Here is a 112,981-nt window from a genome sequence, read left to right on the forward strand (position 1 = left end):
GCCCAGAAACACCACGCGCCATTGCAACCGCCGATCCGCAAGAGTTCCTCGCCCCATGAGCAGCCCCCGCTTCAACCCTGCCGCCTACGACACCCAACTGGCCGACAAGGCCGCGCGCCTGCGCGAGCTGCTGGCGCCCTTCGCCGCGCCCGAGCCGGAAGTGTTCGATTCGCCACGCGAGCACTACCGCCTGCGCGCCGAGTTCCGTCTGTGGCGCGAGGGCGAACAGCGTCACTACGCGATGTTCGAGCAGGGCGACAAGCACACGCCGATCCTGATCGAGGACTTCCCCATCGCCAGCCTGCGCATCAATGAACTGATGCCGCGCCTCAAGGCGGCCTGGGCAGAGCCGGCGCTGGGCCACAAGCTGTTCCAGGTGGAATTCCTCACCACCCTGGCGGGCGACGCGCTCATCACCCTCTGCTACCACCGTCCGGTGGATGCCGCCTGGGAAGCCGCCGCGCAGAAACTCGCCGCCGAACTGGGCGTGAGCCTCGTCGGCCGTTCGCGCGGCAAGCGTGTCGTGGTCGGGCGCGATTACGTGAACGAAGAACTGACCGTCGCCGGTCGCACCTTCCGCTACCGCCAGCCGGAGGGCGCCTTCACCCAGCCCAACGGCGAGGTCTGCCGGAAGATGCTGAACTGGGCCTTCGACGCCCTGGGCGAGCGCCAGGACGACTTGCTGGAGCTGTACTGCGGCAACGGCAACTTCACCCTGCCGCTGGCCACCCGCGTGCGCAAGGTGCTGGCCACCGAGATCAGCAAGACCTCGGTGAACGCCGCCCTCGCCAACCTGGCCGACAACGCTGTGGATAACGTGACCCTGGTGCGCCTCTCCGCCGAGGAGCTGACCCAGGCGCTCAACGAGGTGCGCCCGTTCCGCCGCCTGGCCGACGTCGACCTGAAGTCCTACGACTTCGGCAGCGTGTTCGTCGACCCGCCGCGCGCCGGCATGGACCCGGACACCTGCGAGCTGACCCGGCGCTTCGAGCGCATCCTTTATATCTCCTGCAACCCGGAAACCCTGGCGCAGAACATCGCCCAGCTGCACGACACCCACAAGGTCACCCGCAGCGCGCTGTTCGACCAGTTCCCCTACACCCACCACATGGAAGCGGGCGTCCTGCTGGAGCGTCGCTGATCCTCAACGACTGGCGGTGGCGTCCTCGCTGCTGCGATAGCCGCCGCCCAGCGCCTTGATCAGCGCCACCTCGCCCGCCAACCGCTGGCCCTGCAGCAGGGCCAGGCCGCTCTGCTCCGCCAGCAGCGGCAGGTTCGCTTCCAGCGCGCTCACCCGGTCGAGCAGGCCACGGCGGTAATGCGCCTCGGCGCTGTCGCGGTTGAAGCGCAGGTTGTCGATGCGCTGCTGCTGCAGCCGCTCTTCCGACTTCAGCCCTTGCAGCCGGCTACCGGCCACGGCGACGTCGCGCACCGCATCGAGCACCGCCTGGTTGTACTGTTCGACCAGGCCGTTGCTCAGGCTGCGCGCGTTGGCCAGCTCGGCGTTGAGACGGCCGCCGTCGAAGATCGGCAGGCTCATTCCGGGGATGAGATTCATCTGCCGGCTGTCGTGGTCCCACAGATCGCCCATGTGCAGAGCGTCGGCGCCGAAGAACGCCTTGATGTCGAAGCTCGGATAGAAGGCCGCCTTGGCCGCATCGATATTCGAGTAGGACGCCTGCACCAGCCAGCGCATGGCCTGCAGGTCCGCGCGGCGCGCCAGCAACTCGTAGCCAAGGGTTTGCGGAACGCCATAGGTGCGTTCGGGCAGCGGTCGCGGCGAGAGCGGCAAACTGACTTCGGCACCGACACCGATCAGCGCGCGCATCGCCTCGCGCAACTGCTGCGCCTGGCTCTGCAGGGCGACGACCTGGCGGTCGATCAACGCCTTGTTGCTCTGTGCCAGCTGCTTCAGCGGTTCGGCTTCCAGACCACGGTCAACGCGAGCCTGATGGGCAGCTACCGCCTCGCCGGCGATGGACGACATCTGCTGCAACTCGGCAAGCAGTTGCTGCGCGGTCTGCAGCTGGAAATACAGTTGCGCCACGCCACTGGCTACCTCCAGCTCGATCCACGCTGCCTCGGCCTGTCGTGCATTGCGCACGCCCAGCGCTGCATCCACCTGGTCGCGCTGACGGCCCCAGAGGTCGAGCTGGTAGGCCCCGCCGAGGCCGACGATGCCCTGGGTATACCAGGGCCCGGTCAGGCCGAGCGCCGGTTGGTTCTCGGCGAAGGGGCCGAGGAAGCCGTTGGCGGAAACGTGCTGGCGGTTGACCAGGGCGGTCAACTCGACCTGCACGCCGGTCAGCGACTTCACCGTGTCCGCCTGTGCGCGCGCCTGCTCGATGTGGCTGCGGGCGATGGCGATGCTAGGTGCATGGGCGAAGGCCATTTCGATCAGTTGGTCCAGCTGCGGGTCCTGGTAGCGGCTCCACCAGCGCGCCTCGGGCCAGCCGTCGCGGGCCAGGCGCAGGTCGTCGGCCAGGCGGATCTGCGCCGGATCGCGCAGCGGCGTCAGGCTGCCCTCCTCGCGCATCAAGGCGCAGCCGGCCAAGGCGGCGCACAAACCGAGCAGGCCCAGCAGGCGGCGGCTCATGGACGGATCTCCTGCAGTGCAGTCGCCTCTTCCTGGCGACGCAGCAGCAGCGCGCCCAGAAGGCGCCGCAGCTCGACCAGGTCGAGACGCCAATCGCGCTCGTCGGCCTCGCCCTCGACTGGCGGCAGGGCCGGCCACGGCGCCGGCTCGCCCGCCTCGTCGCGCAGTTGTGCAGCGTAGCTATCCAGCCAGTCGGCCAGATGCTCCTGTTCCACGCCGGAGAAGTCGCTGCGCTGCGCCACGAGCAGCGCCCGGTGGCGTTGCAGGCGAACGCTCAGCCAGTGGACTTCCTTTGCCGAGGACAGCAGGGTCTGGCACAGCAGGGTCAGCTCCTCGTGCTCGCTCTGCTGCCAACCAGGCTCCAGGGCGACCCGTGCGAGCATGGCCTCGCAATCGCTCAAGCGGCTCCAGCCACGCAAGCTCAGCGCGTGTACACGCGTGGCATCGGTACCGGGGGGCAGGCGCAACAAATCAGCGATGTGGTGGAAGATTTCGGCCAAGCGGCGCAGCAGCGCTTCGCCCTCGCGCTCGGGCCAGAGCAGGCCGTGCACCAGCGTGCTGACCAGTACACCGAGCAGGACACCCACCAGGCGGTCGCGGATTTCGCTGAGGTCGGTGGTCGGCCCGAACTGTTCGAGCAGCGCCAGGGCGAAGCAGAACATGATCTGCAGCCCGGCGTAGTTGATGCGCTCGGACCCAGCCGCCACCCAGGCTCCCAGGCCGATCACCGGCAAGCTCATGGCAAGCAGGCCGACGATGCCGTCGATGCGCGGAATGACGAAGACGATGCAGAACAGCGCCAGCGCGCTGCCCACCAGGCAACCGCCGATGCGCAGCAGGCCCTTCTGGGTCGAAGCGCCCAGGCTGGGCAAGGCGACGATCACGCAGGTCAGCATCACCGTGTGGATGCCCGGCCAGTCCACCGCGTTGTAGAAGACATAGCAGAGCATGGAAGCCAACCACGTCTTGAACGCGAATAGCAGGTAATTGGGATTGCTGAAGGCGTCGCTGACCAGCAAGGGCTCCTTGGCCGTCGCGCCGCTCGCCGGTGGCGGCTCGTCGGCACGGGTGAGCACACGCAACGCATCGCGCATTTCCTCCAGCGCCGGCGCGCCCAGTGAACGCGCCACTGCCGTGCTATGCAGAACAGGCAAAACCAACCGGGCCCCGCCCTCCAGGCTTGCGCTCAGTGCTGCGCAATCTTCGCGCAGCACTTCCAGCGCCTCGCCGTCATCGACTGGCGCCGCCTGCAAGGCGCTGGCGGCATAGAGACGCGAGACGCAGGTGATCAATGCCAGTTGCCGGGGCTCTTCGGCGCGATAGTCGGCATCGCGCATGCAGGCGAACCGGAGCAGCTTGTGCAGGCTGAGCGTGCCCTGCTGTACCTGCGCGGGTGTGATGTTCGCGTCGGCCGGCCGCCCGGCCGCGAGCGCGGCGAGGCGCGCATCGACCTGCGCCAACTGCCGGCGCATGGCCGCGCGCAATTGCGCCTGGGGCTCCTGCGGCAGCAGCAGGGTGTTCACCACCAGGGTCACCAGGATCGGATAGATGATCGCCATCCACACCCACAGGCAGGCGCGCAGCAGCAGCTCCGGCTGCTGGATCAGGTCAACCAGGCTCTGCACGTAGATGATGACGATGGCCACCAGGAAGAACAGCGGCCCCAGCCGCGTGGCGCGCAGGAAGAACATGGCGGCGAAGAACAGCACGCTGGCACAGAGGATGCGCAATAGCGGATAGCCGTAGGTGAACTTGAGCAGCAGGATCGCGAGGCCGACGGCCAGCGTGGTGCTGACGATGAACAGGATGCCGACCATCCGCGTCAGCACCACGTTGCTCTGGCCGACGAAGAACACCGCGATCAGCGACAGCGCCAGCAACGGCACCTCCAGGCTGACCGAAATGACGATCACCAGCGTACAGGCCACCAGGTTGCGCAGCAGCGCGTTACCGCGTCCGGGGAAGTCCGCGAGCTCGGCGACGAGGAAGCGCCACAGGCGCTCCAGCCCGTTCATTTTTGCGCTTCCGCCGCGCTGCCGGCGTGGATGATCGCCACAGCCGAGGCGCCGATGCGGAACAACTGCTCGTCCGGCTTCTCGACGCGGATGCGCACGGGGAAGCGCTGCGCCACCCGCACCCAGTTGATGGTCCGCGCTACGCGCGGCAATCCGCCGACCTGGGCGCCGCCGTCGTCGGGAAAGACGCCGAAGCCGATGGAGTCGACCGTGCCCTCGAACTTCCGCCCGCTGTAACCCAACAGGTACAGCGTGCTGCGGCTGCCGGCCTGGATGCCGTCCAGCTCGGTCTCGCGGAAATTCGCCACCACGTACCAGCGTCGCGTGTCGATCAGGCTGAACAGCGGGTGCCCGGCGGCGGCGAACTGACCATCGGAAGTGGTCAGGCCGACTACCCGACCATCGAAGGGCGCACTGACCACGCAATGTTCAAGGTTCAATTCGGCGCGGGAAATCTCGGCCTGCAGCACCGCACGCTTGGCCACCAGCGCATCGACTCCGCTGACGGCAGCGGCCGCCTGCTTGGCCTGCAACAGCGCGGCATTCAGTTCAGCCTGGGCGCTCTTGGCGGCGGTGCGCGCCTGGTCCACCTGCTCCTCGGAGACATAGCCCTGTTTGAGTAGCGGCTCCGTACGCCGCAGGGTATCGGCGGTCTGCGCGGCAGCAGCCTTGGCGCGCTCGACGCTGGCGTGCACCGCCTGCGAGTTGAACTGCTGGGCGTCGACCTGGCGCTGGCTGAGGATGATTTCCTTGTTCAGCGCCTCGAGCGAGGCGCGGGCCTGATCGAGGGCGTCCTGATAGGGGCGCGGGTCGATGCGCAGCAGCACGTCACCCTGCTTCACCGACTGGTTCTCGTGCACCAGCAACTCGACGATGCTGCCGCTGACCTCGGGGGTGACGTTGATGGTGTCGGCGTAGACGTAGGCGTCGTCGGTACGCGGGGCGGTGTCGAGACGCCAGATCACCCAAATCGCCAACACCAGGGTGAGGACGAGCAGCAGCAGGACGAACAGGCGGCTCGGCAGCTTCTTCGGGGTTTCGCTCATCTTGCGGCTCCGCTCAGGACTGGAAGAACAGCAACCAGGCGCCGAGGGCCAGGAACGCCGTCAACAGGGGATAGGTCAGGGCGGCGGGCGCCAGCCAGGCGCCGAGGCCTCGGCGCGCCAGGAGCGCATGCAGGATCAGGCTGAGCAGTACCGCGCCGCTGATGCAAAACAGCCAGTCGGGGAAGTAGGCGCCCAGGACCGGGAGCGATGGTGCGTTAGAACAGGCGGACAACCCGGACATCGGCGCCAGCAAGGTGGTCGCCCTCACAACAGCCCCAGCGTGGCGCATGCCAGCCCTCCTGCAGGAATCGAGGCCAAGGCGCGTGGCCCGCGCCTGTGTGAACCCTGTCGACAGCAGGTTCGATGAGCGAGTTATAGCCGATGCCGGGCAAGAGCGGCGTGCGCGAAACCGAACCTGGGTTGGGCCAAATATAGAATTTCTCTTACTAGGCTGTCGGAAATTACAACAACCAAGGCCGACAGCATGAAGCGCTTCCTCATACCGCTGCTTACCCTGCTGCTAAACGCCTGCGCCGGCAGCGACCCGCAGCAGGTCAGCGTCTCGCCGCACGCTCACGGCACGCAAAGCACTTTCTACATCCATGCGGTGCGCACCCAGGGCCATCGCCTGGATCTGGAGGAGCGTTTCGACACGGCCGTGCGCCATGCGCTGGAAGCCAAGGGCTATCGCTACCAGGCGAACGGCGGCGATCTGCAGGTGCTCTATGCGCTGGGCCTGGACCGCCAGACCGAGGTCATCCAGCGTCCGGTCGCGACCCAGGCTGGCGTGATCAACCAGACGCAGATCGCCGATTCCGACCGCGCGCGGCTGGTCATGCGCATCCTCGACGAGCGCAGTCAGGAAGTACTCTACGAGGCGCAGCTGAGCCGCCAGGTGCAGGACCCGAACCTGAGTCAGGCGGCTTTCGATACCGCCATCGCCAAGCTGCTGAAGGACTTTCCGGCGCACCAAGGCGCGCGCTGAGGCGCGGGCGCGGCCGAAAGGCCGGTCACTGGTGGTTGGACGGGGTCTTGCGGACGAACTTGATGGAGTAGCTGAAGTCCGGCTTGCGCGTGACGCTGATCGGACGGCGGCTCACGGTGTCGAGGGTGACGTTCCAGAAGCCGGTGCTGGGTACGCGGATGCGCGCGGGGAACTGGTTGAAGGCGCCGCCGTGGTAGGAGTGGCGGCCGCCGTTCTTGAAGGCGCGGAAGTTGGCGTCGTTCATCAGACGGATGTTGCACATGCGCGAGCACTCGATGACCACGAGGTCGCCCTCGTTGAGATGTTCGCGCTGGTGGATGAATTTCATGACGACGCCCGTAATGCCTGGAAAAAACGAGGCGCAAAGATAGCACGGAAGCCGACGCCGCCCCAGCGGCGCCGGCCGAACGCGCGTCAATCCACCGCGCGCAGGCGAATACCGTCGTGCTCGACCTGCTGGCCAACCTGGAAACGCGCATTGGGCGAGCGCACCGTCTGCTCGCTGCCGTCTGCGCCGCGAACGACATAGGCCGCCTGGCTCGCGCCGCTGGCCTGCTGCACGCCGCTGCCGGTCAACCAGCCGACGGCGCCACCGGCCAGTGCGCCAATCGGCCCACCCAGCGCGCCACCGAGCAATGCCCCGCTGCCAGCGCCGAACCCGCCGCCTACCGTGTTATCGGCCTTTTCGGCCACCACCTGGTCGGCCTGCGCTACCGCGCAGGACAGCATCACCAAACCCATTGCACACAGGCTCGCTACTTTCATGATTCGCTCCGTTGGCGTTGAACAGTAACGAGAGCGATTCAGCAAATGTGCCAGGTGGTAAATCTTTATCTTTCAATAAGCTAGATAATCAAGAAGTCCTAATGACTACGCCCGTACGGAGTCATTAGGACTGCATGACGAGTCATTTGAACCCGCTTCAGAGCCCTTCGAAGTCCGCTTCGCGAATCTTCTGCGGCGGCGTCTCCTCGACCGGCTCGGGCTCCACCGGCACCTCCTTGCGACGCTCCAGCCAGTACAGGGCCAGCAGCGCCAGCACGGAAATCCCGCCGCGATAGAGCAAGCCGTAGAGGGTCGCGTCGCCCTCCAGGCCACTGCCGGAGGACCAGGCGATGAACAGCCGCGAGAGCGTCAGGGTGAGTTGGATCAGCACCACCAGGATCAGCCCAGGGCGCAGCAGCTCCACGCGGCGAACGGCGAAGAACAGGAACAGCGCCAGGGCGAACTGGTGGCCGCCGTAGAACACCTGGGCGTCGCTAACCGAGGACGGTTCCATCAGCAGCATGCCGCTGAGGTTGGCCATCTCGTACGGGCGGACCCAGTACAGAACCCCCAGTCCACACCAGACCAGGGCTTGAACCAGCAGGACGATACGGGCGAAGAGCATCCAGATTCTCCCGGGGCCCGAGGCCCGTGTGATGAAGGGTGGCTAAAGGACACAGACCCTCGGCGGCGAGGCGAGTTCGGCGCCGGTCGTCACATGCTGAAACAGTACCACCGCGGGCGCCGGGAACCTCGGGCGTATGCTCCGGCGGTTTCATTCTGACAGGAGATTCCGATGCGCCGTTTCCTCCTTCTCGCTGCCCTCCTCGCCGGCAGCGCCCAGGCCGCCGAACCGCTGACCATCGACGTCCACCGCGACGCCAACTGCAGTTGCTGCAAGGACTGGATCAAGCACCTTCAGGCCAATGGTTTCCAGGTCAATGATCATGTGGAAAACGACATGTCCGCGGTCAAGACACGCCTTGGCGTGCCGCACTCCATGGGCTCGTGCCATACCGGGGTGATCGACGGCAAGTTCGTCGAGGGCCATGTGCCGGCTTCCGACGTGCTCAAGCTGCGCGAGCGCAGCGACCTGGTCGGCGCAGCAACGCCGGGCATGCCAATCGGCTCGCCGGGCATGGAGATGGGCGACCGCCACGATGCCTACCAGGTGCTGGGGCTGACCAAGGACGGCAAGGCCGTGGTGCTGGCGGATTATCCACAGCGCTGATGGCTTTTCTGTAGGAGCGCGCCATGCGCGCGAATCGCGGACAAGGTCCGCTCCTACAGTGAATGAAAAGGGGCGGCCAACTGGCCGCCCCTTTTCATTCACTCGGCGCCTTTGCCTGAGGCCTTGGGCAATAGCCCGTCGGCGCGGAACATCGCCTTGATCCCACGCACAGCCTGGCGCAGGCGGTCGCGGTTCTCGATCAGGGCGAAGCGCACGTGGTCGTCGCCGTAGTCGCCGAAGCCGATGCCCGGCGATACCGAGACCTTGGCGTCCTGCAGCAGCTTCTTGGCGAACTCCAGCGAGCCCAGGTGCGCGTAGGGCTCGGGGATCTTCGCCCAGACGTACATCGAGGCCTTGGGGTTCTCGACCATCCAGCCCGCCTCGTGCAGGCCTTTCACCAGCACGTCGCGGCGCACCTGGTACTGCTCGGCGATGTCGCGCACGCACTGCTGGTCGCCTTCCAGCGCGGCGATGGCCGCCACCTGCAGCGGGGTGAAGGTGCCGTAGTCGTGGTAGCTCTTGATCCGCGCCAGGGCGCTGACCAGCTCGGGATTGCCGACCATGAAACCGATCCGCCAGCCGGCCATGTTGTAGCTCTTGGACAGGGTGAAGAACTCCACCGCGATGTCCTTGGCGCCCGGCACCTGCATGATCGAGGGTGCCTTCCAACCGTCGAAGACGATGTCGGCGTAGGCCAGGTCGTGCACCACCAGCACGTCGTACTGCTTGGCCAGGGCCACCACGCGCTCGAAGAAGTCCAGCTCGACGCACTGCGCGGTCGGGTTGGAGGGGAAGCCGAGGATCATCATCTTCGGCTTGGGAATGGACTCGCGGATCGCCCGTTCCAGCTCGTTGAAGAAGTCGATGCCCGGCACCAGCGGCACCGAGCGCACCTGGGCGCCGGCAATCACCGCGCCGTAGATGTGGATCGGGTAGCTGGGGTTGGGCACCAGGATGTTGTCGCCGTGGTCGAGGGTCGCCAGCATCAGGTGCGCCAGGCCTTCCTTCGAGCCGATGGTGACGATGGCTTCGCTGTCCGGGTCGATGTCCACGGCGTAGCGGTCCTTGTACCAGTGCGAGATGGCGCGGCGCAGGCGCGGGATGCCGCGCGAGGTGGAGTAGCCGTGGGTGTCTTCGCGCTGGGCGACCTGCACCAGCTTCTCGACGATGTGCGGCGGGGTCGGGCCATCGGGGTTGCCCATCGACAGGTCGATGATGTCCTCGCCACGGCGGCGCGCGGCCATCTTCAGTTCGGCGGTGATGTTGAAGACGTAGGGCGGGAGACGGTCGATGCGCGCAAAGCGGCGAGCTGAACGGGGTTCAGTCATGATTTCCTCGGTGAACGTAAGCGCCCGGAACCGTCCGAGCGACGTCGGCCACTGCGGTGGCCTGGAAAGGCGCGGGGCCTTTCTTGTCGGCGAACATATCCGCCGCTAGGCTCGCTGTCGAGTTTTCCTTTCAGGCTTCGAATCCATGTCACCTCTGCATTACTGGCAACTGGACGTCTTCGCCGATCGCCCGCTCAGCGGCAACGGCCTGGCGGTGTTCGCCGACGCCCGCGGTTTGTCCGACACCACGCTGCAAGCCCTGACCCAGGAGCTGCGCCAGTTCGAGACGATCTTCCTCTACCCCACCGCGCAGCTAGACACCTACGCCGCGCGCATCTTCACCATGGAGGAGGAACTGCCCTTCGCCGGTCATCCGCTGCTCGGCGCCGCGGCGCTGCTGCACCACATCCACCAGCGCGGCGAGCAGGAGCACTGGACCATCCAGTTGCCGGCCAAGCAGGTCGAACTCGATACCCGCCGCCACGGCCATGGCTTCGTCGCTCAGATGAACCAGGGCCAGGCGCAGTTCGGCGCCACCCTCGACGAGAACGGCCGGCGCTGGTTCGCCGAGGCCTTCTCGCTGCAGGTCAGCGATCTCGCCGATTACCCGGCGCAAGTGGTCAGCACCGGCCTGCCCTACCTGCTGCTGCCGGTGCGCGGGGAAGCCCTCGGGCGCATCCGCCAGCGCGCCGACCTCTCCGCCGGGCTGGCCGGCATCGGAGCGGCCTTCGTCTTCCTGGTCGATGTGGATAACCGTGAAGGCCGCACCTGGGACAGCGCCGGGCTGGTCGAGGACATCGCCACCGGCAGCGCCGCCGGCCCCGTCGCGGCTTACCTGGTGGAACTGGGCAAGGCGCGCCGCGGCGAGGCCTTCGCGCTGGCCCAGGGCCGCTTCCTCGGCCGCCCCAGCCGGCTGGAGGTCAAGGTCGGCCTCGACGGCCAGGTGCAGGTCGGCGGCAAGGTGCAGTTGCTGGCGCATGCAGAACTTCTCTGCACGCTCGGCTGACGGCCGGCCTGGCGAGGCGCCACTGCGCCGACGACACTGATTCGACGAGTTCGCAGGAGAAGACGCCATGCAATGGGGCAAGGGACGACGCAGCGACAACGTGGAGGACGCCGGCAGCGACGGCGGCGGCATGGGTGGCGGCGGTCCGCGCATCGGCGGCCGCGGCCTGAGCCTGGGCGGGGTGGCCATCGTGGTGGTGGTCGGCCTGCTGATGGGCCAGGACCCGATGCAGATCCTCGGCAACCTGCTCGGCCAGATGGGTGCGACCCAGGCCCCGGCCACGCGACCAACGCAGGGTCATACGGCGAACCCCAACGACCCGCAGGTGGACTTCGTCCGCGCTATCCTCGGCGACACCGAGGACACCTGGGGGCAGATCTTCGCCCACAGCAACATGCAGTACGAGCAGCCCAAGCTGATCCTGTTCAACGGCGGGGTGAACTCGGCTTGCGGCTTCGCCTCCTCGGCGGTCGGCCCCTTCTATTGCCCGGGCGATCACCGCGTCTACCTCGACCTCGACTTCTTCCGCGAGATGGAGCAGCGCTTCCACGCCTCCGGCGACTTCGCCCGCGCCTACGTGATCGCCCACGAAGTCGGCCACCATGTGCAGAACCTGCTGGGCATCTCGGCCAAGATCCAGGCGGCGCGCCAGCGCGGTGCGCGCATGGAGGGGGCGGACGGTCTCTCGGTGCGCCAGGAGCTGCAGGCCGACTGCTTCGCCGGGGTCTGGGCCAACCACGCCCAGCAACGCCTGAACTGGCTGGAACCGGGCGATATGGAAAGCGCCCTGAACGCCGCCAACGCCATCGGCGACGACCGCCTGCAGAGCCAGTCGCGCGGCAGCGTGGTACCCGACTCCTTCACCCACGGCACCTCGGCGCAGCGCATGCGCTGGTTCAAGCTCGGCTTCGACGGCGGATCGCCGGGCAAGTGCGACACCTTCAAGGCGCAGGCACTGTAGCGCGAGCTGATCCGTCCGGCGCTGGTCGGTAGGAGCGGATCTCATCCGCGATCTTCATCGAACGCAGGAGCGCACCATGCGCGCGATTCGCGGACAAGGTCCGCTCCTACGGGGAGAAACAATCGCGGGGGTCACAGACTTCGGCTGAGAACGCGCAGGAAGTAGGCCGGCTCGACCGGCTTGAGCATGAAGTCGAGCACGTTGAGGCGCATGGCTTCGATCACGTCGCGGGTGGCCGCCTGGCCGGACAGCACGATGATCGGCAGGAAGGTGCCGATGAGGTTGAGCTCGCGGACCAGGTCCAGCCCGGAACCCTCCCCTTCCATGTTGAGGTCGGTCACCAGCAGGTCGATCGACGACTCGTCGCGGGTGATGCGCCGCAACGCTTCGGCGGCGCTGCTGGCCGTGAGGCAGTCGATCTCGGCGGTCTCGATCAGCTCGCGCATTTCCGCGAGCACGTCTTCATCGTCGTCGACCAGCAGGATGACCGGGCGACGCACCGGCGTCTCGGTAATTTCCCTGAGCGCCTCGAGTTCCTCTTCGCTGAGGAAGTTGTTCTGCGACATGGGCTGCGGGAATCCGTGAAGGCCATTTGCCATCCATTATAGCGGCCACCCCGAAACCGCAAGCCGCCAAAAAGAAGGGCCGCAAAGCGGCCCTGGGAATACGCCGGCATCCAGCCGGCGCCGGGGGTTCAGCAGGCGCGGGCGAAACCGGCGGCGCCCAGGCGCTCGGCGATTTCACCGAGTATCGCCGGATCGTCGATGGTCGAGGGTGGTGCATATTCCTCAGCGTCGGCGATCTTGCGCAAAACAGCGCGCAGGATCTTGCCCGAGCGCGTCTTCGGCAGCCGCTTGACCACCACCACGCGCTGGAAGCAGGCCAGCGCGCCGATACGCTCGCGAACCAGCGCCACCAGTTCGCGCTGCACCTGTTCCTCGCCGAGCCGCGCATCGTCCTTGAGCACCACCAGGCCCAACGGTACGTGGCCCTTGATCGGGTCCTGCACGGCGATCACCGCGCACTCGGCCACCGCGCCGTGCAGCGCCAGCAACTCCTCCATCTCGCCAGTGGAAAGGCGGTGCCCGGCGACGTTAATCACGTCGTCGGTACGGCCCATGATGTAGACGAAGCCGTCCTCGTCGACGTAGCCGCCGTCGCCGGTGTGGTAGTAGCCGGGATAAGTCCGCAGGTAGGCATTCAAATAGCGCGGGTGGTCGCCCCACAGCGTCTGCGCGCAACCGGGCGGCAGCGGCAGGCCGATGACGATCGAGCCGGTCTGGTTCGGCCCCAGCAGATGGCCTTCCTCGTCCACCACCTGGACGTTGTAGCCAGGCACCGGCAGGCTGCTCGAGCCGGGACGCTGATCCGCGCTCCCCAGGCCGGTGCAGGGCGCGGTCACCGGCCAGCCGGTCTCGGTCTGCCACCAGTGGTCGTGCACCGGTTTGCCGGTGAGTTCTTCCAGCCAGTGCTGGGTGCTGCTGTCGAGCTTCTCGCCGGCGAGGAACAGGCGACGCAGCGAACTTAGGTCGTAATGCTTGAGCAGCTCGCCGTGCGGGTCTTCCTTGCGGATCGCGCGGATTGCCGTGGGCGCGCAGAACAGCGCGTTGACCTTGTGCTCCTGGATCACCCGCCAGTAGGCGCCGGCATCCGGGGTGCGCACCGGCTTGCCTTCGTAGAAGACCGTGGTGCAGCCATTCATCAGCGGGCCGTAGACGATCAGAGAATGGCCGACCACCCAGCCGACGTCGGAGATGCCCCACCAGACGTCCCCCGGTTGCATGCCGAAGATGTTCGGCAGCGCGTACTGCATGGCCACCGCATGGCCGCCGTTGTCGCGCACGATGCCCTTGGGTTTTCCGGTGGTGCCGGAGGTGTACATGATGTACAGAGGGTCGCCGCTCGCAAGCTCCACCGGGTCGGCAGGCTCGGCATGGGCCACCGTCTCGCGCCAGTCGAGGTCACGCCCGGCGTGCAACTCGGCCATCGCCTGCGGACGCTGCCAGACCATCACTTGCGCCGGTTGGTGCAGCGCCAGCTCCAGTGCCTTGTCCACCAGCGGCTTGTATTCGATGACGCGCTCGAACTCCAGGCCGCAGGACGCGGTGACGATCAGCTTGGGCTTGGCGTCGTCGATGCGCAGCGCCAGCTCGTAGGGCGCGAAGCCGCCGAACACCACCGAGTGCACTGCCCCAAGGCGCGCACAGGCCAGCATGGCCATCGCCGCCTGCGGCACCATAGGCATGTAGATGATCACCCCGTCGCCCTTGCCCACGCCGAGCGCGCGCAGGGCACCCGCCAGGCGCGCCACCTCGTCGCGCAGTTCGCGGTAGCTGAAGCGTTGCTGCACGCCGGTCACCGGCGAGTCATAGATCAGCGCAGCCTGCTCGCCGCGGCCGAGGGCGATCTGCTGGTCGAGAGCGAGGTAGCTGCTGTTCAGGCGGCCGTCGGCGAACCAGCGATGGCTGCCGTCGGCCAGGTGTTCGAGGATATTGCGCGGGCGCTGGTACCAGGCCACGGCCTCGGCCTGCTCGGCCCAGAAGGAGACAGGATCCGCCAGGGAGCGGTCGTAGGATTGCCGGTAGTTCATCATCGAGCCCTCTGAATTGTTGTTATCGAGGTCGAGTAACGAGTATGGACAGGCCTCGGGGGGCCGCCATCAGCCTTTTGTCGAACGCCGGCGGAGCCTTCCTGCGAGACTGCGCCCCTCGGCATTGGCCGGTTCTCGAAATGGACAACCGGCTTTAATTGCTGACAGCCAAGCAAGGCTGCCAACTCGGACCTAAGCTAGCACCCGCACAAAGCCTTCCAGATCGACTAAGTTGTGTTCTTGATGGATTAAATTGCTGAGCCGCCTATCCAGATGTCGAGAACCTCCGACTGGCCGCTGCCGCCGGACAGCCTGCGCCTGCTGCTGCCGCCCGTGCTGCTCGCCAAGCTCGCCGCGCATCCGCTGAGCCGCGACCTCTACCCCACCTCGCTGGGCCACTACCGGCGTGCCCGCGACCACCAGATGAGCCGCGACCGCCACGACGACCACCTGCTGATCTATTGCAGCGAGGGTGTTGGCCATCTTCTCGCCGACACCACGGAAGGCCCGCAGGCGCTGCGCGTCGGCAGCGGCGACCTGATCTGGCTGCCGCCGGGCATGGCGCACGAATACCGCGCCGACCATGAACAACCCTGGAGCATCTCCTGGGTCCACCTGCGCGGCGACGGCGCACACTGGCTGCGCCAGGCTGCCGGCTACGACGCCTCGCCGCTGCGCCATTGGGGCGTGCAGCACGCGCTGCTGGGCGGTTTCACCCAACTGCTCGAGGCCGGTCACAGCGGCTACCGCTTCCAGCCCTACCTGCTGGCCGCCAGCCGGCTACGCGCGCTGCTCTGCCAGCTACCGTTGTTGCGCCCGCTACGCGAGGGCGGACTGGACCTCGACGGTCTGCACGCGTACATGCGCGAGAACCTGCACCGACGCCTGGAACTGGCGCAGCTGGCGGCCTTCTGCAACTTGTCGAAGTTCCACTTCGTCAATCGCTACCGGGTGCTGACCGGACGCACGCCGGTGCAGCACTTCCTGCACCTGAAGATCGAGTACGCCTGCCAGTTGCTGGACAGCAGCGGGCACAGCGTCGCCCAGGTCAGCGAAGCCCTTGGGTATGACGACAGCTATTACTTTTCAAGGCTTTTCAGCAAGGTCATGGGCCTGTCGCCCAGTGCCTATCGCGCGCGTCTGGGCGAGGGGCGCGGGGGCGCCTGAGGGGGTTCGCTGCCGGTCGTCGCCAGCCCCCGGCGCGGCATCGGTGCGGGACTAAACTCTCGACTCCCCTCCCTTACCCCGGGGTGTCACAGCATGAAAATCCTCGTTCGCCCGTCCTCCAGCAGCAAGGGCAAGTGCTGGCAGGTGTGTCTGGATCAACTGGCCGTGGACTTCCGCAATGAACAGGAAGCCAGGCTCTTCGTCAGCACCCTGGAAACCCGCCTGCAAGCGCCCCACGTCCTACCCAGACAGATACCGCCGTTGGCCAGCTGAGCCTCCGCTCAGACGCTGCGCTCGCTGATCTGGCCGCTCGACCAGCCAAGCAGCGCCGCGCATCCCCCGCACAGACAGATCACCACTGCCATGGGCAGGGCGCTGCCGTCGTGCAGCGCGCCGACCAGCGCCGAGGCGCCGGCCGCCACGCTGAACTGCAGGCTGCCCATCAGCGCCGATGCGCTGCCGGCGTGACTTCCCTGCCCCGCCATGGCGCATGCCGAGGAGTTGGGCATCAGGAATCCCAGGCTGGCGATACAGCCGAACAGTGGCACCAGCAGCGGCCAAAGGTGCTCGGGACGGAACAGCGTCACCGCCAGCAGGATCAGCCCGCAACCGAAGTACACCCAGACCGCACGCCGCAGCCAGAACCCCGGCCCGCGAAAACGCAGCAGGTAGGCGTTCACCTGCGCCATCAGGATGAAGCCCGCGGCGTTGCTGCCGAATACCCAGCCATAGTGCTCGGGCGCCACGCCGTAGAGCTGGATGAACACGAATGGCGAGCCGGCGATGTAGGAGAACACCCCGGCGATGGCACCCCCGCCGGTCAGCGCATAGGTCAGGAAGGCGCGATCGCCGAACAGCCGGCGGTACTCGCCCAGGGCTCCGCCCAGTGGCGGTCGCGGGCCGGCCGGGATGGTCTCTGGCAGGCGCAGGCCGATGGCCAGCCCGGCGAGCGCGCTGAAGCCAGTCAGGCAGTAGAAGATCGACTGCCAGCCAAAGGTGCCGAGCAGCGCGCCGCCGGCCAAGGGCGCGAGGATCGGCGCCAGCCCCATGACCAGCATCAGCTGCGAGAACGCCTTCGCCGCGGCGATCGGATCGCACAGGTCGCGCACCACCGCGCGGGAGATCACCATGCCGGCGCAGCCACCCAGGGCCTGGACGAAGCGCGCGCCGATCAGCCATTCGAGGCTCGGTGCGACGGCACAGGCCAGCGACGCCAGGGTGAAGATGCTCACGCCCAGCAGCAGCGGCTTGCGCCGGCCATAACGGTCGGCCAGCGGACCGTACAGCAGTTGGCCGATGGCAAGGCCGGCGAAATAGGCCGACAGGCTCAACTGCACGTGCTCGACGTCGGTGCCGAAGGCGTGGGCCAGAGCAGGAAAACTCGGCAGATAGAAGTCGATGGCCATGGGGCCGAAGGCGCTCAGCGCGCCGAGGATCAGCAGGATCGGGAAGGTCATGGCTCACCGGTTCGGGGACCGCCGCCGCGGTGTCCGGCCGAGGCTACGGGCAAGTCGCGGGGCGAAAAGAAAGCTGGCTAACGAAACGCCGCCAAGCATAGCAATTTGGCGCTCAGCGGGCAGGCCGGCGTACACAGATTTCCGCCATGGGGATAACCGGATGGCCAGGGTGCGAGCGCGGCTCGCACCCTGGCCGGCACTCAGGCCGCGGGACCTTCGCCGTGCGCGGGGTGCGCTTCGGGCGCGGGTTGGGGACTGACCTTCTCCTTGCGCTTGCCGAGACGGTCGGAGAACGACTCCACCAGCATGTAGAACATCGGGATCAGGAAGGTCGCCAGCAGGGTTGCGGCTAGCATCCCGCCGATCACCCCGGTACCGATCGAGTGACGGCTGGCGGAACCGGCGCCGCTGCTGATCGCCAACGGCACGCAACCGAGGATGAAGGCCAGTGAGGTCATGACGATCGGGCGGAAGCGCAGCTTGGCCGCCTCCAGCGCCGCCTGCATCGGCCCCATGCCCTGCTCCTCGCGACAGAGCACGGCGAACTCGATGATCAGGATGGCGTTCTTCGCCGCGAGGCCAATCAGGGTCACCAGGCCGACCTGGAAGTACACGTCGTTGTCGATGCCGCGCAGCCAGATGGCGAGGATGGCGCCGAACACCGCGAAGGGCACGGCGGTGACCACCGCCAGCGGCAGCGACCAGCGTTCGTACTGTGCGGCGAGGATGAGGAATACCAGGATCAGGCCGAAGATGAACGCCTGCCCGCCCGAGCCCTGGGCTTCGAGTTCCTGATAGGCCGAACCGATCCAGGTCAGCATGTAGTCCTGGCCGAGGGTCTGGTCAGCCACCTGCTGCATCGCCGCCAGCGCCTGGCCGGAGCTGTAGCCCGGCGCCGGGCCGCCGAGGAGCTTGGCCGCGGGGAACACGTTGAAGCGCGAGAAGGTATCCGGACCGAGGATGCGCCGCACTTGCACCAGCGCCGAGAGCGGTACCAGGTCACCGGTGGACGCGCGCACGTAGACCTGCTTGAGATCCTCGGGCTTGCGGCGGAAGTCCGACTCGGACTGCAGGTTCACCTTCCAGGTCCGCCCGTACAGGCTGAAGTCGTTGACGTAGTAGGCGCCGAAAGTCGCCTGCATGGCCGTGAACACGTCGTCGATCGCTACCCCGAGGGCGCGCGCCTTGGTCCGGTCCAGGTCGATGAAGTACTGCGGCACGTTGGCGTTGAACGTGGTGGTCACGCCCGCCAGCTCGGGACGCTTGGCGGCGGCGGCCATGAACTTCTGCACCATCGCCTGCAGCTGCTCGGGAGTGCCGCCACTGCGGTCCTGGATATAGGCCTCGAAGCCACCGGTGGTGGACATGCCGGTGATCGGCGGCGGGTTGAAGGTCAGGGTCACGCCGTCCTGCTGCTTCATGCCCATGCCCATGAAGGTGCGCGTCAGGTTACGCGCGTCCAGCGACGGGTCCTTGCGCTCCTTCCAGTCCTTGAGGGTGATGAAGGACACACCGGCGCTGGTGACGTTGGTGTTGGTCAGGATATTCAGGCCGGCGAAGGTCACCACGTCCTTGACCGCCGGGTGCTTGAGCAACTGCTCGGTCACCGCGCTGGTCAGCTCCTCGGAGCGTTTGAGCGAGGCAGCTGGCGGCAGGATGTAGGCGTTGATCACGTAGCCCTGGTCTTCGTCGGGCACCAGCGAGCCGGGCACGCGGCCAAACAGCACCACCATCAGCGCAATCATCCCGCCGACCAGCAGCAGGCCGATGGAAACGCGCTTGAGGAAGAACTGCACACCCGCGCCATACCCTTCGGTGGCCTTGTCGAACATGCGGTTGAACCAGCGGAACGGTGCCGCCGGCTCCTTGTGCTCGGACTTGAGGAGCAGCGCGCAGAGCGCCGGCGAGAGCGTCAGCGCGACAATCCCCGAGATCACCACGGACACCGCGATGGTGATCGCGAACTGCTGGTACATCTGCCCGGCGAGACCGCCGAGGAAACCAACCGGGATGAACACCGCGCAGAGCACCAGGACGATGGCGATGATCGGCCCGGTCACCTCTTCCATGGCCTTGATCGCCGCCTCCCGCGGCGCGAGTTTTTCGGTGCGCATCACCCGCTCGACGTTTTCCAGCACCACGATGGCGTCGTCGACCACGATGCCGATCGCCAGCACCAGGCCGAACAAGGTCAGCAGGTTGATGGAGAAGCCCAGCAGGTACATGCCGGCGAAGGTGCCGACCAGCGACACCGGGATCGCCAGGACCGGGATCAGGGTAGCGCGCAGGTTCTGCAGGAAGATGTAGACCACCAGCATCACCAGCACCAGGGCCTCGAAGAACGTGTGTATCACCTCTTCGATGGAGACCTGCACGAACACCGTGGTGTCGTAGGGGATCTTGTAGACGATGCCGGGCGGGAAGCGCTTGGACAGGCGCTCCATGGTGGACCTTATCGCCTCGGCGGTGTCCAGGGCATTGGCGCCGGGCTGCAGGTAGACCCCGAAGGCCGCGTTCTGCTGGCCATTGAGGGAAGTCATCATCGAGTAGTCCTGGGCACCCAGTTCGACCCGCGCGACGTCCCTGAGCAGCAGGCTGGCGCCAGTGCTGTCGGTGCGCAGGATGACGTTCTCGAACTCCTTCGGATCGGTGAAGCGCCCCTGCGTGCTCACCGTGTAGGTGAATGCCTGCGGACTGTTCAGCGGCTCCTTGCCGAAGTTGCCGGCGGCGAACTGCGAGTTCTGCTCGCGGATGGCGTCGACCACGTCGCTCGGCGTCAGGCTGTACTGCGCCAGCTTGTCCGGGCGCAGCCAGATGCGCATCGAGTAGTCCTTGGCGCCGAACTGGGTGACGTCGCCGACGCCGGGCAGGCGCTTGAGCTCGTCAATGACGTTGATCAGCGCGTAGTTGCTGATCTGCACCGGGTCGACCGAGTTGTCCGGCGAGAACAGGGTAACCATCTGCAAGATGTCCGAGGACTTCTTCTGCACCTTCACGCCCTGCCGGCGCACTTCCTCCGGCAGCTTGGCCAGCGCGGCCTGAACCTTGTTGTTGACGTTGATGGTGGCCTGGTCGGGATTGGTGCCGACCTTGAAGTAGACAGTCAGCGTCATGGCGCCGCTGCTGTCCGAGGTGGACAGCTGGTAGATCATCCCTTCGACGCCGTTGATTTCCTGCTCCAGGGGCGCGGCGACGGTTTCCGCGATCACCTGCGAGCTGGCGCCGGGATAGTTGGTGGTCACCGACACCTGCGGCGGCAGGATCTGCGGGTATTGCGCGACGGGCAGCGCATGAATGGCCGCCATCCCGCCCAGCAGGATGACGATGGAAATCACCATGGCGAAGATCGGCCGGTCGATGAAGAAGCGCGAGATCACGATGGGCGCTCCTTATTGTTTGGCCTGGGCTGGTTGCGCAGCCTCGGCGGAAGCTTCCTGTGCCTTGACCGGCTGATCCGGGCGCACCTTGGACAGCCCGTCGACGATCACCCGTTCGCCGGCATTGACGCCCGAATCGAGCACCCAGCGGCCGTTGACCATCTGCGCGACGTTCACTGGGCGCATGTGTGCGATGCCCTTGTCGTCGACTACGTAGACGAAGGTACCCGCGGGGCTCTGGGACAACGCGCGCTCAGGCACGGTCACCACCGACTTGCGCATGATGCCCGAGACCACCACACGCACGAACTGGCCGGGAATCAGGCGGCTTTCCGGGTTGTCCACCGTCGCCCGGGCATTGATGGTGCCGGTGCCGGTGTTGACGAAGCTGTCGGTGAAGTCGACCACGCCATCGATCGGGTAGCGCGTGCCGTCGCCGAAGAACAGCTCAGCCTTCAGCTTGCCCTTCTCCGGCAGGGTCATTCGCCCGCTCTCCACACCGTCGCGCAGCCGGGCCGCCTCGGTGTCGGTGTAGGCGAAGTTGATGTAGATGGGGTCGAGCTGAGTCAGCTCCGTGAGCAGGCTGGAGTTCGGATCGTTGGAGGCCACCAGGCTGCCCTCGGAGACCGTCTGCTTGCTGGCCATGCCGGAGATCGGCGCCTTCACCGTGGTGTAGTCGAGGTCGATCTGCTTGGCCTGCACGTTTGCCTTGGAGGCCTCGACGTCGGCCTTGGCCTGTTCGAAGTTGGAAATGTAGCGGTCCAGTTCCATGGCGCTGGCGAAGCCCTTGACCTGCAGCTCGCGGATACGCTTGAGGTCGCGGTCGGTCTGCCGGTACCGCGCCTGCGCCTGGGCCAGCGCGCCCTTGGCCTGGCCCAGCGCCGCCTGGTAGGGACGCGGGTCGATCTGGAACATCACCTGGCCCTGCTTGACCGGCCGGCCTTCCTCATAGGTGCGCTTCTGCAGGATGCCGCTGACCTGGGCGCGAACTTGCACCTCCCGGTAGCCGGCGGCACGCCCGGAGTATTCGAGGTTCAGTGGCATCGGGCCGCTCTTGGCGATTTCGACCGTGACCGGCGGCGCAGGAGGGGCCGCCTTCTCTTCGGCTGCCAGCCCAGGCAGGGGAAGCTGCGCCGCAAACAGGACGCAGCAGGCCATCAACGATGACGGACGAAGGGCAAACGGCATAGAACCTCTCCATGGAAGGCAATTTCTATTCGAATAGGTAGACAGACATCTCGAGCCCCGCCCGCTTTCAGTGGTTGACGGGTCACGCTGAACAGTTCAGCAACGGGGGCGGACTTCAGATGAGACTAGCCTGTATAGCAATTGCCGCCACGAAGAGGCCTAAAGAAGATTCGGAAATCTCCCACAGCACGAACGACTCGAAATATGCTGAGGGCTTGGCGTAGCCACGGCAGGGCAAGTGACGGTTATTTCACGAAAATTCAGTAGACTGGCGGACCAAATGCAAGGCCAGCCAAAAGAGCGGTCACCGACACTATGAGAAGAACTAAAGAAGACTCGGAGAAGACCCGCCAGACCATCCTGGATTCGGCCGAAGCGCTGTTCCTGGAAAATGGGGTTTCCAATACCAGTCTCGAAGAAATTGCGCGTAATGCCGGTGTGACGAGGGGAGCGGTCTACTGGCACTTCGAGAACAAGTCGCATCTGTTCCACGAAATGATCAACCAGGTGCGCCTGCCGCCCGAACAGCTGATTGCCCGGCTGTCCGGCTGCAACGGCGTGGATGCCCTGCAGTCGCTGTTCGAGCTGTGCATCGAGGTGGTCCGCAACCTGGCCAGCAACGAGCAGCGCCGGCGCATCCTGACCATCCTCATGCAGCGCTGCGAGTTCACCGAAGAGCTGCGCGATGCGGTGCTGCGCCACAACGCCGTGATCCGCCAGTTCATCGACCTCTGCGAGCAACTGTTCGCCCGCCAGGCCAACCAGCAGCGCCTGATGCCCGGCATCACCCCGCGTATCGCCGCGCGCTCGGTGCACGGCATGATCTACGGCCTGATCAACGACTGGCTGCGCGACCCGGAGCTGTTCGATCCGTTGCAGGACACCGAACAGCTCTTCGAGCCGCTGTTCCGCGGGCTGATCCGCGATTGGGCTCAGGCCGGCGCGGCTTCGTAACCTTCCTCGCGGATCGCCTCCAGCAGCGCCTCTTCGGGTAGCCGGCTGTCCACCCGCACTTCGCCGTCCGCCAGGTCCACCTGGACCTGGGCGGCCGCATCGCGAGCCTGGATCGCCTGGGTCACGGCGCGTACGCAGTGGCCGCAGGACATGCCTTTCACATTGAACACATGCATGTCGAACTCCTTGGGGATCGATGAATTCGTGGCGCAGTGTCGACCTTGCCACCGTGGCAAGGTCAAGCCCTTGCGCTCCGCTTGCCGCCAGCGACCGCCTCGGCCAAGCTCAGCGCTGTCGCCTTCACCTGGGAGTCCTCCGATGCGCCGGCTACTGCTCCGCGCCCTGCCCTGCCTGCTCTGGCCCGCCTTGGCCCTGGCCGCCGACCCGCCAACGGTGCAGGCCTGGCCGCAACAGGACCCGCCGCCCGCCGGCTACGCGATTCTCAACGTCACCCGCATGGGCCTGCAGAGCGGCAGCGCCTGCGATGTCGACCTCTATGTGCGCGGCGAACTGCTGGCGCGCCTGCAACCCGAAGGCAGCGTGTCGCTGAATCTCGCCCCCGGCGAAGTCCCGATCCGCCTGGCCACCTCCAGCACCGGCGCCTGCCGCCAGGGCATGCAGCAACTGCAGAACCAGAGCCTGCGACTGCGCGCCGGGGAAATCCGCAACTACCGCATCGGCTACCGCGAAGGCGGGCTTTTCCTGACCCCGGTCAACACGCCCTGAAACGACGCTTGACCTTGCCCTTGTGGCAAGGTTCATCCTCGGGGCATCGTCGGATCCAGACGACTGCGCGCCTACCGCGCGGTCGCCGGAAATCAGGAGAAGCCCCGTGAACAGCCCCGCCCCCATCGAGCTCGACCTGCCGGTACACGGCATGACCTGCGCCTCCTGCGCCGGCCGCGTCGAGCGTGCGCTGCAGAAGGTCCCCGGCGTGCTCGGCGCCAGCGTCAACCTGGCCAGCGAGCAGGCGCGAGTGAGCCTGAACGACGCCGGACAGCTGCCGGAACTGGTCGAAGCCGTGGAAAAGGCCGGCTACCAGGTGCCCAGCCACACGCTGGAACTGGGCATCGAGGGAATGACCTGCGCCAGTTGCGTCGGCCGCGTCGAACGCGCGCTGAAGAAGGTCCCCGGCGTGCGCGACGCGAGCGTCAACCTCGCCAGCGAACGCGCGCACCTGGACCTGCTCGGCGCAGTCGACCCCGCCATCCTCATCGCCGCCGTGGACAAGGCCGGCTACCACGCACGCCTGCTCGAAGCTGAGAAGCCGGCGCAAGACGCGGCGCTGGCCCGCCTGGCCCGCGAGCGCATCCTGCTGATAATCGCTCTCGCGCTGGCCCTCCCGCTGGCGCTACCGATGTTCGCCGAATGGGCCGGAATGCACTGGATGCTGCCGGCCTGGGTGCAGTTCGCCTTGGCCACGCCGGTGCAGTTCGTCATAGGCGCGCGCTTCTATGTCTCGGCCTGGAAAGCGCTGCGCGCGCGCAGCGGCAACATGGACCTGCTGGTCGCCCTGGGCACCAGCGCCGGCTACGGCTTAAGCCTGTACCTCTGGCTGAGCGCGCCGCCCGGCAGCATGCCGCACCTGTACTTCGAGGCGAGCGCCGTGCTGATCGCCCTGATCCTGCTCGGCAAGTACCTGGAAAGCCGCGCCAAGCGCCAGACCGCCTCGGCCATTCGCGCCCTGGAAGCCCTGCGCCCCGAACGCGCCACACGCATCCGCGACGGCCACGAGGAAGACGTGGCCATCGCCGAGCTGCGCCTGGGCGATGAACTGCTCGTGCGCCCCGGCGAGCGTTTCCCGGCGGACGGGCTCGTCCTCGATGGCCGCAGCCATGCCGACGAGGCGCTGATCACCGGGGAAAGCCTGCCGGTGGCCAAGGGCCCCGGCGACAAGGTCACCGGCGGCGCGATCAACGGCGAAGCGCTGCTGACCATCCGCGCTACCGCACTGGGCGGCGAGACCGTGCTGGCGCGCATCATCCGCCTGGTGGAAGACGCCCAGGCGGCCAAGGCGCCGATCCAGAAGCTGGTGGACAAGGTCAGCAACGTCTTCGTCCCGGTGGTGGTCGGCATCGCCCTGCTCACCCTGCTCGGCTGGCTGCTGGCCGGCGCGGGCCTGGAAACGGCGTTGATCAACGCCGTCGCCGTGCTGGTCATCGCCTGCCCCTGCGCGCTCGGCCTGGCCACGCCGACGGCGATCATGGCCGGCACCGGCGTCGCCGCGCGCCACGGCATCCTGATCAAGGACGCCGAAGCCCTGGAAGTCGCCCACGCGGTCAGCGCGGTGGCCTTCGACAAGACTGGCACCCTGACTGCCGGCAAGCCCGGCCTGGTGGACTTCGCGGTCGCCGAAGGCGAAGCCGACGAAGCCCTGGCGCTGGCCGGTGCCTTGCAACGCGGCAGCGAACACCCACTGGCCAAGGCGGTGCTCGGCGCCTGCGTCGAACGCGGCCTGCACGCCCACGCCGCGAGCGAAAGCCAGGCACTGGCCGGGCGCGGCATTCAAGGGCGAGTCGGCGAGCGCCTGCTGGCCCTGGGTAACCGCCGCCTGCTCGACGAACAGGGGCTGGCCGCCGGTGATCTGCAGGTAAAAGCGAGCGAATGGGAAAGCCACGGCCGCACCCTTTCCTGGCTGATCGAACTGCAACCGCAAGCGCGGCTGATCGCCCTGTTCGCCTTCGGCGACAGCCTCAAACCCGGCGCCGCCGAAGCCATCCACGCGCTGCGCGAACGCGGTATCGCCAACTGCCTGATCACCGGCGACAACCGCGGCAGCGCGCGACTGGTCGCCGAGGCCCTGGGCCTGGACGAAGTGCATGCCGAAGTGCTGCCGGCGGACAAGGCCGCGGTGGTCGCGCAGATGAAACAGGGCGGCGCGCTGGTGGCCATGGTCGGCGACGGCATCAACGACGCCCCGGCGCTGGCCGCAGCAGATGTCGGCATCGCCATGGGCGGCGGTACCGACGTGGCCATGCACGCGGCCGGCATTACCCTGATGCGCGGCGACCCGCGCCTGGTCCCGGCAGCGCTGGACATCGCCCGGCGCACCTACGCGAAGATCCGCCAGAACCTCTTCTGGGCCTTCGTCTACAACCTGATCGGTGTGCCCCTGGCCGCCCTCGGCCTGCTCAACCCGATGGTCGCTGGCGCCGCCATGGCCCTGTCCAGCGTCAGCGTGGTGAGCAACGCCCTGCTGCTCAAGCGCTGGAAGCCGGACCTGCAAACCAGCGACAACGAAACCCGGAGCTCGCGATGAACATCGGTGAAGCCGCGAAGAAGAGCGGCCTGTCGGCGAAGATGATCCGCTACTACGAATCCATCGGCCTGCTGCAACCGGCCGGCCGCAGCGCCAGCGGCTACCGCCACTACAGCGAGCAGGACCTGCACCGCCTGGCCTTCATCCGCCGCTCGCGGGACTTCGGCTTCTCGCTGGAAGAAGTCGGCCAGTTGCTAGCGCTGTGGCAGGACCGCAAGCGCGCCAGCGCCGACGTCAAGGCCCTCGCCACCCGCCACATCGACGAACTCAACCGCAAGATCGCCGAGCTCTCCAGCCTGCGCGACACCCTCCAAGACCTGAGCGACCACTGCCACGGCGACCACCGCCCGGACTGCCCGATCCTCAAGGACCTGGAGTCGGGCAATTGCTGTCACTGAGCTTCGCTCGTACAGGCCAAACCGCCACCCGGTAGGAGCGGATCTCATCCGCGAAGAATCCGCGCCGCAGTCCCTTGTAGGAGCGGGCCATGCCCGCGATTTCGCGGACAAGGTCCACTCCTACAAGAGCCATGCACCAAATCGCACAGGCATAGCGGAAGTAAGACGGCGCTGACCTAAAGGCCTGGACGGTATCATTATTTGATACCACAATGAGGCCAGAATGGATGAACAGCCGCCAACGCTCCACCTGGGAGCTGTTGTACGCGACGCCAACGCCCAACCACCTGGAATGGTTCCGGATCGAGGCACTGCTGCTGTACCTGGGCGCGCGCAAGATCGAGGGCAACGGTTCGCGCGTGCGCTTCGAGCTGAACGGCGTCATCGCCAGCTTCCACCGGCCACATCCGGGCAAGGAAGCCAAACCCTATCAGGTTCGCGATGCGCGGACTTTCCTCGAACGAGCGGGATACGCACCATGAGCCCGATGAAATACAAAGGCTACGTCGCCCACATCGAATACAGCGACGACGATGAACTGTTCGTTGGCCGCATCGCCGGCATCCACGACGTGATCGGTTTCCATGGCGAGTCGGTAGGCGAGCTGCGCCAACTGTTCCAGGAAGCGGTCGACGACTACCTGGAGACCTGCGCTCGACTCGGTCGTGAACCGCAGAAGCCCTACTCAGGAAAACTCAGCCTGCGCCTGGATCCCGCCCTCCACGCACGCGTAGCCCTGAAGGCCGAGCTGAGCAATAAGAGCATCAACCAGTGGGTGGTGGAGCGCCTCAGCGAGGCGCTCTGAACGCAGAGCCCCGCCCCGTAGGAGCGGATCTCATCCGCGAAGAACCCGCGCCGCAGTCCCCTGTAGGAGCGGTCCATGCCCGCGATTTCGCGGACAAGGTCCACTCCTACGAAGGCGCCACAGCGCTACGGCGCTGCCACAGCGACGCCGGCAGCACGGTTACCGCCAGGCCGAGGAAGACCAGTACGCAGGCCAGCCAGTCCTGGGCGGTGAGCTGCTCGCCGAGCATCAGCCAGCCGGACAGCAGACCGGATACCGGCACCGCCAGGGCGAAGGGAGTCACCTGGCTGGCCGGGTAGCGGCGCAGCAGGAAGCTCCACAGGCCGAAGCCCACGGTGGTGGCCAGGAAGGCGATGTAGAGCAGCGCGCCCACGCCTTCCCAACTGATGCCGCGCACGGCGGCGGCCATCGCTTGCGGGCCTTCGAAGATCCACGACAGGACCAGCAGCGGCAGCGGCGGAATCAGGCTTACCCAGCTGATCAGGCGGAGCATGTCGTTCGCGCCGGAACGCTTGGTGGCGATGTTGGAGAAAGCCCAGGCCAGCGCTGCCGCGATCACCAGGCCGAAGGCCAGCAGGCTATCCCCCAACGGGCGCTCCAGGCCGATCAGCAACAAGCCGGCGGCAGCCAGCAGCAAGCCAAACAGCGCACGCGGCGAAGGGCGTTCGCCGAGGAACACCGCGGCGATCAGCACCGTGAAGAACACCTGGCTCTGCAGCACCAGCGACGACAGGCCGGCGGGCATGCCCAGGTGCATGCCGACGAACAGCAGGCCGAACTTGACCACGCCCAGCAGCACGCCGATCTGCACGATGCGCCAGAACGGCGCCGGCAGCGGCCCGCGCAGGAAGATCAGCGGCAGCGCCGCCAGGGCGAAGCGCAGGGCGCAGAACAGCAGCGGCGGGAAGTCGTGCAGGCCGACCTTGATGATGACGAAGTTGACGCCCCAGATCAGCGTGACCAGCAGGGCGAGAAGGATATGCGGCAAGGGCATGGCGGCGGCTCTGGAGGGGGGCTGTCCACGCTAGCAAGGTCGCGCTGGAGCGTCTGCACACAGTTGCCGTGGAAATCGGGGATACAGACTAGCTGGCGGACTCGATGCGCAGCAGCGGCCAGCGCCGTAGCCAGTCCTTCTCGCGCACGCGTTGCCGGTAGAGCTCCAGCTTGCCAAGGAAATGCCCGGTGGGCCGCACGCGCAGTTGCAGCAGATCCTAGACGCCCAGCGGCGCCAACAACTCCAGTTGCTCGCCGGACAAGCGCACCGCGACCGCCGTGCAGACTTCCGGCCAGTGGCAAAGCGCAGCGGCAACGTCGGCGTAGGCGGCATCGCCGTTACGCAGATGCATGCGCGCCTGGTTGCGCACCGACCAGGGCACGTGCGGGCAGACCCGGGTCAGTCGCTCTTCCCAGGCCAGGTCAGGCGCCGCATCCAGCTGCTGTGGATCGAAATACAGCACATCGACGTCTGCCAAGGGCGTCGCGGTCGCGTAGCCATGCAGGGCATCCCACACCGCGTTGCGGACGAAGCCTGCGCCAATCCATGCGCCCGCTGGCCCATGCTCAAGCACGGTGCGCAGCAGGTGCATGCGTTCGGGGTCGCGGGCCAGCAGGTCGATGATCTCCGCCGCGTTGCGCGGCGGAGCGGTCATCACTGCAGCCACGGCGGTGGCGGCGGCTCGTCGCTCGGCGCGGCGTCCTGGGCGACCCGGCCGGCTTCGCGGCGCTCCTGCTCGCGCAGCGCTTCGGCGATCTCGCGCAGAACCGAATCGACATCGGCCTCGTCTTCCGGATCGTCGAAATGCCCGGTCAGCTCCGAGTCCGGCTGCAGTTCGCCGGCCTCGTAGAGCGCCCACATTTCCTTGGCGTAGTGGGTGAACTTCAGCTCCGGAGCGAATCGCCCGAAGTACGCGGCCATGTTGCCCACGTCCCGTTCGAGCATGCGGAAGGCATGGTTGTTGCCGGCGGCATCCACCGCCTGCGGCAGGTCGATGATCACCGGGCCGTCCGGGCCGACCAGCACGTTGAACTCGGACAGGTCGCCGTGCACCAGGCCTGCGCAGAGCATCATGGCGATCTGGCGGATCAGGAAGGCGTGGAATTCCCGTGCAACGTCCGCCTCCATTTCCACGTCGTTGAGGCGCGGCGCGGCGTCGCCGTCTTCATCGGCGATCATTTCCATCAGCAGCACGCCGTCGAGGAAGTCGTACGGCTTGGGCACGCGCACCCCGGCGTTGGCCAGGCGGAACAGCGCGGCGACCTCGGCGTTCTGCCAGGCGTCCTCCTGCTCCTTGCGGCCGTACTTGGAGCCCTTGGCCATGGCGCGCGCCTGCCGGCTGTTGCGCACCTTGCGGCCCTCCTGGTACTCGGCGGCCTGGCGGAAGCTGCGCTTGTTCGCCTCCTTGTAGACCTTGGCGCAGCGCAGCTCGTCGCCGCAGCGCACTACGTAAACCGCCGCTTCCTTGCCGCTCATCAGCGGCCGCAGCACTTCGTCGATCAGGCCGTCCTCGATCAACGGCAGCAAGCGTTTTGGGGTCTTCATCGAATTCCGTCGTGGTTCCTCGGTACGGCCGGGAGCGGCGGCCCGTTATACGGCATCCGCGGGGCGCCGCCCAGCCCGTGCATTTTCTAGTTGGGTGTGGAGGTCATGTCGATGGACTCGCCCAGCGCATCGGCCATGCGCTGCAGCTCGTTGCCCAGCGCCTGGTCGTCGTCGGCGTAGCGCAGGGCGATGGCGGCGAAACCGTCGGCAACGTCGACGAAAGCCTCGACCACTTGCGGATCGAGGTGGCTGCCGCTGGCGGCGATTATGCGTTGCTGCGCCTCCTCCGGACTCAGCGGCGCCTGGTACGGATGCCGGCTGGGCAGCTCGTCGTAGCAGTCGATCAGCGCCAGCAGGCGCGCCGACAGGGGGATCTGCTCGCCCAGCAGGCCCTGGGGATAACCGCTGCCGTCCCAGCGCTCGTGGTGGCTGTAGGTGATCTCCTTGGCGAAGCGCAGGAACTCGGCCGACATGCCCAGCCGGCTTTCGGCGGCCTCCAGGGCATCGCGCCCGGCAGTGGTATGGCTCTGCATCAGCGCCATGTCCTCCGGGCTGAGCTGCCCCGGGTTGAGCAGCACGCGGTCGGGGACGACTACCTTGCCGATGTCGTGCAGTTGCGCCGAGCGCGCCAGCAGTTCGATCTGTTCCAGGTCCAGCTCGCTGGCCTCGCCGTCGCGGCGCGCCAGCGAATCGGCGAGCAACCGCATGTACTGCTCGATGCGTAGCAGATGGCGGCTGTGCGGGTTGTCGCGCAGGTCGCAGAGCGTGGCCATGGCTTCCAGGGTGGCACCCTGCACCGCCTGCAGTTCGCGGGTACGCCGGCGCACCTCGAGTTCGAGGAACTCGCTCTTGTCGCGAAGGAAGTCGGCATTGGCCTTCAGCTTCAGGTGCGCGCGGATGCGCGCCAGGGTCACCGGCGGGCTGATCGGCTTGGTGATGTAGTCCACCGCGCCCAGGTCGAGGCCACGCTGCTCGTCCGCGCTGCTGACCACGCCCGTGAGGAAGATCACCGGGATGTCGCGGGTCCGCGGGTCGGCCTTGAGCCGGCGGCACACTTCGTAGCCGTCCATCTCCGGCATCATGATGTCGAGCAGCACCAGGTCCGGCGCCGGGCTGCTCTGCGCCACCCGCAGCGCCTTGGCGCCGGAGGCGGCGACGCGGACCTGGTAATGGCCCATGAGCAGTTCGCTCATCAGCATCAAATTGTCCGGCTGGTCGTCCACGACCAGGATCACTTCCTGTTCCGGCCTATCCAACATGCTGTCCATGCTCCTACCTCGTTGCGCTCTCAGATGCGGATGTGGCGTTCCCGCGCCAGCATCAGCAGGTTTTCCAGTGCCCGTTCGAATTCGAAGCGGCGAACACTCGCCGCCAGGCTGTCGTATCCCTCATTGAAGACGCTGCGCAGCAGGCTTGCCCGTTCGCCGAGCAACCTTCCGGCGCGCGGATCGTCGGCCGCCAGCAGGTGCGCCAGGCGACGGACCACCTGTTCGACCTCCTGATCGTCCACAGGTGCCGCCGGAACACTCGCTTCGACCGCCAGCGGTGGCGGCGCGACCGGCCGCTCGCGCTGGACCTGCTGCGGGTCCAGGCGCGGCGCGTCGTCCACCCGGCCCAGCGGCAGGCGGCACCAGAACAGGCTGCCCTTGCCCGCCTCGCTGCTCACCCCGACCTCCCCGCCCATGGCCTCGGCCAGGCGCTTGCAGATCGCCAGGCCCAGGCCGGAACCGCCGTAGCGCCGGGTGATGGAGTTGTCCGCCTGGCTGAACGACTCGAACAGCCGCTCCTGCTGCGCCGGCTCGAGGCCAATACCGGTGTCGCTGACGCCGAAGTAGATCCACACCTCGTCGCCGGCCTCCATGTCCACGCGTACGTCCAGGCCAAGTTCGCCGCGCTCGGTGAACTTGAGCGCGTTATTGCCGTAGTTCATCAGGATTTGCCGCAGGCGTAGCGGGTCGCCGATCAGCCGCGCCGGCAGCTTCGGGTCGAGCTCGCAGTGCAGGGTCAGGCCCTTGCCGGCAGCGCGAATGGCGAACAGGTCGACCAGCTCGCCGAGCAGGCGCTCGAAATCGAACTCGATGCGCTCGAACTCCAGGCGGCCGGCCTCCACTTTCGACAGGTCGAGGATGTCGCTGATGAGCTCCAGCAGGTACTGCCCGGAGCCCTGGATCTTGCCCAGGTAGTCGCGCTGCTGCGGGTCCAGCGCGGTCGCTTCGAGCAGGTGCGAGAGGCCGATGATGATGTTCAGCGGCGTGCGGATCTCGTGGCTCATGTTGGCGAGGAACTCGCTCTTCAGCCGCGCCGCCTGCTCGGCGAGGTCGCGGGCCTGGCCCAGTGCGTCCTCGGTGGCCTTGCGCGCGGTGATGTCGCGGCTCACGCCGACCAGCCCGAGCAGCTCGCCGTGGTCGTCGTGGAAGGCGCTGCGCAGGGTATCGAAGAGCACCCGCCGGCCGTCCGGATAGACCACCCAGCCCTCGCTGGCGAACGGCTCGCGCGCCGACAGCGCCTGGCGATCGCGATCGCGGCGGCCGGCACGGGACTGATCGCTGAACAGCTGCTCGTCGCTGCGGCCGACCACGTCTTCGGCGCGCAGCCCCAGGCACTCGGCGAACGCCTGGTTGACCCCCAGGTAGCGGCCCTGGATGTCCTTGAACCAGATCGGGTCGGGGATCGAGTCGATCAGCGCCATCAGCGTCTTGCGCTGGCGGTGCTCCTCGGCCTCGGCGCGGGCGCGCTCGGCGACCTGGATCTGCAGCCGGCGGTTCCAGATCAGGACGAAGGTCAGCAAGGCGAAGAAGCCGGCCACATAAGGCCAGGCCGCCTGCAGCAGCTGTTGCCAGTCGAACGGGTTGCTCGACGGCAGCCACTTGTCATGGATGCGCTGGCGCTCGTCGTCGTCGATGCTGCTCAAGGCGCGGTCGATCAGCGGCACCAGGGGTTGCAGTTCCTTGCGCACCGCGAAACGCACCTGGCTGTTGTCCAGGCCGCTGTCGCCGCGCACCTCGAGGTTGCTCAGGTTGAGCTGGCTGAGCAGGTAGGTGGTGCTGATCAGGTTGCCGATGTAGGCATCAGCCTGCCCGGCCGACACGGCCTTGAGCGCGGCGGCGCTGTCGTCGGTGAAGACGAAGGACACACCGGGCACTGCCGCGCGCAGCAGGTCGTGCACGGCGAAATCGCGCTCCACCGCGACGCGCTTGCCGGAGAGGTCGTCCAGCACCCGCACGTTGCTGTCGCGGCGGGCGAAGATCAGGCTGCTGGTGCTCAGGTAGGGCCGGGTGAAGGCGAGGAAGCGCTCGCGCTCCTCGGTGCGCGCCACTGTCGGCAGCAGGTCGATCTCGCCTTTGCGCGCGGCTTCCAGCACCGCTTGCCAGTCGTCCAGCAGCACCGGTTGCAGGCGCAGCCCGAGGCGTTGCGCCACCTGGTTCAGATAGTCGGCGCTCAAGCCCTCGAAGTGTCCTTCGTTGTCGAGCATCTCGAACGGCGGCCAACCGCCCCCATAGAGCCCCACCCGCAGGGTCTGGTGCGCATCCAGCCAGGCACGTTCGTCGGCACTGAGCGCCACCAGGGAGGCATGCGCCAGGGAGCACAGCAGGGCGAGCGACATCAGGCACGCGGCAAGGAGTCGGCGGCAGGGCATGGCGGGCTCTCGACGGACTTCCTGCAAGCGTAGCCGGCAGTTTGAAAAGCGATTGCGGATTGCCCAGTGCGCCGCACAGGCCGAGAATTTCCCTCGAACCCCACAGAACTCGCGGAGTACAGCATGCAACCGGCAATCGACAGCGAACGTTTCTGGCAAGCCGTGTGCGAGCGCGACGCCGGCTTCGACGAGCGCTTCGTGTTCTCCGTCCGCTCCACCGGCATCTACTGCCGCCCCAGTTGCCCGGCCCGGCGCCCGACGCGGGACAACGTGCGTTTCCACACCGACCCGGCGGCTGCCGAGGCCGCCGGCTTCCGCCCGTGCAAACGCTGCACGCCCGACGGCGACAGCCCGGCGCAGCGCCTCGACGCCCTGGTCGCCGCCGCCTGCGCGCTGCTGGAGCAGGCCGAACGGCCGCCGACCATGGACGAGCTGGCCGCGCGCATCGGCCTGTCCGCCTCGCACCTGGCGCGCGCCTTCAAAGAGCGCACCGGGCTGACCCCGCGCGCCTGGGCCGAAGCCCGTCGCCAGCAACGCCTGGCCGCCGCACTGCCGCAGGCCCGCTCGGTGCTGGATGCGGCGCTGGAAGCGGGTTACTCCGGCACCCGTGCACTCTATGAAGCACCCGCCGCGTTGAGCCCTGCGCGGCGCCGGCAGAAAGGGGCCGGCGAGCAACTGCGCTACGCCATCGCGCCCTGCCCGCTCGGCCAGGTGCTGCTCGCTGCGACGCCACACGGGGTCTGCGCGCTGCTCTTCGGCGACGATGCGCAGCAGCTGGAAACGGAGCTGCGCGAGCGCTTCGCCGCCGCCGAACTGCTGCATGACGACCTGGGGCTCGGCGCCTGGCTCGGGGAAGTCCTGCTGCAACTGGAGCAACCGGAACGCGCCGCCAGCCTGCCGCTGGACCTGCACGGCAGCGCCTTCCAACTGCGCGTCTGGCGCGCACTCACGCAGATTCCCAGCGGCGAGACGCGGCGCTACGGCGAGCTGGCCGAGCAGTTGGGCACCCATCCGCGCGCCATCGCCCGCGCCTGCGCGAGCAATCCGGTCGGGCTGCTGGTGCCCTGCCACCGCGTGGTCGGCGCCCAGGGCGCCAGCGGCGGCTATCGCTGGGGCCTGTCGCGCAAGCTGGAACTGCTGCGCCGCGAGGACGAGGCCGGAGCATCCTGAGCCCCCAACCATCGGCAAGGCCGATGGCAGAGCGGTCGCTGTGCTAAGGTGCGCGCTCGAAGGATTGCCGCCCCACCGCACATGAATGTCTGGCCCCTGATCACCCGCTTCGGCGACAGCTCGCTCCTCCTGCCCTGCGCCCTGCTCATCTATGCCTGGCTGCTGTACCGCCGGGACTACCGCAGCGCCCACTGCTGGCTGCTGCCGTTCGGCCTGGTCGCCGCTGTCACCGTCGCCTCCAAGCTGGCCTTCATGGGCTGGGGCATCGGCATCCCGGCATGGAATTTCACCGGGATATCCGGGCACAGCATGATGGCCGCCAGCGTGCTGCCGGTGCTCTGCAGCCTGCTGGTACGCGGGCGCCCGGCGTGGCGCCTGGCGGCCGCCGCCGCGGGGGCCGTGCTGGCTGTGCTGGTGGGCGTCTCGCGCCTGGAAATCAACGTGCACTCGCCGGCGGAGGTCTATGCCGGGCTCAGCGTCGGCCTCTGCGCCAGCGCGGTCTTCCTCGGCCTGACCCTGCGCCGCCTGCCGTCGCTGTCGCCGCTGCTGCTGGTCGTCGTCCTGCTGTTCGGCTCGCTGCAGGGCGTCACCGGCGTACGCGCGCCGACCCACCAGATGCTGGAACGCATCGCCAGCTACATGGCCAATCGCGACAAACCCTACAAGCGCGGCCAGTGGGCGCCCGCGATCGAAGCGCAGCGCAAGGCGCCCGCCGCCTGAGGCTCGTCGTTCGGAAAACCGAACGACGCAATTCCCATTATTCGGGAAGCCGAACGCAACCCCTCTCCGCAGCACGCACTCCATGAAATTTAATTATTAAATTTCAATATCTTACGCAACATTAAGTGCTCTTCGACGGCATGGCACGCTCCCTGCTCTAAGGAAGACGTGAGCATGCGGCAGCTGCGATTGCCCGCCAGGCGCCAGGATGGCCGAGCGCCGGGTACGCCTGCCGCAGGATCGACAACAACCACAAAAAGTCGAGGAAGCAACACCATGCGTATCGCACCCCGTGTGCTGGGCGCGGCCATCGTCGCCGCCCTGTTCGCCACTCCGGCCCTTTCCGCGGAACTCACCGGCACCCTGAAGAAGATCAAGGAGTCCGGCACCATCGTGCTCGGCCACCGCGACGCCTCCATCCCCTTCTCCTACTTCGCCGACAGCCCGAACCAGCCGGTGGGCTACTCCCATGACCTGCAGATGAAGGTGGTCGACGCGGTCAAGCAGGAACTGGGCATGCCGGACCTCAAGGTGCGCTACAACCTGGTGACCTCGCAGACCCGCATCCCGCTGGTGCAGAACGGCACCGTGGACATCGAGTGCGGCTCCACCACCAACAACCTCGAGCGCCAGAAGCAGGTCGACTTCTCCGTCGGCATCTTCGAGGTCGGCACCCGCCTGCTGACCAAGAAGACCAGCGGCATCGCCGACTTCGCCGACCTCAAGGGCAAGAACGTGGTGACCACCGCCGGCACCACTTCCGAGCGTCTGCTCAAGGCGATGAACGCCGAGCAGAAGATGGGCATGAACATCATCTCGGCCAAGGACCACGGCGAGTCCTTCCTGATGCTCGAATCCGGCCGCGCGGTGGCCTTCATGATGGACGACGCGCTGCTCTACGGCGAAATGGCCAAGGCCAAGAACCCGGCCGACTGGGTCGTGGTCGGCAAGCCGCAGTCCTACGAGATCTACGGCTGCATGGTTCGCAAGGGCGACGAGGGCTTCAAGAAGGTGGTCGACAAGGCCATCGCCGATGCCTTCGCCTCCGGCGAGATCAATGGCATCTACGACAAGTGGTTCACCCAGCCGGTACCGCCGAAGGGCCTGAACCTCAACTTCCCGATGAGCGACACGCTCAAGAAGCTGGTCGCCAATCCCACCGACAAGTCTGCCGAGCAGCTCTGACGGTGGCCTCCGCCCACGCTCACGAGGCGCGGGCGGATGGGGAGCGGGAGCGCCGCCGGCGCTCCTGACTTCCTCTCTTCATTCCTGACCGAAGCCGGACACGTCCGTTACCCACGGACGCGGGCGCCTGCGCGCCGCGTTCCGGCCTCGAACCCACGCATCACCGGGGGAACCCAACATGAATTACACCTGGGACTGGGGCGTGTTCCTCAAGTCCACCGGCATCGGCGACGAGGTCTACCTGGACTGGTACGTCACCGGCCTGGGCTGGACCATCGCCGTCGCCCTCGCCGCCTGGCTGGTGGCGCTGCTGCTGGGCTCCGTGCTCGGCGTGCTGCGCACCGTGCCCAACCGCTGGCTGTCCGGTTTCGCCACCGCCTACGTCGAGCTGTTCCGCAACGTGCCGCTGCTGGTGCAGCTGTTCCTCTGGTACTTCCTGGTCCCCGACCTGCTGCCGCAACCGCTGCAGGACTGGTTCAAGCTCGGCCTCGCGCCGGAAACCTCGGCCTACATCAGCGTGGTCGTGTGCCTGGGCCTGTTCACCGCGGCGCGCGTCTGCGAGCAGGTGCGCACCGGCATCCAGGCGCTGCCCAAGGGCCAGGTGGCCGCCGGCCGCGCGCTTGGCTTCCGCCTGCCGCAGGTTTATCGCTACGTGCTGCTGCCCCAGGCGCTGCGCATCGTCATCCCGCCGCTGACCTCGGAGTTCCTCAACATCTTCAAGAACTCTTCGGTCGCTTCGCTGATCGGCCTCATGGAGCTGCTGGCGCAGACCAAGCAGACCGCCGAATTCAGCGCCAACCTGTTCGAGGCCTTCACCCTGGCCACGCTGATCTACTTCACCCTGAACATGAGCCTGATGCTGTTCATGCGCCAGGTGGAGCGCAAGGTCGCGCTGCCCGGGCTGATCGCCGTGGGAGGCAAGTGATGGACTTCAGTTCGATCCTCCCGGCGCTGCCGGGCCTGCAGGACGGCCTGCTGCTGACCCTGCAACTGACCGCCCTGGGCGTGCTCGGCGGCGTGGTGCTGGGCACCCTACTGGCACTCATGCGGCTGTCGCACAGCCCGCTGCTGAGCAAGATCGCCGGCCTCTATGTCAGCTACTTCCGCTCCATCCCGCTGCTGCTGGTGATCACCTGGTTTTACTTGGCAGTGCCCTTCATCCTGCGCTGGATCACCGGCAGCGACACCCCGGTGGGGGCCTTCGCCAGCTGCCTGGTGGCCTTCGTGATGTTCGAGGCGGCGTACTTCTGCGAGATCGTCCGCGCCGGAATCCAGTCCATTCCCAAAGGCCAGATGGGCGCGGCCCAGGCCCTGGGCATGACCTACGGCCAGTGCATGCGCCTGATCATCCTGCCGCAGGCCTTCCGCAAGATGACCCCGCTGCTGCTGCAGCAGAGCATCATCCTGTTCCAGGACACCTCGCTGGTCTACACCGTCGGCCTGATGGACTTCCTCAACGCGGCGCGCTCGCGCGGCGACATCACCGGCCAGCCCCACGAGTTCCTGATCTTCGCCGGTCTCGTCTACTTCCTCGTCAGCTTCTCCGCCTCGCTCGCGGTCAAGCGCCTGCAGAAAAGGTTCGCCCTATGATCTCCATCCAGAACGTCAACAAGTGGTACGGCGATTTCCAGGTCCTCACCGACTGCAACACCTCGGTCGCCAAGGGTGAAGTGGTGGTGGTCTGCGGGCCGTCCGGCTCGGGCAAGTCGACCCTGATCAAGTGCGTCAACGCCCTGGAGCCGTTCCAGAAAGGCGACATCGTGGTCGACGGCGCGTCCATCGCCGATCCGAAGACCAACCTGCCCAAGCTGCGCTCGCGGGTCGGCATGGTGTTCCAGCACTTCGAGCTGTTTCCGCACCTGAGCATCACCGAGAACCTGACCATCGCCCAGACGAAGGTGCTCGGCCGCGGCAAGGAAGAGGCCACCGAGAAGGGCCTGGCGCTGCTCGACCGCGTCGGCCTCAAGGCCCACGCGCACAAGCACCCCGGCCAGCTCTCCGGCGGCCAGCAGCAGCGCGTGGCCATCGCCCGCGCGCTGGCCATGGACCCGATCGTGATGCTGTTCGACGAACCGACCTCGGCGCTCGACCCGGAGATGGTCAACGAGGTGCTCGACGTCATGGTCCAGCTGGCCCAGGAAGGCATGACCATGATGTGCGTGACCCACGAGATGGGCTTCGCCCGCAAAGTCGCCGACCGGGTGATCTTCATGGACCGCGGGCAGGTCGTGGAGGACTGCGCCAAGGAGGAGTTCTTCGGCAACCTCGACGGCCGCTCCGAGCGTGCCAGGCAGTTCCTCGCCAAGATCCTCAGCCACTGACCTGTGCTTTTCGTAGGAGCGAGCTTGCTCGCTCCTACAGAGAGCACTTCGGCGCTCCCTCCCTCCGTCGCCTACCCCGGCGACGGGCTGGCCCACCCCCGACGACTGTGCTGCAATGCCCGCCCCGCTCCCCGCCGTGTCCCTGCAGATCGTGAAGCCGAGCCTGATTCGCAACCTGCTGCTGCCGATTCCCCTGCTCCTGCTGATGCTCGGCTTCGGCTATGGCGGCTACCTGGTCAGCAGCGGCGCCGGCACCCGCGCGCTCATCGACAGCGGCGAGCGCCAGCTCGAACTGCACGCCAGCGGCGTGGAGCGCGAGATCAGCCGCTACACCTACCTGCCCAGCCTGCTGGAGCTGGAAGGCAACGTCAGCCGCCTGCTGCTGGAGCCCACGCCGTACCGTCGCGACCTGGTCAACGCCTACCTCGAAGGCCTCAACCGCCGCGCCGGCAGCCGCGCCATCTACCTGCTCGACACCAGCGGCCGGGTGCTGGCCACCAGCAACTGGCAGGACGCCGACAGCTACCTGGGCGAGGACCTGTCGTTCCGCGCCTATTTCCAGCAGGCCGTCACCGGCCAGCCGGGGCGCTTCTACGGCATCGGCAGCACCACCGGCGAGCCCGGCTACTACCTGGCCCACGGCCTGGTGCACGGCGGGCGCATCATCGGCGTGGCGGTGGTCAAGGTGAAGATGGAAGCCCTCGAGGAGCGCTGGGAAAAGGCCCAGCTGCAGGCCTTCGTCAGCGACGAGAACGGCATCATCATCCTTTCCAGCAACCCGCAGCTGCGCCTGAAGGCGGTGCGCCCGCTGAGCGCCGACGACAAGGAACGCCTGGCGCGCAGCCTGCAGTACTACTGGTGGGCGCTCAACGAATGGCAGCCCAGCTCGCGCAAGGCCCTGGGCGACGGCGTCGAGGAGATCGGCTTCCGCGACAAGGACGCCAAGGGCGTCGAACACGCTGAGCGCCTGTACCTTGCGCAGAGCCGCCGCCTGGGCGACACGCCCTGGCACTTCACCCTGCTCAGCCCACTGCGCGACGTGCGCCGCGAAGCCATGATCCACGGCGTGCTGGCCGCCGTCGGCTTCGCCCTGCTGGCCTTCCTGCTGATCGCCTGGAACGAACGGCGCAAGGTTCTCGCCACCCGCCTGGCGGCGCGCGAAGCTTTGCAGCAGGCCAACGACGAACTGGAACGGCGCATCGCCGAGCGCACCGGCGACCTGCGCGCCAGCAACCAGCACCTGCGTGAACAGATCCGCGAGCGCCGCCAGGCCGAGGAGACCCTGCGCAAGGCCCAGGACCGGCTGGTGCAAGCCGGCAAGCTGGCGGTGATCGGGCAGATGTCCACCAGCATCGCCCACGAGCTCAACCAGCCGCTGGCGGCGCTGCGCACCCTCTCCGGCAACACCGTGCGCTTCCTCCAGCGCGGCGCCCTGGACACCGCCAGCAGCAACCTCGAGGCGATCAACGAAATGGTCGACCGCATGGGCCGCATCACCGGCAGCCTGCGCGCCTTCGCCCGGCGCGCCGACGACCACGGCCAGGCGCGCCTGGACAAGGCGGTGGACGCCGCCCTGCTGGTCCTGCAGGTGCGCCTGAAAGCCTGTCCGCTGACCCTGCACCGCGAATTCGAGGACGCCTGCCTGGGCATCGACCAGACCCGCCTGGAGCAGATCCTGGTCAACCTGATAGCCAATGCCGTCGACGCCATGAGCGCCCAGGACGACCGTCAGCTCTGGCTGGTCGGCCGCATCGAAGGCACCTTCTACCAGCTGAGCGTGCGCGACAACGGCCCGGGCATTCCGCCGCACGCGCGCCAGCACCTGTTCGAACCCTTCTTCACCACCAAGCCCGGCGAGCACGGCCTGGGCCTGGGCCTGACCCTTTCCGCCAGCCTCGCCACCGCCGCCGGCGGCAGCCTGGTCGCGGCCCATCCGGAAGGCGGCGGCACCGCCTTCGAACTGAGCCTGCCGATGGTTCGCCCCGAGGAGTCCAGCGCATGAACGACGAACCCCTGAGCGTACTGGTCGTCGAGGACGATCCGCACGTCCTGCTCGGCTGCCAGCAGGCGCTGGCCCTGGAAGACATCCCGAGCATCGGCGTGGGCAGCGCCGAGGAAGCGCTGCAGAAGGTCGGCGCGGACTTCCCCGGCATTGTCGTCAGCGATATCCGCCTGCCCGGCATGGACGGCCTGCAACTGCTCGCCCGCCTGCGCGAACGCGACGCCCAACTGCCGGTGGTGCTGATCACTGGCCACGGCGATATCGCCATGGCGGTGCAGGCCATGCGCGACGGTGCCTACGACTTCATGGAAAAGCCCTTCGCTCCGGAACGCCTGGTCGAGGTAGTCCGCCGCGCCCTCGCCCAGCGCGCCCTGTCCCGCGAGGTCGGCCAGCTGCGCCGCCAGTTGGCCGGACGCCAGGCCCTGGAGAGCCGGCTGATCGGCCGCTCGCCGGCAATGCAGGCACTGCGCGAACTGATCGCCAACATCGCCGACACCTCGGCCAACGTGCTCATCGAAGGCGAGACCGGTACCGGCAAGGAGCTGGTCGCCCGCTGCCTGCACGACTACAGCCGGCGCCAGGCCAAGGCCTTCGTCGCGCTCAACTGCGGCGGCCTGCCGGAAAGCCTGATCGACAGCGAGATCTTCGGCCACGAGGCCCACGCCTTCACCGGCGCCGGCAAGCGGCGCATCGGCAAGATCGAGCACGCGGACGGCGGCAGCCTGTTCCTCGACGAGATCGAGAGCATGCCGCTGAACCTGCAGATCAAGCTGCTGCGCGTGCTGCAGGAGCACCAGCTGGAACGCCTGGGTTCGAACCAGCTGATCTCGGTGGATTGCCGGGTGATCGCAGCGACCAAGTCGGACCTCGCCGCCATGGGCCGCGACGGCAGCTTCCGCAGCGACCTCTACTACCGCCTCAACGTGGTCAGCCTGCAGCTGCCGCCGCTGCGCGAACGCCGCGAGGACATCCTGATGCTCTTCGAGCACTTCCTGCAGCAGTCCTCGCTGCGCTTCGACCGACCGGCGCCGGCCATCGACAATGCCACCGCCGCCAGCCTCATGGCCCACGACTGGCCGGGCAACGTGCGCGAGCTGCGCAACGTCGCCGAACGCTTCGCCCTCGGCCTGTCGGCGCTCAGCGGCGGCCAGGGTCCGGACGCCAGCGAACCGCGCTTCGCCGAGGCGGTGGAAGCCTTCGAGCGCAGCCTGCTGCAGAGCGCCCTGGAACGCCACGCCGGCAACCTCAGCCAGGCCGCCGGCGCCCTGGGCATGGCCAAGACCACGTTGTTCGACAAGGTGAAGAAGTACGGGTTGGCGTAACGCCCCTTGCTCGCGAACAGCCGCGCATTGCGCTACCTCCTGACCTCCGGGACACTATTCACCCTTTTCCGTAACTGCCGCACCGCTGGAGCCATCATGTCCGCCAAATCCGAAGCCTTCTGGAACCAGCTCTGCGCCGATGCCGGCGTCGATCCGCAGCGCCGCCTCGCTGCGCGCCAGGCCGTGCTGGCCGACGCCAAGGCGCTCGACAGCTGCTTCTACCGCGCCGACGACAACGACCCGGAAGGCGAGGAACTCGACCTGGGCGACGCCAAGGTGCTGTTCCTCGGCCCCTTCGAGGCACCGGTCGAATGGGATGCCGCCGAGCGCGAGGAGTTCTTCGGCGAGAGCGATCCGTCGGCGTTCTTCAATGCGCTGATCGAGTGCGAGGCGGAGCCCGGCTCCAAGGCGTTCTTTCTGCCGGAGATCGGCGATTTCGTCGCCGTGATGCCGACCCCGGACAAGGTCGAGATGTACTTCCTGCACGACTGGAGCGACGAGGAAGACGGCTGCCACTGCGTGCTGGTGCGCGCCGACGTCGACCTCTGAGTCCCTCGGGTCTCGCTAGCTGAATCGAAGCTGAACAGGACGGATTTTGCGCAGCGCCCGGGGAACCGGGCGCTTCGGCGTCAGTCGGATGGAAATCCGGCGCGTCCTTCAGCCGGTTCCTACGCAGACATCGGCACTCACGCCGTGCGAGATCCCACATGCAACAGGAACAAGACACCCTCTGGGTGGAACTCGAAACCCTCGACAACGAGCATCGCCCGCAGCGCCTGCGCGGACGCATGCAATTGCGCGACTACCTCGACCTGATCGCTGGCTGCGCCCCACTACTGGTGCGCCTGGATGACTGCCGGCGCGGTCGTCGCGGCCCGGTGGCTGACCTGTTCATCCGCAGCGTGCACATCCTGCGGGTAATGGCCCTGGGGCCGCTGCCAGCCTGACCCGTTCTCAGGCGGCCATGCCGCGATAGACGTAGGTCATCGGCTTGGGGCCGGGCAGGTAGTCGTGGGTCATCTCGCGCACCTGGAAGCCGCCGGCGCCGATCAGCGCCGGAATGTCGCGGTTCAGGTGGCAGCCGCCGGCCAGCGGCTTCCAGATCGGCGTCAGGCGGTCCTGCCAGGCACGCACGCCGGCGTCCGGCGCCTTGCCGTGTTCGCAGAAGAGGAACTCGCCGCCCGGCTTGAGCACCCGGCGCATTTCCAGCAGCGCCGCGGCCACGTCGGGGATGGTGCAGAGGGTGAAGGTGCAGACGATGCAATCGAAGCTCGCCGCATCCGCCTGGATCTGCCCCAGCTCCAGCGCGACCATCTCCACCGGAATTCGAATCTGTTCGACCCGCTTGCGCGCCAGGCTCTGCATCTGCGCCGAGGGGTCGACGCCGACGATTGTCGACACTTTGTCCGGGTCGTAGAAACCCAGGTTCAACCCGCTGCCGATGCCGATCTCCAGCACCCGGCCGTGGGCGCGCGGCACCAGCAGCGAGCGTTGCTTCATCACGTCGCCCATGCCGCAGACACAGTCGATCAGGTGCGGCAGCACGTAGCGGTCATACAGTCCCATGGCGGTCCCTCCGGCGGTTTCGAGCAGCCTAGCCCAGTCCCGCCGGGCCGGCGCGGGGTGTTTCGGCCATTCGCCGGCCGGCCAGGAACCTTTGCGCATAACCCGACGGACTGTTAGACGATTGTCGACAATCCCCTTGACCCCATGCACAGCAAGGGATAGTTTTCGCCGCACTTGATGCGGATTGTCGACACCATGAGCGAAACCCAAACCCTGCCCAGCGACCTCGAAGGCGACAGCGAGACCCTGTCGGAACACGTGTTCCGCAAGATCCAGTCGGCCATCGTCAAGGGCGAGATCGCCCCCGGCAGCAAGATTTCCGAGCCGGAGCTGGCGCGCACCTACGGCATCAGCCGTGGCCCGCTGCGCGAGGCGATCCACCGCCTGGAAGGCCAGAAGCTGCTGGTGCGCGTGCCGCACGTCGGCGCGCGGGTGGTGTCGCTGAGCCATGCCGAGCTGATCGAGCTCTACGAAATCCGCGAGTCCCTCGAAGGCATGGCCTGCCGTCTCGCCGCCGAGCGCATGAGCCAGGCCGAGATCGACGAGCTGCGCCGGGTGCTCGACACCCACGAACGCGACGAGGCTTTCCAGGCCGGGCGCGGCTACTACCTGCAGGAAGGCGACTACGACTTCCACTACCGGATCATCCAGGGCAGCGGCAACAGCACCCTCACCCGCATGCTCTGCGGCGAGCTCTACCAACTGGTGCGCATGTATCGCCTGCAGTTCTCGGCGACGCCCAACCGCCCGCGCCAGGCCTTCGCCGAACACCACCGGATTCTCGATGCCATCGCCGACCGTGACGGCGAACTGGCCGAACTGCTGATGCGCCGTCACATCGGCGCTTCCAAGCGCAACATCGAGCGTCACTACCTGGACGCTCAGAAGACAGCCAACAAACGAGGTGAGTCATGAGTCTGCTTTCCCCTGGCCAGCGTTTCCGCACTGCCATCGCTGAAGAGAAGCCGCTGCAGGTGATCGGCGCGATCAACGCCAACCATGCCCTGCTCGCCAAGCGCGCCGGCTTCAAGGCCATCTACCTCTCCGGTGGCGGCGTGGCGGCGGGCTCCCTGGGGCTGCCGGACCTGGGCATCAACACCCTGGACGACGTGCTCACCGACGTGCGCCGCATCACCGACGTCTGCGACCTGCCGCTGCTGGTCGACATCGACACCGGCTTCGGTCCGAGCGCCTTCAACATCGAGCGCACCGTCAAGAACCTGATCAAGGCCGGCGCCGCCGCCGCGCACATCGAAGACCAGGTCGGCGCCAAGCGCTGCGGCCACCGTCCGGGCAAGGAAATCGTCTCCACCGAGGAGATGGCCGACCGCGTGAAGGCCGCCGCCGACGCCAAGACCGACCCGAACTTCTTCCTCATCGCCCGCACCGACGCCATCCAGGCCGAAGGCGTGGACGCCGCCATCGAGCGCTGCCAGCGCTACGTCGAAGCCGGCGCCGACGCCATCTTCGCCGAGGCCGCCTACGACCTGCCGACCTACAAGCGCTTCGTCGACGCGTTGAACGTGCCGATCCTGGCCAACATCACCGAGTTCGGCGCCACCCCGCTGTTCACCCGCGACGAGCTGGCCTCGGTCGGCGTGGCCATCCAGCTGTACCCGCTGTCGGCCTTCCGCGCCGCCAACAAGGCAGCCGAGGCGGTCTACACCTCGATCCGCCAGAACGGCCACCAGAAAGACGTGATCGACATCATGCAGACCCGCGCGGAGCTGTACGACCGCATCGGCTACCACGCCTTCGAGCAGAAGCTCGACGCGCTGTTCGCCGCGAACAAGAAGTAAGCCTGAGGGCGGATGGAGCGATGCGCTTCGTCCGCCTGCTGCAATCGAACAGATACACCGGGCCGCGAGCCCGCTGACAAGAACAAACAACCGGATTCGATGAGGAGAGAGCGATGAGCGCTACCGCAGAAACCACCACCGGCTTCAAGCCGAAGAAGTCCGTGGCCCTGAGTGGCACCGCCGCCGGCAACACCGCGCTGTGCACCGTCGGCCGCACCGGCAACGACCTGCACTACCGCGGCTATGACGTCCTGGACTTCGCCAACCGCTGCGAATTCGAAGAGATCGCCCACCTGCTGGTCCACGGCAAGCTGCCGAACGTCGCCGAACTGGCCGGCTACAAGGCCAAGCTGAAAGCCCTGCGCGGCCTGCCGGCCGGCGTCAAGGCCGCCCTCGAGCAACTGCCGCCCTCGGCACACCCGATGGACGTGATGCGCACCGCGGTTTCCGTGCTCGGCTGCCTGGCGCCGGAGAAGGAAGACCATAACCATCCGGGCGCCCGCGACATCGCCGACAAGCTGATGGCCTCCCTCGGTTCGGCCCTGCTCTACTGGTACCACTACAGCCACAACGGCAAGCGCATCGACGTCGAGACCGACGACGACTCCATCGGCGGCCACTTCCTGCACCTGCTGCACGGCGAGAAGCCGCGCGAGTCCTGGGTGCGCGCCATGCACACCTCGCTGAACCTGTACGCCGAGCACGAATTCAACGCCTCGACCTTCACCTCCCGCGTGATCGCCGGCACCGGCTCCGACATGTTCTCCTGCATCGCCGGCGCCATCGGTGCCCTGCGCGGCCCGAAACACGGCGGCGCCAACGAAGTCGCCTTCGAGATCCAGAAGCGCTACGACAACCCGGACGAAGCGGAAGCCGACATCCGTGCCCGCGTCGAGCGCAAGGAAGTGGTGATCGGCTTCGGCCACCCGGTCTACACCGTGTCCGACCCGCGCAACAAGGTGATCAAGGAAGTCGCCCGTGAGCTCTCCGTCGAGCAGGGCAACAGCAAGATGTTCGACATCGCCGAGCGCCTGGAAAGCGTGATGTGGGAAATCAAGAAGATGTTCCCCAACCTCGATTGGTTCAGCGCGGTCAGCTACCACATGATGGGCGTGCCCACCGCCATGTTCACCCCGCTGTTCGTGATCGCCCGCACCGCCGGCTGGTCGGCCCACGTCATCGAGCAGCGCATCGACGGCAAGATCATCCGCCCGAGCGCCAACTACGTCGGTCCCGAAGACCTGAAGTTCGTTCCGCTCAAGGACCGTAAATAAGATGAACACTCAATTCCGCAAACGCCTGCCGGGCACCGCGCTGGACTACTTCGACGCCCGCGAGGCGGTCGAAGCGCTCCAGGCCGGCGCCTGGGCCAAACTGCCCTACACCTCGCGCGTGCTGGCCGAACAGCTGGTGCGCCGCTGCGAGCCGGAAAGCCTGAATGCCTCGCTGGAGCAGCTGATCCAGCGCAAGCGCGACCTCGACTTCCCCTGGTACCCGGCGCGCGTGGTCTGCCACGACATCCTCGGCCAGACCGCGCTGGTCGACCTCGCCGGCCTGCGTGACGCCATCGCCGACCAGGGCGGCGACCCGTCCAAGGTCAACCCGGTGGTGCCGACCCAGCTGATCGTCGACCACTCGCTGGCCGTCGAAGCCGCCGGTTTCGACCCGGAAGCCTTCGAGAAGAACCGCGCCATCGAAGACCGCCGCAACGAGGATCGCTTCCACTTCATCGAGTGGACCAAGACCGCGTTCAAGAACGTCGACGTGATCCCGGCCGGCAACGGCATCATGCACCAGATCAACCTGGAGAAAATGAGCCCGGTGATCCAGGCGCGCGGCGGCGTGGCCTTCCCCGACACCTGCGTCGGCACCGACTCGCACACCCCGCACGTGGACGCCCTGGGCGTGATCGCCATCGGCGTCGGCGGCCTGGAAGCGGAAACCGTGATGCTCGGCCATCCGTCGATGATGCGCCTGCCCGACATCGTCGGCGTCGAGCTGACCGGCAAGCGCCAGCCCGGCATCACCGCCACCGACATCGTCCTGGCGCTGACCGAGTTCCTGCGCAAGGAGCGCGTCGTGGGTGCCTACGTCGAGTTCTTCGGCGAGGGTGCCGACAGCCTGTCCATCGGCGACCGCGCGACCATCTCCAACATGTGCCCGGAATACGGCGCGACCGCCGCGATGTTCTACATCGACGGCCAGACCATCGACTACCTCAAGCTCACCGGCCGCGAGCCGGAGCAGGTGGCGCTGGTGGAGAACTACGCCAAGACCCTGGGCCTGTGGGGCGACGCGCTGAAGACCGCCGAGTACGAGCGCGTGCTGAGCTTCGACCTGGGCAGCGTGGTGCGCAACATGGCCGGTCCGTCCAACCCGCACCGTCGCCTGCCGACCTCGGCGCTGGCCGAGCGCGGCATCGCCGACGAAGCCAAGCTGCAAGCCGGCAAGGTCGAGGAAGCCGAAGGCCTGATGCCGGACGGCGCGGTGATCATCGCCGCCATCACCAGCTGCACCAACACCTCCAACCCGCGCAACGTGGTCGCCGCCGGCCTGCTGGCGAAGAAGGCCAACGCGCTGGGCCTGGTGCGCAAGCCCTGGGTGAAGACCTCCTTCGCGCCGGGTTCCAAGGTCGCCAAGCTGTACCTGGAAGAGTCCGGCCTGCTGCCGGAGCTGGAGAAGCTCGGCTTCGGCATCGTCGCCTATGCGTGCACCACCTGTAACGGCATGTCCGGCGCGCTGGAACCGAAGATCCAGCAGGAAATCATCGACCGCGACCTGTACGCCACCGCCGTGCTCTCGGGCAACCGCAACTTCGATGGCCGCATCCACCCGTACGCCAAGCAGGCCTTCCTGGCCTCGCCGCCGCTGGTGGTCGCCTACGCTATCGCCGGTACCGTGCGCTTCGACATCGAGCAGGACGTGCTGGGCACCGACAAGAACGGCAACCCGATCACCCTGAAGGACCTGTGGCCGTCCGACGAAGAGATCGACGCCATCGTCGCTGCGAGTGTGAAGCCGGAGCAGTTCCGCCAGATCTACATCCCGATGTTCGACCTGGGCAGCGTGAAGGAAGCGGAGAGCCCGCTGTACGACTGGCGCCCGATGTCCACCTACATCCGCCGTCCGCCGTACTGGGAAGGCGCGCTGGCCGGTGAACGCACCCTCAAGGGCATGCGTCCGCTGGCGATCCTCCCGGACAACATCACCACCGACCACCTGTCGCCGTCCAACGCGATCCTGATGGACTCGGCCGCCGGTGAATACCTGCACAAAATGGGCTTGCCGGAAGAGGACTTCAACTCCTACGCGACCCACCGCGGCGACCACCTGACCGCGCAACGCGCCACCTTCGCCAACCCGCAGCTGGTCAACGAGATGGTCGTGGTCGATGGTCAGGTGAAGAAAGGTTCGCTGGCCCGCGTGGAGCCGGAAGGCAAGGTCATGCGCATGTGGGAAGCCATCGAAACCTACATGAACCGCAAGCAGAACCTGATCATCGTCGCCGGCGCCGACTACGGCCAGGGCTCGTCCCGCGACTGGGCGGCCAAGGGCGTGCGCCTGGCAGGCGTCGAGGTGATCGTGGCCGAAGGCTTCGAGCGCATCCACCGCACCAACCTGGTCGGCATGGGCGTGCTGCCGGTGGAGTTCAAGCCGGGCACCACCCGCCTGACCCTGGGCCTGGACGGCACCGAGACCTACGACATCGAGGGCGAAGTCTCGCCCCGCTGCGACCTGACCCTGGTGGTCAATCGCCGCAACGGTGAAGTGGTCAAGGTCCCGGTGACCTGCCGCCTGGACACCGCTGCCGATGTCAGCGTGTACAAGGCCGGCGGCGTGCTGCAGCGCTTCGCCAAGGACTTCCTGCAAGGCGCGGTAGCTTGATGTCAAACGCCGGGCCTTAGGGCCCGGCTTCTTTGCGTAAGAGCCAACAGGACCTGATCCATGCCCCACGTACCCCAAGTGAAAATCCCCGCCACCTACATCCGCGGCGGCACCAGCAAGGGCGTGTTCTTCCGCCTGCAGGACCTGCCCGAGCGCTGCCAGGTGCCGGGCGCGGCGCGCGACAAGCTGTTCATGCGCGTGATCGGCAGCCCCGACCCGTACTCGGCGCACATCGACGGCATGGGCGGCGCCACCTCCAGCACCAGCAAGTGCGTGATCCTGTCCAAGAGCAGCCAGCCGGAGCACGACGTCGACTACCTCTACGGGCAGATTTCCATCGACAAGGCCTTCGTCGACTGGAGCGGCAACTGCGGCAACCTCTCCACCGCCGCCGGTTCCTTCGCCATCCACGCCGGCCTGGTCGATCCTTCGCGCATTCCGGACAACGGCACCTGCGTGGTGCGTATCTGGCAGGCCAACATCCAGAAGACCATCATCGCCCACGTCCCGGTGACCAACGGCCAGGTCCAGGAAACCGGCGACTTCGAGCTGGACGGCGTGACCTTCCCGGCCGCCGAGATCGTGCTGGAGTTCCTCGATCCGTCCGACGACGGCGAGGAAGGCGGCTCGATGTTCCCCACCGGCAACCTGGTCGACGACCTGGAAGTGCCCGGCGTCGGCACCTTCAAGGCAACCATGATCAGCGCCGGCATCCCCACCGTCTTCGTCAATGCCGAGGACATCGGCTACAAGGGCACCGAGCTGCGCGAAGCCATCAACGGCGACCCCGAGCAACTGGCGCGCTTCGAGAAGATCCGCGTGGCCGGCGCGCTGCGCATGGGCCTGATCAAGACCCCGGAAGAAGCGGCCACCCGCCAGCACACGCCGAAGATCGCCTTCGTCTCCCCGCCCAAGGACTACCTCACCTCCAGCGGCAAGGAAGTGAAGGCCGGCGACGTCGACCTGCTGGTCCGCGCGCTGTCCATGGGCAAGCTGCACCACGCCATGATGGGCACCGCCGCCGTCGCCATCGGCACTGCCGCGGCCGTGCCGGGCACCCTGGTCAACATCGCCGCCGGTGGCGGTGAGCGCACCGCAGTGCGCTTCGGCCATCCGTCGGGAACCCTGCGCGTTGGCGCCGAAGCCAGGCAGGTGGACGGCGAGTGGACCGTGACCAAGGCCATCATGAGCCGCAGCTCGCGCATCCTCATGGAAGGCTGGGTGCGGGTGCCGGGGGATTCGTTCTGATCCTCGCACCGAGGTTCGACTGTAGGAGCGCGCCATGCGCGCGATTCGCGGGCATGGCCCGCTTGTATGGCGTTAGGGTAGGAACCTGTCGGGGTGTGGAGGGACAAGATCCGCTTCTGCAAGCCAGACGGTAGGAGACTTCCCCCACCCACCCGCTCACGACAAGCGCCGATAAGGAATCCATCGGATTGAGTAGCCGCTCAAACCGACAATACCGGCAAGCCTGCGCCAATGTGAGCTCCCGACAGGTTGGACCATCTTCACTGTCGGAGAACCCCATGACAAGCCAAGTTCCGGTTATCGGTATCGATGTCGCCAAGGAGTCGCTGAGCCTCTGCGATACACGCTCGGGCGAGGTATTCGAACTGGCCAATGACGTCCGCACTATCAAGGCCTGGCTGAAAACCCTCCCTCCCTGCTGCGCCATCGCGATCGAAGCGACCAGCACCTATCACATGGATGTTGCGACCCTGGCGCATGCGCGGGGACATCGGATCTACGTCATCAATGGCTTTCGCCTGAGCAACTACCGCAAGGGGATTGGTGGGCGAAACAAGGATGATCGCAGCGATGCCCTGCTGCTGGCCCGTTACCTGACCCACGAACAAGCGCAACTGGAGCCTTGGCAGCCGCCGAGCAAGGCCTACTGCCGCCTGCAGACACTGCTGCATCGGCGTGCTGCACTGGTCCGTAGCGCCATCTCGTTGCGCCAGAGCTTTTCCCAGGATCGCTCCTTGGCCAAGGCGCTAAAGCCTGTTCTCAAGCAAATGGCCACACTGGAGTCACGCCTGGAGAAAGAGATTCAACAGGCGCTGCGAGAGGCTGGCCTAATGGAGCAAAGCAAGCGCTGCCAGGCCATCGAAGGGATCGGACCGCTGACGGCAGCGGCCCTGAACCTGGCATTTCTGCGGGGACGTTTTCGCAATAGCGATGCCTTCATCGCCTTTATCGGATTGGATGTGCGGCTCAAGGAGTCCGGCCGCTATAGCGGCCGACGAAAGCTGACCAAGCAAGGGGACCCTGAAATCCGTCGGCTGCTCCACAACGCGGCCATGGCGGCAGCGCGCACGCAGCGCTGGCAGGCCCTTTACCAAAGCTACCTGGCGCGCGGCCTGAAGAAGATCGAGGCCCTGACTATCCTCGCCCGCAAATTGGCCCGAATTGCCTTTGCCCTGATGCAATCCCAGACCAGCTACCAGCCTCCAAAGCAGGAGCCGTCATTGACATAGAATCTCCTACAGGGGACCTCGGTCCTCCACCGTCTAGACTCTCCCGGATCACCGCGCAGGAGCCTCGCCATGAGCGCCAACGCCGATCCGAACACCCGCCCCGACTACGACACCGTCCTGCAGCAGGTCGCCGACTACGTCCTGACCTACCGCGTAGACTCCGCCGAGGCCCTGGCCACCGCCCGCCTTTGCCTGCTCGACAGCCTGGCCTGCGCCCTGCTCGCCCTGCGCTTTCCCGAATGCACCAAGCTGCTCGGCCCGCAGGTCGAAGGCACTGTCGTGCCGCACGGCTCGCGCGTGCCCGGTACCCGCTTCAGCCTCGACCCGGTCAAGGCCGCCTGGGACATAGGCACGCTGGTGCGCTGGCTGGACTACAACGACACCTGGCTAGCCGCCGAATGGGCACACCCCTCGGACAACCTCGGCGCAATCCTGGCGATCACCGACCACCTGGCGCAGCGCCGCGTAGCCCGAGGCGAGGCGCCGCCGACCCTGCGCACGGTGCTCGAGGCGATGGTCATGGCCCACGAAATCCAGGGCGTGTTCGCCCTGGAGAACGCCTTCAACCGCGTAGGCCTGGACCACGTGCTCCTGGTCAAGCTGGCCTCCACCGCCGTCAGCGCGCGCCTGCTCGGCGCCAACCGCGAACAACTGCTTTCGGCGCTGTCCCACGCCTGCGTCGACGGCCAGGCCCTGCGCGCCTACCGCCAGGCGCCGAACGCCGGCTCGCGCAAGTCCTGGGCCGCCGGCGACGCCAGCAGCCGCGGCCTGCGCCTGGCGGATATCGCCCTGCGCGGCGAGATGGGCGTCCCCGGTGTGCTGACCGCTCCGCAATGGGGGTTCTACGACGTGCTGTTCAGCCACACCAACAAGGACCTCGCGCTCAAGCCCGCCGACCAGCGCCAGTTCCGCCTGCCGCAACCCTTTGGCAGCTACGTGATGGAGAACGTGCTGTTCAAGCTCAGCTACCCCGCTGAATTCCACGCGCAGACCGCCGTGGAGGCCGCCGTGCAGTTGCACCCGCTGGTGCGCAACCGCATCAGCCAGATCACCCGCATCGCCATCCGCACGCAGGAGTCGGCGATCCGCATCATTTCCAAGGAAGGCCCGCTGGCCAACGCCGCCGACCGCGACCACTGCATGCAGTACATGGTCGCGGTGGCGCTGATCTATGGCCGCCTGGAAGCCGAGAACTACGAAGACGCCTTCCACGCGGCGCATCCTTCGATCGATCGCCTGCGCGAGAAGATGGAGGTGGTCGAGGAGCCGCGCTACACCCGCGAATACCTGGAGCCGGACAAACGCAGCATCGCCAATGCCATCGAGGTGTTCTTCAGCGATGGCAGCAGCACGCCGATGATCGAAGTGGAGTACCCGATGGGCCACCGGCGGCGGAGGGCCGAAGGCATGCCGCTGCTCGAGGCGAAGTTCCGCCACGCCCTGGGCACGCGCTTCGCCGCGCAGCGCTGCGCGCAGATTCTGGCGCTGTGCAGCGACCCGGCGCAGCTGGAGGCGACGCCGGTGGACAGGTTCATGGAGTTGTTCGTGGTCTGAGGCTGGCGGCGTAAAACCGGGAACGGTTCGCCCTACGTCCGTTACGCCAGCATTTCGCCCTGCAGCTGCTCCAGCAGCACCTGGATGCGCGCCAGGCGCACGCTCGGGTCGTCCATCTCCAGCAATACCTGCTTCTGTTCGCGCTCGAAGGGCAGCAGGTAGGCGAGCTGGCAGGCGAGTTCCTGCTGTCCATTCACCTCGCCCCCCATTTCCAGGGTGGCGACCATCGGGTGCAGCGACAGCGCACCGAGCAGCGCGGCCAGGTCGTCGTGCTCCTCGGTCAGCGGCTGGTCGGGCATCTCCTCCAGCCAGGTCACATCGGCTTCGAGCAGCAGGTCGTCCTGCACTTCCGAACGCTCGACGCGGAAGCGCCGGCCACCCTCGACACGAATGCCCAGCAGGCCGTTGGGCAACTGCTGCCAGTCGCGGATCTGCGCCTCGCAGCCGATCTGGCTGACTGACTTCGGCGCCTCGCCGACTTCGTGCCCGGAAACGATGGACACCACGCCGAAACCGACGCCCTGCTTCATGCAGCGGCCGATCATGTCCAGGTAGCGCGCCTCGAAGATCTGCAGGTCGAGGCGGCAACCGGGGAACAGCACGGTGTTGAGGGGAAACAGCGGCAACTTCATCGACGAACTTCCCAAGTCAGGCAATCAGCGCTACCGCCAACGGTAGCAGCACAGCAGTGGCGACGCCCATCAGGCTCATCGCCAGGGCGGCGAAGGCACCGCATTCCTCGCCCTCCTGCAGGGCGCGGGAAGTACCCACCGCGTGGGCAGTCATGCCCAGCGCCATACCCTGCGCCGCCGGATGATGCACGCCTATGCGGCGCAGCAATTCCGGGCCGAGCATGGCGCCGATCACCCCGGTGATCAGCACGAAGACCGCGGCCAGCGCCGCTACCCCGCCGATCTGATGCGCCACCAGCATGGCGATGGGCGAGGTCACCGACTTCGGCGCCAGGCTCATCAGCAGCTCGCCGCGCACGCCGAACAGCCAGGCCAGGCCAACGCCCGCCGCCGTCGCGACGGGACCGCCGACCAGCAGGGTGATCAGCGTCGGCCAGAACAGCTGGCGGATGCGGCGCAGGTTGAGGAACAACGGCACCGCCAACGCCACGGTCGCCGGACCGAGCAGAACGGTGAGCACGCTGACGCCACTCATGTAGGCCGGGTAGTCGATGCCGGTGAGCAGCAGCACGCCGATCACCATCGCCATCGACACCAGCACCGGCTGCAGGAACACCCAGCGCGTGCGCTCGTAGGCAGCGAGCGCCAGCTGGTAGGCGGCCAGGGTGATGCCGATGCAGAACAGCGGATGGTGGGTCACCGCCTGCCAGGCGCCATGCCAATCAAGCATCGCCGGCCTCCTTGCGGCCGCGCTGGCGGTCGATCAGCTTCTGCATCAGCCAGCCGGCGAACAGGAATGAGCCCAGCAGCGACAGCATCAGGGCCCCGGCCAATGGCCAGAAATCGGCCAGCAGCTGACGGCTGTAGACCATCACCCCCACCGCCGGCGGTACCAGCAGCAGCGGCAGGTAGCGCAGCAGCGAGGTCGCCGCAACGCTGATCGGCTCGCCCACCTCGCCGCGCACCAGAAGGAACGCCAACAGCAGGACCAGCCCAATGATGGGGCCGGGGATCATCGGCAGGATGAGAACATTCAGGCCGGTTCCGAACAGTTGGAACAGCACCAGCCAGGTCAGGCCACGGAGCAGCATGGGAGCCTCCAATTCGAGAGCGGCACATTATGCCGAAGTACGGCCTGGCTATGGCACGGCATTCGCTTGAAGGATAGGTGCACAGTCGCCTCGCACCTGTGCCATGCTGGATCGCAGAGCAACTACAACAACACGTCTTCCATGGAGGAGATTTATGCCGTTCGTTCCCGTCAGCTCGCTAAAGGACTATGTAGGCAAGGACCTGGGCCATTCCGACTGGCTCACCGTCGACCAGAACCGCATCAATCAATTCGCTGAGTGCACCGAGGATCACCAGTTCATCCACGTCGATCCGGAAAAGGCGAAGAAGACCCCGTTCGGCGGCACCATCGCCCACGGCTTCCTGTCCCTGTCGCTGATTCCCAAGCTCTTCGAGGGCCTGCTGGTCCTGCCGGAGAACGCCAAGATGGTGGTCAACTACGGCCTCGACAGCGTGCGCTTCATCCAGCCCGTGCCAGTCGACTCACGCGTGCGCTTGTCGGCAACCATCGTAGACGTCACCGAGAAGAACCCCGGCCAGTGGCTAATCAAGGCACGCTGCACCCTGGAGATCGAAGGCCTGCCCAAACCGGGTTACATCGCCGAAGTGCTGAGCCTGGCCTTCGTCTGATCGCCAACCGGTTCCGAAAAAAGCCCGCGCCCGCGGGCTTTTTTGCGTCACACTGAAAGTATTCCAACCGAAGATTCGCCGATGCGTGCCGCCCTCCCGTCACTCGCCCTGCTCCTGTTGCTGACCGCTTGCGGCCAAGGCGACAGCGTGCCTTCGGAAAGCGTCACGCTGCCCGACGGATCGCACTACAAGGGCGGCCTGGTGGACGGCCGGCTGCAAGGCGAAGGCCGCCTCGACTACCCCAATGGCGCCTGGTACCAGGGCCACTTCGACAAGGGCGTATTCGCCGGCAAGGGCGAATGGCACGGCGCCGACGGCAGTGTCTACAACGGCGAATTCCGCGCCGGGCTCTACGACGGCGAGGGCTTGCTGAGCCAGGGCATGACCCATTACCGCGGCCAGTTCCGCCGTGGCCTGTACGAAGGTGAAGGCCTGCTCGAATTGCCCGACGGCAGCGTCCACCAGGGCCACTTCGCCAAGGGCATGGCCAACGGCCAGGGGCTGCTCGACGACGGCCAGGGCAACGAGTACAGCGGCGAATTCCTCAATGGCCAGCTACAAGGCGAAGGCCTATTCACCGACCGCGATGGCGACCGCTACAGCGGCGGTTTCCGCGACACCCAGTTCGAGGGGCAGGGACACTTCAAGAATGCGGACGGCGATGTCTGGAGTGGCGAATTCCGCCAGGGTGCGCTGAACGGCCGGGGGCAGTACCAGGGCAACGATGGCACGCGCTACAAGGGCGGCTTCGTCGACTGGCGCTTCTCCGGCAGCGGCGAGCTGATGCAGACCGACGGCCAGGTCTACCGGGGCGAATTCGCCGACGGCAAGTACGCTGGCCTTGGCACCCTGCGCGGCACCGACGGCAAGGTCCTCTCCGGCATCTGGAGCAACGGCCTGCGCCGTCGCGACGAGCACGGCCAACTGGTCCCCAACCCACTGGAACTGGGTCTGCTGGAACAGGGACGGTTGCTCGACCAGGCCGTCGCCGCAGTGCCGCAATCGACCCCGCGTCCCGAGCTCTACGTCCTGAGCATCGGCGGCGACGGCAAGCAGAGCGTGTTCCTGCGCGAGGCCGATTACGTCGCCAGAATGCTCGGCGAGCGCTTCGCCGCACGCGGCGTGATCACCCTGGTGAACAACCGCGGCCACGCCGCCGACCGCCCCATGGCCACCCGCGAGAGCATCGCCCGCGTGGTCCGCGCCCTGGCCCAGCGCAGCGGCCCGGAAGACCTGGTGTTCGTCTACCTGACCAGCCACGGCAGCCACGACCACCAACTGGTCCTCGACATGCCGGGGATACGCATCGACAACCTGCCCGCCGACGCCATGGCCGAACTGCTCGCGCCACTCAAGCAGCGCGACAAGATCCTGGTCATCTCCGCCTGCTACAGCGGCGGATTCATCGAACCCTTGAAGGACGAGAGGACTCTTATCATTACGGCAGCTCGAAGCGACCGGGTGTCCTTCGGCTGTTCCGAGGAGGCGGACTTCACCTATTTCGGCCAGGCCTTGTTCGCCGATGCCCTGCATGTGACCGACGACCTGCAACAGGCCTTCCAATTGGCCAGTGCGGAAGTGGCGCGGCGGGAGAAGGAGCAATCCTTCGAAGCATCGGAGCCACAGATCTGGGCACCGCCAGGCGTGCTGGCGCACTGGAAGAGCCTGCGCGCGGCGCAGGCAGGCCAGGCGTTGAGCGCGAACACGCCCGACCAGCGGGAAAAACCTTAGCCTGGCAACTATGCTTGTCAGTGTGTCAGCGGAGATAAACGGATGTATTCAACACCGACGCATATCCTACTTGCCGGCGCCACGGGCCTTACCGGCGAACACCTGCTCGACCGCATGCTCAGCGAGCGCACGGTCAAGCGCGTGCTGGCGCCTGCGCGTCGACAACTCGCCGCCCACCCGCGCCTGGAAAACCCCATCGGCCCGCTGGCCGAACTCATCCCGCAACTGCAGGGACCGATCGACACGGTGTTCTGCTGCCTGGGCACGACGATCAAGGAAGCGGGTTCGGAAGCGGCCTTCCGCGCGGTCGACTACGACCTGCCGCTGGCCCTGGGCAAGCGCGCGCTCGAACTGGGCGCACGGCACTACGTGGTGGTCAGCGCATTGGGCGCCGACAGCAAGTCGTCGCTGTTCTACAACCGCGTCAAGGGTGAGCTGGAGGAAGCGCTGCAGAAGCAGGGCTGGCCGCAGCTGACCATCGCCCGCCCGTCCCTGCTGCTCGGCCAACGCGAGGAAGTGCGCCTGGCAGAACTGCTGGCCGCGCCCTTCGCACGTATCCTGCCGGGCAAGCTGCACGGCATCTACGCCTGCGCCCTGGCCCGCGCGCTCTGGCGCCTGGCGCTGGAAACCGGCAAGGGCGTGCGCTTCGTCGAGTCGGACGAACTGCGCCGGCTCGGCAAATAACCTCCCCTGCGCATGGCGGCGGATAACCGCGAACGGTTATCCGCCCAAGCGACGATTCAGTTCCCGCCCCACACCTGCAAACCGATGCCCAGTTCAGCGGCGATCGAGAACGGCAGCAGCAGCGTATCCAGCAACGCACTGCCCGGCAGGTCGACGCCCGGGTAGGTCGGTGCCTGGGTCCCGAAGTGGTCCTCAGGGCAGCAACCGCCGTTGAGCGAATACCAGTCCAGGCGCGTGCCCGCGTAGATCAGCGGGGCGCCGGGCTTGTTCGCATCGAGGGTCTTCACCGTGGCGCAGCCACCCAGTTGCAGCAACAGCAGGGCGGCGAGGAATTTATTCGTCACTGACAAGATGGTGTTCGCCCCAGCGCGGCAGCATGTCCTGGGGAATGCCCAGTTGGTTGAGGATGCGCGCGACCACGAAGTCGACCAGGTCGTCGATGGTCTGCGGCTGATGGTAGAAGCCCGGTGCAGCCGGCAGGATGACCGCCCCCAGGTTGGACAGCTTGAGCATGTTCTCCAGGTGGATGCTGGAGAACGGCGCCTCGCGCGGCACCAGGATCAGCTGCCGGCGCTCCTTGAGGGCAACGTCGGCGGCGCGCTCGATCAGGTTGTTGCATGCGCCCGTGGCGATCGCCGAGAGCGTGCCGGTGGAGCAAGGCACCACCACCATCGCACTCGGCGCGCCGGAGCCGGAGGCCACCGGGGCCATCCAGTCTTCCTTGCCGTAGACGCGGATCTGCCCCGGCGCTGCGCCCGTGTATTCGCTGAGGAAAGCCTGCATAGCCTGCGGCTTGCTCGGCAGGGTCACGTCGGTTTCCGTGGCCACCACCAGCTGCGCGGCCTTGGAAATCAGGAAGTGTACCTCGCGGTCCTCCTGCACCAGGCAGTCGAGCAGGCGCAAACCGTACTGCGCGCCGGAAGCGCCGGTCATCGCCAGGGTGACGCGTTCGGCTCCCGCCATCTCAGTCCTCCAGGGCCTTGGCCAGCTTGCCGTGCAAGCCGCCGAAACCGCCGTTGCTCATGATCACCACCTGGGTTCCCGGCGTGGCGATGGCCTTCACGCCTTCGATGATCGACTCCAGCGAGTCGCACACCTGGGTCGGCACGGTCGAGCTGGCGACGGTGGCGGCGAGGTCCCAGCCCAGGTTCGGCGGCGCGTACCAGAAGACGTGGTCGGCCTGGGTGACGCTGTCCGGCAGGCCGTCGCGGTGCGCGCCAAGCTTCATGGAATTGGAGCGCGGTTCGATCACCGCGATCACCGGGGCGTCGCCGACGCGCTTGCGCAGGCCGTCGAGCGTGGTGGCAATGGCGGTCGGGTGGTGCGCGAAGTCGTCGTAGAGGGTCACGCCCTTCACTTCGGCGACCTTCTCCATGCGCCGCTTGACGCTCTTGAAGGCAGCCAGCGCGGCGATGCCGAGCTCCGGCACCACGCCGACGTGACGCGCCGCGGCCAAGCAGGCCAGGGCGTTGGCGACGTTGTGCTGGCCGGCCAATTCCCACTCGACCACGCCCTGCGCGGCGCCGTCGAACAGCACCTCGAAGCGCGAGCCGTCCTCGCTGAGCAGGCGCGCCTGCCATTGGCCGCCGGTACCTGTGGTCTGCACCGGAGTCCAGCAACCCATGCCGATCACGCGCTTGAGCGCGGTCTCGCTTTCGGGATGGATGACCAGGCCTTCGCCGGGAATGGTCCGCACCAGGTGGTGGAACTGCCGCTCGATGGCCGCTAGGTCGGGGAAGATGTCCGCGTGGTCGAATTCCAGGTTGTTCAGGATCGCGGTGCGCGGGCGGTAGTGGACGAACTTGGAGCGCTTGTCGAAGAAGGCGCTGTCGTACTCGTCGGCCTCGACCACGAAGAACGGCGTACCGCCCAGGCGCGCGGAAACACCGAAGTTCTGCGGCACGCCGCCGATCAGGAAGCCCGGGCTCATGCCGGCATGCTCCAGCACCCAGGCCAGCATGCTGCTGGTGGTGGTCTTGCCGTGGGTGCCGGCAGCGGCCAGAACCCAGCGGCCCTGCAGCACGTGGTCGGCCAGCCACTGCGGACCGGAGACGTAGGGCAGGCCCTTGTTCAGCACGTACTCGACCGCGGGGTTGCCGCGCGACAGGGCGTTGCCGATCACCACCAGGTCCGGTGCCGGCTCCATATGCGCGGGCTCGTAGCCCTGCATGAGTTCGATGCCCTGGGCTTGCAGCTGGGTGCTCATGGGCGGGTAGACATTGGCGTCGGAGCCGGTGACGCGGTGGCCCAGCTCCTTGGCCAGCACGGCCAGCGAACCCATGAAGGTGCCGCAGATGCCGAGGATGTGGATATGCATGCAGACTCCTGCAATCAAGCCTGGTGAGGCGCTTCGAATGGCCGGCAGATTAGCACAGCGCCACCCTCTCGCGGCGCGGCCGGGAGCATCAGACGACGCCGTTTGGCGGGGGTTCCGTGGGGGCGATGTTCGCGAGCAAGCTCGCTCCTACGAGGAGCAGCGTGGTGCCACAACATGTAGGAGCGAGCTTGCTCGCGAACCGCCGATTAAGGCGCCGACCGGCTCAGGCCGTGACGGTGCAACTTGCGGTAGAGGGTATTGCGGCTGATGCCCAGCTGCTGCGCGGTGCGGCTCATGTGCCAGCGCTGCGCTTCCAGCACTGCGATCAGGGCCGCGCGCTCGGCATCCTGCAGGCTGTCGGCGACCGGTTCCGTACGTGCCACCACCTGCGCCGGCGGACCCCGCCGGATATCCACAGGCAGATCGGCCAGGCGCACCCGCCCGCCTTCACTGAGCGCGACCAAAGTACGCAGCACATTGCGCAGCTGGCGTACGTTGCCCGGCCAGGGATAGTCGAGCAGTGCCTGGCGCACGTCTTCGTCGAGCAGGACGTGCCGGCCCTTGGATTCCTCGGTCAGCAGCTGCGCCAGCAACTGCGCCTTGTCCTCGCGCTCACGCAGCGCCGGCAATTGCAGCACCAGGCCGTTGAGGCGGTAGTAGAGGTCTTCGCGGAAGCTGCCGGCGGCCACCAGCGCCTCCAGGTCGCGGTGCGTGGCGCTGATCAGGCGCAGGTCGACCGGCTGCCCCACGGCATCGCCCAGCGGCACCACCTGGCGTTCTTCGAGCACGCGCAGCAGGCGGGTCTGCAGGGTCAGCGGCATGTCGCCGATCTCGTCGAGGAACAGCGTGCCGCCGTCGGCTTGCAGCAGCTTGCCGCGCATGCCTTCCTTGCGTGCACCGGTGAAGCTGCCGCCGCGATAACCGAACAGCTCGCTCTCGATCAGGCTCTCCGGAATGGCCGCGCAGTTCAGCGCGACGAAGGCCTTGCCGGCACGCTCGCCGGACAGGTGCACGGCCTTGGCGAAAGCCTCCTTGCCCGACCCGGTTTCGCCGTGCAGCAAAAGCGGCACGTCATGCGCGTAGACCTTCAGCGCGCGGCGGAAATCGGCAGCCAGGCGCTCGTCGCCGAGGCACAGCCCCGGCGCTGCCGGCACCTTCGACTCTCGCGGCAAGGCCACGCGAAGCGGACGCGGTTCGCCGCGCAACAAGGCATGGAACAGCCGCCCGGCGTGGCTGCGCAGCGGCCAGCTGGCGGACGGTTGCGCGCTGGCGCGGCCGAGCAGGTCGTCCAGGTGCAGGTCGAAGCAGTCTTCCACCGAACGCCCGAGCAGCGCGTCGCGCGGGTGATCGAGCAGGTTGAGCGCACTCTGGTTCACGGCGAGGATGCGCCCGCCGCCGTCGAAGGCCAGCAGCCCTTCGCTGAACAGGCCGACGTAATCCGCCTGCAGGTGGAAACGCAGCAGCCATTGCCCTTCGAAGCGGCGCCGGAAGTAGCAGCTCTCGATCATCTTCGCCGAGAGGTTGGCCAGGGCCATGGTGTGGAACTGGCTCTGCCGCGACAGATCGGGGCGCGCCGAGGACACGTCGAGCACTGCCAGCAGCTCGCCTTGCGGGTCGAACACCGGGCTTGCCGAGCAGGTCAGCCCGGTGTGCAGGCTGCGGAAGTGCTCGTCGCGGAAGATGGTCAGCGCCTGGCGCTCGACCAGGCAGGTGCCGATGCCATTGGTGCCCTCGCTGGCCTCGCTCCAGTCGGCGCCGAGCCACAGCCCGGCGTGCTCGAAGGCATCGCGGTCGGCGTCGGCGCAGACGCGGTTGAGGATCACCCCGCGCGAATCGGTGAGCAGCACCGCGTGGCCGGAGCCGGCGAGCTGCTGGTGCAGGCTGGCCATCTCGCCGTTGGCGATCTCCAGCACCTGCTGCAGGCCCTCGCGCCGTTCGAGCATGCGCGTATGTTCGAGCACCGTCGGCGGCAGCATCCGCGACGGATCGAGGTGGTATTGCTCCAGGCAACGCAACCAGGAACGGGCGATCGACGGATCGGCTCCGGGTCCGCTCTGCTGCAGCTTGCCGCTGGCCACTGTCATGACCTGGCGGGCGTGGCGACTCATGGCGTTCGCACTCATTGTTCTGGTTCTCCACGGAAGGGACGGCAGGCAGTCCCGGGGCGACCGTTTCCGCAGCATCGTCCAGCGCGCGGAGCAATGCAATGGCCGTGTGACCCGCAGGTCATGGGCTGTACCGAAAACGGGACAAACTGTCACCCGCGACTGTCCCGGAGCTGCCACAGCGCCTACCAGGCAGGTTCCACAATCCGACCGTTGGCCCAGCAATGACGGGCCTTCCACTGGCATGGCCCGGCCCTTGCTCTAGTCTTGTTAGACCGCAAACGCGTCCTCCCCAACAAAGACAAGAGTCAGGAGATCAACCATGCGTTACGCCCAACCTGGAACTGCCGGTGCCGTCGTGTCCTTCAAGTCGCGCTACGGCAACTACATCAACGGCGAGTTCGTGCCGCCGGTGAACGGCCAGTACTTCATCAACACCTCGCCGGTGAATGGCCAGGCGATCGCCGAATTCCCCCGCTCCGACGCCGCCGACATCGACAAGGCGCTGGACGCCGCCCACGCTGCCGCCGACGCCTGGGGCCGCACTTCGGTGCAAGAGCGCTCGAACATCCTGCTGAAGATCGCCGACCGCATCGAACAGAACCTCGAAGTACTCGCCGTCACCGAGACCTGGGACAACGGCAAGCCGGTGCGCGAGACCCTCAACGCCGACATCCCGCTGGCCGCCGACCACTTCCGCTACTTCGCCGGCTGCATCCGCGCCCAGGAAGGTTCGGCCGCCGAGATCAACGACAGCACCGTCGCCTACCACATCCACGAGCCGCTGGGCGTGGTCGGGCAGATCATCCCGTGGAACTTCCCGCTGCTGATGGCCGCCTGGAAACTCGCCCCGGCGCTGGCCGCAGGCAACTGCATCGTGCTCAAGCCGGCCGAGCAGACCCCGCTGGGCATCTGCGTGCTGATGGAACTGATCGGCGACCTGCTGCCCAAGGGCGTGCTCAACGTCGTCCAGGGCTTCGGCCGCGAGGCCGGTGAAGCGCTGGCCACCAGCAAGCGCATCGCCAAGATCGCCTTCACCGGCTCGACCCCGGTGGGCTCGCACATCCTCAAGTGCGCCGCAGAGAACATCATCCCCTCCACGGTAGAGCTGGGCGGCAAGAGCCCGAACATCTACTTCGAAGACATCATGCAAGCCGAGCCGACCTTCATCGAGAAGGCCGCCGAAGGCCTGGTGCTGGCCTTCTTCAACCAGGGTGAAGTCTGCACCTGCCCGTCCCGCGCGCTGGTGCAGGAATCCATCTACCCGCAGTTCATGGAAGTGGTGATGAAGAAGGTCAAGGCGATCAAGCGCGGCGACCCGCTGGACACCGACACCATGGTCGGCGCCCAGGCCTCGCAGCAGCAGTTCGACAAGATCCTCTCGTACCTCGACATCGCCCAGCAGGAAGGCGCCGAAGTGCTGGCCGGTGGCCAGGTCGAGAAGCTCGAAGGCAGCCTCGCCACCGGCTATTACATCCAGCCGACCCTGCTCAAGGGCAGCAACAAGATGCGCGTGTTCCAGGAAGAAATCTTCGGCCCGGTGGTGGGCGTCACCACCTTCAAGGATGAAGCCGAGGCCCTGGCCATCGCCAACGACACCGAGTACGGCCTGGGCGCCGGCGTCTGGACCCGCGACATCAACCGCGCCTACCGCATGGGCCGTGGCATCAAGGCCGGCCGCGTGTGGACCAACTGCTACCACCTGTACCCGGCGCACGCCGCGTTCGGCGGCTACAAGAAATCCGGCGTGGGCCGCGAGACCCACAAGATGATGCTCGACCACTACCAGCAGACCAAGAACCTGCTGGTCAGCTACGACATCAACCCGCTGGGCTTCTTCTGATCCCCCCGCCCGCTGCGGCGGGCGTCTTCCCGACTCTCTTCTTTGCGCGGCCTGCGGGCCGCGCTTTTTTTGCCTTGCGGAAAGCGGCACCGCGTAGGAGCGGATCTTATCCGCGAAAACCCTGGCACCCGCGCATCCTGTAGGAGCGGGCCATGCCCGCGATCGCGGACAAGGTCCGCTCCTACAGTGCTTTCTGCAGCGGGGATGGCTCAGGTCTAGTTGGGGCGTCAGCCCTCATGGCTACGCCACTGCCGCGGGCTCACCCCGAACCAGCGGCGGAAGGCGCGGGAGAAGGCGCTGGTCTCGGAATAGCCAAGCAGCGGCGCCAGCTCGGAAATCGGCCGCTGGCGCTGGCGCAGGTAGTGCAGCGCCAGGTCGCGGCGGGTGTTTTCCACCAGTTGGCTGAAGCTCAGGCCCGCCTCGCGCAAGCGCCGCTGCAGGCCGGCCGCGGTCAGTTCCAGGCGTTCTGCAATCAGCTCCAGCACCGGCTCACCCTCGCCCAGTGCCAGGCGAATCTGGGTGCCCGCATCTTCCAGCAGGTCCGGGCGATTGCCCTGTTCACCGAGGCGGCGGATCACGTCCTGGACCAGGAACAGCAGGTTGGCGTCGCGCTCGGGCATCAGCCGGCCGCGGATGTCGGCCTTGGGCACCAGCAGCGAATTGCAGCCGCGCTGGAAATGCACCGGCGCGCCGAACACCTTGCCATGTTCCTGCCAGCCATCCGGCCGCGCGTGCTCGAAGCCCACTGCGCGCGGCGTCCAATCTGCGCCGAGGGCGTGGCGCAACAGGTTCAGCGCCATGCCCATGGTCAGCTCGGCGTCCTGTCGACGGTCGAGGATGGCGCCGTGCTGCACCTGGTAGTCGAAGCGGTAGCACTCGCCGCAATCGACCAGGCGGATCAGCGTGCTGTGCTGGTGATAGGGGAAGGCCGCGGCGAAGTTGCGCAGGGCGTCTTCGAGGGTTTCCGAACACAGCCCGACATAGCCCAGCAGGCCGAGCGCACGCGGCTGGAATTGCTGGCCGTAGCGCAGGCCGAAGTTGTCGCAACCCGATTGCCGCGCCGCCTCTTCCAGCACCTGGCAATAGTTGGTCAACGCCAGGCTGAGCGTCGGGTGGCGCAGTTGCTCGGGATCGATGCCGGCGCGGCCGAAGACCCGGTCGAGGTCACCGCCCTGGGCGCGGATGAAACCATCCAGTCCGCTGGCGGCGGCGGACAGCACACCGATGTTGCTGGCCGTTGGCGCAAGGCCTGCGGCGGAGAACAGAGACGGGGTCATGGGCGCACGCTCGTTTTATTGATCACTTATCCAAGAAAACGGATTTGCAATTCCCATGCCTCGTTTGACGACACCTCCGAAGCGCGTCAAACGGGGCTCTGCGCAAACCATCGCGCCACCTTGGAGGGCGCGCCGCGCCTCATTCTGGGGCGATGGGTAACACCCTGTTGCAACTTGACCGCAGGGCTCGCACGCGGTGCCCCAGGGTCAAGTCCTCGCCCGCCTTGCTCGCTACCATCGAGGCCTGGCAACCCGACCACGCCCCAAGGGGCAGAGGAGTCCTCGATGAGCGCATCACAACTAAAACCGACGCTTGGAACCTTGCACCTCTGGGGCCTGGCCGTAGGCCTGGTGATTTCCGGCGAATATTTCGGCTGGAGCTACGGCTGGGGCACCGCCGGCACCCTCGGCTTCCTGGTCACCACCCTGATGGTGGCCCTGATGTACACCTGCTTCATCTTCAGCTACACCGAGCTGACCACTGCGATCCCCCACGCTGGCGGCCCCTTCGCCTACAGCCTGCGGGCGTTCGGCAAGACCGGCGCGAGCATTGCCGGGATCGCCACCCTGATCGAATTCGTCTTCGCCCCGCCGGCCATCGCCATGGCCATCGGCGCCTACCTCAACGTGCAGTTCCCGGCGCTCGATCCGAAGTGGGCGGCGGCCGGCGCGTACGTGATCTTCATGTCCCTGAACATCATCGGCGTGAGCATCGCCGCGACCTTCGAGCTGGTGGTCACGGTGCTCGCGGTGATCGAGCTGCTGGTGTTCATGGGCGTGGTCGCCCCGGGCTTCAGCTTCAGCAACTTCGTCCTGAATGGCTGGGCCGGTTCCAGCGAATTCAGCGTCTCGGCCATCGGCGGCATCTTCGCGGCGATCCCCTTCGCCATCTGGTTCTTCCTCGCCATCGAGGGTGCAGCCATGGCCGCCGAGGAAGCCAAGGACCCGAAACGCACCATCCCGCGCGCCTACATCGGCGGCATCTTGACCCTGGTGGTGCTGGCCATCGGCGTGATGATCTTCGCCGGCGGCGTGGGCGACTGGCGCACCCTGTCGAACATCAACGACCCGCTGCCGCAGGCGATGAAAGCGGTGGTCGGCAACAACTCGACCTGGATGCACATGCTGGTATGGATCGGCCTGTTCGGCCTGGTCGCCAGCTTCCACGGCATCATCCTCGGCTACTCGCGGCAGTTCTTCGCCCTCGCCCGTGCCGGCTTCCTGCCGCCGGCGCTGGCCAAGCTGTCGCGCTTCCAGACCCCGCACCGGGCGATCCTCGCCGGTGGCGTGATCGGCATCGCGGCGATCTTCAGCGACAACCTGATCAGCCTGCAGGGCATGACCCTGACTGCGGCGATGATCACCATGAGCGTGTTCGGCGCCATCGTCATGTACATCATGAGCATGCTCAGCCTGTTCAAGCTGCGCCGCAGCGAGCCGAACCTGGAGCGCACCTTCCGCGCCCCCGGCTACCCGGTGGTGCCGGGTATCGCGCTTGGCCTGGCGCTGCTGTGCCTGGTGGCGATGCTCTGGTACAACGAAGTCATCGCCGTGGTGTTCCTGGTCCTGATGCTCGCCGGCATCATCTGCTGCAACCTGGTGATCGCCGCGCGCCGTGGCGTGCCGGCCAGCTTCGCCAGCGAAGGCTGATCCACCGGCGCCGGGCCGCAGGGCCTGGCGCCTTCGTCGCCCCAAGGAGATCCCATGCCCGGATACGCCCACAGCGTCGGCGGCCAGACCTGGCGCTTCGACAGTCTCAAGGACCTCATGGCCAAGGCCAGCCCGGAGCGCTCCGGCGACTGCCTGGCCGGCGTCGCGGCGAGCAGCGATGCCGAGCGCGTCGCCGCGCAGATGGCGCTGGCCGAGGTGCCTCTCAAGCGCTTCCTCGACGAGGCGCTGATCCCCTACGAGGACGACGAGGTCACCCGCCTCATCATCGACAGTCACGACCGCGCCGCCTTCGCGCCGGTCAGCCACCTGACAGTCGGCGACTTCCGCAACTGGCTGCTCGGCGACGCCGCCAACGAGGACAGCCTGCGCGCCCTGGCGCCGGGGCTGACGCCGGAGATGGCGGCGGCGGTATCGAAGATCATGCGCGTGCAGGACCTGGTCCTCGCGGCACAGAAGATCCGCGTAGTCACCCGTTTCCGCAACACCCAGGGCCTGAGCGGGCGACTGTCGACCCGCCTGCAGCCCAACCACCCGACCGACGATCCGGCCGGCATCGCCGCCAGCGTCCTCGACGGCCTGCTCTACGGCAACGGCGACGCCATGCTCGGCATCAACCCGGCCACCGACAGCCTGCAATCGATCTGCACCCTGCTGGAGATGCTCGACGCGATCATCCAGCGCTACGAGATTCCCACCCAGTCGTGCGTGCTCACCCACGTCACCAGTTCGATCGAAGCGATCAATCGTGGCGCGCCGCTGGACCTGGTCTTCCAGTCCATCGCCGGTACCGAGGCGGCCAACGCCAGCTTCGGCGTCAGCCTGGCAGTCCTCAAGGAAGGCTACGAGGCCGGCCTGTCGCTCAAGCGCGGCACGCTCGGCGACAACCTCATGTACTTCGAGACCGGTCAGGGCAGCGCGCTCTCGGCCAACGCCCACCACGGCGTCGACCAGCAGACCTGCGAGACCCGCGCCTACGCGGTGGCCCGGCACTTCAAGCCGTTCCTGGTGAACACCGTGGTCGGCTTCATCGGCCCGGAGTACCTGTACAACGGCAAGCAGATCATCCGCGCCGGCCTGGAAGACCACTTCTGCGGCAAGCTGCTCGGCGTGCCCATGGGTTGCGACATCTGCTACACCAACCATGCCGAGGCCGACCAGGACGACATGGACATGCTGCTGACCCTGCTCGGCGTGGCCGGGATCAACTTCATCATGGGCATCCCCGGCTCCGACGACGTGATGCTCAACTACCAGACCACCTCCTTCCACGACGCGCTCTACGCGCGGCAGAGCCTCGGCCTGCGCGCCGCGCCTGAGTTCGAGGCGTGGCTGGAACGCATGCAGATTCTCCAGCAACAGGAAGGCCGCGTACGCCTGGCCGAGCAACTGCCGCCGGCGTTCCGCCCGGCCCTGGCGCAACTGAGCTGAGGAAGCGCGATGCACGACGACAAGCCCACCGCCACGCCCAACCCCTGGCAGGAACTGCGCCGCCTGACCCCGGCGCGCATCGCCCTCGGCCGCGCCGGCACCAGCCTGCCGACCCAGGCGCAACTGGACTTCCAGTTCGCCCACGCGCAGGCCCGCGACGCCGTGCACCTGCCCTTCGACCATGCCGGCATCAGCGCCGCCCTGGCCGAACGCGGCCGCGACACGCTGCTGCTGCACAGCGCCGCCGCCGACCGCCATGTCTACCTGCAACGCCCCGATCTCGGCCGGCGCCTGCACGCTGATTCTGCTCAACGCCTGCGCCAGCACGCCGAGGCCAACCCGCAGGGCTACGACCTTGCCGTGGTGATCGCCGACGGGCTTTCCGCACTGGCCGTGCAGCGTCACGCCCTGCCCTTCCTCGAACGTCTCGAGGAGCAGGCGCGCGGCGAAGGCTGGAGCCTGTCGCCAGTAGCCCTGGTGCAACAGGGCCGCGTCGCGGTGGCCGACGAGGTAGGCGAGCTGCTGCGGGCGAAGATGGTGGTCATCCTGATTGGCGAGCGCCCCGGACTCAGCTCGCCGGACAGCCTCGGCCTGTACTTCACCTGGTCGCCGAAGGTCGGCCTCAACGACGCCTACCGCAACTGCATCTCCAACGTGCGCCTGGAAGGCCTGAGCTACGGCATGGCCGCGCACCGCCTGCTCTACCTGATGCGCGAGGCCTGCCGGCGCCAGCTCTCCGGGGTCAACCTGAAGGACGAGGCGGAACTGCCGAGCCTGGGTGGCGAGGGGCCGGGCGCCAACTTCCTGCTTGCCGGCAACTGACGCAGAAAATTTCCCTGTAGGAGCGAGCTTGCTCGCGAACCGGCTTCGCAGCGGGGCATTCGCGAGCAAGCTCGCGCCTACGAGACAGCTGCCACACCGCCTTCGATCAAACGCTTGCTTGGATTGCGCTTTCCACGATTTCTGGTGCAGCATCCAGCCCCATGCCATTTCGCTGGCATAGCAACTGCATCGTGATAGCAGCCCATTCACCGACCGCAGAGAATCGATATGCGCATCGTGCAAGCCACCCTCGATCACCTCGACATGCTGACTCCGCTGTTCGTCAAATACCGCGAGTTCTACGGCATGCTCCCCTACCCCGAGTCGTCGCGGAAATTCCTCGAGAAGCGCCTGAGCCGCAAGGAGTCGGTGATCTATCTGGCCCTGCCCGACGACGCTGACGACCGCATCCTGGGCTTCTGCCAGCTGTACCCGAGCTTCTCCTCGCTGTCGCTCAAGCGCGTGTGGATCCTCAACGACATCTACGTCGCCGAGGACGCGCGCCGCCAGCTGGTCGCCGACCACCTGCTGCAGCACGCCCGGCAGATGGCGCGCGACACCAACGCCGTGCGCATGCGCGTGTCGACCAGCATCGACAACGAAGTGGCGCAGAAGGTCTACGAGTCGATCGGTTTCCGCGAGGACACCGAGTTCAAGAACTACATCCTGCCGATCAGCGACGACCTCGTCTGAGCATTTATCCCGCCCCGCTGGTCGCAGCGGGGCCGCAGCGCTAGAGTGATGGCACCGTAGGTGCAGCATCCGTAGTCCGACGGATAAGGGGTTACATGCATTCTCCCCAACGATCTCTGCGTCGCCTGGCATTCGCCCTGCTGCTCGCCCTGGGCAGCGCCCACGCCGAAACCCTCCGTGTGGCGACCCTCGAATGGGAACCCTACGTAGGGCCGGACCTACCGGGCAAAGGACTGGCCACCCGCATCCTCGACGAAGCCCTCGCCCTCAACGGCGACAAGGCCGAAGTGGTCTTCCTGCCCTGGCAACGCGCCCTCAACGAGTCCCGCGAAGGCCACTACGACGCACTGATGCCTGCCTACCTGTCGGTCGATCGCAGCCGCGACTTCTATACCTCGATGCCGCTGCTGGACTCCCAGCTCGGCTTCTTCCACCGCCGCGACCGCGCCATCGACTACAACCCCGCGGACCTGAACAGCCTGCGCCCGTATCGCATTGGCGTGGTGCGCGGCTATGTCAACCAGGCGGACTTCGACGCCGCCGACTACCTGAACAAGGACGTGGTCAACAGCGACTGGCAGAACCTCGAGAAGCTCCTGCGCGGGCGCCTCGACCTGGCCGTGGTGGATCGCTATACCGGCTACCAGTTGCTGGCCCGCAACGCCCCGGCGCTGCGCGAGCAGCTGGAGTTCATCCAGCCGCCGCTGGAGGTCAAGCCGCTCTATGTGCTGATTCCCAAGGCCCGCAGCGGCGGCGAAGCGCTGGCCGCCAACCTCGACCGCAGCTTGCGTACCCTGCGTCAGAGCGGGCGACTGCAGCAGCTGATCGCCGACGCCCACCTCGAAACGGCACAGGCCATGCGCGCGGTGGCCGAGCACCCGCTAGCCGAACAGATAGAGCACGGCCCCGGCCAGGGTCACGCCGAACAGCGCAGCGAATATCGCCCGACGCCGCCAACCCTGAACTGGGTCGGCATGCAGTAGCGGGCGCTCCAGCGCCTGCATGAACTCCGACATGGCCTCGAAGCGCTGCCCCGGCTCAGGCGCCAGCGCCCGCGCCAGGCAGCCGTCCCAACCTTCGGGGATGCACGCCCCAAGCTCCGTCAACGGCACGTAGCGCGCGCTCTCCTCGGCATCCGGTAGCGCCAACGCCGGCCAACGTCCGCTGGCCAGCCAATAGGCGTAGGCCGCGACCATGAACTGATCGGCCCGACTGTCCAGCGCCCCGCCGTAACGCAGCTCCGGCGCCAGCGGCAGGACATTTCCCGACAGAGCCTGGCGCGGAACTCCGGGAACCACCGCCGCAACCTCAGGCACCAGCACCAGCATGCCCTTTTCGTTCACCAGCACCTGCCGCGGCGAAACCCAAAGCCCGAGCACACCGCGCCGCTGCAATGCCCGCAGCGCCTCGACGAGTTGCCGCAGCAACCCCAGCAGCTCGCTCGCCGAGGGTTGCCGACGGGCCCCGCGCCAGTCCGCCAGGCTTCGCCATGTTCCAGGCGGAAGGCCGAGCAACTGGAAGGCATGCCGGCGCGCCTCACGCGGCGAAAGCACATCCGGCAGGCTCGCGACCTTGCAGCAGCGCAGGGCCCATTCGCGGAGCCAGTAGGCCTGGTCCGCCGCGTGTTCCGCCGCCAGCAGCCAGGCTTCGCGACCATCGTCATGGCGCACGCGATACAAGCGCGCCTCTGGCCCGTATCCGCAACGTTCGAGCACCCGCCAGCCGTCCAGTTCGTCGCCAGGATGCAAGGCAGGCGGTGCTGGCCAGGTGTTCGGCTGGGGTATGCCGGGCTGACCGAGCGCGCGAGCCGGCAACAAAAGCGCTGCCGCACCAGGGGCCTGCAGCAAAGGCGCGAGCAGTTCGCCGGGATCAACTTCGGGACTCAATGCACCAAGCGCCTGCAGCGGCCGTCGGTCCATCACCTCGAGCAAGGGTTGCGGTGCCAGCAGCAACGCCTCGTCCGGGCGACTCGCCAGGTTGTGCTGGGTCAGCGCCAGCTCCGCCTGACTTCCGAGGAAGCCGTCCTCGCGCCCGGCCAGGGATTGCAGCTCGCCCTGCCGAACGCGCAGCAGACCGACGTTGCCACAACGCAGGAAATGCACGTCCTCGCCCTGGATCAGCAGGATGCCCACCGCCAGCTCAGGCAGCGCCTGCCCGCCACGGGCCAGGCGGAAGCGCTGCATGTTCAGCGAGGCGAGCACCTGGCGCACCGCCTGGGTCTCCGACCACCCCTCGGGCGTTCCGGCGAAATCGGCGAACAGGCCATCCAGCAGCGCCTCCAGGGTTTGCACCATATCGGTGCGCCCGCGCCCCCAGAGCAGCGCGAGCATGAACAGCGGTGGCCGCCCCTGCCGTCCGTCCAGCCAGTGCGTGCGCAACCGCGCCGCCTGCTCGGGCAGATCGGTGCCGACGCACAGCGCAAGGCCGGGCGCCAGGCGGGCGATGGAGCTGTGGCGCATGGAGCGTCCCCCGACGATGGCTATCGAAGGGGGAAACTGCAGGCTTCATGCCGACAGCTTTTTCACCCGGAGGCTGTAATATCCTGCAATCTGAGTTTCCGCGGCCGCGCGACAATGCGCGCCCCGTGGCATCCCTGCGCCGCCTATAATGCCCCGCTTGGCCAGTTCACCCCGTCGTTCTCAAGGCACTTCATGGACTTCAACCCGATCGACCTCGTCCTGCACCTAGACACCTACCTCACGCTGCTGGTCAGCAACTACGGTGCCTGGATCTACGCCATCCTGTTCCTGGTGATCTTCTGCGAAACCGGCCTGGTGGTGACTCCCTTCCTGCCGGGCGATTCGCTGCTGTTCATCGCCGGCGCCATCTGCGCCAGCGGCGGCATGGACCCCTGGCTGCTCGGCGGCCTGCTGCTGCTCGCGGCGGTCAGCGGCGACAGCACCAACTACGTGATCGGCCGGACCCTCGGCAAACGCCTGTTCAGCAACCCCAACTCCAAACTGTTCCGCCGCGACTACCTGGACCAGACCCACGCCTTCTACGAACGCCACGGCGGCAAGACCGTGACCCTGGCGCGCTTCCTGCCCATCGTGCGGACCTTCGCGCCCTTCGTCGCCGGCATGGCCTACATGCCCTACCTGCGCTTCCTCGCCTTCAGCGTCGTCGGCAGCATCGCCTGGGTCGGCGGCCTGGTGACCCTCGGCTTCTTCTTCGGCAACGTGCCCTTCATCAAGCAGAACCTCTCGTTGATGATCATCGGCATCATCGCCTTCTCGCTGGTCCCCATGGCGATCGGCGTGATCCGCCACAAGCTGTCGCGCAACGCCAAGGCCCAGACCTCGGAGCGCTGAGCCCATGTGGTCGTTCGGCGCCTGGCGCAGGCGCCGCTTTCTCGCCCGACATCCGCTGGACCCGGCGCTGTGGGCCGAGGTCCGCCGGCAACTGCCGATCCTCGACGGCCTGAGCGTCGACGAACTGCGCCTTCTCGCCGAGCGGGCGCTGCTGTTCCTGCGCGACAAGCGCCTCAACGCCCTGCCTGGCGTCGAGCTCGACGACTTCCGCCGCCTGCTGCTCGCCACCCAAGCGCAGCTGCCGTTGCTGCACTTGCCAGAGCTGAACTGGTACCAGGGCTTCCACGAGCTGCTGCTGTACCCGGACGACTTCCTCAGCCCGCAGAAACACCGCGACCCGGCCGGCGTGGTCCACGAATTCGACGACGAACGCAGCGGCGAAACCTCCTACCAGGGCCCGGTGATCCTCGCCTGGCCCGGCGTGGAAAGCGGCGGCGGCTGGGACGCCTACAACCTGGTGATCCACGAGCTGGCGCACAAGCTGGACATGCTCGACGGCGACGCCAACGGCCTGCCGCCGCTGCACCGCGACATGCGTATCGCCGACTGGGCCAGCGCCATGCAGGCGGCCTACGACGACCTCAACCGCCAGCTCGACCACAACCCGCACGCCCACACGGCCATCGATCCGTACGCGGCGGAAAACCCGGCGGAATTCTTCGCCGTGACCAGCGAATACTTCTTCACCGGCCCCGACCTGCTTGAGGCGGCCTATCCGAAGGTCTACCAGCAGCTCGCCCTGTTCTACCGGCAAGATCCGCTGGCGCGCCTGCGCAGCCTGCAGCGCGAACACCCCGAATATCAGGAACATCCCCCGCACTGAGCGCCGGCTGTGGCTTGCGCGGGGCAATCTGCCTATAATCCGCCGCACTTTTTTCGGTCCGACAGACACCTGGAGTCGTCCATGAGCTACAGCAGCATCCCGGCTGGCAAAGACCTGCCGAACGACATTTACGTCGCCATCGAGATCCCGGCCAACCACGCGCCGATCAAGTACGAGATCGACAAGGACACCGACTGCCTGTTCGTCGACCGTTTCATGGCCACCCCGATGTTCTACCCGGCCAACTACGGCTTCATCCCGAACACCCTGGCCGACGACGGTGACCCCCTCGACGTGCTGGTCGTGACCCCCTACCCGGTCGCGCCGGGCTCGGTCATCCGCTGCCGTCCGGTTGGCGTGCTGAACATGAGCGACGAAGCCGGCGGCGACGCCAAGCTGGTCGCCGTACCGCACGACAAGCTGACCGTCCTCTACAAGGACGTGCAGGAATACACCGACCTGCCGGCCCTGCTGCTGGAGCAGATCAAGCACTTCTTCGAGAACTACAAGGATCTCGAGAAAGGCAAGTGGGTGAAGGTCGAGGGCTGGGGCAACGCCGAACAAGCTCGCGATTACATCACCAAGGCCGTCGCCGCCTTCCAGGCCAAGTGACGGACGCGGGCCTCGCCCGCTGCCTTGCGAAGAAGCCCCGCCAAGCGCGGGGCTTTTTCATTTCCGCTACAGGCATTCGCGCAGGCTGCGCTCGGCGAACGCGCTGTCCACACCGGGTCGCTGATAGAGCGACACCAGACTGCCGCGCTCATTGGCACCGACCTCCAGCAACGCACCGGGCTGGCCGGCGCTATCAGGCAGAACCAGGCGATAGCCGTAACGGACTTCCACCTGCTCCGTCCCGGAGCGATAGGCGCGCCACTTCGGCAACAGGCAATCGCGATACACCGGCGGCGACTTCAGCGTCTGCACGCTCGACACCGATACCTCCTCCTTCAGCGCTCCCGGCGACTGGCAGCCCGCCAGCCCCAGCAGCAGCCCCCCCAACCAAGCCCTGCGCATCGACCACCTCCCGCCAACCGACAGCGCAGAGCGTAGCAGCCACATTCGCCACCGCTTGGCGCAAATGCCATTAGGCAAGCCCGGACGAATTTGCTAAAGTGCGCGCCCACGACGCCGGCGCCAGCGCCCCGTCCACAGAATTATCAAGGCGGTCGCTGCTTACCAGAAGTGAGAACGGACCACCCCCTGAAAGCCGGCCACAAGCCGGCTTTTTTAATGCCCGCGCGCCAGCTCCGGACGCGCGCTCCGCCCCGCCAACCGCCCCTCGCCAATTCCCGCCGCGCCCCAGGTCAGCACCGCCGCCACCAGGCACAGGTGGAACAGGTCCAGCCGCGCCATGCCCAGCCATTCGCCGTGCGTGCCGATCAGCAGGCCGGCCGAGGCGAATAGCACTACGCCTGCGACTGCGAACGGCCATCGAGCGGAGCGGCCTTTCCAGGCGATCGCCAGCAGGGCGGCCAGGTTGCCAACCAGCACCAGTTGGTCTGGCAGCAAGGACATAGCCAGCCCTGCCAGCAGCAAGCCGAACACTCGCCAGCGGCCGATTCCGCCGGCAAAGGCGATCAGCAGCAACGCAACCCGGCCAGCGGCTGTGGATAACCAATGGTGCGGTTCGCCGACGGCTGCCACACCGGCATAGGCCAGCGCCCCAAGAAGGGCGGCCACGCCCAGAAAAACGAAGCCGAGCACCGCCCAGCCCTGGCATCGGCGGGTGCAGCCCCAGGCTACCCATGCGCACGCGCCGAACAGCACCAGCTCGCAGAAGACGGCCAGCACGTCAGAGCCGCCCGGTGACAGGCAGCAGCGCGCCAGTGATGGCTGCGGCGTCGTCGGAGAGGAGGAACAGGATCACCGCCGCCAGCGCAGCCGGCGTGACCCAGCGGGAGACGTCGGCGCCCGGCATGTCGGCGCGGTTCTGCGGAGTGTCGATGATGCCGGGCAGCACGGCGTTGACCGTCACGTCGCTGTCCTTCAACTCTTCCGCCAGGCTCTCGGTCAGACGCGCGACACCGGCCTTCGATGCGGCATAGGCGCCCATTCCGGCTCCCGCCTTTACCGAGCCCGCTGCGCCGATATTGACGATGCGCCCGGCTCGGGAGCGCAGCAGCAGCGGCAGGGCTGCCTTGCTCGCGGTGGCGGCGGTTCGCAGATTGGTCCGGTACAGGTCGTCCCAGGCGTCCAGCTGGCCGCCATCCAGGGTCTGCCAGCGGAAGCCGCCGGCGGCGTTGACCAGGCCGTCCAGTTGGCCGAAGTGATCTTCGATGTGCGCCAGGGCCTGCGCCACCGAGTCCTCGCTGGTCAGGTCGACGCCACCCAGCAGCAGGGCCTCGTGCAGTTCGACCGGCAGGTTCACGCCCTCGACCGACGCACGCCCTAGCAGCGCCAGCCGTGCGCCTCGGCGCGCCGCTTCAACGGCCAGCGCCAGCCCCAGATTGCCGAAGGCGCCGGTGATGGCGATCACCCGCCCTTGCAGTGGTTTGTCCATTTCGCGTCCTCGCGATCCGATGCATGGCAGGCTTACAGCCTATCCAGCGGCGCGCGGCAAAGCCCGATCCTCGGGCGACAGAATGCCGGTCCGATGAAGCCAGCCGTGGGTAGCGAGGTCTGGATTGTTTCGATCCCGGCAACACAGATTCGCACTTGATTAGCTGGCTAATGGTCCGCTCGCGTCGGTATCTTTGGCGCCGCAGGTTTCTCCATTTACCTGCTCTCCAATGGCGCCATTGCCCGCACGCTGCCCCTTGGGCAATGGCGTATTTTTTCTGCCACAGGTTTCCCCGTATGCCTCGCGATTTCAGGACTTTCGAGGCGACCGCCGTGTCGCTCGGGCTGGGACTGCTTGCCACGCAATACACCAGCTTCCTCCGCTGGTTGCCCCTCGACACCGGCTGGCGCCTGGCGCTGGCGGCGTTGCCGCTGATCGTCCTGGGTACCGTCATCGGCCGCTACCTGGCCGCGCACCCCGAACTGGGTTGAGCCGCTAGAGCCGCTGCAGCACGCCCTCGCCCACCACGCGAGTGGTTTCCACGCCGTGATCGACATGGCCCTCCTCGCGCAGGAAGGCCTCCACTGCCCGCTCGATACGCCGCGCGTTGGCTTCGTCCTGCCAGTGATGGCGCAGCAACAGCGCCGCACTGAGGATGGCTGCCAACGGGTTGGCGCGGCCACTGCCGACGATGTCGGGGGCGCTGCCGTGCACCGGCTCGGCGAGAGCCAGGCCGTCGCCCAGGTTGAGCGAAGGCGCCAGCCCCAGGCCGCCGCCCCAGTGGCAGGCAAGATCGGAAAGGATGTCGCCGAACAGGTTGCTGGTGACGATCATGTCGAAGCCTTCCGGGCACTCCACCAGTTGCAGCGCGGCGACGTCGACCAGGCGCTCGTCCAGCACGTTGCTCCAGCCTTCGGTGGTCAGGGTGTCGCGGCAGGTGTCGCGGAACAGTCCGCAGGTCAGCGACAGCACGTTGGCCTTGTGCACCAGGGTGATTCGCCGCGCCTTGCGGCCATGGGCGATACGCGCAGCGGCCAGCGCCAGGCGCTCGCAGGCGGCACGGCTGATGACCCGCTCGGCGATCGCCACGCCGTCGCTTTCCCAGTGCTCGCGGCCGCTGTACATCCCCTCGCTGTTCTCGCGCAGGATCAGCAGGTCGACGCCGGGATGGTGTGACACCACCGGCAGGCTGCGTACCGGGCGCAGGTTGAGGTAGAGCCCCAGCCTCTGGCGCAGCTGGAGGATGGCGCTGCGATAGCCCTCGACCTTGTGGCTGGGCGAGGAAACCGCGCCGAACAGCCCTGCACCGCACTGCCGCAGTGCCTCGAAGGTAGCCTCGGGCACCGAGGTACCGTGGCGCTGGAAGCAGTCCCAACCAGCCTCGGCTTCGCGCAAATGCAGCTCCGGCAGCACTTTCTGCAACACGGCGACAGCCGGCGGAAGCACCTCGCGACCGATGCCGTCACCGGCGATTACACAAAGTTCACGCATGCCCGCCTCGCCTTCCACGTCCGTCTACCCATTCATGATCGAACCGCCCGGCGCACCCGGCGAGCGCGCCGGATGACCGGTCGGCGGCACTCAGGGCTGGCCGACTGGGCGCAGGCGGTATTGCGACGGCAGCTGCTCCAGGCCGCTGACGGTGACGTTGAGGTTTTTCCAGCGGCCGTCCTTGATGCCGTAGATGCAGCCATGCACCGACAGCTCCTGGCCACGATGCCAGGCGTTTTGCACGATGGTGGTGTGGCTGACGTTGGCCACCTGCTGGATGACGTTCAGTTCGCAGAGGCGGTCGACCCGCTCCTCTTCGCTGGCGAACTGGGCGAGGTGCTCGCGGTGCTCGTAGGCGAGGTCACGGATACTACGCAGCCAGCCGTCGATCAGGCCGAACTGGCGGTCCTGCATGGAGGCGCGCACGCCGCCGCAGCCGTAGTGGCCGGTGACCAGGATGTGCTTCACCTTGAGCACGTCCACGGCGTACTGGATCACCGACAGGCAGTTCAGGTCGGTGTGCAGCACCACGTTGGCGACGTTGCGGTGGACGAACAGGTCGCCGGGCAGCATGCCGACGATCTCGTTGGCCGGCACGCGGGCGTCGGAGCAACCGATCCACAGGTATTCCGGCGTCTGCTGCTGGGCGAGCTTGGCGAAGAACTCGGGGTGCTCGCGGTTCATCGCTTCGGCCCAACGGGCGTTGTTGTCGAACAGCTGTTGCAGGTCGCTCATGGTTGGCTCCTCCAGTCCGGTGCCGCACCTTAGTCAGCACCGGCACCTTTGACAAGCGCCATCCCCTAGGGCGCGGCATGCTGCCGCCACCAGCGCGGCAGCCTTGGTTGCAGATGCCTGGCCAACTGCTGCCAGGCGCCATGCCAGGCCTCGGCCTCGGCCGCCAGGCGGGCCCACTCCGGCATGCGCCGGTCCAGCGCGGCGAGCTGCTCGCTCTCCAGCCAGGAATGCCCGGCGCGCAGCGCGGCGGCGAATTCCGCATCGACCAGGGCGCGCCGATGGACACTCTCGAAGCGCCACCAGAGCGAGCGCTCCACCGGGTCATCGGCATTGCTGAGCAGGCTGGCACCGGCAGCCGGGTCGAACGCCAGCGGCTGGAACAGCGACAGGCACGGCGCCGAGGTCCCGGTGGCAGCCAGCCGCGGTTCACCGCCGCCAAGCCGGGCGATGAGGCTGGCGGTGGTTTGCGAGGGTCGCCAGAAACTGCCGGCGTGCATGCACACCTGGCGGTTGTCGTGGCGATGGAAGTCATGCTCGCGCTGGCCATGATTGCGCAGGGCGACGACCAGGGCTTGCCAATCGGGATGGCTCGGGCAGTTGGCGAGGAAGTCCATGTTCAGCCGACGACGCTGGTGCGCGCCGGCGATCCACGGCAGCACGCGGCCGTCGAAGGCGCGGGCGAAGTGGAAGTCGCCCCGGCCGTTCCAGCAGCCCAGGCGGCGCGCCTGGCCGGGCAGGTCTTCACTGGCGAGGTCGTATTCGTGGCCTAGCGTCAGGGCATTGGAGATCGCCCAGCGCTCGACGCGCTTGGCCGCCCACAGCCGCCCGGCGGTCTCCAGCACCCAGGCTTCTTCGGCGTCGGCGATCAGGAAACTGTTGTCGTAGCGCATGCGCTTGTTGCGGAAGCCGGCGGGACCGCCCTGGCCGTGGCGCTCCAGCAGCTCGGTGATGACTTCCAGCGCCTCGCGCGCGCTGGCGCCACGTTCCAGGCCCAGGCGCAGCAGGTCCATGCCGAGCAGCGCCTCGCCCTGCTGGCTGGTCAGGCGGGTGAAAACCGCTTCGTTGCCGATGGCCACGCCGTGTTCGTTGACGCCCATTTCCGCGCCCCAGATCCAGCTCGGCTGGCTGAGGATCACGGCATGCCGTTCGGCGCTCTGGGGGATTTCCAGGTAGGTGGTGCGCACGTGCGCGGCGCTGTCGCCACGCACGGCCGGCAGACGCAGCAGGCGTTGCGGCTCGGCCGGCTCGCGGTCGCTGTTCTTGGCGAACCAGGTGCGATTTTCACTGCGCAGGACGAGGGTGTCGCACATGCCGGCGCCTCCCTAGTTCACAGCGACGGCGCCAGACTCCGACGCACGTCGTGCAGGGTGGGAAACGGCAGGAGAATACCCGGCGCTATGCCGGGCACAGCGGGTGGCGCCCCGGGTGGACGGCACCGCCGTTGCAGCGGTTGGCTTCATGGCACGACCTTGTTCTTGTTATTGGTCGAAAGCCTAGACCAGCCGGTGGCTGCGGGATATGGCCGGAGTGACGGATCAGTCCAAAAGCGTACAGGCCATTACCAATGCGTCTTCGCGACCGCCCACGGCCGGGTAGTAGCCGCGCCGGCGGCCGATCTCGTTGAAGCCGAAGCGCTCGTAGAGGCGGTAGGCGCTCTGGTTGGACTCGCGCACTTCGAGGAAGCACTCGCGCGCGCCCAGCTCGTTGGCCCGCGCCATCAGGTGCTCGAGCAGGCGCAGGCCGAGGCCACGGCCCTGGCTTTCCGGCTTCACCGTGATGTTCAGCAGGTGCGCCTCGTCGAGGATGATCTGGATGACCCCGTGGCCGACCTGCTGGGAGCCTTCGAACATCAGCCAGCAGTCGTAGCTCTTCAGGCCATCGGTGAAGATGCCGCGGGTCCAGGGGTGGCTGAAGGCGGCGTATTCGATCTTCAGTACGGCATCGAGATCCGCCTCGGTCATGGGGCGGAAGGAAATCGCGTCGGTCATGCTTCGTTCTGGCTCGTCCAGCGTTGCCGCACCCGGCGCATGGCGCGCCAGAGCTCGGCCTTGAGCGGAGGTTCTTCGATCAGGCGCTCCAGGCCGGGGATGGCCCAGGCGACGCCAAGCTCCTCGACCTGCAGTTCGCGGTAAAGGGCATCGTCTTCGGCCTCGCCAGCGAAGCGCACGGCGGGGCGGCCGACCAGCCACAGGCACTTGCAGGCGCCGCTCTCTTCCAGGCGCGCGGCGACGAAGCCCTGTACGAACTCGCGGGCGGCCTGCGGGCCCTGGTCCAGGTTGCCGCGGGAGAGCAACGGCCAGCGCACCGGCTCGCCGATGATCTGCGGGCTGTCCGGCAGGCCGGCGGCGCGCAGCAGGTCCTTGAGCAGCAGGTAGGCCGGGTCGCGGCTGGCCAGTGGCTCGCCGGTGGGCAGTTCCACCAGCAGGGCGCAGCTGCCGGCACGCAGCAATTGCAGGGCAAAGCGCGGCGGCGGCTCGACCGGCACGCGCGGGGCCGCCGCTTCGGCCTCGGCCTGGGACGGTGCTTCGGGTGCCTTCTCGGCACGCTTGGGCATCACCACCGGGATCGCCGGGCGAGTCGGCGCTACCGCAGGAGCCGGTGCTTCGGTACGGGCTTCGGGTACGGCGGCCGGCGCCACCTCTTCGGCGGGCGCCAGCGGCTCCAGCAGTTCGGGGCGCGAAGGCGCAGCGAAGGGCAAGGCCACGCGCGGCAGCCAGGAGGCGACCTGCATGGCGCCAAGGTAGGCGCGACGGCGGGCTTCTTCGATCAAGAGTCCAGTACCTGTGGGCATCCTGCGGCTGCAGGGAAATCACAACGGGCCGGGATTGTCGCGTGAAACGCCGCGCGCGGAAAGTCCGGCCGGCGGAAGCGCCGTCAGTGGGTGCCGAAGACGTAGATGTTGCCGGTCAGCTTGACCGCGCCGGAGGCCTGGTAGGTGAGCAGGGTCGATTGCTGCAGCCCGGCGCCCGCCTTGGCCTGGTTGGCGCCGCCAAGGGAGAACTGCAGGTTGGTGGCGCTGGCGTTGGTCAGGCCGACCTTGAGCGCCTGCTGGTTGAACAGCGCGCCGTCGCCATTGAAGCCGCTGTTGATGTTCACCACGTCGATGGTCATGCCATCGAAGCTGAAGGTGCCCTTGAAGTTGTCCAGCACGATGTAGCCGGTGCTGTTCAGCGGCTGGATCGCCAGGCGCGCACCGCAACCGCCGCTGCAACGGGTGTCGGCGGTATTGGCCGCGGGGGTGAAGTTCACCGCCAGGCTGACGCCGTTCTGGCCGTTGACGCTGGACATCTCGCTGTCGTCGAGGCCCTGCATCTCGGCATGGACCAACGGCGCGGCAGCGAACAGGACGGCGAACAGGAGGCGGCGGGAAGGCAGGCTCATCGCTGTTCTCCTCAGCGCGGCAGGGCGTGCGTCTGCACGTTCAGGTAGTCGATGCGCATGCCGCGGATGGCCTGCGAACCGAGGTCGGTGCCGCTGATGCTCAGGTCACCGATGCTGATATTGCTCTTCTGCACGTTCTGGTAGAAGGCGTCGTGGTTGGCCCAGGTGACGCCCGGCGCGTTCAGCACCAGGTCGCCGGTGCTGGCCACGGTAAGGGTAGCCGGCTGGTAGTTGGCGTCGCCCAGGTTGAGGTCGAAGTAGATGTTCTTCAGCACCGCGCGGTCGTTGTCGGTGCAGGTCTGGCAACCGCTGATGATCATCTTGTCGGCATACATCTGCAGGCTCATGGAAAGCTTCATGCCGGCAGCGGCGCCCCAGATGTTGAGGTAGGAGCCGTTGAGCGTGAAGTTCTGGATGTCGATTGCGAAGTAGTCCTGGCGGGTCGTAGTGGCGCCCTGGCTGCCATCGCTGTTGTAGGCGACGCTCGGCAGCGTGAAGTTGGTCTTCAGGCCGATGTCCAGGCCCTGGATGCGCGTGTTGCCGGAAGTCTGCAGGGTGCTGGCGACCAGCTGCACCGTGGCGACATTGCCTTGCGTGCGCTTGATCGAGCCACCGACGCAGGTGGTGGCACTACCGCTCTGGGCTCCGCACAGTTGGACGAACCTGTCGTAGTCGCTGGCGCGCTGGCTCAAGGTGCGACCGTTGCGCTGCACGTTCCAGGCTGCGCTGAGATTCTGCTGGGCGGATTCGAGGTTGTCCGAGGACGTACCGTAGGCCGACACCGAGTTGTTGTAGTTCGTGGCTGCCGAGCAGTTGGCGAACAGCGGGCAACTGTAGGTCTGCCCCAGGGCCGGCTTGCTCTGGCAGGTGATGCCGCATATCTGCGAGGGAAGCTGATCATAGAGGCTGGACATGCTGGCGTACTTGGCGTTGACGTCAGCCTGCGCGGTGGCGACCTGGGCCTGCTGGGTGTTCACCGCCGCCATGTCGGTGTCTATGCCGCTCTTCAGCGTGGTGAGGTTGGTGCCATAGGTGGTGTAGATCGCATCGCGCTGGCTGGTCAGGCCGCTGAGCTCGCCGTTGATCTTGGTAGTGGCCTTGGTCGGATCGGTACACCCGGCTTCGCCGTACAGGCAGCCCTGGTAGTAGGACCAGAGGCCGAACTGGTGGGTGTCGTTGATCGGGTCGGTCCAGGTCGGCGTCTTCAGCTGCAGCGCCTGGGAGCCGACCGGGATGTTCTGCCCGCTGGCGTACTTGATCGGCCCGAGGGTGAAGGGATGCATGGGCGTGCCGAGGTAGGCCTTCACGTCCTGGGTGCCACGCTGGCTGCCGGCGCCCTTGATGTAGGCACCGGTGATGTCCACGGCAACGTCCGCGCCGGTGCTGTTCTTCACCCCGGTGATCTTCGCCGTGGCGGTGGCCTGGTCGTAGCTGAAACCGTCGATGAAGAAGCCCAGGCCGGCACCACTGACGCCTTCCAGCTGCTCGTCATCCAACGCCTTCATGGCCATGGCCGGCAGGCTCAGCAACGCGCCGAACAGGCAGAACAGGGACAGCAGGCGGCGGCTCATGTCAGCACCCCGAGGCCTGGGCGCCCATGCAGGTGGAGACCCGCGGCAGGCCACGCAGGGCGTCGTAGAGGTTGATCAGGATCGGATAGACCGCGTCGGCGCCAGTACCCACCTTGGGGAAGTTGGCGAAGGCGCCGGACTGGGTGCTGACGAAATTGCCGGCGTTGGCGAGGTCCTTCCAGGGCACGTTCTGGTTCTGCAGCGAGAAGAAGATGCCCTGGGCGCCGTCGGTGGCGACGTTGGTGCCGCCCGGTTTGCCGATGTAGATGCTCTTGTAGTTGGTCAGGTCGAAACAGGTGGTCAGGCCCAGCGCCTGGCAGTTGCTGGTGGTCGACAGGGTCGGGATCAGCGAGGCGATCAGGCCGCTCTCGTCGCTGTGCAGCGAGTCGCCCTTGGCGATACCGATCTGCGTGGCGCGGTTGATCGGCTGGCCGTTGATGGTGGTTTCCCCGGTGCCGGCCTTGAGCAAATTGACGTCGGCATAGACCTGGGTGTTGCCCGCCAGCGATAGCGCCAGGCAGTTGGTATCGAACAGGCAGGTAAAGCCATTCAGGTTGTGCTGTTGCATGTAGTACTGCTGGGCGATGGACGCCGGCCCGTAGATCTTGCCCTGCAGGTTGCCGGTCAGCGACTGGATGTCGCCGGACAGGTCGCCCAGTGCGCGGCCGAAGCCGATCCGCGCGCCGACCAGCTGGCGCACGCCCTGGGCATTGGTCTGGAAGGCGAACTCGACGTAGGGGTCCTGGATCTGGAACGGCACCACGCTGGCCTGGGCCGAGTTGGCGTTGTCCACCCGCCCCAGGGCGAAGTTGTTGATCAGGATGTCCGACGGCTGGTTGGACACGGTGTTGGCGCCGGTGCGGGTGTAGTTGCCCAGGCTCAGCTGGTCCATGTTGGTCAGCAGGCTGATGTCGGCGCCGAAGTTCAGGCGGGTGTACTGGTAGTTCTGGTAGGTCGACGCATCCACCGTGAGGAAGGCGGCCTGGCCGGTCACGTTCGACAACTCGCCATCGTCCATCGCCTGCATGTGGGCCTGGGCGGACACGGCCAGCAGGCTGCCGCAGAGGACGGCAAGGACGCGCGCGGGCAGACGAGTGGACGAAGGCATGGCGTTTTCCCGTTCTTGTTTTGTGGGCCGATCCGATCCGCACGGGGACTCGGAGCCGTGATCCCACTATGCAGGAATCCCCGGCTAGCACAGCCCAACCCATAGTCGAGAACGGCCCGATGGGGCGACAGCGGGTGTTACCCATTGTCACACCCGCGTAACGGCGAAGACGGGAACGCGCCGTCAGGCGTGGCGGAACAGGCCGATCAGGTGCTCGGCGATGGCGCCCTTGATGCCTTCGATGTTCAGCCGCGATTGCGACTGCAGCTTGGCGACGTTCAGCCGGTGCAGGTGCAGCGACGGCATGCGCGCCTCGTATTCGCGCAGATCGCCTTTCACCAGCAGCGGCAGGAAGGGCTCGTCGCGCATGCGGTAGCGGCGGATCAGCAGCTTCAGGCCGTCCTGGAAGCGCATCTCGGCGGAGCCGGCCAGGCGGTGTTCGCCGGGAATCTTCATGTACAGGCCGCTATGGCCCATGGTTTCGCCCGGCAGGATATGGATGCCGGTGGGCTCGACCGCCTCGGGCGGGATGTCGTGGAAGGTGTCGAACCAGGCCTGCTCGTCGGGAAGGATGGTGATGCCGCCTTCCTGGCTCTCGGGAATCACGAAGCTGTAGTTGCTGTAGAGCTTCTCGACGTACGACGAGTAGATGCACAGGCGGTTCTCGAAGCGACGCAGGAAGGCGATGGCCTCGCTGCGGTCGGTGATGGCATCGAGATCCCAGTCCAGATCGTTCTGGCGTTCCAGTTCGGCCCAGCGGGCCTTGGCGAGGGCGGCGTCGTAGGTCATGGCGGCAATTGGCTAGTGGCTGTTCTCCACATCGCAGAAAACATGCCAGGAAATTCAGTGACTTGGATCACAGTTACGCGGCCATCCCGGCCTCGCTCCGCCTGCCTCCGGTCGCAAACTGCCGCTTTTCGTCACCCCTTCCGCCGCGGGCAAACCTTTGCAGTACAATCGCCCCCTTTATCCGTTACCTGCGGCTTCCCGATGATCGATCCCCGACGCGTATTGCGCGCCCTCGCCGAACACTGGGCCCTGCTCGAACCGCTGTGCGAGCGCTTCGACAGCGGCACCCTGAGCCTCGCGGAACTGCGCCTGCAACTCACCGCGCAGCTCGCCGAAGGCAGCCCGGCGGACATCACCGCCCTGCTCGACCAGTGGATCCGCCTGGACATTCTGGTGCCGGTGGCCAAGAGCCCCAACCGCTTCGAGCTCAACGCGCAGATCCACGACTTCCTCGCCTACTTGCGCCACGAGCACCGCCTGGGCCTGTGCCTGGAGATCGAGGCCTACCTGCGCCACCTGGAACGCCTGGCCGGCTATATCCGCGACGCCTTCGAAGTGCGCGACGGCAACGACCTGGCGCGCCAGCTGCGCCTGCTCGACATGCGCGTACGCGACGTACTGAAGAAGCTCGCCAACGACGAACAGGCGCTGATCGCCGTGGCCGAGCGGGCCAAGACCAGCGACCGGCAGATTCCGCTGCGCCAGCGCTACGCCGAAGTCCTGGCGACCTGGGACGAATACGTCGAGCCGATGATCCAGCTGGTCTCCGCCGACGGCGCCTTCGAACAGGGCGTGCGCCGCGTCGAGCAAGTGCTGCTGCGCCTGCTGGGCGAACAGCACCGCCTTGGCCAACTGGTCGACGATGACCAGTTGCTGCGCACCCACGCGCGCATCCTGGAAATGCAGACCACCGCCCAGCTCACCCTGCGCCGCGCCCGCGAACTGCTGCTGCCGCTGCGCGAAGAAGCACGCCGGCACAACGCGATCACCCGCGGCGCCGCGCTGGCCCTCTCGGTGATCCGCCGCAAGGGCATCGAGGCCGTGCCGCAGGCGGCGCTGCCGCTGTTCACCCGGCCGCAGAGCACCTTCCTCGGCAGCGCCTCGCAGGTCGAGAGCTACGTCTTCGCCCTGGCGCGCTTCGAGCCCAAGCCGGCGCACTTCCCGAAAGCCAGCGGCAACCGCAAGGGCGACAGCCCGCGCGCCGCGCCGCGCACCGCCCGCGAGATGCTCGACCGCTGCCAGGCGGCCCTGCCGCTGCCGGACCTGATGGTCTGGCTGCTGGACCAGGAGCCCGGTGGCGCCACCGACGAGCTGCTCTACTGGTTCTCGCGCCTGTCGCGCGACGGCCGCTTCCAGCGCGAGCGCCTGGAGCGCCGCGATTACGAAACCGCCCAGCACAGCGTCAGCCTGTGCTCCTTCGCCCTGCTTGCCGCACCGACCGGCAAGGGCGACCAAGCGAGCGAACCCCATGCAAATTAATCTCACCGAACTGACCCAGCTCGGGCCGATCTTCCGCGAGCTGTTCAAGGGCTTCCACATCAGCCGCCGCGACCCCGAGCTGTACAGCCAGCTGTCCAACCAGCAGGACCAGTACCGCACGCTGTTCCGCTCGCTCGGCTTCGAACTTGTCTGCGACACGCGCGGCTTCTACTACTTCGTCCCCGAGCAGATCGGCGCCCAGGTCAACAAGACCGCCCAGCGCCTGGCGCTGTTCACCTTCATCCTCGTCGAGCACCTCGCCGACCAGGGTCGCGACCCGCTCGCCGTGCTCGACGGCGGCAGCATCGGCCGCGACGAGCTGCCGCCGCTGCTGGAGAAGTACCGCGACCTGTTCCTGCAGGCCGAGGTGACCACCCAGGAAGAACTCGAAGAGAAGGTCATGCGCCGCCTGACCCAGCTCGGCTTCGCCGCCGAGGACAACGGCGTGTACCGCTTCCTGCCGCCGATTCACCGCTTCCTCGACGTCTGTCTGTCGGTGCAGCAGGACCGCGACCTGGCCGCCAGCATGCACGCCGCCGACCTGGCCTTCGTCGCCCCGGCACTGGCCGAGGAAGAGGAAGAGCCCATCGTCAGCCTCGAAGAACCCCACGCGGCACCGGCCCCGGGCGCGATCGCGCCGGTTGAAGAAGACGAAAGCGAGGCAGACGCCCTCGCCCGCGCCATCGCCGAAGAACAAGCTGACATGGAGGCCCAGGCATGACCGAAGAACGTTACGGCATCCGCCGCTTCGCCCTGCTCAACACCGCCGGCTACAGCCTCGGCATCTTCCCGCTGGAACAACCGCTGTCGGTGTACGGCGCCAACAACCTCGGCAAGTCGGCATCGATCAACGCGCTGCAGTTCCCGATCCTGGCGCGCATGTCAGACATGAGCTTCGGCAAGTACAGCCTGGAAGCCTCACGCAAGTTCTACTTCGCCACCGACACCAGCTACATCCTCATCGAGCTCGAACTTCCCCACGGCCGCCACGTCATCGGCGTCGGCGGACGCGGCCCGGGCGGTGGCTTCGGCCACCAGTTCTTCGCCTACCAGGGCGAGCTGGACCTGGACCACTACCAGAAGAACGGCACCTGCCTGCGCCTGCGCGAGCTCTACGCCAGCCTCGAACGCGCGGGCCTGAAGGCCTACGAACTCAAGCCCGACGAGCTGCGTCGCCTGCTCGTCGGCGGCCACACCTCGATTCCGCTGGACCTCACGCTGATCCCGCTGCGCTCCACCAGCGAGCAGAGCCTGAAGACCTTCCGCGCACTGTTCATCAACCTGCTGCACATGCGCGAGATCACCGCGGCCAAGCTCAAGCAGCTGTTCCTCGACGCCTTCGAGCACAGCCTGCGTTCGGGCAGCGTCGACTACATCGCCGCCTGCGAAGAGGCCTTCCGCGACGTGCGCCGCATGGAAGGCGACTACCAGGCCCTGGTGGCCGCCGGCCCGCTGGTCGAGGCCCTGGCCAACGGCGTGCAGCAACGCGAACTGCTACGCGGCAAGATGCATCGCCTGTCGCCGCTGCTCGACAGCCTGCAGGGCACCTGGGAGGAATACTCCGGTGCGCGCAAGGAAGAGCTGGTCATCCAGGCCGAACACTACCGCCGCGAACAGGACGGCCTGCAGAATGAACAGCGCGGCGGCACCGCCGAACTGATGCGCCTGGAGCGCGAGATCAGCGAGCTGCAGCGCTGGATGGGCGAGCTGGCGGTGCTGAAAAACCGTTTTGCGCTGGTCGAGGACGCCAAGGTGCTGGAGCAGCAACTGCTCGCCGCCAAGGACGCCCACGACGAACTGGCTGGCGCCCTGGCGCACTCCCGGCAGTTCTCCAGCGAAGACCTGGACGAGCGCGTGCGTGACCTGGAGAAGCGCGTGAAAGGCGTGCGCCAGCAGCTCGAATACGCCGACAACAACAGCTACGCCCGCCTGCGCGAGGAGTTCTCGCAGCAGGACGTCGAGCGCCTGATGCGCCTGTTCAACGGTGCGCTGTTCAGCCTGCCGCTGGGCGAGAAGGGCGTGGACCTCGACAAGGAAGGCAAGTGGGTCGGCAGCGTCGAGAAGATCCTCGACGCCTTCAAGGGCGAGCGCTTCGAAGTGCCCGGCCTGTCCATCGACCTCTCGCACATCGAGCCGCCGGCCCTGCAGGCACTGGCCGACCGCGCCGCCCTGCGCGACCAGAAGGAACGCCTGGAGAAGGAGCTCAAGCAGCTCAAGACCCAGCAGAGCGTTGCCGCCGACCGCAACGCCAGCAAGGCACAGGCAGACAAGCTCTACCAGGACGTGCTCGACGCGCAGAAAGCCCTGGAAGACTTCCGCCGCAGCGAAACCCTGAGCGCTGAGGAACCGGCCAAGCTGGAACAGCTTGCGCAGCTGGAAGCCACCCAGGACGAACTCAAGCGCTCGGCCGACGCCTTCACCGAACGCGTCCAGCAGCTGTCCGCCAAGCTGCAACTGGTGGGCCGCCAACTGGCCGACCTGGAAGCCAAGCAGCGCACCCTCGACGACGCCCTGCGCCGCCGCCAGCTGCTGCCCGCCGACCTGCCCTTCGGCACGCCGTTCATGGAGCCGGTGGACGACTCGCTGGACAACCTGCTGCCGCTGCTCAACGACTATCAGGACACCTGGCAATCGCTGCAGCGCATCGACGGCCAGATCGAGGCGCTGTACGCCCAGGTGCGCCTCAAAGGCGTGGCCAAGTTCGACAGCGAGGACGATCCGGAGCGTCGCCTGCAACTGCTGATCAACGCCTACGCGCACCGCACCGACGAGGCCCTGACCCTGGCCAAGGCACGCCGCGCCGCGGTCACCGACATCGCCCGGACCCTGCGCAACATCCGCAGCGACTACGACAACCTCGAGCACCAGCTCGCGCTGTTCAACCGCGAGATCAACCGCCGCCAGGTGTCGAACCTGCAGAGCTTCCGCATCGTCCTCGCGCCGAACAAGGAAGCGCTCAAGCACATCGACCAGATCATCCACAGCGCCGGCCAGTACGAGGAAGGCGAGAACCTCTCGGTGTTCGACCTGACCCAGGGCGCCGAGCAGGATGCGAAGAACGAGGAAGCCAAGGACTACCTGTCGCGCCTGGTGGCCGCGAACAACAACCAGCTGGGCCTGAAGGACCTGTTCGAGCTGGCGTTCGAGATCACCAAGGTCGGCGGCCAGCCGATCGTCCACACCGACATCGACGGCGCGGCGTCCAACGGCACCACCATGACCATCAAGGCGCTGACCAACATGTACCTGTTGCTGCACCTGATGGACCGCGAGCAGGCCGGGCGCATCCGCCTGCCCTACTACCTCGACGAAGCCGCCGACATCGACGAACGCAACCAGGCCGCACTGCTGGAAACCAGCCTGCAGCTGGGCTTCGTACCGATCCTCGCGAGCGTGAAGCCGCAGGTGTCGGCGCAGGTGGCCATCGACCTGGAAGGCGGCAGCGGTCCCAACGGCATCTACATCGACGAAGCCGACTGGAAATTCATCCGTCGCCGCGAACGTCCCGCCGAAGCCCCCGCCGCAGAGGCCGAAGAGGCCGCCGAGCCGGCCTGATCCACCCTCCCCCCCCCCCCCCCAACCGGCGGCGGAATGCCCTCTCCCGATGATTTGTGGATGCTAAGCAAGCTATTGAGTTTGGCCTGACAGACTCGCTTACATATAATGGCTTGCATTCTCATTAGCGAAAGCACGGGAGTTACCATGTCTGTTCGTCTGCTCGCGGGCTTCAAGCGCGCTGTCCTGGCCGGTTTGCTCGGCGGCCTGTCGCTGAATGCAATCGCCGATCCGGTTACCCTCACCCTGTACAACGGCCAGCACGCCGCCACCGGCGTGGCCATCGCCAAGGCCTTCACCGAGAAGACCGGCATCCAAGTAAAAATCCGCAAGGGTGGCGACGGCCAGTTGGCCAGCCAGATCACCGAAGAAGGCGCGCGCTCGCCGGCCGACGTCATCTACACCGAGGAATCGCCGCCGCTGGTGCGCCTGTCCGGCGCCGGCCTGCTTGCCCCGCTCGACCCGCAGACCCTGGCCCAGGTGGAGGCTGAAAACGCTGGCGCCCGCAGCGACTGGGTCGGCATCACCGCCCGTGCCCGCGTGCTCGCCTACAACCCGGCGAAGATCGCCGAGAAGGACCTGCCCAAGAGCCTGATGGACCTGGCCGACGGCCAGTGGTCCGGGCGTTTCGGCTTCGTTCCTACGAGTGGCGCCTTCCTCGAGCAGGTATCCGCGGTGATCAAGCTCAAGGGCCAGGACGCCGCCGAGGAATGGCTCACCGGCCTCAAGGCCTTCGGCTCGATCTACACCAACAACGTCACCGCCATGAAAGCCGTGGAGAACGGCGAGGTCGATATGGCGCTGATCAACAACTACTACTGGTACACCCTGAAGAAGGAGAAGGGCGAGCTGAAATCGCGCCTGTACTTCTTCGGCAACCAGGACCCGGGCGCCCTTGTCACCGTTTCCGGCGCCGCCGTGCTCAAGTCCAGCCAGCATCCCAAGGAAGCCCAGCAGTTCGTCGCCTTCATGCTCAGCGAAGAAGGCCAGAAGGCCATCCTCAGCCAGTCGGCCGAATACCCGCTGCGCAAAGGCATGCAGCCGGACCCGGCGCTCAAGCCGTTCGCCGAACTGCAGGCGCCCAAGCTGACACCGGCCGACATGGGTGAAGCCAACGACGCCCTCGACCTCGAACGCGACGTCGGCCTGAACTGATGCTCCCGGCCTCACCACCGCTTCAGGCTCGCGGCAGCCAGGCGCGCAAGGCTCCGCTCTGGCTGCTGCCGCCGGTCCTTCTGCTCGCCCTGCTGGCGGCGTTGCCGCTGTGCTACGTCGCCGCCAAGGCCTGGGACACCGGCTGGCAGGCGGCCTGGCACCTGCTCTGGCGCCCCTATGTGTTCCGCCTGTTCGGCAACACCCTGAAGCTGATGGTGCTGGTCACCCTGGCCAGCGCCCTGCTGGGCCTCGTCTGCGCCTGGCTGGTGGAGCGCAGCGACCTGCCCGGCCGGCGTTACTGGAACGTGCTGCTCTGCCTGCCGTTCGCCATCCCCTCCTTCGTCAGCAGCTTCACCTGGGTCTCGCTCAGCCCGCTCTACGAAGGCCTGGGCGGCGCCGTGCTGGTCATGGCGATGTCCAAGTACCCGCTGGTCTATCTGCCCCTTGCGGCAACCTTGCGCAACCTCGACCCGGCGCTGGAAGAGAGCGCGCGCATGCTCGGCGTATCGCGTCGCCAGGTGTTCTGGCGAGTGCCCCTGCCGCTGCTGCGCCCCACCCTGGCCGCCACCAGCCTGCTTGTGGCGCTGCACATGCTGGTGGAGTTCGGCGCGCTGTCGATCCTGCGCTTCCAGACCTTCACCACGGCCATCTACCAGGAGTTCGAGCTGCAATTCAGCAATGCCACCGCGGCCATGCTCTCTTCGGTGCTGCTGGCGCTGTGCTTCCTGCTGCTCTGGCTGGAGTTGCGCATGCGTGGCCGCGGCCGCCTGGTGCGCACCGGCCAAGGCAGCGCACGGCAAGCGGAGCGCATCCGCTTGGGTGCCGGGAAATGGCCGGTGCAATTGCTGCTCGCAGCGCTTGTGGTGGTTGGCACTGGCATCCCCATGGCGATGCTCGGCTATTGGCTGCTCACCGGCACCTCGGCGGCCTTCCCGCTGCTGGAAGTCGGCCAAGCGCTGTTCTCGTCGCTTTCGCTGTCGTTCGGCGGCGCCCTGCTCGGCTGCCTGCTGGCCCTGCCGGTGAGCTTCCTGGTGGTGCGCTATCCCGGTCCGCTGGCGCGCTGGGCGCAACGTCTGCCCTACTTGCTGCAGGCATTGCCGGGTCTGGTGATCGCCCTGTCGCTGGTGTACTTCGCCCTGCACTTCATGCCGGCGGTCTACCAGACCAACACGCTGCTGCTGATTGCCTACGCCCTGCTGTTCCTGCCGCTTGCCCAGGCACCAATCCGCGTGGCGCTGGAGAAGGCCTCGCCGCAACTCGAAGAGGCCGCCCGCACCCTCGGGCAAACGCCGCTGCGCGCCTTCCTGCGCGTCACCCTGCCGATCATCTCACCGGCCATAGGCGCAGGGTTCGTACTGGTGTTCCTCGACAGCATGAAGGAACTGACCGCGACGCTGGTGCTCGGCCCCACCGGACTGAGCACCCTGGCGACCGCGGTCTGGGTGCACACCTCCACACTGGAGTACGCAGCGGCGGCGCCCTATGCAGCCTTGCTGATCCTCATCTCCGGCGTGCCGGTCTACTTGCTGACCACCCGCGCTGCGCGGAGCGGAGCGTAGGAGCGGATCTCATCCGCGAATCACATCGCGGGTTATCCACAATGCAAAACGCCCCGCCGGTATCCCGGCGGGGCGTCTTCGTTTCAGGCCCGGTGGCGAGCGTTACTGTCCGACCGCCTTGCCCAGCGGGATCTTCGGCGCCCACTGCAACCACTCGTCCTGATACTCGTCGAATAGCGCGAAGGTCTGCCCAGGCTTCGCCGCAGTGCCCATCTGCGCGTTATCCGGAGTGGCGAAGGCAACGCCGCCGGCGAGGATGGTCTCGAACGACTCGGTACGCACCTTCACGCCCTTGAACAACCCGGCATCGACGCCAACCCCACTGGTGTTCCAGAAGCGGCTGCCAGTGCGTACCAGCGGCGCATAGCGCGGTTCGATGAGGATGTGGATAAGCACGCGGTCAGCGGTCTCACCCAGCTCAAAGGAAGTCACCTTGCCCACCTGCACTTCCCGGTAGGTTACGGGCACGCCCGGTTTCAGCGAACCCCGGCGCGCGGCGCTCAGGGTCAGGCGTAGGCCGTCGGCTTCGAGCAGGCGGTTGGGCTCCTGGTCCAGCAGCGGGAAGCGGGTCTGCACCGCACCGGCCTTCTCGCGCGGCATCACCTCGATGTACGGGCCGCTGACCAGGGTGCCCAGGTTCTCCGCTCCAGACAGGCCCAATTGCGCCTTCACCACCCAGAAGCGGCTGCCTTCGCGAGCGATGCTGTCTTGAGCGCGCGTTATGCGAGCCTTGAGCACCACGCCGGAAAGGTCGCGGTTGAGGTCAACCTGCTCGACACGGCCAACATCCAGGCCCCGGTAGCGAAGCACCGTGCCTTCGCGCAGTCCGTCGGCGCTGTCGGTACGCAACTCGATGAACTGCCCCTTGGCCTTGGCATCGTCCTCGCTGTCGAACAGGTAGAAACGCCGTACCTTGGTGAGCGGCGCGGCCTTGGGATCGGGTGTGTCGAAGGAGATGCCGCCGCTGATCAGCGTCTGCAGCGACTCGCTCTTGAACTTGATGCCGTTGAGGTCGCCGCTGAGGGTCACCCCGCTGACGTTCCAGAAGCGCGACGAGGTGTTCACCAGGTCAGCAAACTCCGGCTCGATGTGCACGCCAACCACCACCCGCTGGCGATCACGGGAGAGCTGGTAGCTCTGCACGGTACCGACCTTCATCTGCCGGTAGAGGATGGGCGTGCCCACGTCCAGCGACCCCAGGTGATCGCTGGTCAGCACCAGGTGCAGGCCGGGCGCATCCAGGTTCAGCGGCGGCGCCTTCGGACGGATCGCGAAGTCGCGGGTCGGCTCGCCATCCTTGCCGAAACGCACCGCGATGTAGTTGCCCTTGACCAGCGCCTCGAGCCCGGTGATACCCGCCAGCGAGATACTCGGCTTGACCATCCAGAACTCGGTCTTGCTGTTGAGGAAATCTTCCGTGCGCGGGTCCATCGACAGGGTGGCGGTAGCGCCGTTGAAATCGGAGTCCATGTCGACGGTCTTGACCGTACCCACCTGCACACCGTTGTACATAACCGGCGTGTCACCGGCGGTCAGACCGCTGATGTCGGTGACTTTCAGGTGCACCGGAATGCCGGTCTGGGCCGCATCGTAGTCCTCATAGAGGCGGAACGGCTTGGTCGGATCGGTCGGCGGACTGTCCGCATAGATTTCAGGCGTGGAAAAGGCGATACCACCGGCGGCGATGCTGGCCAGCGACTCGGTGCGCAGCTTCAGGCCACTGAGACTGCCGGAAAGGGTGATGCCACTGGCGTTCCAGAAGCGCGTGTGTTTGCGCACCAGGTTGGCGTAGGCCGGTTCGATGTGGATCTTCACCTCGATGGTCTTCTGGTCCGAGGCCAGCTGGTAGCTCTTCACCTGGCCGACCTGGATCTGCCGGTAGTAGATCGGGCTGCCCTGCTCCAGCGAGCCAAGGCGCTCGGCTTTAAGCGTCAGATGAAGGCCCGGCAGGCTGTCGGACAACGGGGGCGGCTCCTTGAGCGCGACGAAATCGTGGCTCATCTCACCCTTCACCGGGTCAATGGCGATGTAGTTGCCGGATACCAGGGTCTCCAGACCTGTGACGCCAGCCAGGGAGACCCGCGGCTTGACCAGCCAGAAACGGGTCTGCTTGCTCAAGTATTCGGAAGCCTCCTTGCGCATTTCCACGGTCGCGGTGATGCCCAGCGCAGGCTTGTTGACGTGCATGTCGACGACCTTGCCGACTGCGATGCCCTTGAAGATGACCTCGGTCTTGTTCGGCTGGAGGCCTTCGCCGCTCTCGAACTGGATGTTGATCATCACACCGGCCTGATCGTAGGCGCGCCAACCGAGCCAGGCGCCAATCGCCAGGGCGATCAGGGGCAATATCCAGATTGCCGACCAGTTCGTCGTCTTGCGCAGCTTTGGCTTGGGGAGCTCATCAGTCATCGTCGTTTTCCGCGTCCGTGTTATCCCAGATCAGTCGGGGATCGAAAGTCACCGCCGCCAGCATGGTCAGCACCACCACACTGCCGAAAGCAGCCGCACCGAGGTTGGCCTCGATACTGGCCAGATTGCCGAAGTTCACCATGGTCACCAGGATCGCGATGACGAAGATGTCGAGCATCGACCAGCGACCGATCCATTCGATGAAGCGGTACATCACAATCCGCTGGCGTGCTGAAAGCGGCTGCCGCCGCTGGATCGAGTAAAGCAGTAGAGTGATGCCGACGAGCTTGAAGGTCGGTACGAGGATGCTCGCGACGAAGACCACTGCGGCAACCGGCAGCATGTCCGCGTTGATCAGCTCTACGACGCCTTCCATGATGGTGGCCGGCATGCCGCTGCCGAGGAAGTTCACCGTCATGATCGGCAGCAGGTTGGCCGGGATGTAGAGAACCGCGGCGGTGAGCAGCAGGGCCCAGGTCCGCGTGAGGCTGTTGGGGCGCCGGGCGTGCAGGACCGAACCGCAACGCGTGCAATGCTGGTGGCCGTCGTCTTCATCCTGTTGCCGATTGAGCTGATGGCACTCGCCACAAATCAGAATGCCGGCATCAATGGCTCGCATCGTCGAACTCCCCTGCCAGCGCTTCCCATACCTGGTGCCGCGACATGGTCACCTCCAGCCATATCTGCGAGAAAAGCAGCGCCACGAAGCACGCAAGACCAATACCAACATGCAACTCGGCCATGCCAGCCAGCTTCACGATGGAAACCAGGATGCCCATCAGGTAGACCTCGAGCATTCCCCACTCACGCAGGTGCTGATACCAACGGAACAGCGTCATGCCTTGCTCCCGAGCGACATCGAAGCGCAGGGTGATCAGTACGAAGAGCTGGAACAGCAGCTTGGCGAGCGGAATTACCATGCTGCACAGGAAAACGAGGACTCCCACCCCTTCCATGTTGGAGTTGTACAGCCCTTTTACTCCACTCCAGACCGTATCGACCCCAGTCTGCCCAAGGATGGTGATGTTCATGATCGGCAGGAAGTTGGCGGGAACGTAGAGCAGCAATGCCGTCACAACCAATGCCAGCGCTCGTCTGACCATGTACGGGCGATGAATCTCCAGTTCATATCCACAGCGTGGGCATACCGAACGCTGCCCTAGGGGGACGGGCTCACGCCGCATCAGCAGATCACACTCATGGCAGGCGATAAGTTGGTCCAGGGGAAGGTTCTGTAGAGAGAGGCTATCAGTCTCGGACATGAAAAAGCTCGGCGTCGATTTGTCGCTATTGTAGACGACTGGCCTAGTGCAAGGCGCCGCTCCAGACACCTCGAAAAAGGCAGAAATGGCATAGCGAGTATCTGAAAGAAGCGTCTCGCATAAGAGCTGCCACAGCGCGCATGTGTAATTCGTGACGAGCAAGACGAAAGGAAGGTAAATCGAGGATCCCGAGCTCGCGGCACTCATGCCGGCCGCGCGCCTGAGGACCCAGGGCTGGCGCCGTAGCAGGCTCTTCGCCGCATTTCGCCGCCCGGATATTTTTCCGCGCGCAAAAGCAAAACCCCCGACCAGCTTTCGCTGATCAGGGGCTTTGGGATAGGTGCTTGACGATGACCTACTCTCACATGGAGAAACTCCACACTACCATCGGCGATGCATCGTTTCACTTCTGAGTTCGGGATGGGATCAGGTGGTTCCAACGCTCTATGGTCGTCAAGCAATTCTTTCGGACGCTCGTGGCTTGCGCACACGCTCATCCCGATTCGGGTATGTGACAGGTATTTGCGGTTCTCACGAACTTTCGGTTCGTCGACTTCACCGTCTAACACACAAATTGTTTGGGTGTTATATGGTCAAGCCTCACGGGCAATTAGTATTGGTTAGCTCAACGCCTCACAGCGCTTACACACCCAACCTATCAACGTCGTAGTCTTCGACGGCCCTTTAGGGGAATCAAGTTCCCAGTGAGATCTCATCTTGAGGCTAGTTTCCCGCTTAGATGCTTTCAGCGGTTATCTATTCCGAACATAGCTACCCGGCAATGCCACTGGCGTGACAACCGGAACACCAGAGGTTCGTCCACTCCGGTCCTCTCGTACTAGGAGCAGCCCCTCTCAAATCTCAAACGTCCACGGCAGATAGGGACCGAACTGTCTCACGACGTTCTAAACCCAGCTCGCGTACCACTTTAAATGGCGAACAGCCATACCCTTGGGACCGGCTTCAGCCCCAGGATGTGATGAGCCGACATCGAGGTGCCAAACACCGCCGTCGATATGAACTCTTGGGCGGTATCAGCCTGTTATCCCCGGAGTACCTTTTATCCGTTGAGCGATGGCCCTTCCATACAGAACCACCGGATCACTAAGACCTACTTTCGTACCTGCTCGACGTGTCTGTCTCGCAGTCAAGCGCGCTTTTGCCTTTATACTCTACGACCGATTTCCGACCGGTCTGAGCGCACCTTCGTACTCCTCCGTTACTCTTTAGGAGGAGACCGCCCCAGTCAAACTGCCCACCATACACTGTCCTCGATCCGGATAACGGACCAGAGTTAGAACCTCAAGCATGCCAGGGTGGTATTTCAAGGATGGCTCCACGCGAACTGGCGTCCACGCTTCAAAGCCTCCCACCTATCCTACACAAGCAGGCTCAAAGTCCAGTGCAAAGCTACAGTAAAGGTTCACGGGGTCTTTCCGTCTAGCCGCGGATACACTGCATCTTCACAGCGATTTCAATTTCACTGAGTCTCGGGTGGAGACAGCGCCGCCATCGTTACGCCATTCGTGCAGGTCGGAACTTACCCGACAAGGAATTTCGCTACCTTAGGACCGTTATAGTTACGGCCGCCGTTTACCGGGGCTTCGATCAAGAGCTTCGCTTTCGCTAACCCCATCAATTAACCTTCCGGCACCGGGCAGGCGTCACACCCTATACGTCCACTTTCGTGTTTGCAGAGTGCTGTGTTTTTAATAAACAGTCGCAGCGGCCTGGTATCTTCGACCGGCATGGGCTTACGTAGTAAATACTTCACCCTCACCGGCGCACCTTCTCCCGAAGTTACGGTGCCATTTTGCCTAGTTCCTTCACCCGAGTTCTCTCAAGCGCCTTGGTATTCTCTACCCAACCACCTGTGTCGGTTTGGGGTACGGTTCCTAGTTACCTGAAGCTTAGAAGCTTTTCCTGGAAGCATGGCATCAACCACTTCACGTTCTAAAAGAACGCTCGTCATCAGCTCTCGGCATTAAGACCCCGGATTTACCTAAGATCTCTGCCTACCACCTTAAACTTGGACAACCAACGCCAAGCTGGCCTAGCCTTCTCCGTCCCTCCATCGCAGTAACTAGAAGTACAGGAATATTAACCTGTTTCCCATCGACTACGCTCTTCAGCCTCGCCTTAGGGACCGACTAACCCTGCGTCGATTAACGTTGCGCAGGAACCCTTGGTCTTTCGGCGTGGGAGTTTTTCACTCCCATTGTCGTTACTCATGTCAGCATTCGCACTTCTGATACCTCCAGCAAGCTTCTCAACTCACCTTCACAGGCTTACAGAACGCTCCTCTACCGCACATCTTGCGATGCACCCGTAGCTTCGGTGTATGGTTTGAGCCCCGTTACATCTTCCGCGCAGGCCGACTCGACTAGTGAGCTATTACGCTTTCTTTAAAGGGTGGCTGCTTCTAAGCCAACCTCCTAGCTGTCTAAGCCTTCCCACATCGTTTACCACTTAACCATAACTTTGGGACCTTAGCTGACGGTCTGGGTTGTTTCCCTTTTCACGACGGACGTTAGCACCCGCCGTGTGTCTCCCACGCTGACACTTCCAGGTATTCGGAGTTTGCATCGGTTTGGTAAGTCGGGATGACCCCCTAGCCGAAACAGTGCTCTACCCCCTGGAGTGATACGTGAGGCGCTACCTAAATAGCTTTCGAGGAGAACCAGCTATCTCCGAGCTTGATTAGCCTTTCACTCCGATCCACAAGTCATCCCCTACCTTTTCAACGGGAGTGGGTTCGGTCCTCCAGTCAGTGTTACCTAACCTTCAACCTGCTCATGGATAGATCGCCCGGTTTCGGGTCTATACCCAGCGACTAAACGCCCTATTAAGACTCGCTTTCGCTACGCCTTCCCTATTCGGTTAAGCTCGCCACTGAATATAAGTCGCTGACCCATTATACAAAAGGTACGCAGTCACCTAACAAAGTAGGCTCCCACTGCTTGTACGCATACGGTTTCAGGTTCTATTTCACTCCCCTCTCCGGGGTTCTTTTCGCCTTTCCCTCACGGTACTGGTTCACTATCGGTCAGTCAGTAGTATTTAGCCTTGGAGGATGGTCCCCCCATATTCAGACAAAGTTTCTCGTGCTCCGTCCTACTCGATTTCACTTCCAAGAACCTTTCACATACGGGGCTATCACCCACTATGGCCGCACTTTCCAGAGCGTTCTGTTAGATTCAAAGAAGCTTAAGGGCTAGTCCCCGTTCGCTCGCCACTACTAAGGGAATCTCGGTTGATTTCTTTTCCTCAGGGTACTTAGATGTTTCAGTTCCCCTGGTTCGCCTCTTACACCTATGTATTCAGTGCAAGATACCCAGCTTATGCTGGGTGGGTTCCCCCATTCAGAGATCTCCGGATCAAAGTCTGTTTGCCGACTCCCCGAAGCTTATCGCAGGCTACCACGTCTTTCATCGCCTCTGACTGCCAAGGCATCCACCGTATGCGCTTCTTCACTTGACCATATAACCCCAAGCAATCTGGTTATACGTCTCGAACGTGAAGACGACATTCGCCGAAAATTCGCGCTTGAACTCGCAAATTTTACCTTGACTTGAATAATCACCAGTGAAAGAGATTATTCAGTCTACTTCTATCACATACCCAAATTTTTAAAGAACGGTTCCGGTACAAAGACCAGACATCAATGTTCCATTACCCTGAACATTCATGTCTGAACTTTCGCGACGTGGATGGTGGAGCCAAGGAGGATCGAACTCCTGACCTCCTGCGTGCAAAGCAGGCGCTCTCCCAGCTGAGCTATGGCCCCCTCTTTTCCAACGATTGGTGGGTCTGGGCAGATTCGAACTGCCGACCTCACCCTTATCAGGGGTGCGCTCTAACCGACTGAGCTACAGACCCATATAGGGTTGCCTAACCGTCGCTTTACCAGTGAATCAAGCAATTCGTGTGGGAGCTTATGAGAAAGCCGGGATCTTCGATTAAGGAGGTGATCCAGCCGCAGGTTCCCCTACGGCTACCTTGTTACGACTTCACCCCAGTCATGAATCACTCCGTGGTAACCGTCCCCCTTGCGGTTAGACTAGCTACTTCTGGAGCAACCCACTCCCATGGTGTGACGGGCGGTGTGTACAAGGCCCGGGAACGTATTCACCGTGACATTCTGATTCACGATTACTAGCGATTCCGACTTCACGCAGTCGAGTTGCAGACTGCGATCCGGACTACGATCGGTTTTATGGGATTAGCTCCACCTCGCGGCTTGGCAACCCTCTGTACCGACCATTGTAGCACGTGTGTAGCCCTGGCCGTAAGGGCCATGATGACTTGACGTCATCCCCACCTTCCTCCGGTTTGTCACCGGCAGTCTCCTTAGAGTGCCCACCATAACGTGCTGGTAACTAAGGACAAGGGTTGCGCTCGTTACGGGACTTAACCCAACATCTCACGACACGAGCTGACGACAGCCATGCAGCACCTGTGTTCCGATTCCCGAAGGCACTCTCGCATCTCTGCAAGATTCCGGACATGTCAAGGCCAGGTAAGGTTCTTCGCGTTGCTTCGAATTAAACCACATGCTCCACCGCTTGTGCGGGCCCCCGTCAATTCATTTGAGTTTTAACCTTGCGGCCGTACTCCCCAGGCGGTCGACTTATCGCGTTAGCTGCGCCACTAAAATCTCAAGGATTCCAACGGCTAGTCGACATCGTTTACGGCGTGGACTACCAGGGTATCTAATCCTGTTTGCTCCCCACGCTTTCGCACCTCAGTGTCAGTATCAGTCCAGGTGGTCGCCTTCGCCACTGGTGTTCCTTCCTATATCTACGCATTTCACCGCTACACAGGAAATTCCACCACCCTCTACCGTACTCTAGTCAGGCAGTTATGGATGCAGTTCCCAGGTTGAGCCCGGGGATTTCACATCCATCTTACCAAACCACCTACGCGCGCTTTACGCCCAGTAATTCCGATTAACGCTTGCACCCTTCGTATTACCGCGGCTGCTGGCACGAAGTTAGCCGGTGCTTATTCTGTTGGTAACGTCAAAACAGCAAGGTATTAACTTACTGCCCTTCCTCCCAACTTAAAGTGCTTTACAATCCGAAGACCTTCTTCACACACGCGGCATGGCTGGATCAGGCTTTCGCCCATTGTCCAATATTCCCCACTGCTGCCTCCCGTAGGAGTCTGGACCGTGTCTCAGTTCCAGTGTGACTGATCATCCTCTCAGACCAGTTACGGATCGTCGCCTAGGTGAGCCGTTACCTCACCTACTAGCTAATCCGACCTAGGCTCATCTGATAGCGTGAGGTCCGAAGATCCCCCACTTTCTCCCGTAGGACGTATGCGGTATTAGCGTTCCTTTCGAAACGTTGTCCCCCACTACCAGGCAGATTCCTAGGCATTACTCACCCGTCCGCCGCTGAATCAGAGAGCAAGCTCCCTTCATCCGCTCGACTTGCATGTGTTAGGCCTGCCGCCAGCGTTCAATCTGAGCCATGATCAAACTCTTCAGTTCAATACTGATTGGGTTTTGAGAAAACCCTAAACTTGGCTCAGCAATCGCAAAAAACTCTCGAATTCACGAGTGTTACTTGTGATGCTGATAATCTTGCGATCACCAGTCTTAACTCACAAGCACCCACACGAATTGCTTGATTCAACTTGTTAAAGAGCGTTTCGGCGAAGTCTTTCGTCTCAACCGAGGCCGCGCATTCTACAGCAGCCTTTCTTTCTGTCAAGCTGTTTTTCGAAAATCTCTTTTCTACTCAACCGCTTGCGCTTTCGAGCAGCAACGCTTCTCGTCAGCGGGAGGCGCATATTACAGCGTTGAATTTCGCTGTCAAGCACCTCGGCGATCTTCTTTCATCGAGCCCGCAGAGGCGAACAAGAGAAAGCGGCAAGCGAGTCGCCTGCCAGACCACCACTCTCAGCCTCGAGAACCTGTAAGCGCTTGATTTTCAAGCTCTTTCAGCGCTTCGTCGCTGGGAGTGGTGCGCATTATAGGGACTTAAAAATGCCCGTCAACGACTTTCTGAAAGAATTTTCAGCGCGAGGCGAGTCGAGTCCGAAGGACCGGCAGCTGCTTCGCTATCGGAGGTACCCGCACTATCAGTAGCAACAGCCCCAGAGACGCGTACAGCGCCCAGCGCTCGAAGTCGGAGCGAACGACCCACAGCATATGTAGAAGCCCGAAACCGAGGATGACATAGATCAGCCGGTGCAATTTCTTCCAGTTCGCCCCCAGCCTACGCATGCTGTATTTGTTCGAGGTCAACGCCAGCGGAAGCAAACAGAGGAAACCCAAGGCGCCAACGATGATGTAGGGGCGCTTGCGCAACTCGACGCCCAGCTGCGCCCAATCCAGCCCAAGGATGAACACACCATAGGCGCACAGATGCAGGCATATATAGGCAAAGCACCACAACCCCAGCTGCCGGCGAACCTGAATCCAGCCTCCCCAGCGCGTCAGCTTCTGCAGCGGAGTCATCGCCAGTGTGAGCAGCAGGAGAATCAGGCCGCCCTGCCCCAACCGATCAACCAGCGCCTTACCTGGATCAGGTCCCAGCGCAAATATCCAGGCCTGATACAGCCAGTACAGCGGCGGTAACAAAGCCAGAATGAAAACGGTGATTCGCCAGATGGGATTACGCATCAGTAGTTCACCCTCAAATCCATGCCCGCATACAGCGAAGCGACCTCTTCGGCATAGCCGTTGAACATGAGGGTGGGACGAATATTCGGGCTGAATAATCCACTAGGTAGGCGTCTTTCATGAGCCTGAGTCCAGCGCGGGTGGTCCACAGTCGGATTGACGTTGGCATAGAAGCCGTACTCGTCCGGCGCCAAGCTTTGCCAAGTAGTCTTCGGCTGTTCGGCGACAAAGCTGATACGGATGATCGACTTGGCACCTTTGAATCCATATTTCCAGGGAGCGATCAGGCGCAGTGGCGCACCGTTCTGGTTAGCCAGCACCCGGCCGTACATTCCGACAGCCAGTATTGCCAGCGGATTCATGGCCTCGTCCATGCGCAGACCTTCCACATATGGCCATTCGATCAACGCGAAATTGGATTGCACACCGGGCATGTGCGCCCTATCGACCAGCGTTTCGAAGCGCAGGTATTTGGCATTGCCGGTCGGCTCGACGCGCTTGATCAGCTCCGCGATCGGGAAGCCTATCCAGGGAATCACCATCGACCAGGCTTCCACGCAGCGCAGCCGGTAGATGCGCTCCTCCAGCTGATAGGGCTTGATGAAGTCTTCCAGGGCGTACTTGCCGGGCTTGGCCACTTCTCCGTCGATTACCACCGACCACGGCTCGGTCTGCAGAGCACCGGCGTTTGCTGCCGGATCTGTCTTCTCGGGTCCGAACTCGTAGAAGTTGTTGTAGTGGGTCGCGTCGGCAAAGGGGGTGATGCTTTCCCCTTTGACGGTTACGGCATCCCATTTGAGCGCGCCTAGCTTTTCATCGAACCAGGCAGGAGTTTGCGCAACCGGATCGACACCGTCGTAGCGAGAAGGATCGGCACTCGCGAATCCCGGCAAGGACGCCAGCGCGATACCAGAGAGGCTTCCGCCGAGAAAGCGGCGACGTGACAGGTAGAGAGCTTCGGGAGTGACTTCCGACTCGTGGCAGTCGGACGGGCGGGCAATCTTGATCAACATGGCGGGCTCCGCAACTACTGGCTGAATGCGCCAATAGACTGCGGAGCCCGTGCGGAATTACACCGCAGGGGGCTGCTTGCGACGGCGCAATTGCAACAAGTATTGCACCGGGCCGGACGCAGCATAAGCGAGGAACAACAGCAGCAGGATGCGCGGCGGGTCGGTGAAGACTACGGCAAATGCCAGCACCACCACGAGGATTGCCATAAACGGCACGCGACCGCGCAGGTCGAGATCCTTGAAGCTGTAGTACTTGATGTTGCTGACCATCAGCATGCCGGCAGCCGCGACCATCAGCGCAACCAGCAGCGAGACCTTGGCGCCCTGCACCTGGAAGTCAGCAAACGCCCAAACGGTACCAGCGACCAGAGCCGCGGCAGCCGGGCTGGCCAGGCCGATGAAGTAGCGCTTATCGGCTTTGCCCACCTGCGTGTTGAAGCGCGCCAGGCGCAGCGCAGCACCCGCAACATAGATGAAGGCAACCATCCAGCCGACCTTGCCCAGGCTGCTCAGCGCCCACTCAAAGGCAACCAGCGCCGGCGCTACGCCAAAGGCGACCATGTCGGACAGCGAGTCGTACTCGGCACCGAAGGCACTTTGGGTATTGGTCAGGCGTGCAACGCGACCGTCCAGGCCATCCAGGACCATGGCGACGAAAATGGCGATGGCCGCATTGGAGAAGTCGCCGCTCATGGCATTGATGATGGCGTACAGGCCAGTGAACAGGGCCGCCGTGGTGAACAGGTTGGGCAGCAGGTAGATGCCACGATGACGCACCTTGCGCCCCTGATCGTCGTGCCCTTCTTCGATGTGCTCATCGATGGGGAGCAGGCTTTCGGTTTCTTCGGAGACCTTGTTCGGCTCCTCGGGACCTTCAGTCATGAAAACTTCCTTGGGAACTCTACGGGAGATGAATGCACGGACCGGACAGGGGCCCGCGCGCCCAGGCTTTATACCAGAAGCGCGGGCAAGAACGAAAAAACGCGGCCGAGGCCGCGTTTCTTCGAGTGTCGCGAAAGCCCTTAGTTCTTGGACTTGTCGACGATCTTGTTGGCAGCGATCCACGGCATCATGGCGCGCAGCTTCTCGCCAACGACTTCGATGCCATGGGCAGCGTTGTTGCGGCGGTAGGCGGTCATCGATGGGTAGTTGGCAGCGCCTTCGGTGATGAACATCTTGGCGTATTCGCCGTCCTGGATGCGCTTCAGAGCGTTGCGCATGGCAGCACGCGATTCGGCGTTGATCACTTCCGGACCGGTCACGTACTCGCCGTATTCGGCGTTGTTCGAGATCGAGTAGTTCATGTTGGCGATGCCGCCTTCGAACATGAGGTCAACGATCAGCTTCAGTTCGTGCAGGCACTCGAAGTAGGCCATTTCCGGCGCGTAGCCAGCTTCGACCAGGGTTTCGAAACCGGCTTTCACCAGCTCGACGCAACCGCCGCACAGAACGGCCTGCTCGCCGAACAGGTCGGTTTCGGTCTCGTCCTTGAAGGTGGTTTCGATGATGCCGGTACGGCCGCCGCCGACGCCGCAGGCATACGACAGGGCGACGTTCTTGGCGTTGCCGGAAGCGTCCTGGTAGATGGCGATCAGGTCAGGGATACCGCCGCCTTTTACGAACTCGGAACGTACGGTGTGGCCCGGAGCCTTCGGCGCGATCATGATCACGTCGAGGTCAGCGCGCGGTACGACTTGGTTGTAGTGGATGGAGAAGCCGTGAGCGAAGGCCAGGGTGGCGCCTTTCTTCAGGTTCGGCTCGATCTCGTCCTTGTACAGGCGGCCCTGGAACTCGTCCGGGGTCAGGATCATGACCAGGTCGGCAGCAGCAACGGCTTCAGCGACTTCGGCGACTTTCAGGCCGTGGTTCTGAGCCTTGGCAACGGAGGAAGAGTTCGCACGCAGGCCGACGGTAACGTCGACGCCGGAATCCTTCAGGTTGCAGGCATGGGCGTGGCCCTGGGAACCGTAACCGATGATGGCAACTTTCTTGCCCTGGATGATGGAGAGGTCACAGTCTTTATCGTAGAAAACGCGCATTTGGGTAATCCCCTGTCTATTGGCCTCGTGGGCCGTCTTTCAAATTCAGATGCTGAGAGTCTTGTCGCCACGGGCGATGCCGGTCACACCGGTACGCACCGTTTCGATGATCGAGGCGGTCCCGATGGCCTGGATGAAGCTGTCCAGTTTGTCACTGGTGCCTGCCAGTTGCACGGTGTACACGCTGCTGGTCACGTCGACGATCTGTCCGCGGAAGATGTCGGTAGTGCGCTTGACCTCGGCGCGCTGGGCGCCGGTGGCCTTGATCTTGACGAGCATCAGCTCGCGTTCGATGTGCGCGCTTTCCGACAGGTTCACCAGCTTCACCACCTCGATCAACTTGTTGAGGTTCTTGGTGATCTGCTCGATGACCTCGTCCTGGCCGGCAGTGGTCAGGGTCAGACGCGACAGCGTCGGATCCTCGGTCGGGGCGACGGTGAGGGTTTCGATGTTGTAGTTGCGCTGGGAGAACAGGCCGACAACGCGGGACAGCGCGCCAGGTTCGTTTTCCAGCAGCAGGGAAATGATGTGTCGCATGATCAGGTACGCTCCGTCTTGCTCAGCCACATGTCGCGCATCGCACCGCCACGGATCTGCATCGGGTAGACGTGCTCGCTGGTGTCGACCTGGATGTCCATGAACACCAGGCGATTCTTCAGGGCGAAGGCTTCTTCCATCATCGGCTTCAGGTCCTTCAGCTCGGTGATGCGCATGCCCACGTGACCATAGGCCTCAGCCAGCTTGACGAAGTCCGGCAGGGATTCCATGTAGGAGTGCGAGTAGCGGCTGTTGTACTGCATGTCCTGCCATTGGCGGACCATGCCCAGAGCACCGTTGTTCAGGTTGACGATCTTCACCGGCAGGTCGTACTGCAGGCAGGTCGACAGCTCCTGAATGTTCATCTGGATGCTGCCCTCGCCGGTTACGCAGGCGACGTCGGCATCCGGGAAGTTCAGCTTCACACCCATGGCGGCCGGGAAGCCGAAGCCCATGGTGCCCAGGCCACCGGAGTTGATCCAGCGATTGGGCTTGTTGAAGCGGTAGTACTGCGCCGCGAACATCTGGTGCTGGCCTACGTCGGAGGCGACGAAGGCGTCACCGCCGGTGACTTCCCAGAGGGTCTCGATCACGGTCTGCGGCTTGATGATGCTGCCGTCACCCATGTTGTAGGGGAATAGACCACGGCTGCCGCGCCATTCGTCGATCTGCTTCCACCAGGCATTCAGCGCTTCCTTGTTCGGGGTCTCGCCGATTTCCTTGAGGATGGCGACCATTTCGGTCAGGACGCTGTCTACCGGGCCAACGATCGGGATGTCGGCCTTGACGGTCTTGGAGATCGAGGCCGGGTCGATGTCGACGTGGATGATCTTGGCGTTCGGGCAGAACTTGGCTGCGGTTTCACCGTTGATCACCCGGTCATCGAAGCGCGCGCCGACGGCGAAGATCACGTCCGCGTGGTGCATCGCCAGGTTGGCAGTGTAGCTGCCGTGCATGCCCAGCATGCCGACGAACTGGCGATCGCTGCCCGGGTAGCCGCCCAGGCCCATCAGGGTGTTGGTCACAGGCACGTTGAGGATGCGCGCGACCTCGGTCAGAGGCTCGGCGGCATTGCCCATGATCACGCCGCCACCGGAGTAGATGATCGGGCGCTTGGCAGCCAGCAGCATCTCGGCGGCCTTGCGGATCTGGCCGGAGTGGCCGCGGACGGCAGGGCTATAGGAACGCAGCTTGACCTTCTTCGGATAGGCGTACTCGAACTTTTGAGTCGGGTCGCCCATGTCCTTCGGAATATCGATCACGACCGGACCGGGACGGCCGGACTGGGCAATGTAGAAGGCCTTCTTGATCACCTCGGGGATTTCCGCCGGGTGCTTGATGATGAAGCTGTGCTTCACGATCGGACGCGAGATACCGACCATGTCGGTTTCCTGGAACGCGTCGGTGCCGACCATGTTGCTGGACACCTGGCCAGAGATCACCACCATGGGGATCGAGTCCATGTACGCGGTAGCGATGCCGGTGATGGCATTGGTCGCGCCCGGACCGGAAGTCACCAGGACCACGCCAGGTTTGCCGGTGGCGCGCGCATAGCCGTCGGCCATGTGAGTGGCGGCCTGCTCGTGGCGAACCAGGATGTGGGTCACGTCGTTCTCTTTGAAGAGAGCGTCGTAGATATGCAGGAGGGCACCGCCCGGGTACCCGTAGATGTACTTAACGCCTTCGTCACGCAGCGAGCGGACGACCATTTCAGCGCCGGATAAAAGCTCCACGTTGTCACCTCTAGAACGCTATATACGGAAACCCCCGACGTGGGGGACCGACTTGGATGGCTGCCCGGCAGACATGGGCGAATGTAATCGCCGGCTACGTCGACTGCCGATTGAGCAGAACCTGGAGACGCTCCTGTTTGTGTTACGGAGAGCCTCCACCCAGCGCGAGGTAACGCGAAACAGGGTGAAACTTTGCGGCGCGGGTAGCACCTCTTGTCTGCCGAGTAAAACCAGCTTGCGGCCGGCCCACTGCAGCGAACCTTGGATTCTTCTGATTCGTTCGCAGCAAGTCAAGCTATATATGGATCTGTTACTAACGCGCGTTGTGATCTTCCTCTGCGGAACCATCGGCACTTTTGGTTATAGTTACCGCCAGACTCCGAACCCCAAGGACCGAAACAGCATGCGACGCACGATTCTGCTGGGCAGCCTGATGCTGGCCCTGAGTGCTCCGGTGATGGCCGCTCAGGTATACAAGTGGGTCGACGCCCAGGGCGTCACGCATTTCGGCGCCCAGCCGCCGACCGACGCCAAGGCAGCAGCGGTCGACACCAAGATCGCCCAGCCCACGCCCGGTTTTCCGCTACCGGCCAAGGCTGCACCTACGTTGCCGCCCTCGGCAGATGACAAGCAGAAGGCCGCCGACGAAAAGGTGAGGCAGGAAGTTGCCCAACAAGAGGCCGAGCGCGCCAAATATTGCGACGGACTGCGGACCAATCTGGCTCAGTTGAAGAACAACCCGCGCGTGCGAGTTTCCGACGATAACGGCGACATGCGCCGGATTCCGGAGGAGGAGCGGCAGGCGCGCATCACAGAAACCGAGCACGACCTGCAGCAGAACTGCGACTAACTAGGCTGGCATCAGCCCTCGCGAGCGATCAGCCGATCGAACTCTCCGAGGGCGAGCAGCAGCGGCAGGAACCGCGCCCCCTCGCCGGCATAGGTGACTTCTGCCATCTCGCGGATGCCCGAAGCATGCGGCAGATCCGCACCCGCCTCGATAATCTGCTTCATGCGCGGCAGGAAGATCCACTGCAGCCATTCTTCGAGCGCCAGCGTATCCACGCAGAACGGCTCAACGCTGGCCAGCGCCTCCACCGACGGCGGCTGCGCGGCCCACAGATCGAGCGCACGCAGCTCGCGCTCGATGAGCAGCAGCTGGTCGGCCAATGCCGGTAGTCGCCGGTCCATTACAAGGTCGCCTTCGCGCTTTGTCGCGCAGCGGCTGCGCCAGAAGCATCGCCTTGCGCCTCGCGGGCCTTGGCGATCACATCCCAGAGGCTGGCCTGCAGCGTCGGCCGTCCACCGGCCAGCGCCAACCCGCGCCGTGCAACCTGCTCGGCCTGGGCACTATCACCCTGAGCCAGGCGCACTTGCGCGAGCTTGTAGAGCACCTGCGGCTCGCGCGGGGCAATGCGCTGGGCACGCTCCAGGCTGGCGGATGCACCATTGAGATCGCCGCTGCCCTGCTGCTGCTGGGCAGTGGTCAATAGCGCCAGGACGGGGCCGTCGAGTTGTTCGTCAGCCGCCAGCGGGGTGTTGCTCGATGGAATGCCGCTCGGCATCTGCTGCGCAGGCGCCGACTGGTAAGCCGGCGGTTGATACGCCGGCGGCTGGGCAGACTGCTGCTGATAGACGGGCTGTTGGTAAACCTGCTGGCTGAAGCCACCGGTGCTGCTGATACTGCTCGGCGTGCTCGACGTCGTCGGAGTGGCCGGCGCGCCGTACTGAGGACCAGGAGTAATCGGCGAAGTAGTCAGCGGTGCCGCGCCGCTTTGCGCGGGGAAAGTCTGGATCGGTGCAGCGCCAGCATCCTGCGGCACCATCACGGTCACGCCAGAGTCGCCCGACAGCTGCGCCGCGCGCGGCGCGTTGTTGTAGCCAGGCTGGTTGGTGCCGGAATAGCCGACGCGCTCCTGGTTGGACACCGAGGTGCCCTGGTCCGCGACAGGAATGGCCCCCTGCTGCGGAGTCGCACAACCGGACAGCACGGCCGCGGCGGCAGCCACGGCAAACCACGCATTTCTCACTTCGAATCCTCTCGCCTCAGTTCAACCAGCCGCGAACCCAGTCCATCACCTGACCGGCCGGGTTCTCCGGATTGGTGCCACAACCGGCGCCCGCTGCCGGCTCACTACCGCGAATATAGGGCATCTGTACGGCGCCCGGGCAACTGGCGTCGCTCCCCTGGCCGGTACGCGGATCAACCCAGGCCATGACCACATTATCCGGCTTCGGCGTATCCAATGGCAGGGGCTCGGCCTTGCGCATGAACGAAGTCCAGATCTGCAGCGCACCGGTGGCACCGGTGAAAGGTGTCTTGCCGTTATCGTCGCGACCCAGCCAGACCACCGCCAGGAGGTCCTGGCCGAATCCGGAGAACCAGCTGTCGCGGGAGTCGTTGGTGGTGCCGGTCTTGCCGGCCAGGGTCAGGCTTGACGGCAGCTGGCTGTAGACCGAACGCGCCGTACCTTCGCGCAACACCCGCTGCATTGCGTTCTGCAGCAGGTAAATGGCGCCCGGATCGAAGCGCTGTTGTACCTGGAACGGGTAACGCTTGAGCGGCTGGCCGTCAGCGGCAAGCACACTGCGGATACTGCGCAGCGGCGTATTGAAGCCGCCACTGGCGATGGTCTGGTACATGGTCGCCACCTGCATCGGGCTCAATGCCCCGGCGCCCAGCAACATCGACGGATAGGCTGGCCAGTCGACCTGAACGCCCAGGCGCTCGAGGGTCTTGAGCACGTTCGGCACGCCTAGATCGAGGCCCAGCTTGGCGGTCGACAGGTTCAGCGAACGCGCCAGCCCCTGGTAAAGGAAGATGGTGCCGTTGGAGTCGCCTTCGTAGTTCTTCGGCGTCCACACCTGCCCGTCCTTGCCCTTGATGGAGAACGGCTGATCCTGGATCCAGGTGGTCAGGGTGTACTGGCTGGGACGCTCGAGCGCAGTCAAATAGACCGCCGGTTTGACCAGAGAGCCGATTGGCCGCACGGCATCGATGGCCCGGTTGAAGCCAGCGAAGCGCGCGTCGCGGCTGCCGACCAGCGCCTGCACCTCGCCGGTTTCCGGGTTGGTCACGACCATCGCGGTCTCGGTTTCGTCGATGCCCTTGCGGCCGGTGAAGCGCTTGAAGGTCTCGGTGACCGCGCTTTCCGCCTTGAACTGCAGGATCGGATCGAAACTGGTGAAGATGCGCAGCCCTTCCTCGGTCAGGTCTTCCTCGCGGTAGTCCTGACGCAACTGGCGCTTCACCAGGTCGAGGAAGGCCGGGTAGGAACTGTTCGCCATGCTGCCCTGGCTGGTCACGCCCAGCGGGGCCTTCTTGGCGATGGCGGCCTGGTCCTGGGTGATCACGCCTTGCTCGGCGAGCACGTCGAGGACGACGTTCCGTCGCTCCAGCGCACGCTCCGGATTGCGCCGCGGGTTGTAGTAGGACGGGCCCTTGACCATGCCCACCAGCAGGGCCACCTGCGGCAGCTTCAACTCCGACAGCGGCTGGCTGAAGAAGTACTGGCTGGCCAGCCCGAAGCCATTCACCGAGCGCTGGCCATCCTGGCCGAGGAACACCTCGTTGAGGTAGGCCTGGAGGATGTCCTTCTTGTCGTAGTGCAACTCGAGCAGCACGGCCATCATGGCTTCGTTCAGCTTGCGGCTCAGGCTGCGCTCATTGGTCAGGAAGAAGTTCTTC

General features: G+C 65.6%; 101 protein-coding genes, 2 tRNA genes, 3 rRNA genes and 1 pseudogene (1 of these 107 only partly in view). 49 read left to right on the forward strand and 58 right to left on the reverse strand.

The features are described from left to right. Positions 1-55 precede the first annotated feature (55 nt). On the forward strand, positions 56-1,141 hold the full coding sequence (trmA, locus tag PKB_RS23750) for a tRNA (uridine(54)-C5)-methyltransferase TrmA (RefSeq protein ID WP_043255077.1): 1,086 nt from the start codon (positions 56-58) through the stop codon (positions 1,139-1,141). 3 nt (positions 1,142-1,144) lie between these two features. Here trmA and PKB_RS23755 read toward each other — a convergent pair whose 3' ends face one another. The 4 genes from PKB_RS23755 to PKB_RS23770 are packed head-to-tail and all read right to left on the reverse strand — an operon-like array spanning position 1,145 to position 5,946. Next, entirely contained in the window at positions 1,145-2,596 is a 1,452-nt protein-coding gene (locus PKB_RS23755; RefSeq protein WP_043255078.1) for an efflux transporter outer membrane subunit, read from the reverse strand. After that, positions 2,593-4,611 carry an FUSC family protein gene (locus PKB_RS23760; protein WP_084166714.1) on the reverse strand — a complete coding sequence of 673 codons (2,019 nt, stop codon included), beginning with the start codon at positions 4,609-4,611 and terminating at the stop codon, positions 2,593-2,595. The genes PKB_RS23755 and PKB_RS23760 overlap by 4 nt, the downstream gene beginning before the upstream one ends. Beyond that, positions 4,608-5,657, reverse strand: a complete 1,050-nt coding sequence (mdtN, locus tag PKB_RS23765; protein ID WP_043255079.1) for a multidrug transporter subunit MdtN — start codon at positions 5,655-5,657, stop codon at positions 4,608-4,610. Before mdtN ends, PKB_RS23760 begins: the two co-directional genes overlap by 4 nt. A 13-nt stretch (positions 5,658-5,670) precedes the next feature. After that, positions 5,671-5,946, reverse strand: a complete 276-nt coding sequence (locus PKB_RS23770; RefSeq protein ID WP_043255080.1) for a YtcA family lipoprotein — start codon at positions 5,944-5,946, stop codon at positions 5,671-5,673. 195 nt (positions 5,947-6,141) lie between these two features. Between PKB_RS23770 and PKB_RS23775 the strand changes: the two genes are divergently transcribed. Beyond that, the gene (locus PKB_RS23775; protein ID WP_043255081.1) at positions 6,142-6,642 is read left to right on the forward strand and encodes a DUF4136 domain-containing protein; all 501 of its coding nucleotides are present in this window, start codon (positions 6,142-6,144) and stop codon (positions 6,640-6,642) included. A gap of 25 nt (positions 6,643-6,667) precedes the next feature. Here PKB_RS23775 and PKB_RS23780 read toward each other — a convergent pair whose 3' ends face one another. The 3 genes from PKB_RS23780 to PKB_RS23790 all read right to left on the reverse strand — a co-directional run bounded on the left by PKB_RS23780 (position 6,668) and on the right by PKB_RS23790 (position 8,032). Beyond that, on the reverse strand, positions 6,668-6,970 hold the full coding sequence (locus PKB_RS23780; RefSeq protein ID WP_043255083.1) for a DUF1883 domain-containing protein: 303 nt from the start codon (positions 6,968-6,970) through the stop codon (positions 6,668-6,670). 86 nt (positions 6,971-7,056) lie between these two features. Continuing rightward, complete coding sequence (locus PKB_RS23785) at positions 7,057-7,407, reverse strand: hypothetical protein (RefSeq protein ID WP_043255085.1); 351 nt, start codon at positions 7,405-7,407, stop codon at positions 7,057-7,059. 157 nt (positions 7,408-7,564) lie between these two features. Beyond that, positions 7,565-8,032 (reverse strand): DUF4345 family protein, encoded by a 468-nt coding sequence (locus tag PKB_RS23790; RefSeq protein ID WP_043255086.1) that lies wholly within the window; start codon positions 8,030-8,032, stop codon positions 7,565-7,567. 171 nt (positions 8,033-8,203) lie between these two features. Here PKB_RS23790 and PKB_RS23795 point away from each other — a divergent pair, with 171 nt between their 5' ends. After that, positions 8,204-8,638, forward strand: coding sequence for a DUF411 domain-containing protein (locus tag PKB_RS23795; protein WP_043255088.1), 435 nt, complete (start codon positions 8,204-8,206; stop codon positions 8,636-8,638). A 98-nt stretch (positions 8,639-8,736) separates the two neighbouring features. Here PKB_RS23795 and alaC read toward each other — a convergent pair whose 3' ends face one another. After that, positions 8,737-9,966 (reverse strand): alanine transaminase, encoded by a 1,230-nt coding sequence (gene alaC / locus PKB_RS23800; RefSeq protein WP_043255089.1) that lies wholly within the window; start codon positions 9,964-9,966, stop codon positions 8,737-8,739. A 145-nt stretch (positions 9,967-10,111) separates the two neighbouring features. Between alaC and PKB_RS23805 the strand changes: the two genes are divergently transcribed. Both PKB_RS23805 and ypfJ read left to right on the forward strand, forming a co-directional pair. Next, positions 10,112-10,972, forward strand: a complete 861-nt coding sequence (locus PKB_RS23805) for a PhzF family phenazine biosynthesis protein (protein WP_043255091.1) — start codon at positions 10,112-10,114, stop codon at positions 10,970-10,972. Positions 10,973-11,039: 67 nt separating this feature from the next. After that, positions 11,040-11,933 (forward strand): KPN_02809 family neutral zinc metallopeptidase, encoded by an 894-nt coding sequence (gene ypfJ, locus PKB_RS23810; RefSeq protein ID WP_043255093.1) that lies wholly within the window; start codon positions 11,040-11,042, stop codon positions 11,931-11,933. 131 nt (positions 11,934-12,064) lie between these two features. On the opposite strand, the gene PKB_RS23815 is transcribed toward ypfJ, so the two are convergent. Both PKB_RS23815 and PKB_RS23820 read right to left on the reverse strand, forming a co-directional pair. Beyond that, positions 12,065-12,499, reverse strand: a complete 435-nt coding sequence (locus PKB_RS23815; protein WP_043255094.1) for a response regulator — start codon at positions 12,497-12,499, stop codon at positions 12,065-12,067. A 128-nt stretch (positions 12,500-12,627) separates the two neighbouring features. Next, on the reverse strand, positions 12,628-14,523 hold the full coding sequence (locus PKB_RS23820) for a propionyl-CoA synthetase (RefSeq protein WP_043257705.1): 1,896 nt from the start codon (positions 14,521-14,523) through the stop codon (positions 12,628-12,630). A gap of 273 nt (positions 14,524-14,796) precedes the next feature. Here PKB_RS23820 and PKB_RS23825 point away from each other — a divergent pair, with 273 nt between their 5' ends. Both PKB_RS23825 and PKB_RS29365 read left to right on the forward strand, forming a co-directional pair. After that, entirely contained in the window at positions 14,797-15,690 is an 894-nt protein-coding gene (locus PKB_RS23825) for an AraC family transcriptional regulator (RefSeq protein ID WP_043255096.1), read from the forward strand. Positions 15,691-15,783: 93 nt separating this feature from the next. Continuing rightward, complete coding sequence (locus PKB_RS29365) at positions 15,784-15,963, forward strand: hypothetical protein (protein ID WP_084166716.1); 180 nt, start codon at positions 15,784-15,786, stop codon at positions 15,961-15,963. Between the two features lie 8 nt (positions 15,964-15,971). Here PKB_RS29365 and PKB_RS23830 read toward each other — a convergent pair whose 3' ends face one another. The 3 genes from PKB_RS23830 to PKB_RS23840 all read right to left on the reverse strand — a co-directional run bounded on the left by PKB_RS23830 (position 15,972) and on the right by PKB_RS23840 (position 21,712). Next, positions 15,972-17,147: a multidrug effflux MFS transporter gene (locus PKB_RS23830; protein WP_043255098.1), complete on the reverse strand. Its 1,176-nt coding sequence runs from the start codon at positions 17,145-17,147 to the stop codon at positions 15,972-15,974. 200 nt (positions 17,148-17,347) lie between these two features. Further along, positions 17,348-20,524: an efflux RND transporter permease subunit gene (locus PKB_RS23835; protein WP_043255099.1), complete on the reverse strand. Its 3,177-nt coding sequence runs from the start codon at positions 20,522-20,524 to the stop codon at positions 17,348-17,350. Between the two features lie 12 nt (positions 20,525-20,536). Next, positions 20,537-21,712: an efflux RND transporter periplasmic adaptor subunit gene (locus PKB_RS23840; protein WP_043255101.1), complete on the reverse strand. Its 1,176-nt coding sequence runs from the start codon at positions 21,710-21,712 to the stop codon at positions 20,537-20,539. A gap of 315 nt (positions 21,713-22,027) precedes the next feature. Between PKB_RS23840 and PKB_RS23845 the strand changes: the two genes are divergently transcribed. After that, the gene (locus tag PKB_RS23845; protein WP_043255102.1) at positions 22,028-22,666 is read left to right on the forward strand and encodes a TetR family transcriptional regulator; all 639 of its coding nucleotides are present in this window, start codon (positions 22,028-22,030) and stop codon (positions 22,664-22,666) included. On the opposite strand, the gene PKB_RS23850 is transcribed toward PKB_RS23845, so the two are convergent. After that, positions 22,645-22,842 (reverse strand): heavy-metal-associated domain-containing protein, encoded by a 198-nt coding sequence (locus PKB_RS23850; protein ID WP_043255104.1) that lies wholly within the window; start codon positions 22,840-22,842, stop codon positions 22,645-22,647. The genes PKB_RS23845 and PKB_RS23850 overlap by 22 nt on opposite strands. Positions 22,843-22,984: 142 nt before the next feature. Between PKB_RS23850 and PKB_RS23855 the strand changes: the two genes are divergently transcribed. From PKB_RS23855 to PKB_RS23875, 5 genes are all read left to right on the forward strand, one after another. Continuing rightward, positions 22,985-23,392, forward strand: a complete 408-nt coding sequence (locus PKB_RS23855; RefSeq protein ID WP_043255106.1) for a hypothetical protein — start codon at positions 22,985-22,987, stop codon at positions 23,390-23,392. Between the two features lie 106 nt (positions 23,393-23,498). Beyond that, positions 23,499-25,925: a heavy metal translocating P-type ATPase gene (locus tag PKB_RS23860; protein WP_043255107.1), complete on the forward strand. Its 2,427-nt coding sequence runs from the start codon at positions 23,499-23,501 to the stop codon at positions 25,923-25,925. Continuing rightward, entirely contained in the window at positions 25,922-26,323 is a 402-nt protein-coding gene (gene cueR, locus PKB_RS23865) for a Cu(I)-responsive transcriptional regulator (protein ID WP_043255109.1), read from the forward strand. Before PKB_RS23860 ends, cueR begins: the two co-directional genes overlap by 4 nt. A gap of 227 nt (positions 26,324-26,550) precedes the next feature. After that, the gene (locus PKB_RS23870) at positions 26,551-26,805 is read left to right on the forward strand and encodes a type II toxin-antitoxin system HicA family toxin (protein WP_043255111.1); all 255 of its coding nucleotides are present in this window, start codon (positions 26,551-26,553) and stop codon (positions 26,803-26,805) included. Further along, a complete protein-coding gene (locus PKB_RS23875) occupies positions 26,802-27,128 on the forward strand; it encodes a type II toxin-antitoxin system HicB family antitoxin (protein WP_043255112.1) in 327 nt (108 codons plus the stop codon). Before PKB_RS23870 ends, PKB_RS23875 begins: the two co-directional genes overlap by 4 nt. Before the next feature lie 106 nt (positions 27,129-27,234). Here PKB_RS23875 and PKB_RS23880 read toward each other — a convergent pair whose 3' ends face one another. The 5 genes and pseudogenes from PKB_RS23880 to PKB_RS23900 all read right to left on the reverse strand — a co-directional run bounded on the left by PKB_RS23880 (position 27,235) and on the right by PKB_RS23900 (position 33,271). Next, positions 27,235-28,122: an EamA family transporter gene (locus PKB_RS23880; RefSeq protein WP_043255113.1), complete on the reverse strand. Its 888-nt coding sequence runs from the start codon at positions 28,120-28,122 to the stop codon at positions 27,235-27,237. An 88-nt stretch (positions 28,123-28,210) separates the two neighbouring features. Beyond that, a pseudogene (locus PKB_RS23885) lies at positions 28,211-28,777 on the reverse strand (nucleotidyltransferase family protein). Beyond that, on the reverse strand, positions 28,777-29,667 hold the full coding sequence (locus PKB_RS23890; RefSeq protein ID WP_043255115.1) for a PA4780 family RIO1-like protein kinase: 891 nt from the start codon (positions 29,665-29,667) through the stop codon (positions 28,777-28,779). Before PKB_RS23890 ends, PKB_RS23885 begins: the two are co-directional and overlap by 1 nt. Before the next feature lie 86 nt (positions 29,668-29,753). Then, a complete protein-coding gene (locus PKB_RS23895) occupies positions 29,754-30,935 on the reverse strand; it encodes a response regulator (protein ID WP_043255116.1) in 1,182 nt (393 codons plus the stop codon). A 20-nt stretch (positions 30,936-30,955) separates the two neighbouring features. Then, a complete protein-coding gene (locus PKB_RS23900; protein ID WP_242411193.1) occupies positions 30,956-33,271 on the reverse strand; it encodes an ATP-binding protein in 2,316 nt (771 codons plus the stop codon). A 156-nt stretch (positions 33,272-33,427) separates the two neighbouring features. Here PKB_RS23900 and ada point away from each other — a divergent pair, with 156 nt between their 5' ends. The 10 genes from ada (at position 33,428) to PKB_RS23950 (ending at position 42,971) form a co-directional block, all read left to right on the forward strand. After that, on the forward strand, positions 33,428-34,474 hold the full coding sequence (ada, locus tag PKB_RS23905) for a bifunctional DNA-binding transcriptional regulator/O6-methylguanine-DNA methyltransferase Ada (RefSeq protein ID WP_043255120.1): 1,047 nt from the start codon (positions 33,428-33,430) through the stop codon (positions 34,472-34,474). Between the two features lie 81 nt (positions 34,475-34,555). Then, on the forward strand, positions 34,556-35,194 hold the full coding sequence (locus tag PKB_RS23910; protein ID WP_043255121.1) for a phosphatase PAP2 family protein: 639 nt from the start codon (positions 34,556-34,558) through the stop codon (positions 35,192-35,194). A 276-nt stretch (positions 35,195-35,470) separates the two neighbouring features. Further along, positions 35,471-36,379, forward strand: coding sequence for a glutamate/aspartate ABC transporter substrate-binding protein (locus PKB_RS23915; RefSeq protein ID WP_043255123.1), 909 nt, complete (start codon positions 35,471-35,473; stop codon positions 36,377-36,379). A 178-nt stretch (positions 36,380-36,557) separates the two neighbouring features. Next, positions 36,558-37,304 carry an amino acid ABC transporter permease gene (locus PKB_RS23920; RefSeq protein ID WP_043255124.1) on the forward strand — a complete coding sequence of 249 codons (747 nt, stop codon included), beginning with the start codon at positions 36,558-36,560 and terminating at the stop codon, positions 37,302-37,304. Next, positions 37,301-37,969 carry an amino acid ABC transporter permease gene (locus PKB_RS23925; protein WP_197539238.1) on the forward strand — a complete coding sequence of 223 codons (669 nt, stop codon included), beginning with the start codon at positions 37,301-37,303 and terminating at the stop codon, positions 37,967-37,969. The genes PKB_RS23920 and PKB_RS23925 overlap by 4 nt, the downstream gene beginning before the upstream one ends. After that, on the forward strand, positions 37,966-38,700 hold the full coding sequence (locus tag PKB_RS23930; RefSeq protein ID WP_043255127.1) for an amino acid ABC transporter ATP-binding protein: 735 nt from the start codon (positions 37,966-37,968) through the stop codon (positions 38,698-38,700). Before PKB_RS23925 ends, PKB_RS23930 begins: the two co-directional genes overlap by 4 nt. A 115-nt stretch (positions 38,701-38,815) precedes the next feature. Then, positions 38,816-40,702, forward strand: a complete 1,887-nt coding sequence (locus PKB_RS23935) for a sensor histidine kinase (RefSeq protein ID WP_043255128.1) — start codon at positions 38,816-38,818, stop codon at positions 40,700-40,702. Then, positions 40,699-42,024: a two-component response regulator AauR gene (aauR, locus tag PKB_RS23940; protein ID WP_043255130.1), complete on the forward strand. Its 1,326-nt coding sequence runs from the start codon at positions 40,699-40,701 to the stop codon at positions 42,022-42,024. The genes PKB_RS23935 and aauR overlap by 4 nt, the downstream gene beginning before the upstream one ends. A 96-nt stretch (positions 42,025-42,120) precedes the next feature. After that, positions 42,121-42,573, forward strand: a complete 453-nt coding sequence (locus PKB_RS23945) for a hypothetical protein (protein WP_043255131.1) — start codon at positions 42,121-42,123, stop codon at positions 42,571-42,573. Positions 42,574-42,731: 158 nt separating this feature from the next. Next, entirely contained in the window at positions 42,732-42,971 is a 240-nt protein-coding gene (locus tag PKB_RS23950) for a hypothetical protein (protein WP_043255133.1), read from the forward strand. A 7-nt stretch (positions 42,972-42,978) separates the two neighbouring features. Here PKB_RS23950 and PKB_RS23955 read toward each other — a convergent pair whose 3' ends face one another. Beyond that, a complete protein-coding gene (locus PKB_RS23955; RefSeq protein WP_043255135.1) occupies positions 42,979-43,590 on the reverse strand; it encodes a class I SAM-dependent methyltransferase in 612 nt (203 codons plus the stop codon). A gap of 195 nt (positions 43,591-43,785) precedes the next feature. Between PKB_RS23955 and PKB_RS23960 the strand changes: the two genes are divergently transcribed. The 7 genes from PKB_RS23960 to PKB_RS23990 all read left to right on the forward strand — a co-directional run bounded on the left by PKB_RS23960 (position 43,786) and on the right by PKB_RS23990 (position 53,305). After that, positions 43,786-44,505, forward strand: coding sequence for a GntR family transcriptional regulator (locus tag PKB_RS23960; RefSeq protein ID WP_043255137.1), 720 nt, complete (start codon positions 43,786-43,788; stop codon positions 44,503-44,505). Next, on the forward strand, positions 44,502-45,389 hold the full coding sequence (gene prpB, locus PKB_RS23965) for a methylisocitrate lyase (RefSeq protein ID WP_043255138.1): 888 nt from the start codon (positions 44,502-44,504) through the stop codon (positions 45,387-45,389). The genes PKB_RS23960 and prpB overlap by 4 nt, the downstream gene beginning before the upstream one ends. 113 nt (positions 45,390-45,502) lie before the next feature. Then, positions 45,503-46,663, forward strand: coding sequence for a bifunctional 2-methylcitrate synthase/citrate synthase (gene prpC, locus PKB_RS23970; protein WP_043255141.1), 1,161 nt, complete (start codon positions 45,503-45,505; stop codon positions 46,661-46,663). A gap of 1 nt (position 46,664) precedes the next feature. Beyond that, positions 46,665-49,274 carry a Fe/S-dependent 2-methylisocitrate dehydratase AcnD gene (acnD, locus tag PKB_RS23975; RefSeq protein ID WP_043255143.1) on the forward strand — a complete coding sequence of 870 codons (2,610 nt, stop codon included), beginning with the start codon at positions 46,665-46,667 and terminating at the stop codon, positions 49,272-49,274. Positions 49,275-49,334: 60 nt separating this feature from the next. Then, the gene (prpF, locus tag PKB_RS23980; RefSeq protein ID WP_043255144.1) at positions 49,335-50,522 is read left to right on the forward strand and encodes a 2-methylaconitate cis-trans isomerase PrpF; all 1,188 of its coding nucleotides are present in this window, start codon (positions 49,335-49,337) and stop codon (positions 50,520-50,522) included. A 278-nt stretch (positions 50,523-50,800) separates the two neighbouring features. After that, a complete protein-coding gene (locus PKB_RS23985; protein WP_043248478.1) occupies positions 50,801-51,751 on the forward strand; it encodes an IS110 family transposase in 951 nt (316 codons plus the stop codon). A 69-nt stretch (positions 51,752-51,820) separates the two neighbouring features. Next, a complete protein-coding gene (locus PKB_RS23990; protein ID WP_043255146.1) occupies positions 51,821-53,305 on the forward strand; it encodes a bifunctional 2-methylcitrate dehydratase/aconitate hydratase in 1,485 nt (494 codons plus the stop codon). Positions 53,306-53,346: 41 nt separating this feature from the next. On the opposite strand, the gene PKB_RS23995 is transcribed toward PKB_RS23990, so the two are convergent. From PKB_RS23995 to PKB_RS24005, 3 genes are read right to left on the reverse strand one after another with little or no spacing between them, the layout of a single operon-like run. Next, entirely contained in the window at positions 53,347-53,937 is a 591-nt protein-coding gene (locus PKB_RS23995; protein ID WP_043255147.1) for an LON peptidase substrate-binding domain-containing protein, read from the reverse strand. Positions 53,938-53,953: 16 nt separating this feature from the next. Continuing rightward, positions 53,954-54,667 (reverse strand): LrgB family protein, encoded by a 714-nt coding sequence (locus PKB_RS24000; protein ID WP_043255149.1) that lies wholly within the window; start codon positions 54,665-54,667, stop codon positions 53,954-53,956. Next, positions 54,660-55,028 (reverse strand): CidA/LrgA family protein, encoded by a 369-nt coding sequence (locus tag PKB_RS24005; protein ID WP_043255151.1) that lies wholly within the window; start codon positions 55,026-55,028, stop codon positions 54,660-54,662. Before PKB_RS24005 ends, PKB_RS24000 begins: the two co-directional genes overlap by 8 nt. Positions 55,029-55,182: 154 nt before the next feature. Between PKB_RS24005 and PKB_RS24010 the strand changes: the two genes are divergently transcribed. From PKB_RS24010 to PKB_RS24020, 3 genes are all read left to right on the forward strand, one after another. Further along, positions 55,183-55,638: a MaoC family dehydratase gene (locus PKB_RS24010; RefSeq protein ID WP_043255153.1), complete on the forward strand. Its 456-nt coding sequence runs from the start codon at positions 55,183-55,185 to the stop codon at positions 55,636-55,638. Positions 55,639-55,719: 81 nt separating this feature from the next. Next, the gene (locus tag PKB_RS24015; protein WP_043255155.1) at positions 55,720-57,369 is read left to right on the forward strand and encodes a C13 family peptidase; all 1,650 of its coding nucleotides are present in this window, start codon (positions 55,720-55,722) and stop codon (positions 57,367-57,369) included. A gap of 42 nt (positions 57,370-57,411) precedes the next feature. Beyond that, entirely contained in the window at positions 57,412-58,053 is a 642-nt protein-coding gene (locus tag PKB_RS24020) for an oxidoreductase (protein ID WP_043255156.1), read from the forward strand. Positions 58,054-58,109: 56 nt separating this feature from the next. Here the strand turns inward: PKB_RS24020 and PKB_RS24025 are convergent, their stop codons facing one another. From PKB_RS24025 to PKB_RS24040, 4 genes are all read right to left on the reverse strand, one after another. Then, positions 58,110-58,397, reverse strand: a complete 288-nt coding sequence (locus PKB_RS24025) for a YceK/YidQ family lipoprotein (protein WP_371364685.1) — start codon at positions 58,395-58,397, stop codon at positions 58,110-58,112. After that, on the reverse strand, positions 58,387-59,016 hold the full coding sequence (ubiX, locus tag PKB_RS24030; RefSeq protein WP_043255159.1) for a flavin prenyltransferase UbiX: 630 nt from the start codon (positions 59,014-59,016) through the stop codon (positions 58,387-58,389). Before ubiX ends, PKB_RS24025 begins: the two co-directional genes overlap by 11 nt. 1 nt (position 59,017) lies before the next feature. Then, complete coding sequence (gene mpl, locus PKB_RS24035; RefSeq protein WP_043255160.1) at positions 59,018-60,370, reverse strand: UDP-N-acetylmuramate:L-alanyl-gamma-D-glutamyl-meso-diaminopimelate ligase; 1,353 nt, start codon at positions 60,368-60,370, stop codon at positions 59,018-59,020. A gap of 206 nt (positions 60,371-60,576) precedes the next feature. After that, positions 60,577-62,493, reverse strand: coding sequence for a sigma-54-dependent Fis family transcriptional regulator (locus PKB_RS24040; RefSeq protein WP_043255162.1), 1,917 nt, complete (start codon positions 62,491-62,493; stop codon positions 60,577-60,579). A 304-nt stretch (positions 62,494-62,797) separates the two neighbouring features. Here PKB_RS24040 and exaC point away from each other — a divergent pair, with 304 nt between their 5' ends. After that, complete coding sequence (exaC, locus tag PKB_RS24045; protein WP_043255163.1) at positions 62,798-64,318, forward strand: acetaldehyde dehydrogenase ExaC; 1,521 nt, start codon at positions 62,798-62,800, stop codon at positions 64,316-64,318. A gap of 227 nt (positions 64,319-64,545) precedes the next feature. On the opposite strand, the gene qhpR is transcribed toward exaC, so the two are convergent. Continuing rightward, the gene (qhpR, locus tag PKB_RS24050) at positions 64,546-65,595 is read right to left on the reverse strand and encodes an AraC-like transcriptional regulator QhpR (protein ID WP_043255165.1); all 1,050 of its coding nucleotides are present in this window, start codon (positions 65,593-65,595) and stop codon (positions 64,546-64,548) included. 285 nt (positions 65,596-65,880) lie between these two features. On the opposite strand from qhpR, the gene eat reads away from it, so the two are divergent. The 5 genes from eat (at position 65,881) to PKB_RS24075 (ending at position 71,192) form a co-directional block, all read left to right on the forward strand. Then, positions 65,881-67,245, forward strand: a complete 1,365-nt coding sequence (gene eat, locus PKB_RS24055; protein ID WP_043255167.1) for an ethanolamine permease — start codon at positions 65,881-65,883, stop codon at positions 67,243-67,245. A gap of 54 nt (positions 67,246-67,299) precedes the next feature. Next, positions 67,300-68,694 (forward strand): ethanolamine ammonia-lyase subunit EutB, encoded by a 1,395-nt coding sequence (locus PKB_RS24060; RefSeq protein WP_043255169.1) that lies wholly within the window; start codon positions 67,300-67,302, stop codon positions 68,692-68,694. Positions 68,695-68,703: 9 nt separating this feature from the next. After that, positions 68,704-69,516, forward strand: a complete 813-nt coding sequence (eutC, locus tag PKB_RS24065) for an ethanolamine ammonia-lyase subunit EutC (RefSeq protein WP_043255171.1) — start codon at positions 68,704-68,706, stop codon at positions 69,514-69,516. A 228-nt stretch (positions 69,517-69,744) separates the two neighbouring features. Continuing rightward, on the forward strand, positions 69,745-70,209 hold the full coding sequence (locus tag PKB_RS24070) for a GNAT family N-acetyltransferase (protein ID WP_043255172.1): 465 nt from the start codon (positions 69,745-69,747) through the stop codon (positions 70,207-70,209). 95 nt (positions 70,210-70,304) lie between these two features. Further along, complete coding sequence (locus tag PKB_RS24075; protein ID WP_052355368.1) at positions 70,305-71,192, forward strand: substrate-binding periplasmic protein; 888 nt, start codon at positions 70,305-70,307, stop codon at positions 71,190-71,192. Here the strand turns inward: PKB_RS24075 and PKB_RS24080 are convergent. After that, complete coding sequence (locus PKB_RS24080; protein WP_052355369.1) at positions 71,091-72,668, reverse strand: serine/threonine-protein kinase; 1,578 nt, start codon at positions 72,666-72,668, stop codon at positions 71,091-71,093. The two genes, PKB_RS24075 and PKB_RS24080, sit on opposite strands and share 102 nt — an antisense overlap. A gap of 192 nt (positions 72,669-72,860) precedes the next feature. Here PKB_RS24080 and PKB_RS24085 point away from each other — a divergent pair, with 192 nt between their 5' ends. The 3 genes from PKB_RS24085 (at position 72,861) to ppa (ending at position 74,955) form a co-directional block, all read left to right on the forward strand. Continuing rightward, on the forward strand, positions 72,861-73,520 hold the full coding sequence (locus PKB_RS24085; RefSeq protein WP_043255174.1) for a DedA family protein: 660 nt from the start codon (positions 72,861-72,863) through the stop codon (positions 73,518-73,520). 4 nt (positions 73,521-73,524) lie between these two features. Further along, a complete protein-coding gene (locus PKB_RS24090; protein WP_043255176.1) occupies positions 73,525-74,343 on the forward strand; it encodes a M90 family metallopeptidase in 819 nt (272 codons plus the stop codon). Positions 74,344-74,424: 81 nt separating this feature from the next. After that, on the forward strand, positions 74,425-74,955 hold the full coding sequence (ppa, locus tag PKB_RS24095; RefSeq protein WP_043255178.1) for an inorganic diphosphatase: 531 nt from the start codon (positions 74,425-74,427) through the stop codon (positions 74,953-74,955). 66 nt (positions 74,956-75,021) lie between these two features. Here ppa and PKB_RS24100 read toward each other — a convergent pair whose 3' ends face one another. The 3 genes from PKB_RS24100 to PKB_RS24110 form a co-directional block, all read right to left on the reverse strand. Further along, positions 75,022-75,357, reverse strand: a complete 336-nt coding sequence (locus PKB_RS24100) for a hypothetical protein (protein ID WP_052355370.1) — start codon at positions 75,355-75,357, stop codon at positions 75,022-75,024. A gap of 213 nt (positions 75,358-75,570) precedes the next feature. After that, positions 75,571-76,134: a hypothetical protein gene (locus tag PKB_RS24105; protein WP_043255180.1), complete on the reverse strand. Its 564-nt coding sequence runs from the start codon at positions 76,132-76,134 to the stop codon at positions 75,571-75,573. Between the two features lies 1 nt (position 76,135). Next, a complete protein-coding gene (locus tag PKB_RS24110; RefSeq protein ID WP_043255183.1) occupies positions 76,136-76,843 on the reverse strand; it encodes an SDR family NAD(P)-dependent oxidoreductase in 708 nt (235 codons plus the stop codon). A gap of 296 nt (positions 76,844-77,139) precedes the next feature. Between PKB_RS24110 and PKB_RS24115 the strand changes: the two genes are divergently transcribed. Then, on the forward strand, positions 77,140-77,334 hold the full coding sequence (locus tag PKB_RS24115) for a hypothetical protein (RefSeq protein WP_043255185.1): 195 nt from the start codon (positions 77,140-77,142) through the stop codon (positions 77,332-77,334). A 4-nt stretch (positions 77,335-77,338) separates the two neighbouring features. On the opposite strand, the gene PKB_RS24120 is transcribed toward PKB_RS24115, so the two are convergent. The 9 genes from PKB_RS24120 to PKB_RS24160 form a co-directional block, all read right to left on the reverse strand. Next, positions 77,339-78,334 carry an isocitrate/isopropylmalate family dehydrogenase gene (locus PKB_RS24120; RefSeq protein ID WP_043255188.1) on the reverse strand — a complete coding sequence of 332 codons (996 nt, stop codon included), beginning with the start codon at positions 78,332-78,334 and terminating at the stop codon, positions 77,339-77,341. Positions 78,335-78,424: 90 nt separating this feature from the next. Next, positions 78,425-79,069, reverse strand: coding sequence for a carbonate dehydratase (gene can / locus PKB_RS24125; protein WP_043255190.1), 645 nt, complete (start codon positions 79,067-79,069; stop codon positions 78,425-78,427). A 65-nt stretch (positions 79,070-79,134) separates the two neighbouring features. After that, positions 79,135-80,379, reverse strand: a complete 1,245-nt coding sequence (locus PKB_RS24130; RefSeq protein ID WP_043255192.1) for a C69 family dipeptidase — start codon at positions 80,377-80,379, stop codon at positions 79,135-79,137. 225 nt (positions 80,380-80,604) lie between these two features. Then, positions 80,605-81,057: a ribosomal protein S18-alanine N-acetyltransferase gene (gene rimI, locus PKB_RS24135; protein WP_043255194.1), complete on the reverse strand. Its 453-nt coding sequence runs from the start codon at positions 81,055-81,057 to the stop codon at positions 80,605-80,607. Beyond that, entirely contained in the window at positions 81,054-81,839 is a 786-nt protein-coding gene (locus PKB_RS24140; RefSeq protein WP_043255197.1) for a hypothetical protein, read from the reverse strand. The genes rimI and PKB_RS24140 overlap by 4 nt, the downstream gene beginning before the upstream one ends. A gap of 104 nt (positions 81,840-81,943) precedes the next feature. Beyond that, entirely contained in the window at positions 81,944-82,450 is a 507-nt protein-coding gene (locus tag PKB_RS24145) for a DUF6160 family protein (RefSeq protein ID WP_043255199.1), read from the reverse strand. 11 nt (positions 82,451-82,461) lie between these two features. Continuing rightward, positions 82,462-84,021 (reverse strand): hypothetical protein, encoded by a 1,560-nt coding sequence (locus PKB_RS24150; RefSeq protein ID WP_043255201.1) that lies wholly within the window; start codon positions 84,019-84,021, stop codon positions 82,462-82,464. A gap of 1 nt (position 84,022) precedes the next feature. Beyond that, positions 84,023-85,129 carry a DUF6160 family protein gene (locus tag PKB_RS24155; RefSeq protein WP_043255204.1) on the reverse strand — a complete coding sequence of 369 codons (1,107 nt, stop codon included), beginning with the start codon at positions 85,127-85,129 and terminating at the stop codon, positions 84,023-84,025. Between the two features lie 183 nt (positions 85,130-85,312). Then, positions 85,313-85,918 (reverse strand): hypothetical protein, encoded by a 606-nt coding sequence (locus tag PKB_RS24160; RefSeq protein ID WP_043255206.1) that lies wholly within the window; start codon positions 85,916-85,918, stop codon positions 85,313-85,315. Positions 85,919-86,119: 201 nt separating this feature from the next. Between PKB_RS24160 and mksB the strand changes: the two genes are divergently transcribed. The 5 genes from mksB (at position 86,120) to PKB_RS24185 (ending at position 93,666) form a co-directional block, all read left to right on the forward strand. After that, on the forward strand, positions 86,120-87,397 hold the full coding sequence (gene mksB, locus PKB_RS24165; protein WP_043255208.1) for an Mks condensin complex protein MksB: 1,278 nt from the start codon (positions 86,120-86,122) through the stop codon (positions 87,395-87,397). Next, complete coding sequence (gene mksE / locus PKB_RS24170; RefSeq protein WP_043255210.1) at positions 87,387-88,118, forward strand: Mks condensin complex protein MksE; 732 nt, start codon at positions 87,387-87,389, stop codon at positions 88,116-88,118. Before mksB ends, mksE begins: the two co-directional genes overlap by 11 nt. Continuing rightward, entirely contained in the window at positions 88,115-90,952 is a 2,838-nt protein-coding gene (gene mksF / locus PKB_RS24175; RefSeq protein WP_043255212.1) for an Mks condensin complex protein MksF, read from the forward strand. Before mksE ends, mksF begins: the two co-directional genes overlap by 4 nt. 147 nt (positions 90,953-91,099) lie before the next feature. Next, a complete protein-coding gene (locus PKB_RS24180; protein WP_043255213.1) occupies positions 91,100-92,107 on the forward strand; it encodes an iron ABC transporter substrate-binding protein in 1,008 nt (335 codons plus the stop codon). Continuing rightward, positions 92,107-93,666, forward strand: a complete 1,560-nt coding sequence (locus tag PKB_RS24185) for an ABC transporter permease (RefSeq protein ID WP_043255214.1) — start codon at positions 92,107-92,109, stop codon at positions 93,664-93,666. The genes PKB_RS24180 and PKB_RS24185 overlap by 1 nt, the downstream gene beginning before the upstream one ends. 102 nt (positions 93,667-93,768) lie before the next feature. Here PKB_RS24185 and PKB_RS24190 read toward each other — a convergent pair whose 3' ends face one another. The 14 genes from PKB_RS24190 to PKB_RS24255 all read right to left on the reverse strand — a co-directional run bounded on the left by PKB_RS24190 (position 93,769) and on the right by PKB_RS24255 (position 109,293). Beyond that, a complete protein-coding gene (locus PKB_RS24190; protein WP_043255216.1) occupies positions 93,769-96,075 on the reverse strand; it encodes a PqiB family protein in 2,307 nt (768 codons plus the stop codon). Then, complete coding sequence (locus PKB_RS24195; protein WP_043255218.1) at positions 96,068-96,694, reverse strand: paraquat-inducible protein A; 627 nt, start codon at positions 96,692-96,694, stop codon at positions 96,068-96,070. The genes PKB_RS24190 and PKB_RS24195 overlap by 8 nt, the downstream gene beginning before the upstream one ends. After that, positions 96,681-97,337, reverse strand: a complete 657-nt coding sequence (locus tag PKB_RS24200; RefSeq protein ID WP_043257713.1) for a paraquat-inducible protein A — start codon at positions 97,335-97,337, stop codon at positions 96,681-96,683. Before PKB_RS24200 ends, PKB_RS24195 begins: the two co-directional genes overlap by 14 nt. Positions 97,338-97,679: 342 nt before the next feature. Beyond that, a 5S ribosomal RNA gene (gene rrf / locus PKB_RS24205) occupies positions 97,680-97,795 on the reverse strand. A gap of 131 nt (positions 97,796-97,926) precedes the next feature. Then, positions 97,927-100,817, reverse strand: a 23S ribosomal RNA gene (locus PKB_RS24210). Between the two features lie 231 nt (positions 100,818-101,048). Then, positions 101,049-101,124: transfer RNA gene (locus PKB_RS24215), tRNA-Ala, on the reverse strand. A gap of 15 nt (positions 101,125-101,139) precedes the next feature. After that, positions 101,140-101,216 (reverse strand) — tRNA-Ile (locus PKB_RS24220). Positions 101,217-101,297: 81 nt separating this feature from the next. Beyond that, positions 101,298-102,834, reverse strand: a 16S ribosomal RNA gene (locus PKB_RS24225). The 16S, 23S and 5S rRNA genes sit together here with 2 tRNA genes alongside, the layout of an rRNA operon. A gap of 528 nt (positions 102,835-103,362) precedes the next feature. Continuing rightward, complete coding sequence (msrQ, locus tag PKB_RS24230) at positions 103,363-103,971, reverse strand: protein-methionine-sulfoxide reductase heme-binding subunit MsrQ (RefSeq protein ID WP_043255220.1); 609 nt, start codon at positions 103,969-103,971, stop codon at positions 103,363-103,365. Further along, complete coding sequence (gene msrP, locus PKB_RS24235) at positions 103,971-104,984, reverse strand: protein-methionine-sulfoxide reductase catalytic subunit MsrP (protein ID WP_043255221.1); 1,014 nt, start codon at positions 104,982-104,984, stop codon at positions 103,971-103,973. Before msrP ends, msrQ begins: the two co-directional genes overlap by 1 nt. A 57-nt stretch (positions 104,985-105,041) precedes the next feature. Then, positions 105,042-105,866, reverse strand: coding sequence for a CDP-diacylglycerol--serine O-phosphatidyltransferase (gene pssA / locus PKB_RS24240; RefSeq protein ID WP_043255223.1), 825 nt, complete (start codon positions 105,864-105,866; stop codon positions 105,042-105,044). A 140-nt stretch (positions 105,867-106,006) separates the two neighbouring features. Then, on the reverse strand, positions 106,007-107,023 hold the full coding sequence (gene ilvC / locus PKB_RS24245; protein WP_043255226.1) for a ketol-acid reductoisomerase: 1,017 nt from the start codon (positions 107,021-107,023) through the stop codon (positions 106,007-106,009). A 45-nt stretch (positions 107,024-107,068) separates the two neighbouring features. After that, positions 107,069-107,560, reverse strand: coding sequence for an acetolactate synthase small subunit (gene ilvN / locus PKB_RS24250; protein WP_043255228.1), 492 nt, complete (start codon positions 107,558-107,560; stop codon positions 107,069-107,071). A 2-nt stretch (positions 107,561-107,562) separates the two neighbouring features. Further along, entirely contained in the window at positions 107,563-109,293 is a 1,731-nt protein-coding gene (locus PKB_RS24255; RefSeq protein ID WP_043255230.1) for an acetolactate synthase 3 large subunit, read from the reverse strand. Between the two features lie 403 nt (positions 109,294-109,696). Here PKB_RS24255 and PKB_RS24260 point away from each other — a divergent pair, with 403 nt between their 5' ends. After that, complete coding sequence (locus PKB_RS24260) at positions 109,697-110,143, forward strand: DUF4124 domain-containing protein (RefSeq protein WP_043255233.1); 447 nt, start codon at positions 109,697-109,699, stop codon at positions 110,141-110,143. Positions 110,144-110,154: 11 nt separating this feature from the next. Here the strand turns inward: PKB_RS24260 and PKB_RS24265 are convergent, their stop codons facing one another. The 3 genes in view from PKB_RS24265 to mrcB are tightly spaced (at most 16 nt apart) and all read right to left on the reverse strand, a layout consistent with a single transcriptional unit that may run on beyond the window. Next, complete coding sequence (locus PKB_RS24265; protein WP_043255235.1) at positions 110,155-110,484, reverse strand: YqcC family protein; 330 nt, start codon at positions 110,482-110,484, stop codon at positions 110,155-110,157. After that, complete coding sequence (locus PKB_RS24270) at positions 110,484-111,323, reverse strand: tetratricopeptide repeat protein (RefSeq protein ID WP_043255237.1); 840 nt, start codon at positions 111,321-111,323, stop codon at positions 110,484-110,486. The genes PKB_RS24265 and PKB_RS24270 overlap by 1 nt, the downstream gene beginning before the upstream one ends. Positions 111,324-111,339: 16 nt before the next feature. Then, positions 111,340-112,981, reverse strand: partial view of a penicillin-binding protein 1B gene (gene mrcB, locus PKB_RS24275; protein WP_084166718.1) — the 3' portion only. Its footprint extends 689 nt past the window's final position; only the last 1,642 of its 2,331 coding nucleotides appear in the window; its start codon lies beyond the right edge, outside the window; the stop codon is at positions 111,340-111,342.

This window comes from Pseudomonas knackmussii B13 (assembly GCF_000689415.1).
Classification (GTDB): domain Bacteria; phylum Pseudomonadota; class Gammaproteobacteria; order Pseudomonadales; family Pseudomonadaceae; genus Pseudomonas; species Pseudomonas knackmussii.

Excerpts from the sequence above, each read along its gene's own strand:
- prpB (WP_043255138.1), top strand. The coding sequence starts at position 44,502 with ATGAGTCTGCTTTCCCCTGGCCAGCGTTTCCGCACTGCCATCGCTGAA.
- PKB_RS23855 (WP_043255106.1), top strand. The coding sequence starts at position 22,985 with ATGCGCCGGCTACTGCTCCGCGCCCTGCCCTGCCTGCTCTGGCCCGCC.
- prpC (WP_043255141.1), top strand. The coding sequence starts at position 45,503 with ATGAGCGCTACCGCAGAAACCACCACCGGCTTCAAGCCGAAGAAGTCC.
- PKB_RS24260 (WP_043255233.1), top strand. The coding sequence starts at position 109,697 with ATGCGACGCACGATTCTGCTGGGCAGCCTGATGCTGGCCCTGAGTGCT.
- PKB_RS24060 (WP_043255169.1), top strand. The coding sequence starts at position 67,300 with ATGCCCGGATACGCCCACAGCGTCGGCGGCCAGACCTGGCGCTTCGAC.
- PKB_RS23910 (WP_043255121.1), top strand. The coding sequence starts at position 34,556 with ATGAATGTCTGGCCCCTGATCACCCGCTTCGGCGACAGCTCGCTCCTC.
- PKB_RS24075 (WP_052355368.1), top strand. The coding sequence starts at position 70,305 with ATGCATTCTCCCCAACGATCTCTGCGTCGCCTGGCATTCGCCCTGCTG.
- PKB_RS24265 (WP_043255235.1), bottom strand. The coding sequence starts at position 110,484 with ATGGACCGGCGACTACCGGCATTGGCCGACCAGCTGCTGCTCATCGAG.
- PKB_RS24000 (WP_043255149.1), bottom strand. The coding sequence starts at position 54,667 with ATGCTTGATTGGCATGGCGCCTGGCAGGCGGTGACCCACCATCCGCTG.
- mdtN (WP_043255079.1), bottom strand. The coding sequence starts at position 5,657 with ATGAGCGAAACCCCGAAGAAGCTGCCGAGCCGCCTGTTCGTCCTGCTG.
- PKB_RS24160 (WP_043255206.1), bottom strand. The coding sequence starts at position 85,918 with ATGACCTACGACGCCGCCCTCGCCAAGGCCCGCTGGGCCGAACTGGAA.
- PKB_RS23985 (WP_043248478.1), top strand. The coding sequence starts at position 50,801 with ATGACAAGCCAAGTTCCGGTTATCGGTATCGATGTCGCCAAGGAGTCG.
- PKB_RS23790 (WP_043255086.1), bottom strand. The coding sequence starts at position 8,032 with ATGCTCTTCGCCCGTATCGTCCTGCTGGTTCAAGCCCTGGTCTGGTGT.
- PKB_RS23785 (WP_043255085.1), bottom strand. The coding sequence starts at position 7,407 with ATGAAAGTAGCGAGCCTGTGTGCAATGGGTTTGGTGATGCTGTCCTGC.
- PKB_RS23870 (WP_043255111.1), top strand. The coding sequence starts at position 26,551 with ATGAACAGCCGCCAACGCTCCACCTGGGAGCTGTTGTACGCGACGCCA.
- PKB_RS24040 (WP_043255162.1), bottom strand. The coding sequence starts at position 62,493 with ATGAGTGCGAACGCCATGAGTCGCCACGCCCGCCAGGTCATGACAGTG.
- PKB_RS24200 (WP_043257713.1), bottom strand. The coding sequence starts at position 97,337 with ATGTCCGAGACTGATAGCCTCTCTCTACAGAACCTTCCCCTGGACCAA.
- mksF (WP_043255212.1), top strand. The coding sequence starts at position 88,115 with ATGACCGAAGAACGTTACGGCATCCGCCGCTTCGCCCTGCTCAACACC.
- PKB_RS23770 (WP_043255080.1), bottom strand. The coding sequence starts at position 5,946 with ATGCGCCACGCTGGGGCTGTTGTGAGGGCGACCACCTTGCTGGCGCCG.
- PKB_RS23920 (WP_043255124.1), top strand. The coding sequence starts at position 36,558 with ATGAATTACACCTGGGACTGGGGCGTGTTCCTCAAGTCCACCGGCATC.
- PKB_RS24005 (WP_043255151.1), bottom strand. The coding sequence starts at position 55,028 with ATGCTGCTCCGTGGCCTGACCTGGCTGGTGCTGTTCCAACTGTTCGGA.
- PKB_RS23815 (WP_043255094.1), bottom strand. The coding sequence starts at position 12,499 with ATGTCGCAGAACAACTTCCTCAGCGAAGAGGAACTCGAGGCGCTCAGG.
- mpl (WP_043255160.1), bottom strand. The coding sequence starts at position 60,370 with ATGCATATCCACATCCTCGGCATCTGCGGCACCTTCATGGGTTCGCTG.
- PKB_RS24120 (WP_043255188.1), bottom strand. The coding sequence starts at position 78,334 with ATGCGTGAACTTTGTGTAATCGCCGGTGACGGCATCGGTCGCGAGGTG.
- PKB_RS24100 (WP_052355370.1), bottom strand. The coding sequence starts at position 75,357 with ATGCGCAGGGCTTGGTTGGGGGGGCTGCTGCTGGGGCTGGCGGGCTGC.
- mksE (WP_043255210.1), top strand. The coding sequence starts at position 87,387 with ATGCAAATTAATCTCACCGAACTGACCCAGCTCGGGCCGATCTTCCGC.
- PKB_RS23780 (WP_043255083.1), bottom strand. The coding sequence starts at position 6,970 with ATGAAATTCATCCACCAGCGCGAACATCTCAACGAGGGCGACCTCGTG.
- PKB_RS23850 (WP_043255104.1), bottom strand. The coding sequence starts at position 22,842 with ATGCATGTGTTCAATGTGAAAGGCATGTCCTGCGGCCACTGCGTACGC.
- ada (WP_043255120.1), top strand. The coding sequence starts at position 33,428 with ATGCAACCGGCAATCGACAGCGAACGTTTCTGGCAAGCCGTGTGCGAG.
- PKB_RS24070 (WP_043255172.1), top strand. The coding sequence starts at position 69,745 with ATGCGCATCGTGCAAGCCACCCTCGATCACCTCGACATGCTGACTCCG.
- pssA (WP_043255223.1), bottom strand. The coding sequence starts at position 105,866 with ATGACTGAAGGTCCCGAGGAGCCGAACAAGGTCTCCGAAGAAACCGAA.
- PKB_RS23935 (WP_043255128.1), top strand. The coding sequence starts at position 38,816 with ATGCCCGCCCCGCTCCCCGCCGTGTCCCTGCAGATCGTGAAGCCGAGC.
- PKB_RS23825 (WP_043255096.1), top strand. The coding sequence starts at position 14,797 with ATGTCGAGAACCTCCGACTGGCCGCTGCCGCCGGACAGCCTGCGCCTG.
- PKB_RS24180 (WP_043255213.1), top strand. The coding sequence starts at position 91,100 with ATGTCTGTTCGTCTGCTCGCGGGCTTCAAGCGCGCTGTCCTGGCCGGT.
- PKB_RS24020 (WP_043255156.1), top strand. The coding sequence starts at position 57,412 with ATGTATTCAACACCGACGCATATCCTACTTGCCGGCGCCACGGGCCTT.
- PKB_RS29365 (WP_084166716.1), top strand. The coding sequence starts at position 15,784 with ATGAAAATCCTCGTTCGCCCGTCCTCCAGCAGCAAGGGCAAGTGCTGG.
- eutC (WP_043255171.1), top strand. The coding sequence starts at position 68,704 with ATGCACGACGACAAGCCCACCGCCACGCCCAACCCCTGGCAGGAACTG.
- mksB (WP_043255208.1), top strand. The coding sequence starts at position 86,120 with ATGATCGATCCCCGACGCGTATTGCGCGCCCTCGCCGAACACTGGGCC.
- eat (WP_043255167.1), top strand. The coding sequence starts at position 65,881 with ATGAGCGCATCACAACTAAAACCGACGCTTGGAACCTTGCACCTCTGG.
- PKB_RS23760 (WP_084166714.1), bottom strand. The coding sequence starts at position 4,611 with ATGAACGGGCTGGAGCGCCTGTGGCGCTTCCTCGTCGCCGAGCTCGCG.
- alaC (WP_043255089.1), bottom strand. The coding sequence starts at position 9,966 with ATGACTGAACCCCGTTCAGCTCGCCGCTTTGCGCGCATCGACCGTCTC.
- PKB_RS24190 (WP_043255216.1), bottom strand. The coding sequence starts at position 96,075 with ATGACTGATGAGCTCCCCAAGCCAAAGCTGCGCAAGACGACGAACTGG.
- PKB_RS23950 (WP_043255133.1), top strand. The coding sequence starts at position 42,732 with ATGCAACAGGAACAAGACACCCTCTGGGTGGAACTCGAAACCCTCGAC.
- PKB_RS23845 (WP_043255102.1), top strand. The coding sequence starts at position 22,028 with ATGAGAAGAACTAAAGAAGACTCGGAGAAGACCCGCCAGACCATCCTG.
- ubiX (WP_043255159.1), bottom strand. The coding sequence starts at position 59,016 with ATGGCGGGAGCCGAACGCGTCACCCTGGCGATGACCGGCGCTTCCGGC.
- PKB_RS24080 (WP_052355369.1), bottom strand. The coding sequence starts at position 72,668 with ATGCGCCACAGCTCCATCGCCCGCCTGGCGCCCGGCCTTGCGCTGTGC.
- PKB_RS24130 (WP_043255192.1), bottom strand. The coding sequence starts at position 80,379 with ATGTGCGACACCCTCGTCCTGCGCAGTGAAAATCGCACCTGGTTCGCC.
- PKB_RS23820 (WP_043257705.1), bottom strand. The coding sequence starts at position 14,523 with ATGAACTACCGGCAATCCTACGACCGCTCCCTGGCGGATCCTGTCTCC.
- PKB_RS23990 (WP_043255146.1), top strand. The coding sequence starts at position 51,821 with ATGAGCGCCAACGCCGATCCGAACACCCGCCCCGACTACGACACCGTC.
- PKB_RS24185 (WP_043255214.1), top strand. The coding sequence starts at position 92,107 with ATGCTCCCGGCCTCACCACCGCTTCAGGCTCGCGGCAGCCAGGCGCGC.
- PKB_RS23945 (WP_043255131.1), top strand. The coding sequence starts at position 42,121 with ATGTCCGCCAAATCCGAAGCCTTCTGGAACCAGCTCTGCGCCGATGCC.
- aauR (WP_043255130.1), top strand. The coding sequence starts at position 40,699 with ATGAACGACGAACCCCTGAGCGTACTGGTCGTCGAGGACGATCCGCAC.
- PKB_RS24150 (WP_043255201.1), bottom strand. The coding sequence starts at position 84,021 with ATGAGCCGCCGCCTGCTGTCCCTGTTCTGCCTGTTCGGCGCGTTGCTG.
- PKB_RS23775 (WP_043255081.1), top strand. The coding sequence starts at position 6,142 with ATGAAGCGCTTCCTCATACCGCTGCTTACCCTGCTGCTAAACGCCTGC.
- PKB_RS23895 (WP_043255116.1), bottom strand. The coding sequence starts at position 30,935 with ATGGACAGCATGTTGGATAGGCCGGAACAGGAAGTGATCCTGGTCGTG.
- PKB_RS24090 (WP_043255176.1), top strand. The coding sequence starts at position 73,525 with ATGTGGTCGTTCGGCGCCTGGCGCAGGCGCCGCTTTCTCGCCCGACAT.
- PKB_RS23915 (WP_043255123.1), top strand. The coding sequence starts at position 35,471 with ATGCGTATCGCACCCCGTGTGCTGGGCGCGGCCATCGTCGCCGCCCTG.
- msrP (WP_043255221.1), bottom strand. The coding sequence starts at position 104,984 with ATGTTGATCAAGATTGCCCGCCCGTCCGACTGCCACGAGTCGGAAGTC.
- PKB_RS23805 (WP_043255091.1), top strand. The coding sequence starts at position 10,112 with ATGTCACCTCTGCATTACTGGCAACTGGACGTCTTCGCCGATCGCCCG.
- PKB_RS24010 (WP_043255153.1), top strand. The coding sequence starts at position 55,183 with ATGCCGTTCGTTCCCGTCAGCTCGCTAAAGGACTATGTAGGCAAGGAC.
- PKB_RS23960 (WP_043255137.1), top strand. The coding sequence starts at position 43,786 with ATGAGCGAAACCCAAACCCTGCCCAGCGACCTCGAAGGCGACAGCGAG.
- PKB_RS23900 (WP_242411193.1), bottom strand. The coding sequence starts at position 33,271 with ATGTCGCTCGCCCTGCTGTGCTCCCTGGCGCATGCCTCCCTGGTGGCG.
- PKB_RS23795 (WP_043255088.1), top strand. The coding sequence starts at position 8,204 with ATGCGCCGTTTCCTCCTTCTCGCTGCCCTCCTCGCCGGCAGCGCCCAG.
- acnD (WP_043255143.1), top strand. The coding sequence starts at position 46,665 with ATGAACACTCAATTCCGCAAACGCCTGCCGGGCACCGCGCTGGACTAC.
- PKB_RS23890 (WP_043255115.1), bottom strand. The coding sequence starts at position 29,667 with ATGAAGACCCCAAAACGCTTGCTGCCGTTGATCGAGGACGGCCTGATC.
- PKB_RS24015 (WP_043255155.1), top strand. The coding sequence starts at position 55,720 with ATGCGTGCCGCCCTCCCGTCACTCGCCCTGCTCCTGTTGCTGACCGCT.
- msrQ (WP_043255220.1), bottom strand. The coding sequence starts at position 103,971 with ATGCGTAATCCCATCTGGCGAATCACCGTTTTCATTCTGGCTTTGTTA.
- exaC (WP_043255163.1), top strand. The coding sequence starts at position 62,798 with ATGCGTTACGCCCAACCTGGAACTGCCGGTGCCGTCGTGTCCTTCAAG.
- PKB_RS23930 (WP_043255127.1), top strand. The coding sequence starts at position 37,966 with ATGATCTCCATCCAGAACGTCAACAAGTGGTACGGCGATTTCCAGGTC.
- ypfJ (WP_043255093.1), top strand. The coding sequence starts at position 11,040 with ATGCAATGGGGCAAGGGACGACGCAGCGACAACGTGGAGGACGCCGGC.
- prpF (WP_043255144.1), top strand. The coding sequence starts at position 49,335 with ATGCCCCACGTACCCCAAGTGAAAATCCCCGCCACCTACATCCGCGGC.
- qhpR (WP_043255165.1), bottom strand. The coding sequence starts at position 65,595 with ATGACCCCGTCTCTGTTCTCCGCCGCAGGCCTTGCGCCAACGGCCAGC.
- trmA (WP_043255077.1), top strand. The coding sequence starts at position 56 with ATGAGCAGCCCCCGCTTCAACCCTGCCGCCTACGACACCCAACTGGCC.
- PKB_RS23995 (WP_043255147.1), bottom strand. The coding sequence starts at position 53,937 with ATGAAGTTGCCGCTGTTTCCCCTCAACACCGTGCTGTTCCCCGGTTGC.
- can (WP_043255190.1), bottom strand. The coding sequence starts at position 79,069 with ATGAGCGACCTGCAACAGCTGTTCGACAACAACGCCCGTTGGGCCGAA.
- PKB_RS23840 (WP_043255101.1), bottom strand. The coding sequence starts at position 21,712 with ATGCCGTTTGCCCTTCGTCCGTCATCGTTGATGGCCTGCTGCGTCCTG.
- PKB_RS24115 (WP_043255185.1), top strand. The coding sequence starts at position 77,140 with ATGCCTCGCGATTTCAGGACTTTCGAGGCGACCGCCGTGTCGCTCGGG.
- PKB_RS24195 (WP_043255218.1), bottom strand. The coding sequence starts at position 96,694 with ATGCGAGCCATTGATGCCGGCATTCTGATTTGTGGCGAGTGCCATCAG.
- PKB_RS24110 (WP_043255183.1), bottom strand. The coding sequence starts at position 76,843 with ATGGACAAACCACTGCAAGGGCGGGTGATCGCCATCACCGGCGCCTTC.
- PKB_RS24085 (WP_043255174.1), top strand. The coding sequence starts at position 72,861 with ATGGACTTCAACCCGATCGACCTCGTCCTGCACCTAGACACCTACCTC.
- PKB_RS23830 (WP_043255098.1), bottom strand. The coding sequence starts at position 17,147 with ATGACCTTCCCGATCCTGCTGATCCTCGGCGCGCTGAGCGCCTTCGGC.
- PKB_RS23875 (WP_043255112.1), top strand. The coding sequence starts at position 26,802 with ATGAGCCCGATGAAATACAAAGGCTACGTCGCCCACATCGAATACAGC.
- ilvC (WP_043255226.1), bottom strand. The coding sequence starts at position 107,023 with ATGCGCGTTTTCTACGATAAAGACTGTGACCTCTCCATCATCCAGGGC.
- ilvN (WP_043255228.1), bottom strand. The coding sequence starts at position 107,560 with ATGCGACACATCATTTCCCTGCTGCTGGAAAACGAACCTGGCGCGCTG.
- ppa (WP_043255178.1), top strand. The coding sequence starts at position 74,425 with ATGAGCTACAGCAGCATCCCGGCTGGCAAAGACCTGCCGAACGACATT.
- PKB_RS24155 (WP_043255204.1), bottom strand. The coding sequence starts at position 85,129 with ATGCCTTCGTCCACTCGTCTGCCCGCGCGCGTCCTTGCCGTCCTCTGC.
- PKB_RS23755 (WP_043255078.1), bottom strand. The coding sequence starts at position 2,596 with ATGAGCCGCCGCCTGCTGGGCCTGCTCGGTTTGTGCGCCGCCTTGGCC.
- PKB_RS23880 (WP_043255113.1), bottom strand. The coding sequence starts at position 28,122 with ATGCCCTTGCCGCATATCCTTCTCGCCCTGCTGGTCACGCTGATCTGG.
- rimI (WP_043255194.1), bottom strand. The coding sequence starts at position 81,057 with ATGACCGACGCGATTTCCTTCCGCCCCATGACCGAGGCGGATCTCGAT.
- PKB_RS23955 (WP_043255135.1), bottom strand. The coding sequence starts at position 43,590 with ATGGGACTGTATGACCGCTACGTGCTGCCGCACCTGATCGACTGTGTC.
- cueR (WP_043255109.1), top strand. The coding sequence starts at position 25,922 with ATGAACATCGGTGAAGCCGCGAAGAAGAGCGGCCTGTCGGCGAAGATG.
- PKB_RS24145 (WP_043255199.1), bottom strand. The coding sequence starts at position 82,450 with ATGAGCCTGCCTTCCCGCCGCCTCCTGTTCGCCGTCCTGTTCGCTGCC.